A 115343-nucleotide genomic window follows, 5' to 3' on the forward strand; every position below is an offset into this window, starting at 1 on the left:
TAAGAGGAATAATTGGCACTAGACCTGTGAATTTTGTTGCTACAACTGTTGTGGTTGTTAATGATATTGGTGAAATATTATTGCAAAAAAGGAGTGAGCCCTTTGGGGCATGGGGATTACCGGGAGGACAAATTGAACTTGGAGAGTCAACAGAAGATGCAGGTAAAAGAGAAATATTTGAGGAGACAGGGTTAGTTATAGAGAATTTAAAATTGGTTGATGTTTTCTCAGGAAGTGATAATTTTGTAAGGCTAAAAAATGGGGACGAATATTATGTAGTTCTAGTTGCCTATTACACAAAGGATTTTAATGGATATCTAAAAGCTGACGGAATTGAAACTCTTGAATGTGGTTTTTTCGATATAAATCATATTCCAGATAATACTTTACAAAGACATAAACGTGTTATTAATAGATACTTAGAGGTAATTAAAAATAACTAGTACTTTTCTATAATTATTAGGACCAGCAATGTATAGACTTGTTTTAGGTTAAGGATAAATTAAAATATATAATCTATTGTAAAAGCTGTAAGTATTATAGGAAAGTTAATGGAGGCTATAGAGCCTCCATTATTATACTTTTTTACTATATAGGTTGATTTATATAGCTAAAATTTAAAATCCTTCCAATTTACTGGAGTAGTTTGCCTCTTTTGCCAATCCTCTTTTGTGATTCCATATCCAATTGCATCATATATACTGCCATCACTGCATTCCCAACCATTTCTATAGTGAGCTTCTTTCACAAATCCACATTTATGAAATACACATCTCATAGCATAGTTATCTTGTCTTGTAGTACCTTCTAGCCTTTTTTTCTCGGGATAATTAGTGAATATATAATCAACAAGCCATTTTATGGTACTTGTACCTATTCCCATACCTTTGTACGTATTGGAAATTCTTATGTCAAATAGTGGGTTACCATCTTCTAAATCAAAAACCCTAATGATTCCAATTTTCACACCTGAGTCTGAAAGAACCCAAAAGGTTTTAGCATCATCACTAGAGTAATACTGATTTTCATAGCTGACTCGAATTCTATCTGGGTTTGGATTAGGAGTTCCATGGAACTCCCAAGTATTTGATGTCAAAAAGCTTATAAGGTCATCAATTTCATTTGTAAATTCTTCAAAGTATATTTGCATTATTTTCTTCCCCCCTAAATCAATATCAAAATACATCACATATGCTATTGAATAATTAGAGTATTTAATTATATAGTATAACATTTTTTACCATGAAACTCAAATAACTCAGAAAATGTTGTCAAGAGGAACATATTTTATAGAAGGTTAAATTTTGCTTTAAATTTCAATATAATAATTTCAGGAGTTTTACAAGTTTTACTAATGAATATTTAAGTAGATGTTAGCCATATCATTTGCATAAAGTAATTGTTCAGCTTTAAAAAAAGAATTAATATCCTAAAACCTTCTCATTAAATTTCGTGATGCACCTCTATTTACTTTAATCAAGAAGGTAATTAAACAAAGAGTTGATTATGAGTATTCTATAGTTTTATGTAAAAATATAACTTATAATATAAATATAGTAAATAAAAATTTATTATGAAACTATTAGGAACTAGTTTATATAAAAATAACTTATAAAAAGAATAGAACAAATTTTAATTAGGAATGGTGATATAGTGGGGAGAATAATAACTTTGGCTGAAGGAAGAAGAATGGAAGTTCAGTGTTTAAGTTGTGCAATTATAAGTGGATTAGTTGAACCTACGGGAGGAGTCATTAAAGAAACTAAACATTTTCATGTGCATCAAGATGTAGCTTATCCAATACCAGGTTTAGCAATTTTAGCATCCAAGAGACATTTTTATTGTATGGATGAACTAACTTTTGAAGAGATGCATGAGTATATTGAATTAGTACATAAAATTAGGGAAGTACAGAGGACGGTTTTAGGCATAGAAAAAGTTTATTATTTTTATAATGAAGATACGACTCATCATTTTCACTTATGGATGGTTCCAAGATATAAATGGATGTATGAGTTTGGACATTCAGTAGAGTCATTAAGACCAGTACTACTATATGCTAGAAATAATTTAAATACTGAGGAAAATATGAGTAAAGTAATCCAGACAATAGATAAATTACGCCAAGGGTTAAAGGAGTTGAGTTAATATAATGAAAGAGGTTTTTAAAAGGTTACTTGATGGATTTGTAGTTACTGGTGATTTACATAAGGATATTTATGATTTGCTAATACTTCATAATAGACAAATTGTAGCAGAGCATTCTAAAGCAGTAGCAGAGGAATGCAAGACTCTAGCCATTAAATTTGGAATAAATGAAGAGGCTGCTGAAATAGCAGGTCTTCTGCATGACATTAGTGCTATAGTTCCATTTCAGCAGCGATTAGAAATTTCAAATTTGCTGGGTATTCAAGTGTTAAAAGAAGAAGAAGAGTTTCCTTTGATTCTTCATCAAAAAATTTCTCAAGGTATGGCTAAAGAAATTTGGAACATTAGCAATGAGGACATATTAAGTGCAATTGGTTGCCATACAACCTTAAAGAAGGAATATAAACAATTAGATTTATTATTATTTGTTGCTGATAAAGTTAAATGGGATCAAAAAGGGGGGCCACCATACTTAGAAGATGTAGTCAATGGACTAAATATATCCTTAGAGCATGGAGCATATGCCTATATAAAGTATCTTATGGATAATAAATCAAACTTGAAAGTAGTACATCCTTGGCTTGTTGATGCCTATAATAGTTTAAGCGTAAAGCTTAATGAGATAGTCTAGCAAAAAAACATTAGATTATATAGTAAAGTAGATCTTATGAGGTGAAAAAAATGATTAGTATAAATCAAGCATCTTCCTGGGACTGTGGGGAGCTTACTAATTTAGCTATTAGGTCTGAAGCATATTGGGGATATGATTCTAATTATATGGACAGGTTTAAAGAATTTTATAAAGTAGATAAGGAATTTATAAAGAATAATCCTACCTATATTATTAAAGAAAATGAAGATATAGTTGGATTCTATGGAATATTAGTTAGTGAAAAAGAAAATTCTTTGGAATACTTTTTTATTGAGCCCAAGCGTATAGGCAAAGGTTACGGGAGATTACTCTGGAATCACGCTATAGACATATGCAGAAAATTAAACATAAAGGAATTTGAAATAGTCACAAGTCCACAGGCAAAAGAATTTTATATAAAAATGGGAGCAAAGCTTCAAGGAGAAGTAGAGTCACTTGTGGCTAAAGGACGTATAATCCCAAGATTAGCTTATAAAGTGATATAGGAACTAGGAATTAAAAAGTTATTATAATAGGGGTAGTTATAATGAACAATATATGGTCTATGAAAACTCCTAAAGAATTATTGAAAAAGTAAATGGCATATTAGACTATAATTAAGTTGAAAAGTAGAAAATAATAAGGGAAAGTGTGAGTGGTAGAAGTTATGAAAGTAGTAACACTATTTGAAAATAGAACCATATCAAAGGAATATAAGAGTAGTCACGGATTATCGTTGTATATAGAAACAAATAATCATAAGATACTTTTTGATACTGGTTCAGATGACTCTTTTGTGCACAATGCCTCTAAATTAGGAGTAAATTTAGAGGAGGTAGATATTGTTATAATATCTCACGGGCACAATGACCATGGTGGAGGGCTAGAAGGATTTTTAAAGATAAATTCTAAGGCAAAGATTTATGTGGGTAAAGGAGCCTTTGATGACTACTTAACCAAACTATTAGGAATCATCAAGTTTAATATAGGGTTAAAGAAAGAACTGCTAAGTGATAGATTTGAATTTGTGGATGGAGTAATTTCTATTGATGATGAGTTAACCCTATTTAATAATATTGATGGTGATAAGCTTCTACCTAAAGGCAATGATAGGTTGTTAAAAAGATATAGTGATGGGACGATAAAAAAGGATGATTTTATCCATGAAATAAACCTTTTGATTAGTGAAAATCATAAGTATAGTTTATTTTGTGGTTGTTCTCATAGAGGTATTGTGAATATTGTAGAAAAGGCTAAAACTATTGCAAACACAAAGGTAAGTACGGTTATTGCTGGGTTTCACCTAATGGGGATGAAAGTAAATAGTCCTAAGTATGCAGCTTACTTTCAGAACCTTGCAGATAGTTTAAATAATAGTGGAGTTGAAAAGTATTATACTTGTCATTGCACTGGAGAAGAAGCATACAATTACTTAAGAAAAAATGTGAAAACTTTAAATGAGATTAAAACAGGAATGATTATAGAGGTATGATAGTGAAACAATTGTGGGTAATGAACCTATAATTTACGGATGTAGGCGATTTTACAGCTAGTGACTAAACCATATAGAAAAATATATTTAATGGAGATTTTAAATGAAGAGCAAGTTTTATTATGTTGTTAATAGTTTTGGAGAAAGAGCCTTTGAAGGTAATCCAGCAGCTATATTTCTTAACTGTGAAGACTTAACAGAGTGCACTATGCAAGCTATAGCCAAGCAGTTAAATTTAGTTGAAACTGTATTTGTGAAAAATGGAGATAGTGAAGTTGACTTTGAGCTAAGATATTTTACTCCTAATAAAGAAGTAGATATTGCTGGACATCCTACAGTGGCAGCATTTGTAGCTTTAGAAAATGAAAAGAGCATAAATTCTTATTTAAAAGATAGCTTTGTAATAAAGACAAGAGCTGGAAACAAAGAAATAAGAGTAAAAAGTGAAAATAATAAAATATCAGTAATAATGGAAAGTAAACAACCAGTATTTTATGATTTTGTTCAAGATAGAAAAGAAGTAGCTGAGGTTCTAGGAATAAAACTAGAGGAGCTGATAGTGGATTTACCAATTCAACCAATAGATACAGGGCTTGGGCATCTAGTAGTACCAGTAAAGTCTTTAGAGGTATTGATGAGAGTAAAAAGAAGAAGCGGATTGAAAGACTTATGTAATAAATATGGTGTTAGCGAAGCACAAGTTTTTACCTATGACACATACAACAAAGACTTGGATGTACACACAAGAAATATATGTCCAAGAGAAGGCATTGAAGATCCTGGGTGTGGAATAGGAAATGCAGCATTAGGAGCTTATCTATTAAAAAACAAGTTCAAGGATGATAATGACATAATAGTAAAAGCTGAACAAGGAGTTATTATAGGTATGCCTTGTACAATAGAAGTTCATGCTAGTAGAATAAATGAAGATTTTAAAATTTTTATTGGTGGAACAGGAAAGGTTATGTCTAAAGGAGAGTTTTATATAGAGTAAGCTTTTTAAGATTATACAGCTTAGAGTATGGAAATAAGAATAAAACATAAAAAGAGGATAGGGAAACCTATCCTCTTTTGCATTTCACAGTTTAATAATAGTTTTTCTTTAACAATATTTACGATTCAATCATATATTAAACCATGAACAACTTTATTTATTATTTTAAAGGGAAAGTTAAGGGGTAACTTGCCCTTTTAAGTCTTGAGTTTGGTTTATCTAAAGGCTATCGGTGTAAAAGCTATTTTATTTACTCGTAAAAGCCTTCAGTTAAACAAGGTAAAGTTCATGTATAAGAGTAATTCTAGAACGTGGTTACCTATATACAAGAGTAAAAGGAGATGAGCAGATGAGTAAAGTAGAATTGAGAAATATTTATATGAACTATCATTCTCTAAAGGGAGAAACTTCTGCCCTAGAGAATATTAACCTTTCTATTGAAACAGGAGATTTTGTTAGTATAGTAGGACCTTCAGGTTGCGGTAAGTCAACTCTTTTAAATATTATTGCTGGGCTTATTAAGCCTTCTAAGGGAGAAGTGTTACTAGATAGTGAAGTCATATATAGCTATTCTGAAAAGCTTGGTTATATGTTTCAAAGAGACCACCTTTTTGAGTGGCTTACTGTTTGGGATAATGTTTCTTTAGGGTTAAAAATTAAGAATCGTCTAAATGAAAATAGTAAGGACAAGTTACAACAGCTACTTAAGAATTATGGTCTATGGGATTTTAAAAACCATTATCCAAAGGAACTCTCAGGTGGTATGAGACAAAGAGTAGCCTTAATCAGGACTTTGGCATTAGATCCAGAGGTGCTTCTTTTAGATGAACCTTTTTCAGCATTAGATTATCAAAGCAGGTTAAATGTAAGTGATGAGATATATGACATTATAAAAAAAGAGGGTAAGACTGCTATAATGGTTACTCATGATATTTCAGAAGCTGTATCCATGTCTTCAAAGGTTGTAGTACTTTCTAAAAGACCAGCTAAAATAAAAAAAGAACTAGAGATAGTGTTTACTTGTGATTGTAGAACACCATTAAAGTGCAGAGAAGAAGCAGAGTTTAGAACCTATTTCAATGAAATATGGAAGGAGATGGACTTTAATGATGAAACCTAATAAGAGAAAAATTAAGGATAATATTAAAATAGAAGAAAATCAGCAAAATACTAATGACCAACTTGTGAGGAGTAAGGATAGTAATCATAAGCTTATAGGTGACAATCAGCTTACTGATGACCATCACTTTAGTGATGACCATATAGAATATATAAGAAAAGTTAAAATAAGAAAAAATGAGATTTTATTTACTAGAATACTAATTCTTGTAGTATTTTTTGTTTTATGGGAAGTACTAGGAAGATTGAAGGTTATAGATCCATTTCTAACTAGTACCCCCTCTAGAATGGTTCAAAGTGCTATAAATATATATAATGAAGGAACTCTTGTTAGACATATTTTAGTCACTTGCTATGAAACCATTGTAGGCTTTACTTTAGGTACACTACTTGGAACTGTTATTGCAGTAATTTTATGGTGGTCAGACTTTTTATGTAAGGTTTTAGATCCTTATTTAGTAGTTTTAAATGCCCTTCCTAAGGTTGCCCTAGGTCCAATAATTATATTTTGGGTAGGAAACGGCATGGAGGCTATCATTGTAATGGCTCTTCTAATATCAATTATTGTTACTATAATTAGCGTTCTTGCAGGATTTAAAGAGGTGGATGAAGATAAGATTAAACTATTAAAAACCTTTGGAGCTAGTAAGTTTCAAACTTTAAAACATCTTATTATCCCATCTACAGTTCCAACCCTTATATCAGCTTTAAAAATTAATGTTGGTCTTTCTTGGGTTGGAGTCATTATGGGAGAATTCCTTGTAGCTAAAGAAGGGCTTGGTTTCTTAATAGTTTATGGAGGTCAAGTTGCACAGCTTGATATGGTAATGATGAGTATAATTGTACTTTCAGTTATTGCTTATGCAATGTATGAAATAGTACATTACTTTGAGAAGAAATATAAGGTTTAAAAACACTTTGGAAGGATAATTGTCACGTATACTTTAGTGCTTAAACAATTTTAAGGTAGGAGTTAAACCTACTTCCAAAATCGTTGAAGAAGATGAACTGGTTCATTATTTAATATAAAGGCAAAGAAGTCTATGGGTAAGTAATTATCCATAGACTTTTATGGTTCATAGGTTTATCAAGTATAACTAAGTAAAGTAATAAATAGGGTTTTGGGGGCACAAATTTAAATATTAATTACCAAAACATCATGTACAATAAAAGTGAACTAGATTTTACTATATAGGCTTTTACAGTAAGGTTTATTTAAATGATTTATTAAAATTTTAAATTTTATTCCTTACTAATAGGAAAATGATTATAATATATTATTAAGGTGAGACAACTGATATTTTAGAGGTTTAATTTTCATATAAGTTATTTAAGCTATAATTAAAAACTATTTACGTATGAAATTATAGTAAAGCTATTGGGTTTTTAGGAGTACATAACTAAGATATAAATTTTAATCCTATAAAAATTATAACTTGAAGCAGAGGGGGAGAAGTATGAGGGGAAAAATAATACTTATATTAACTGTAATTATTTTAATAATATTAGCTGTTTTTATTTTGGGGGGAATTTACTTTTATAATTTCGGAGTTCTTCGTAGAAAAAAGAAATTTATGGAGGGAAATCCAGACTTATCAAGTGATGAATTTGAAAGTAATTGGAAAGAAAGCAAAGAGTGGTTTCAAGGAAAGGTTTGGGCAAGTGCACAGATGAAATCCTATGACGGGTTAAAGCTTTATGGAAACTACTTAATGGCAGAAGTGCCTACGGATAAAACTGTAATATTGGTTCATGGCTATACAGGTAGGGGCAGCGGTATGGCCTTTTTAGCTAGGTACTATCATGAAGAGTTAGGATATAACGTACTAATGCCTGATCTTCGTGGACATGGAGAAAGTCAGGGAAATTATATTGGTTTTGGCTGGCATGATAGAAAAGATTTAATTCAATGGGTGAGTTATATTCTTGAAAAACAGGGTAAGAACAGTGATATTGTACTTCATGGCATATCTATGGGAGGTGGTACCGTTCTTATGACTAGTGGGGAGGACTTACCTGATAATGTGAGATGTATAGTATCAGATTGTGCCTATACTTCAGCAAAAGATATATTAATATTTCAAATGAAGAAGATGTTTAACATACCATCCTTTCCATTAATTCAAATAACCAGTATTATATGCAAGCTTCGAGCAGGATACTTCTTTGGAGAAGCATCTGCATTAGAAGCTGTTAAAAAAAGTAAAAAGCCCATACTTTTTATTCATGGTAGTGAAGATAAATTTGTTCCAACAAAAATGGTTTATCCCCTTTATGAGGCATTGAATGCAGAAAAAGAGCTATTCATTGTTCCAAAGGCAGGGCATGGCTATGCTTTTTGGGTAGATGAAGAAGGGTATAAAGATAAAGTACAAGGATTTTTAAATAGGTTTATGTAGACTTAATATACTAAAGGACTTTAACGGCAAACTAAAGTTACAAAGATTGCCATTGAAGTCCTTTAGTATTTTGTAGTTATAGGAGTAGTAAATTATCGAAAGTTATTGATGAAAATGACTTGTTCATTATTTAATAAGAAGTTTACTACATATCAAAACTGGTTTGTATTGCTGAAAGTGTTTATGTTTATACATAAACGCATTACTTGGACACCTATGAAGACATCTTTGGCAGCTAATGCAACTGTTGTTAAAGTATATATTGTTATTAAGCATCTTAATATTTTTAGTAGGGCAGTTTTTTACACACTTGCCGCATCTATTACATAGCTTATCATCTATATTAATTTTTTTTCTTGCCCAACTATAAGAGTAGGATTTATATATAGGATAAAACAATTTAGCTACAATTAAATTTACACTCTTAGTTGAATCAAGAGTTCTATTGCCGTTGTGAAAGTCTTTAACAATCTTAGAAATTCTCTTTGGGGCATCACTTATGTATTTTTCAGCTTTTTCTTTTGGTGTACTTGGGAATAAAGTTAGATAATAATTATTAGGCATGGAGAAACAAACTTCTCCGTAAATTTTAAATCCAAGCTTTTTAAGTTTTTCTCCAAGTATTTTAGGACCTGAACCTGAGTTAGCAGTTTGAGTAGAAAATAATATAGTTTTCCGTCCTTTTCCTACTTTAAGATTATTCATAATAAAATTAATAAAATAATCAGGATAAGTCTCACAATAAATGGGAGCCCCCAATATTAGCATGTCATAAGTATCTTTAAATTCATTAACTTTATCAATTTCTATTAATTCACTGCTTATATTGTATTTTAGTAGTTCTTGTTTAAAGAGTTTTGCTACGTATTCAGTGTTCCCAGTAGCAGAAAAGTATAAAATTCCACACTTCATAAACATCCTCCAATGAAATTATATGACAATATAATTATATTAATTATATTGCAAAAACATGAAATAACTTTGATTTTAAGGTGAATATTTGAGATAATGAAGTTATTGCATTAAGATTAAAGGAAAGTTCTATACACAAGGAGAGATGAAGATGGAAGATTTATGTTTTGCATATTATAATTCCCCCATTGGTGTTATAAGATTAGAAGGAAACCAAGAGGGAGTTTCTTTTATAGATTTTATAGATGATAAAATTGAAGTAGAAAAAAATCCTAAAAACATACCTGAGCCGTTGAAGCAGGCATTAATTCAACTAGAAGAATATTTTAGTGGAAAAAGAAAAGATTTTACAGTTAAGTTAACGTATAAAAAAGGTACGGAATTTCAGAAGAGTGTATGGAAAGCTCTTGAGGATATTCCCTATGGGAATACGGTTTCCTACAAAGATGTGGCCATAGCCATAAACAATCCAAAAGCAGTAAGAGCGGTTGGGGGAGCTAATAATAAAAACCCTCACAGTCTATTTGTCCCATGACATAGGGTTATAGGTGCTAACGGTTCGTTAGTGGGCTTTGGAGGAGGACTCTGGAGAAAACAGTGGCTAATAAACTTTGAGAAAGAAAACTTGTAATAGGTTTTAGCAATAAAATTTTAGCTTTATAGAAAATAAGAGCTAAAATAAAGTTAGGGTTTCAGAAGAAAAGCCTTTAAGACTTAAGATAAAGTTATTTAAATAATTGAAGCTAAGTAATATAAAAAATTCTTAGATATCTTTATTTGTAATATAAATAAACTATGAGATGAAAAGAAGGAGTTGGGAAGTTGAGTAAGACAAGGACAGTTGCGTACTTTGCTCTGATTGCAACTATTGTGGTATGGGGAATTTCCTTTATCAGCATGAAAATAGTATTAGAAGCATTTTCTCCAGTGGCTTTTGCCGTAGTGAGATTTCTAATAGCTACTAGTATTTTAATAGTTGTGAAAATGAAAACAAGCAAAGAGAGGGTTAAAAAGGAAGATTTAAAACTTATGGCACTTACAGGGTTTTTCGCCACCACTTTGTATTTTTGGTGTGAAAACAATGGAGTTATGAGAATTTCTGCTAACTCTTCCTCAATTATAGTGGCTACATTACCTATAGGTGCACTAGTTGCTGATGCTATAGCCTATAAAAGTAAAATAAGTATTAGAAGTATTAGAAGTATTATTTTATCTGTTATAGGAGTTTACTTTGTTATTGGAAATGATGCTATAAGCGGTACAGCATTGGGATATGTATTCATGTTCGGTAGTGTAATAGCTTGGTGTTTATATATGGTGTTTACAAAGCCCTTATTTAAAAAGTATTCTGATATTACAATAACTACCTATCAGGCAATTTTTGGGACACTAGGGCTGTTTCCTTTTTTACTTTTTGAAAAAGGAGAAGCTATAAGAGTTAATATGATAAGTGGCACTGTAGTATTTAATTTATTATTTTTAGCTGTGGTATGTTCTTCAGCAGCAAATTTTGCTTATACCTTTTCAATGAAAGAATTAGGAGTGGAAATCACTTCTCTGTTTATGAACTTACTTCCAGTGGTAACTTTTGTATTTAGTTTTTTAGTACTAGGAGAAAAACTAAGCATTATGCAACTTTTTGGAGCAATTATTATAATATATTCTGTATATGTAGTTACCAAACCACAAAACACTGTTAGTGAAGAAATTATAGAAGAAAAGGAATTGGAAGCATAAGGAATATAGCTTTTGCCTTCCAATCACTAAAGATTATAAATTATATACCGAATAATAAACATAAGTATAATAATGATTTATATAGAAGCAAAGGCTTTAAAGGTGAAGATGAATTCTATTCGTAATAAATAAAATTCATCCACAAAGAGCCTTAAGGGAACCAAGGTAGGAGTAGCGTATAAGTTAGGGCTTAACTTTGATTTCCTATAAAATAAAAGATATTAAGGTAGGATGGCAAAGTCTATGAAGAAGGTTATTTCTACAATTATGCTTTTAATTAGTATAGGCCTATTAGTTGGCGCCTTCTTATTTTATCAATTTCAAGATGAAAAGCTCTTAGCTCTAAAGCAACATATGAGTCTTACTGCTTTCAAAGGCAAAATAGAGTATGTAGATTCCGATGAAGAAGCTAAAAGATTAAAGGCAGAAAAGAAACGCTTGGAAAAAGAAGAAAAGGCAAGGCTAAAGGCGGAAGCAGAAGCTAAAAAAATAGAAGAGAAAAAGAAAAGGGAAGAAGAAATTAGACTTGCAGCGGAAAAAAAGCAGCAAGAAGAGTTGAAGAAGAAACAAGAGGAAGAGGCAAAGAAAAATCCTCCTAAATCTGTATTATTAGATGTACCAGTAATTAGTCAACTTCCAGAATTGAAAAATGGCTGTGAAGTAACCTCCATTGCTATGATGTTAAATTATAGTGGTATTGCAGTAGACAAAATGACTTTAGCAGAAAAAGTAAGAAAGGATACCACTCCTTTAACTTACAATGGATCAGCTATTGCATCTTGGGGTAATCCCAACGTAGGATTTGTGGGAGATATAACAGGAAAATCACCAGGGTACTCTATATATCCAGAACCATTAAAACCTTTAATAGAAGAGTACATGCCTGGCAAGTCATTGATTTTAAATGGTGTAAATTATAATGATATTGAGAAAGTTTTGGCTGATAAGAGACCAGTAGTTGTATGGGTCACTGTAGACTTTAAACAACCATCAAGAAAAGCTCAGTGGATTAGCAATGGTGAAAATATTAGTGTAAATCTATCACAACATGCAGTACTACTTACTGGATATGATGAAAGTAATCTTTATTATAATGACCCCTTAGATAATGGCAAAAACAAAAGTGTTTCAAAAGAAACTTTTAAGGCTATATGGGAAACCATGGGCAAGCATGCACTTTCATATTACAAATAATAATTTATAGCTATAATTTTATTGGATAAAAAAGACTAGTATTTACAATTTAAATACTAGTCTTTTTGCGTCTAAATATAATAGTTAAGATTTGTTATAACATCCTCTGTTGTGCTCAAGAAAGTTTAAGGTAAGCTTGCTTTAGAGTAACAAACGCAGTTTGTTCACAAAGTAACCTTTGTTTAGTCCAAATCTGCTTTCAAAGCAACTCCAGAAGATGAAATTATTCATTATTTAATATAATATTGAATTTTTATAATTAATCTTCGTATATATAATAACAAGAATTAATATAGAGTACAGAATACAGTGATGGGAAGTTAAGCTATGGCTTTGTAAGGTAGAAACTAAGTTTAAACATCAAGGAAAAGCTTATGGCAAGAAAGAATTGAAAAGTATAAGGAGAGAGAGTTATGAAAGGAAAAAGTTTACGATTTAAGGCAATTTCAGCTATTTTAGTTTTTATGTTTGTTTTTGCTGGATGTGGAAGTAAGAAAGATGGGTCAGCGCAACAGTCACCATCAACAGCTTTAAATAAACAAGAGATTATGGATAAGGCTAAAAGTGAAGGTGTTCAAGTTAAGCCTGAAGACTCTAAGATAGGTGAAAAGCCAGCTACTAATGAGGGAACAAATGCTAATAAAATACGTGCTATTGATAATGAAAGAAAGATTATTAAGGCTGGAAGTACAACTATAGAGACAGTAAAATTTGAGGAAAGTTTAAATGGTATACTAAAGGAAATTGAAGAAAAGGGAGGATATATTGAAAACTCAAATATTCATGGAAGTAGTGACAAAAACCAATTATATAACGAGAATGTAAAGAAGGGCTATAGTGAAAATAGAAGTGCTAGTATTATAGCTAGAATTCCTAAGGAAGTTTTTGATGGGTTTTTAAATGATGCTAATAAGTTTGGAAATGTTATATCTAAAAGTGTAAATGGAGAAGATGTAACAGCTCAATATTTTGATACAGAAGCGAGACTAAAGACTCTTAAAATACAAGAAGAGAGGATACTAGAACTATTAAAAAAATCTGGTGACCTTAAGGATATAATCGAACTTGAAAAACGCTTATCAGAATTAAGATTTGAAATAGAATCACTAACTGGAACCTTAAAAAAATGGGATAACATGGTGAGCTATTCTCAAGTTTCTATAAACCTTATAGAAGTTGTAGAGCTTACACCTAATGAGAAGACTCCTATAACTTTAGGAGATAAAATTATTGCAGCCTTGAAAAATTCAACTAAAGGGTTAATTGATTTATGTAAGAGCTTTTTAGTTTTTATAGCTTTAATATTACCTTATGTGGTAGTGATTGCGGCAGTAGTTTTTCTTATTAGTTTTCTTAAAAAGAAATTAAATATAAAAGGCTTTAAAATAAAACTACCCTTTAAAAGTAAAAAATAAGAAGTTATAAAAATTATAGGGAACCACAGTGAGGCTTAAATTGAACCTGGCTATGGTTCCCTTAATAATTTTCTATAGGAGAAGAAGGAAGTTTAATCCCTTAAAGCTTATGTAAAATCAAATAAAAGTTATTGCTTCTTCTGTGAAGTAGCAATGTGAATAAAATTAGTAATCTTAATGCTACCAAATTCATCAATTAAAGTAATTCTGTCTACTCCATAAGGACCTTTATGGTCTGGTTCACAAGTTACTACTTGAAGTGTTACCTCGTAATATTTATTATCCTCACTTAAAGGTTTAAAGTTTATAACTTTTGCATTTTCAAAATCTATATATCTATTTCGACCATAATAAGAATTAATGCCATCAGATATATGAGGAATTAAAGGTTCAATAGTATTAAAAGTTGATAATTCATAGGCATCTACGGCGGGTTCTTCCTGCTTGAAGGTAGTCACGGTTTCAAGCATAGAATTTTGTAAGTCAATATAATTTGAGCCTAATAGATAAAGACCAAGTAGTGCACATACTAATTTCTTCATAAAAAGTCCTCCAATTTCAAGTAAATAAAACTCACTTTTATTTTGTTTATTTTGTTGGGTTTTTATGTATAATTTTATATGATAGGTAAAGTAAATTAGAAAGGTATTATATAGGATCTCCAAATAAAGACTAGGTTAAGTAACCTAAGATTTCCTGGAAGGTCTCTTTAAGTTAATGGAAAACAAGCTATGCTAACTAATTTTGAAATTAAAATAACAAAAGAAATTCTAAGATGAGATAAATGAGTTATTGAAGAGAGGATGATGAAAGTGAGATATGAAGGAACAGTATATAGACCACCAAGTGAAGCCTATAGCTTAATAATTCAAGCCACTATTGGATGTTCACATAACAACTGTAGTTTTTGTAGCATGTATAAGGAAAAAAGCTTTAGAATAAGAAGTGTAGAACATATTCTTGAAGATTTAAGTGAAGCAAGAAGAAGATATGCTAAAGTTGAAAAAGTTTTTTTAGCTGATGGTGATGCCTTAATTATGAGGACAGTAGATTTAGTCACTATACTTAAAGGAATAAAAGAATTATTCCCAGAGTGTAAACGAGTTGGGGTATATGGGTCACCAAAGTCCATATTAAGTAAAAATCTAGAAGAGCTTAAGGAGCTTAGAAATCATGGAATTGGAATAATTTATTTAGGAATTGAAAGCGGAAGCGATAAAATATTAAAGGAAATAAATAAAGGGGTAACTGCAAAGGATATAATTGAAGCGGGCAGAAAAGCCAAAGGGGCAGAAATTGCTCTTTCTGTTACACTTATATCAGGACTTGGTGGAAAAGAAAACACTAAAGAGCATGCAATAGAAAGTGCTAAAGTAATTAGTGAAATAAATCCTGATTATTTAGGGATTTTAACCCTAATGATTGAAGAGGGTACAGAGTTAAAGCATAAAATAATGTCAGGAGAATTTTCCTTATTAACTCCAAGAGAAGTTATGGAAGAAATGAGGGAGTTTATTGAAAATACTGAAGTTCAGGGTACAATCTTTAGAAGTAATCATGCATCAAATTATATAAACTTTGCTGGAGTATTAAGCAAGGACAAAGGAAAAATTCTTCAGGAGATCAACTATGTCCTTGAAAATAATAGCTTATATAAGGATGAAAGATTTAGAGGATTATAGAAATATACAAATATATAAATTATAACAAGGACAGTAACATGAAAAGACAAGACAAATTAAAAAACAATTAATAACAATGTAAAACTCAAATCAAAATTTTGAAAATTAATTATGAAGAATAAAAAACTGGGATATCCATAATAGGATATCCCAGTTCATTTAGCTTTTGCTATATTATTATAAATCTTTAGAAACTATTTTTCTTTAGTTTCAATTTCTTTTAATACTCTTTCGATGAAGCTATCTAATGGAAGAGCACCTTCATCACCATTCTTACGGCTTCTTACTGCAACTTCTCTGTTTTCAGCTTCTTTTTCCCCAACTACTAGGATATAAGGCGCTCTTTCATTACGAGCTTCTCTAATTTTGTAACCAATCTTTTCAGCTCTGTAGTCAGTTTCAACTCTAATCCCTTTATTTTTAAAGGCTTTAGTAACTTCTTCAGCATAATCATGATATTTCTCAGAGATTGGAAGAATTTTAGCTTGAACAGGTGCAAGCCAAACAGGGAAAGCACCAGCATATTTTTCAATAAGCATTGCAAGAGTTCTTTCATAACATCCTATAGAAGTTCTATGAATGATGTAAGGATGCTTTTCTTTTCCATCCTTATCGATATAAGTCATTCCAAATCTTTCAGCTAATGAGAAGTCAATTTGTACAGTGATTATTGTATCTTCTTTTCCATGAACGTTTTTGAACTGTAAGTCAAGTTTTGGTCCATAGAAAGCAGCTTCTCCAATTGCTTCTTTATAGTTGATACCAAGATTATCAAGAATTTGTCTCATCTTATCTTGAGTAGCATACCATGCTTCAGGTCTATCTATATATTTATCTTTTCTAGATTCATCCCATAGAGAGAATTGATAAGTGATGTCATCTTGAATTCCTAAAGTGTTCATCATGAAGTTGATTAAATCAACTACTCCTCTGAATTCTTCCTCAAGTTGATCAGGAGTACATACTAGGTGTCCTTCGGAAATTGTAAATTGTCTAACACGGATTAAACCATGCATTTCTCCTGAGGACTCATTTCTAAACAAAGTAGAAGTTTCACCATATCTAATTGGTAAGTCTCTGTAACTCTTCTTATCATTCTTATAAATCATAAACTGGAATGGGCAAGTCATTGGACGAAGAGCAAATACTTCAGTATCAGTTTCTTCATGTCCAAGAACAAACATACCGTCTTTATAGTGATCCCAGTGTCCAGAAATTTTATAAAGGTCGCTCTTTGCAAGCATTGGAGTCTTAGTTAGAACATAGCCTCTTCTTTCTTCCTCATCTTCAACAAACCTTTGAAGAAGTTGAATTACCTTAGCTCCCTTTGGCATTAATAGAGGAAGTCCTTGGCCTATTGCTTCTGCAGTTGTAAATAGCTTAAGCTCTCTTCCAAGTTTATTGTGGTCACGTTTTTTAGCTTCCTCTAATGCTTCAAGATGAGCATCTAAATCAGATTTTTTAGTAAAGGAAGTTCCATAGATACGAGATAACATTTTGTTTTTCTCATTACCTCTCCAGTAAGCTCCAGCAAGCTTTGTTAATTTAAAAGCCTTTATATATTTTGTGGACATAAGGTGTGGTCCAGCACAAAGGTCAACAAATTCCCCTTGCTTGTAGAAAGTTATTTTTGCTCCTTCTGGTAGCTCTTGAATAAGTTCTACTTTATAAGGCTCTTCCTTTTCTTGCATGAAGGCTATAGCTTCTTCTCTTGGAAGTTCAAATAATTCTATTTTAAAATCTTCCTTAACTATTTTTTTCATTTCAGCTTCAATGTGATCAATATCTTCGAAAGTAAATGGTCTTTCAGTATCAAAATCATAGTAGTAACCATTATCTATAGCAGGTCCTATAGCTAGTTTAGCTGTAGGGAAAAGTCTGCTTACAGCTTGAGCTAAGATGTGGGCTGATGTATGTCTAAAAGCTTTTTTACCTTCCTCATCATCAAAGGTTAATATACTAAGCTCGCAATCATTACTAACTATAAAACGCAAGTCTACTGTTTCTCCATTTACACTTCCAGCAGTTGCTACTCTAGCTAATCCTTCTGAAATGTCTTTAGCAATATCAAAAACTGATATTGGATTTTGGTATTCTTTTACTGAGCCGTCTTTAAGTGTTATTTTTATCATTTTTGTTCTCCTTTCATTTCTGTTTTAATATGAAGTAGACAGATAGAGAAAATGTAATAATTGGGATAAGATTTTCTATAAATGTCTGTTAGTTTACAAATTAACTTTCAACTAATATTTATTTATAATTTTAAAAAACGTTGTGAATAAATATTAATAATAAAAAAACTCGTCTCTTTTCATTACTGAAAAGGGACGAGATATACCCGCGGTTCCACCCAATTTACATAGAAAATTCTATGTCAACTTTTATGACTATAACGTGGTCAACGAACTTTATTAAAGTTACTCAGAGGTGGTCTTCAGCAACAGTTCATTTAAAAGTACTTTCAGCTATTGCACTTTCTCTCTGTAAATGTTCTAGAGGCCTACTCTTCTCTTCATCGCATTAAAAATATATAAATATATTATATGACTATTATATTATGATTATTACACAAGATACAATATATTTCAAATAGATAATATATGGCAATAATAAATAATATAACAATTAAATTTTATATCATTATAACACTTATAAAATCACAGTCAAGGGTTTTTGTGGATTGAAGTGAATTATTTTGGTATAATTTTAGTATAGAACTAAAGGAAAATGTTGAGTAATCAAATATAACTTAGCTGATAAACATTTACATAGGAGGACACTTACTATGAACCTAGATAGAAATGAACTAATAGGAGGAAATGCTTTTAGCATAGATGGAGTCATATCCATACCAAATGGAGTAGACCAGGAAGAGTTTTTTGATAACCTTATAGAATACCTACAAGATAAAGGGGCTTATTTCTTTGGCTTTACTGAAACTCTTCAGGGAGAAGCAATGAAGGAAGGACGCTTGAAAGAACTTTTAACTGTTAACGGAATTCAGGAGTTTAAAGAGGATGAAATATAAGGACTAAGGAGATCGATATGAATAAGATTAAAATTATACCAATAATAGGTGAGAGACAAAAAGAATTTAAGTGTGAGGAATTTTAGATGGAATTTTTGCACAGTATTGATAAGAGCATTGTAGACTTTGTTCATTATGGACTACAAAATTCATTGTTTGATTTTCTTATGCCTAAGATTACAGCTTTAGGTGAGGCGGGAATTATTTGGATAGTAATAAGTTTAATTCTTATAGCAACGAAAAAGCATAGAAAAACAGGTATTACCTGTCTTGTTGCCTTGTTTTTAAGCTTACTCTTTACAGATTTAAGTATTAAACAAATTGTTCAAAGGCCAAGACCAATAACTGCATACCCAATAGAAAATTCATTAATTAAAATACCAACAAGTTACTCTTTTCCATCAGGACACACCAGCTCCTCCTTTGCAGCAGCCTGGGTGCTTTATAGAATTATGGATAAATACAAATTATGTTACTTAGCCTTAGCAGGAATTATGGCTTTTTCTAGAATGTACCTATATGTTCATTATTTATCAGACGTAGTAGGGGGAATAGTAGTTGGTATAATCAGTGCAACTCTAGCTATGATAATTGTAAATAAATATGTGAAAAGAAGAAATCAATTATAATATGTAATTGTAGGAAATATGCTAAAGCTATAAATAGGTAATAGCAAGGTAAAATAGAACTACAAATTCATACTGTTTCTTAGGTGAAACGATAAAAAGAAGTCAGAAAAACTCTGACTTCTTTTCTTATAAATTTATAAATTATCTACTATTAGTTAACTTCTGTAAATTGTGCCTTAGGTGAATCGTGAGTTAAAACATCAAACATAAAACCTTGATTTTTAAGGCCTTCAATTATTTCAGGCAGTGCCTCTAGGGTAGTGTCTTTTGGATCCAAGTCATGCATTAATATATTAGCATGCTTAACATAGGTACAATCTTCTAACACCCTATTTACGATAATATGTTTTTCCTGTCTAAAGGTTGATGCATCTGTAGAGTCTACATTCCAATCAAAGAAAGTATACCCTTTATTAGTCATTTCTTTAGCTAGTTCAGGCATAAAGCGAGAAGATCCGCTATAGTTCCAACTTATTGTGTTGTTTGACCCACCAGGAAACCTTAAAATTTTAGAGGGTTTTGCACCAGTAATTCTTTCAAGTTCCCCATCTAGTTTCTCAACATCAGCTATAAAGTTGTCTTTTGAAGAGTAAACTTTTTTATAGTCATGACTATAGGTGTGGTTTGCAAGAACATGTCCACGTTTCACTATATCTTTATATATATCATCTTTACCTTCTTTATAGTTAACGAAGAAGGTAGCTTTTACTTTGTATTTATCTAAAGTATCTAAAAGCTTATCAGTATGAATAGATGGACCATCATCAAAGGTTAAATAAGCAAATTTTATATTTTCCATAGCTTTTTTATAGGCAGTTTCTTTATCTGTAATTTCAGCTTGTAAAGAAGTGTTCTGCTGAGATAAATTATTTATAGAGGACTTAACTTCTTCTAGTTCAGATTGAAGTTTTTTGCTTTCAGACTTTGCCATAATTGCCTGACTTTGAGTGAAAACAGTACCAATTAAAGAAAGAAATAGTATAACAAAAAATATTGTTTTACCAATTAATGATTTTAAATTAGATTTAGATTCAGATGTTTTCATAAATTCCCGTTCCCCTTATATCTATTAATTATTGAGATGATTTTGGAAGAGCATTGATTCTCTCTTCTAGCTGGCTTTTAGATTTATTAAGAGAATCATTTTTTTCTGTGAGTTCTGCATTTTCCTTTTTTAAAGTTTCCACTTGTTTTCTAAGGTCTTCATTTTTAGATTGATACTGAGAAATCTTAGACCTTGTATAAGGAACCGATGCAAGCACTGCAATACATAATATGCTTAAAATTATATATTTATTAAAGAAACTATTTTTCTTTCTTTTTCTTTTTGTGCTAGATGATACTTCTAACATAGACAAATTCCCCCCCTTTAAGTAACTGATATCACTATTATCATATGTTTATTTCTAAATTTAGTTAATAATATGTAATATAACATCAAATTCAATAAATTTATTTGGCTAATTTGGTAGAAAATATACTTATAACTTGTATATTTCAGCCGTAACCATGAGAAAATAATGATGTTTTATAATTAATAAACTGTAAATTTACATATAAAACAGTTTCATAGCTATACATACTTCAATGTGACAATAAATGTCACAAAATATAAAGATGTACTACAATAAATATTATATTATAAAAGCATAGCCTATTCAATGACAATGTTCAGTATAAGCCTTTATTTTCTGACAAAAACAAAAGACACAATACCTTTAATGAGGTATTGTGTCTTTTGTTTAACTTACTTGTTAAAATTAAGTTTTAATTTCATGAAAAATAATCTTAACATAGTTTCAAAATGAATTATTGACCTAATTCGAAGCTACCACAATCTGTACATTGTTTTGTATCAGCTTGACCTTCATGCTTAACAACTTGAATTTGGTCTAGTGTACAATAGTTTTGCTCTTGAGCATGATACTTACATTCACTAACTATACATCCTATGCTTTTATTTTTTTCCATGTGAATCATCTCCTTTTCTTTTTAATAATATGAATTTTTTATTCAACCTTATAAAAGATTAATAATATAATCAGTTATAAAGTTAATTTAGAACTAAATAAAGGTTATTTAGTTGTAATGAAATATTATATTTTATTAATTTTCATTACAAACTTAGTATCTGCAAAGAATATATTTTTATCCTTTGTAAATCTTGATAAAAATTTTAATAATAGGGTGATTTTCAAATATACAAGCTACAGAATAAAAGATTAGTTCGTATAAGTTAGTTATTTCAATAAGAGGAGAAAATGGATGTTAATATTACCAAGTAAACTTAATTTATATGGAATGCAATAAAGATAGTAAATTTAAAATGAATCTACTTTTACATTCTCTTTTATATTAGTTGCTTTTAATTGATTAAGTAATGTAGAAATATTATTGCAACTTATATGTATTAGTAAATTTGATTTACTAATGGATGAAGTAGGAGTAGGTAGACTATACTATAAGAGGAATAAAATTCAATAAAATAAAACTGCTGAAAAATAAAATGTATTTTTCAGCAGTTTTTATATTTAAAAAATAAATATTTCTTATTACCACTATAAAGTGAAAGAACTACAACTAAACTTCCATTCTTCCTATATTTTCAGGAATGATTAAGTCAGCAAGAGTAGCATTCTTAACATCTTCAATTGTTGATTCTGGTCCTAGTTCTCTTAATACTAAGCCTTCTGGAGTTACTTCCATAACAGCCATTTCAGTTACTATTAAGTTAACTTGATGTGCAGCTGTTAAAGGTAAAGTACATTTTTTTAATATTTTTGGAGCACCTTTTGCAGTATGTTCCATAGCAACAATAACCTTCTTAGCTCCAACAACTAAATCCATAGCTCCGCCCATTCCAGGAACTTTTTTACCAGGTATCATCCAGTTAGCAAGGTTTCCTTCTTGGTCAACTTCTAGAGCTCCTAAAACAGTAGCATCTACATGTCCACCTCTTATGATTCCAAAGGATACCGAAGAATCAAAGAAAGCAGCGCCAGGAAGTACTGTAACATGTAAGCCACCAGCATTAACTAAATCTTTATCTTCTTCACCAGCAGCAGGAGCAGGTCCAATGCCAACGAAACCGTTTTCTGATTGAAGAGTAACATCTATTCCTTCAGGAATATAGTTAGCTACTAAAGTTGGAAGACCTATACCAAGGTTAACAACGTCTCCATCCTTTAACTCTTTAGCAACTCTTTTAGCAATAACTTCTCTAACCATGTTCTTATCCATGTTATTTATCCCCCTTTACGATGTAGTCTACAAATATTGAAGGTGTCATAACTTCATTTGGATTTATTTCTCCAACTTCAACTAATTCTTCAGCTTCAACTATAACTAAATCTGCAGCAGCAGCCATTAGTGGGTTAAAGTTTCTAGTTGCTTCGTGATAATAAACGTTTCCTTTTTTATCTACTTTTGAACCAAAAATTAAAGCTACATCAGCTCTTAATGGTTTTTCTAATAAGTATTCTATTCCATCAACAGTGATTTTTTCTTTTCCTTCTTCAACCACTGTTCCAAGACCAGTTGGAGTTAAGAAACCACCAAGTCCTGCACCACCACATCTAACTCTTTCAGCAAGAGTTCCTTGTGGTACAAGCTCTACATCCATTTCTTTCTCATTCATTTGACGTCCAGTTTCAGGATTTGTACCTATGTGAGAAGCAATCGTTTTCTTAGCTTGTTTGCTTACAATTAGCTTACCAATTCCTTTATCTACAAAGCCTGTATCATTTCCTATAATAGTTAAGTCCTTTACACCTTTTGCTATTAAGGCATCAATAAGCTTATCAGGTGTTCCCACTGCTAAGAAGCCACCAATCATAACAGACATGCCATCTTTAATGTGAGAAACAGCTTCTTCAATTGTAATAATCTTGTTCATAACTTTCCCTCCATATAAAACAATTTATAAACAACTTCATTATACACCATTTTGAAAATTTTTCATATTAAATTAAAACTATTTTAATTAGTCTAATAAATTACTGTAGAAATTTAATTTATATGTAAAACTATATTTTAGGATTTCAAAGTCAAGACTTAACTTATGCATTGAATCTATCTTGGGTGTCTTAAGGCTTTTTCAAGGTTAGTAAAATATACTTTAGTCTTAGAAGCCTTTAGTCATATTAAAGCTTTAAAAATTAGTATGGAATTTAAATTTAAATTCTTTAAAAATATAGCTAGTTAATGCAAAGTAGATTATTAGTTTGTTTATTAATAGGAGTTTAAGATATAATTATAGAAAGAATTATTTAAGAGGGTTACTTGCTATTAAATTTGGCTAGTGATTACGGTTTTTATTTAAGCAGCTTTTAATAAATAAGTATGACTTTAGGTAAAAAGTATTAGAAGATAAACAATAAAAATTAGGATGTGAAAATGTAATGAGCATTAGATTTATATATGGCAGATCTGGTACAGGTAAGAGTTATACCTGTACTGAGGAAATTTATAATAGAGTAAAAGAGGGGGTAACTCATCCCTTAATTCTTGTAGTTCCAGAACAACTTTCCTTTAGAGCAGAGAAATCATTAATACAAAGGATTGGAGCCACTGGAATTAACAATGTTCATGTACTTAGTTTTAAGAGATTAGCCTTTACTGTATTTAGTGAAGTTGGAGGCATAGCTCATAGTCACATGAACTCTACTGGAAAAGCAATGATAATTAATAAAATATTACAGGAAATCAGGGATGATTTAAGCATCTTTGGTAAGATATCAAAACAAAGGGGCTTTGTAGATACTGTTTCAGAGGTAATTACAGAGCTTAAAAGACATAATGTAACTCCCGAAGTTTTAGTAGAGCTTAAGGAAAAAGTTGTTGATAATACACTGTTATTTCATAAGCTTTCTGATATAGCTTTAATTTATAATTGCTTTCAAAAGAAACTTAATACAGGGTATTTTGATCCTGAGGACGACCTTAATCTTTTATATGAAAAGTTGGAGGAGAGTAAGTTTCTAAAGGGTGCAGAGTTTTGGATTGATGAATTTAGCGGCTTTACACCTCAGCAATATAATGTTATTGGAAAGCTTTTTAAGGTGGGTAAAGATGTAAATATAACTCTTCCTTATAGCGGAAAGGAAATAAGAAATAAGGAGGATGAAACTAATCCTTTTTATCCTATTTTCATTACTGAAAGTACTTTAACAAACATTGCACAGGACTATGGTTATTACCCTAAAAATCCTCTTTATTTAAAAGTAAATCATAGATTTGAAAACTCTAGTGAACTAGCTTTTCTAGAAAGAAATTATTTTAATATTGGAGTTAAGGCTTTTGAAGAAAAAACAGAAGATATTAAGATTTTTAAGGCCCAAAATTCATATGTAGAAATAGAATACATTGCAAAGGATATTTTAAAGTTAGTTAGAGAAAAAGGTCTAAGGTTCAATGATATTGCTGTAGTAACAAGAGATTTAGAAAGTTATGAGGAAATCACAAAGGTAATCTTTAATGAATATGAAATTCCTCATTTTATTGATAATAAAAAAGATGTGTCAGGAAACCCTTTAGTCATATATATTACATCAATTCTGGAAGTGTTCATTAGGAGCTGGAGTGATGTGGCGGTATTAAGGTATATTAAGGCTGGATTCAATAGGTTATCTATAGAAGAAGTAGACTTACTAGAAAACTATGTGTTGGAGTATGGAATAAAGAGTAAAAAGCGATGGACTGAGGATAAGTTTTGGAGAGAAAGTGAAAAGTACCCTAATATTATGGCACTAAGAGATAAAGCAGTGGGCGATCTATTTTCCTTGCAAAAGGTTTTAAAGGGAGAAAAAACTGTTAAAGCAATTACCACTAATCTTTTCAATTTCTTAAAGGAAGGGAATGTATATGAAAAGGTAGAGCAATATATAGAAGTATTTAAAGCTGAAGATAATTTGCTTTTAGTAGAGGAATACAGCAGCATTTGGAATTTGATTATAGAAATTATGGATCAATTAGTAGAAGTATTAGGAGATGAGGAAGTAACTCTTGAGGAGTTTAACAGTATTTTCACCATGGGAATAATGCAAAATCAAATGGGACTAATTCCACCCTCCTTAGATTCAGTTATAGTAGGAAGTGCAGAGCGTATAAGAACCCATGAAATAAAAGCTCTTTATGTAGTTGGAGTAAACGATGGAGTTTTTCCAAGAAGCAGTAATGATGAAGGGTTATTTAATGATTCAGATAGAACGCTATTTCAAAGCAATGGAGTAAGTATGGCTGACAATAGCCTTCAGCAAGCTTTTGCAGAGCAGTTTTTAATTTATAATACTCTTACGTTGCCAAGAGAGTATCTTTGTATAACTTACCCAATAGCAGATGCTGAAGGAAGGGCAAAGCGTTACTCTATAATAATTCCAAGGCTTAAAGCTATATTTAAAAGAATCACAGAAGAAAGTAGCATTGGAGTAGAATACAACAAAGAAGAAAACTACGAAGATTTAGTTGCTAAAACACCAGCCTTTAATCACTTAATAAGTAAAATCAGAGGGTATATTGAAGAAGATAAAATTCACCCTATTTGGCAGGAAGCTTATAAGTATTTTAAAGAACATGAAAACTATAAGGAAATAACTAACAAGGTACTTTCAGGGTTTTCTTATACCAATGCAGTAAAAGAAATTAAAAGTGAAAAAATAAGAAAGCTTTATGGAAATAACTTTAGTGTGTCTAAAATAGAAAGGTATGCTCATTGTCCTTTTGCATACTTTGTCCAATATGGGCTGAGAGCAAAAGAGAGAAAAGTGTATACCTTTGCTCCACCAGACCTAGGAAATTTTCTTCATAAAGGGTTAGAAAAGTTTTCAGAAATAGTGGAGCGAGAAAACAAGGTTTGGGGAAAATTAGATGAGGAATTTTTTAATAAAACAATTGATGAGGTAATAGAATATTTAGTTTCAATTGATGAAAACTTTATTTTAAGTAGCTCTAAAAGACATGAATATGTTATTAAAAGATTAAAAAGAGTTCTTCATAGAATGGTGTTAATCATTGATGAACAAATGGACAGAGGAAACTTTAAGCCACTAGGCTATGAAATTTCCTTTGGATCAAGACCAGACAATGATTATCCACCAATTGAAATTACTTTATCTAACGGAGAGAGATTAACTCTTGAGGGAAAGATAGATAGGGTAGACAAAGGAGAAGTAAATGGGGAAAGCTATTATAGAGTAGTGGATTACAAGTCAGGCAACACAGAACTAAATTTGCATGAGGTTTATAATGGACTTCAAATTCAATTACTAACTTATCTTGATGCAATTTTAACTCTAGAGAAGACCTTTAAGAAAGAGAACACAAATCCAGCAGCTATGCTTTATTTGTCCATAGATGATCCTTTAATTCAAGCTAAAAAGCAGTTATCTGATGAAGAACTTAAAGAAGAAATGTTAAAAAGTCTAAAAATGCATGGACTGATTATAAGGGATTTAGAGGTAGTTAGAGAAATGGATATGACCCTTGAAGAAGGTGGAGCTTCCTCAGTAATTCCTGTAACTCTTAAAAAGCCTAAAAAGGGTGACGAAGAACCAGAGTTTTCAGATAGAGGTACTTCTGCCATAACCTATGGGGGTTTTGAAGTGCTAAAGGCACATATGAAGGAAAATGTAGCTAAAATCTGTGAGGAAATGCTTAGTGGTAATATTAGTATTGAACCTTGTAAAAAGACTAGTAGCACTCAATGTGATTTTTGTGACTTTTTATCCATATGTCAGTTTGATAGCACCTTAGGGTTAAACAAATATAATACCCCAAAACTAATGGCTAAAAAAGATATATTAGAAGTCATTGAAGAAGAAGCTAAAGTGAAGGGAGATGACAGAGATGGAAAATAAAGAGGATTTACAAGAGGTAAGAGAAGAGTCTACCTTAAATAGTAAGGAAGCTATAAAAGATGTTTCTAATAGTGAAAATAAAGCCGCAGCAGTTAAATGGACGGAAGACCAGCTAAAGGCAATTAACACAAGATATGCAGATGTGTTAGTTTCTGCAGCAGCAGGTTCAGGAAAAACAGCAGTATTAGTTGAGAGAATTATAAAAATAATTACAGACAGAGATAACCCAGTAGATATAGATAGACTTCTTATCGTAACTTTTACTAATGCAGCTGCTGCTGAAATGAGAGAGAGAATTGGAGAAGCAATATCAAAGGAGCTTGAAAAAAATCCTAATAATAGCAATCTTCAAAAGCAACTTACACTTTTGAATAAGGCTAATATCTCAACTCTTCATTCCTTTTGTTTAAATCTAATAAGAAATAATTTTCATCAAATTGACTTAGACCCTAGCTTTAGAGTTGGAGATAGTACTGAAATTGCTTTGATAAGAGGAGAAGCTCTAGATGAGGTCTTTGAGGAAAAATATAATGATGAAAATGAAAGCTTCCATAAACTTGTTGAAAGCTATTGTAATAATAAAAGTGACAGAGCACTGTATGATTTAATTCTAAGACTTTATAATTTTTCAATGAGTACACCAAATCCTAAAAGCTGGCTTTTAGAAAAGGCAGAGGATTTTAATATAACTAATGGTTTTGAAGGATTTTCTTTTAAAGATGAGTTTGTAAGTGAAGTTATAGAAGATTTAACTCTAGGAGAAAAACTTCTTACTAGAGGGGGAAGACTTATAGATGAAAATAATTTTTTAGAAAAATATAGAGAGAACCTGGAAAGCGATCTGCAAATAATAGAAAGTTCAAAGGAGAAGGTTAAAACCTCCTTAGAAGAGTTAAGCAATTTTATAAAAGAAAATTCTTTTGGCAAATTAGCCACTGTAAGATTAAAAGAGGAAGAAGAAAAAATCATTCAGGAGGAAGTTAAAAACTTAAGAAATAAGGCTAAGGATATTTACAAGGAAGTAAGTGAAAAGATTCTTTCTTTTACCTCTCCTGAAAATGGTGAAATACTTAAAGAGCTTTATCCTCTTATGTTAGAGCTTTCAAACTTAGTCCTTGAATTTAGAGATAAATTTGCTAAGAAAAAAAGAGAAAGAGGGATTATTGACTTTAATGACCAAGAGCACTTTGCCCTAGAAATCCTAAAAACTCTTAATGAAGAAGGAAAAGAAGTGCCTTCTCAAGTAGCATTAGATTTAAAGGATAAATTTGAAGAAATTTTAGTGGATGAATACCAAGACTCAAATGATGTACAAGAAGAAATAGTAAACCTTATTTCAAGGAAAGAGTCGGGATTTAGAAATAGGTTCATGGTAGGAGATTTAAAGCAAAGTATTTATAGATTTAGAATGGCAAAACCAGAGCTATTTAAAGAAAAGAAAGATAGCTACATTAAAGAAGCAGGTGGAGATAATAGGTTAATTACCCTTCACAAAAATTTTAGGAGTAGAGAAGAAGTTATCAATGGAATTAACTACATTTTTAACTCTATTATGAGTGAAAAGGTAGGAGAACTTAATTACACTGAAGAAGAAGAACTAAAGCTAGGAGCTGAGTTTCACCCTTTAGAAGAAGAGGGAATTGTTGGAGGAGCTGTAGAGTTACACATAATTTCTCTTGATAATGAGGTGAATTTGACTGAGGGTGAAAATCTACTTCTTGAAGATGAAGTGAGTTGTGATGGAGAGTTTAAGTCTGAAAGAAAAATCCTAGAGAAAATTAGTAAGATAGAAGCTCCTAATGAATCAAAGGAACAAGAAAAATCAGAAGAGGACAGAGAAGAAGAAATTGAGGAAGAAGAACTAGATGCAATTCAAATTGAAGCAAGGGCCGTGGCTAAAAGGATTCAACAACTTATGGAGTATAAGGGTAAGGATACATTTAAGGTCTATGATAAAAACTTAAAAAGCTATAGACAGCTTCAGTTTAGAGATATTGTTATACTTCTTCGTTCAGCAAATAAATTTGCTCCTATTTATCTAGAAGAATTTAAAAATTTAAATATTCCACTATATGCAGAAGGGGGCACAGGGTACTTTGATACCATTGAGGTAAAAACTATAATAAGTTTACTTCAAATTATAGATAATCCTCTTCAGGATATTCCTCTTATTGCAGTACTTCGCTCACCTATTGGAGGCTTTGTCTCGGAGGAACTAGCAGATATAAGGCTAGTTGATAAAAAATTAAACTTTTATGATGCTATGAGAAGGTATATAAGGGAACATAGTTTATTGAAGAATAATGATTTAGAAGAACACAGCACTATAGAAGGTGTTGAAGACTATGACTTAGAATTAAGGGGAAATCCTAAAGAAAGCAATAGACCTGAGAATATAAATTTTCTAGAAGAAGATAATTATCTAGATATTATTAATAAAGATAATGAAAATCAGGAAAATGAAGATCCTCTTACAATGAAAATTAAAGAGTTTTTAAGAACTCTTCAAATGTGGAGAAACAGGGCAAGGTATACTCCAATAAACAATCTAATTTGGGAACTTTGCATGGAAACAGGATATTATGGCTATGTGGGAGCTATGCCAGGAGGTATTCAAAGACAGGCAAATTTAAGAATTCTCTTCCAGAGAGCTAAGGAATTTGAAAGAACTAGTTATAAAGGACTTTATAATTTTATAAATTTTATAAATAATCTTCAAAAAAATAGTGAAGATTTAGGGGCCGCAAAAGTTATTGGAGAAAATGAAGATGTAGTTAGGGTTATGAGTATTCACAAAAGTAAAGGGTTAGAGTTTCCAGTGGTGTTCTTATGCGGTATGAGTAAGCAATTTAATCAAAGTGATTTAAAAAGTAAAATACTATTTCACAATGAATTAGGCTATGGACCCATGTATGTGGACTTAGAAAAAAGAATAACTTTAAGTACTGCTCAAAGGGATTATATAGCTAAGAAAATCCAAGGAGAAAATAAATCAGAGGAAATGAGACTTCTTTATGTAGCTCTTACTAGAGCTAAGGAAAAGTTAATTCTTGTTACTTCTCATAAAAAACTGGATAAAAAAATAGAGGAATGGATAGATGCAGCAAGAGATGAGGAGGAAGTAATAGCAGAAAGCTATATTTCAAAGCAAAAGAGTTATATAGATTGGGTGGCACCAGCTATAATGAAACATGTAGATGGAGAACCTTTAAGAGGTTATAAGGATGATACCAATATTGAATATCTAAATGAACATAACTCCAAGTGGGAAGTGATTTTTCATAACAAAATTCAGTTTTCTAAAGTTATTGAAGAAGAAGAGACTACTACTTCTGTAGAAGAAAAACTAGGAAAGTTAGAAGAAGGTCCTATAGAGGAAGAAGGAAGATCTTTTATAGAGAATAATTTAAATTACAAATATAAATTTGAAGAATCAACTAAGTTACCAACAGTAATCACAGTTTCAAAGCTAAAAGCTATGGATATTGTGGATGATTTCATTGAAGATGAAGAAAGATTACAAGATGACTATCATAGGGAATATAATAAGCCTTTAATGAAAGCCCCTCTATTTTTACAGGAGAAAAAAGGTCTCACCCCTGCAGAGATAGGAACGGCCCTTCATGGAGTAATGCAAAGATTAGATTTAGAAAAGGTGAATACCTTAGAAGAAATAAAAACCCAAATAAACCAAATGGAACTTAGAGAACTTTTGACCTCAGAGGAAGCTAAAGTAATTAAAGAGGAAAAGATTTATAAGTTTTTCCAAAGCAATTTAGGGGTTAGAATGCTGCAGGCTCATAAAAATGGCACCTTGAAAAGAGAGCTACCCTTCCGTATGGAAGTCAGCAGTACTCTACTAGATAATACTTTGCAAAAAGGAATCTATGAAGAGGAAAAAATAGTTCTTAGAGGGATTATAGATTGCTACTTTGAAGAGGAAGGAAAGGCTATAATCCTGGATTATAAGACAGATTATCTTCGTCAGGGTGAGGAAGAAATAATTATAGACAGATACAAGACTCAGCTGAATTACTATGGAGAAGCAGTTGAGAAGCTCTTAGGTAAAAAAGTTGAAGATAAGTACTTGTATTTATTCTCAATAGACAGGGATGTGAAAGTAAATTAAGATAAAACAAAGACTAGAGGCTTGAGTCATTCAGCTTCTAGTCTTTTTAACTTTAACATCATTGTTCAATAAGATTACATATATTTGAATGGTAGGTAAGGTAAACCTTTGATTTACATCTTTACAGGCAGAATAAGCAAAGTTTTAATTGAAAAGTAAGTTTAATTCTAACAACATGAAAAAATAAGTAAAAGTATACCTTATATGACATATGAAAATTAACATTGTCGGAAAAAATGATGTCGGAAATGGAGGAATAACATACATGTTATAGAATACTATTTTAGTAGAAATTTTTTATGAAATTGAGGTGATAGGATTGGCTATTATTAATGTAATAAAATTTGATGGAATAAGAAACCGAGACTGGCTGGTATATCGTTATCCTGGAGATAGCTTTGTTTTTGGAACTCAACTTATTGTTGGAGAAGGCCAAATTGCGGTTTTTGTTAGGGGAGGAAAGGCTCTAGATTACTTTTCACCAGGCACTTATACTCTCGCTACTCAAAATATTCCTATTTTACAGTCCTTGATTAATGTTCCTTTTGGAGGAAGAACCCCCTTCACAGCAGAAGTGTTTTTTATAAATAACACTGCTAAGCTAGACATATTATGGGGTACAACAGATCCAATAAGTTTAATTGACCCTAAGTATGCAGTTAGATTAAGAGTGCGTGCCTTTGGACAGTTTGCTATTAGAATTTCAGATTATCGTGTGTTTTTAACACAATTAATTGGTGCTTTAGGTGGTACTCAGATTATAAAATATGACATTGTAACTAAATATTTTAAAGGAGTTATAGTAACAAAGATAAAGACTATTATTGCTGATATAATTATTAATCAGAAAATTTCTGCACTGGAATTAACTCCACAACTTGAAGAAATATCTGAAATTGCTAAAATACGTCTTTCAGGAGAATTTGAACGCTTTGGTATAGAAATTGTTAATTTCAATATCGCATCTGTTAATTTTCCAGATGAGGACTTTGATATTATAAATAAAATACTTGCTGAAAAGGCAGCCTTCGATATTATTGGAGATAATCGCTATAATGTTAAAAGGTCATTTGATGTTATGCAAACTGCTGCTGGAAACGAAAGTGGTGGGAACTTAGCTACAGCTGGAATTGGAATTGGTATTGGAGCTGGAGCTGGTATAGCTGTAGGAAACACCTTCGCAAATGCTGCAGGTAGCGTTATGAATACACCTGGAAAAATGACTACTTGTAAGAAATGTCAGCACTCAAATGCAGAAGGAGTTAAGTTTTGCTCCAATTGTGGAGAAAAGCTTGAAGTAGCAAAAATTGAGTGTTTCTCTTGTAGGATTTTAGTAGATGAGAATGCAAAGTTTTGTCCTAATTGCGGGTTTTCAATGGGAAAAAAGAAATGCCAAAATTGTAATACAGAAAATTCCCCAGGAACTAAGTTTTGCAGTGAGTGCGGAACTAAATTGGAGGGTTAATTATGAATAATAATAAAATTTCAATAAGTGATAGGTTAAAAGTCTTAGGATGTATTGCGTTTGACATAGCATTAATCTTAGCTTTTTTTAAAGTCTTCGGATTATTTATTATTATTGCACCAGTGAAATCTATATTGATGTTGTTTACTTTAATTATAGGACTTTTAGCAATAAATATAGTGGTTATTCTACCAAGCAGCTTATATAAAAAAATTGGTATACCATATACTATTTCCTTTATGACGTCATTTGTTCTCTACGCAATTTCGGCTAATGTACTTTCAATTTTTTTAATAGGAAGTAGTGTAGTTTGGTATATAATTTGGGAACTAATAATCTTTGCGGCCTTTATTGGGATAATTTCTGTATTTACAGTATTTTCAGGAAGGGAAATAGATGAAAGTAATAAAGTTCAAAATGAACAGTGTGGTAAAGCTTCAATTATGATGGAACTTCTTGAAATTGAAGATATTCTCAAAAGAATACATATGGATGATAAGTTTCCACCAATATTTTGCTCATTTAAGGCATTGAAGGAACGTATTCAAGTTTCAACTCCTTTTGGTAGAATTATTGATAATAATGCTGTTAAAGTAATAGAGAGTCAAATCAAGGGTAATTTAATAGCTTTCAAGATAGGGTTGCAAGAGCCGTCAGGGGATACAGGTTTCATGAATTTACAAGACATCCTTGAAGAAACACAAAGACTTGTAATAAATAGGGAAGCACTAAACATTAAATAGCTTTTTATAAACGTTCAATTTCAAAGTAATTATATTTATATTTAAAAGCCTAAAGAAAAACAAGATGCGTTCATGTATAGCATAGGTCTAGGTTTTAGGTTTATATAATAATTTTAAAAAGGGAGAGATTTCAATGAATGATAAAAAATGTCCAGCTTGTGGAGCATCAGTTGATTTTAATGCCACGGAGTGTAAATATTGTGGAGAACCAATGGTTGTTCAACAGCCACACTACCAAGCACCACCACAACCACAATATCAGGCTCCGCAACCACAATATCAGGCACCACAATATCAAATGCCACCTCAGGGTCAACAAATGTATGGGAACCCAAATGTTGTTGTTAATACTAAAAGTAAAACAACAGCAGGTATACTAGCTATACTATTAGGTGGTTTAGGTATACATAAGTTTTACTTAGGAAGAATTGGATTAGGAATTTTATACTTGGTTTTCTGTTGGACTTATATACCAGCCTTAATTGGTCTTATAGAAGGAATTATTTATTTAACTTCAAGTGAAGAAAAGTTTTTTTATAAATATGTAAAGAAATAAGGCATTAAATAATTTCAAGTAAAAAGGTTAATATTGATAACATTTCAAAAAACTAGTCTACCATAATAAGACTAGTTTTTTTATTATATAGGAATTTCAGCTTTTCGCCTAAAAAATTGTTTGGAAGGACTTGAAACTAATATATTTCAAGATGCATGTAAAATATTGCAAGTAGCAGCTAGTTATTTAAATGGGAGTGTGAATACACGCATTTGTTCTACAAATAAAGTTCAAAACGTACTTAGTGATATTTTATTAATTAAGAATATGCTGAATAACATTCGTTCAATTTAATTAAATATAATATAAAGACTTTCATAATCAAGGAACAATTTCTTATATGTTTTTAGAGGTATTTATTGAAAAATGTAGAATAATTAGTTTAAGAAAGAACCAAAGGCAATTTGATTTAGGAGTTGAATTTCTATGGGTAATGAAGAGAAATTACAGACTTCACTTTACAATAATATAAAATCTTATGTAGATGCCACTGAGCTTTTAGAGAATTTAATTCAAATATTCGAGAGCTACTTTGGTAGAAGTGAAAGTGAAGGAGATATTTTAACAGAAATACAACATATAGTTGAGCATAAAACCTATGACTTTTATAATTTTAAACATAAGATTCTTCAGTTATTTCACTGTTCCTTAATAAAGGGTAAAGATAAGTCAGACTATAATATTCAACTAGATAAGAAAGAGCTTTTTGCCATAGGGGATGAAGTTAAAAAGGTATTAGAAAACAATTTATTTTTATATCAGCATGAATTTATACTAGAATTCACTAGCTTTATCAATAAGGGGGAAGCCTCATTACAATTAAAGGAAGATTTTAAAACTTTAACTAAGGAATGTTTTAGTGATAAGCTTCAAGAATTATATAAGGGTATTGAATTATCAGAAGAAAAGGTAAAGCTGGTAATAGAAGATAAAATTCATGACTATGAAGTTTTTTTATGGACAGTTAAGAAACTTTTACTAGATTTACAAAAGGAAAGAGAGACTTTAGAGGAAAAGGTCTATGTTGATAAAGTATTAGCTATGAGGGAGACTTTTATCACCACAACAGAAAACTTAAAGGAAGACTTGATAAAGGATATAACCTTCATTGTAATTTCTTACTTTGTGAAGAAAATAAGAGAAACTTTATTGGTAGGGATGGAGGACAGGCTCTATAACTACAGAAATACATTAAAGCAGTATTTAAACTTTAAAACAGAAGGTTGTCAGGAAGTAGAAAATGTGAAGTTAAATCATAAAAATGCCGAACCTAGTGAGATAGAATTTCAAGTTTATAGTATATGTAGAGAACTTTTTATATGCCAATATAATTATTTGTCTAAAATTTTTAGCCTTTGCAAAACCAAATTTGACACCTTAACTTCTGAAGTTAAATTTAATTTAGATGTTATATTTAATGGTGAGTTTGAAGAACCCATATATTTTATTAACACTTATGAGGATTTTAATAATATTTGTGATATATTCAATGAAAAGTTACATGTGATTTTATATACTTTTACTATTAATACTTTTAATGAATTTAAGAAGAGTTACTATGATTACCTTATGGAGAAGCTTTCTTACAAGAAGGAAAGTCTGGAAAAAATGTATTGTCATAAGTTGATTTTAGATGGAATTGATTATATTAATTGCTATAGCCAAGATGTTAAAATTAAGTTATGTAGCAAGTTAGAAGAATTATATAAATCCTACAGTAGTGAGGAAATTCTTAAGGACAACTCTCTTAATCTTATCATTAATTTTTATAAAGTTAGAGAGGATATACCAAAGGTTTTCTTTAGGGAATACATCTACAGTGATATAGATTACCAAACTCTATTTTCAAAAGAGAGTTTTAATCAATGTGATTCCTTAGAAGATAAAAAGCTGCTTCTTTACAATAAAGTAGTAGGTTTTAAAAATAAGCTATGGGACACCTTATATAATGAATTAATAACTTACTTTGATTATATACTCCCCAATATAGGAAAGAATATGGATCATGCCAAAAAACAATCAGATTACTATAAAGTTAAGGCAGAAGAGCCCATTTTATAAAAAATATAGTTATAAGAAATTAAAGTAAACAAAGTATTCATTATGTTCCTTGTACTAAAAATAGAACCTATGTGAAATGGTACAATAGTCAGTTGTACTAAGTTAGATATTAAGGTATTAAAAAAATATGATAGATAATTACCATAGTAAGGCTTGTAAGTTGCATTTAGTAATATAGAATACCTATGTGCTTATAATGCTTGTAATTCGAACTTAATATTTTAATTAATAAAAGCACTATTTTTTAGAGAGTAGTGCTTTTCATATTGTTACTAATTATCGCAAGTAACCAGTGAAGGAAAAATTCTTTTATAGACAACAAATAACTATTATATTGAAGAAAATCTTAAGAACACTAAAAATATCATCTACATATATAACTTATGGAGATTGAGCTTGGGTTCATAATATTTAAATTTATAAAGACCTTTGATTTTAAACTAGAAAAATCTTATAATAATAGTAGACTTATTTGAAAATTTTTAACAAATATAATATTCACTTAAATTTAAGTTAGTAGAAAAGTTTAGTTAGCTCTGTGCTGAGAGGGAACTATGTGTAAGGATTAGTTTTCTATAAGGTTATATGGCTTCATTAAGGGGTTGTGAAATAAACCTTAGCTTAGGAGTTTTTGTGAAGAATAAAAGCTTATGATGAAAATAACAATTTAATATTAAGGTCATATATTTATTAAAACATTAAGGAGGAATCACAATGGAGGAGAAGGGATTACTGAAAACACTTTGTGAGGGCCATGGTCCTAGCGGAAGGGAACATTGGTTACATGAGGAAGTTAATAAGGCTTTTTCAGGATTTGGAAATGTTTCTGTAGATAATTTAAACAATATTATTGTCCATAAGAAAGGAAATGGAAAAGGCAAAATAATGCTTATGGCTCACTTGGATGAAATATTTATGTCTGTAACAGCCATAAAAGAAAATGGATTTTTAGAGTTTAGAGGAAATGGAATAGATGTTAAAACACTAGTTTCCCAAGAAGTAGTTGTTCATGGAGAAAAGGACATACTAGGAATCATAGGAATTAAACCACCACATCTAATGAAGGAAGAAGAAAGAGCAAAGGCTGTAACTTTAGAAGCACTACTTATTGATACAGGTTATTCCAAGGAATCCTTAGAAAAAATAGTTAAGGTTGGAGATTATGTAACAGTAAAAAGACACTTTAAAGAATTGCTTAATGATAATGTAACTTGTAAGGCGCTTGATGATAGAGCTGGAGTAGTTTCTCTTTACACTTGTGCTAAGGAGCTTAAAAATGTAAATCACGATTTAGATGTATATTTTGTATGCTCTGCTCAAGAAGAAGTAGGTCATAGAGGGGCAAAAACTGCAAGTAATGCCATCAATCCAGATATAGGTATTGCAGTGGATGTCACCTTTGATAGTGGTAAAATGGGAGCTCAGGAAAGAGATAATAACCTAGGACAAGGTCCAGTAATTTGTATTGGACCAAATATTCATCCAAGGGTTAGGGAAAAGCTTATGGAGGTTGCAGAAGAATATAGTATTCCTTATCAGGTAGAGGTGGAACCAGGAGATACAGGAACAGATGCTTGGGATATTCAAATAGCAGGGCAGGGAATACCAACCCTATTAATTTCTATACCTCTTAAATACATGCATACTTCTGTAGAAGTTGTTAATATGAAGGATGTTAAAAATACAGGACGTATTATGGCTAAGCTTATAGAAAAGCTTAATGGTGAAGAATTGGAGGGATTACTATGCTATTAGACAACCTATTAGAAAAGGGTGGACTACTAGATAAGCTTTGTTCTCTTCCAGGCCCTTCAGGCTTTGAAGGGGATGTAAGAGAATTAATTAAAAGTGAAGTTGCTCCTTATGTAGATGAAATAAAAGTGGATAGGTTAGGAAATATTATTGTTCATAAAAAGGGTAAGGGAAAAAAAGTATTAATAGATGCTCATATGGATGAGGTAGGCTTCATTGTTACGGGCTTAAACGAGGATGGAACTTTAAAGTTTAGAGCTCTTGGAGGAATAAATGAAAAAATAATTCCATCAAAGGTAGTCTTAATTGGAAAAGATAAAATACCAGGAGTAATAGGGGGAAAGCCTATTCATCTTCAAGGTAAGGACGAAAGAGAAAAGGGATTATCTTATAAGGATTGTTGTATTGATATTGGAGCAAATTCTAGAGAAGAGGCTAAAAAGTATATAAAAATGGGAGACTATGTAGTGTTTGACATGGAGTATGATAGCTTTGGTGAAGGCTTAATTAAGGGAAAGGCTTTTGATGATAGAATTGGCTGCTTAATTCTTATGGAAATACTTAAGGAAAACTACGATATAGATTTATATGGAACCTTTAACATACAAGAGGAAGTTGGAGAAAGAGGAACCTTTATTTCTGCTTTAAATGTTAAAGCAGACTTAGGTATTGCTCTTGAAGGCACTATTTGTGCAGATATGCCAACAGTTCCAAAACACTTAAGCGCTACTGAAGTAGGAAAAGGTCCAGCTATATCTATCATGGATTTAACAAGCATCTTTGATCAGGATATTGCAAGAGATATTATGGCTATTGGAGATGAAAAGAATATATCATACCAAAGAAGAAAAGCCATAGCAGGAGGAAATGATGCTGGAGCAATTCATACTGTAGGCGAGGGTGCCAAAATTGCTACAATTTCTGTGCCTTGCAGATATATTCACTCCTCAGTATCCGTAGCGTCAAAGGAAGATTTTAAAAATGCGGTGTTACTTTTAAAAGAATACTTGAAAAGTCTTTAAGCTAATGGGTTAGGAGAAGTTTCAATAATAGAGCCTAGTTAATTTTCATGAGGTACTTAGTAAAAATACTAGGAAAGAAATACCTCCGCAAGAAGTTATAAACATAAAAATATAAGAAATTATAAATAAATCAACAAGTCAATATGCAAATTTAACAATATAACAATATATATTGTTTATGCGGATTCTAGGGATTTCTGACTTTAAAATAAGTTGTTTAGAATGTTGCAAACAAGAATCTGTAGTTATTTTTGCGTTAAACAATTTGACCAATGCAAAATAGTAAGCCTTTTACAGTTTTATAAGATAAGCTATTTGTAACCTTGAGAATAAGAAGTTACACACAAGTTTTGCACAGGACAAATTGACATGTGCAAATTCTAATAAAATTTTAAAGATTTATAAAATAATTTAGTTTATGGTAATTTTAAAAATAGGAGGAAGAATAAATGGATAGATTATTAGAATCACTACTAAGCGCTTTTGGTGTTAGTGGTCATGAAGAAGAAGTTAGACAAGTTATAATAGAAGAACTAAATAGACTTGAGCTGTGTCATGAAGTAGAGAAGATGGGTAATGTAATTGTAAAGATGGGTAAGAAAAGTGAAAAGGAAGAAGAAAGACTTATGATTACAGCTCATATGGATACCATGGGGGTAATTGTAACTTATGTTGACGACAAGGGCTTTGCAAGAGTAGGTAAAATTGGAGACTTTAAAGAATCCTCAATGATAAATACTATTGTAGAATTTGAAAATGGAAATAGTGGAAGGGTTTGTGCAACAAAGGATGAGCCAAAGATCGATGATTTATATATAGATTTAGGAGTATCCTCAAGAGAAGAGGCCCTTGAGCTTATAGAAGAAGGAGATGTAGCTGTATTTAGCTCAAATATTATTGAAGAAAGAAATAACATTATAGCTCCTTTTTTAGATAATAGAGTTGGGTGCTACATGATGCTTAAAGCTATGGAAAACCTAGCTAAAAATAGAGAAGTTTTAAGCTGTTTAGAAAAAGAGTTATTCTTTGTATTCTCTACGCAAAACAAAGTAGGGGGAAGAGGGGCTAGAGCTGCAGCTTACAGCATAAATCCAATGTTTTCTATTGTTATAGATGGTGAAGAAGCAACAGATAACCTAGGTGGAAAGGGAAACTTTAAGTTAGGTAACGGTGTTGGGATTAAGTTTATGGACAGAAGTTTAATAATGCATCATGAAATAAAAGAAATTCTTGAGGAAGCTTTCGCTAGCTTAGGGAAAAAGCCACACTATATTTTTAGTGAACAAGGTGGAGATGGATCTAAAATTCATAAAGAAGGCAACGGCGTAAAAACAGGAACTTTAGTATACCCTGTAAGATATAAGGATACAAACTTAGAAATGGTAAACACTAAGGATATAGAAGAGGGAATAGAAATTTTAAATAAAGTGATATTATAATTTATTAGGTAGAATTTCAGGGAATATAGGGCTGCTTTTATAAATATTTTATGATTTATAAAGCAGTCTTTTTATAAATCAAAAGATAAGGGTGGTCACTATGGGAAGGCTTCAGAGACGAAAAGCAAGAAGGAAAAAACTAATTTATAAATATTCTCTAATTGTAATATTAATTTGTTCAGCAATTTTAATAGGTTATAACATGATAAATCATTGGGGATGGTCTTCAATGAACAAAAAAGAACAGTACATAGAACCTGTTCAGAAAAAAGAAACTTCTAATGAAGAACAGGTCACGGAAAACAAGCCAGAGGAAACACCAGTGGAAGGAATAATCTCGGAAGGTGAAATAACACCAGAACCACAGGACATAAAAGCTGAAATTTTAATTACAGCCACTGGTGATAGTCTTTTAGGAATGGATGAAACCTTCGGGTATCAAGGGAGAATCCCTCATGTGTTAGCACAAAATAATAATGATTTAAACTATTTTTATAGCAATGTAAGCCATATATTTAAAGCAGATGATATTACAATTACAAATTTAGAAACCCCATTAACAGAAGCAACTGCAAAGGTAGAGAAGGAATTTAGATTTAAGGGAAAACCTGAATATGCTAAAGCTTTTGCCCTTGGAGGCATTGAGACTGTTAATCTTTCAAATAATCACATATACGATTATTATAAGCAAGGGTTTCAAGATACCATAGCTGCCCTAAAAGCCGCTGAAATTGGATACTTTGGAGAAGGATATAGCTTTATAAAGGAAGTTAAGGGTATTAAAATCGGAATCTTAGGCTATACAGGGTATAGTTACGATAAGGCTTATCTGGCAAAGCTAAAAAAGGATATAGAGGAATTGAGGGCAAAAGTAGATTTTGTGATAATTAATTTTCATTGGGGAGAAGAAAGAGTCTACACACCTAATGAAACCCAAAAATATCTAGCTCATTATGTAATAGATAAAGGAGCAGACCTTATTGTTTCACAACATCCTCATGTTATTCAAGGGTTAGAAAGCTACAAGGGAAAGATTATAACCTATAGCTTAGGCAACTTTGCCTATGGAGGTCACAGTAACCCTGCAGACAAAGACACCTATATCCTCCAGGTAAGGGCAAATTTCATAAATAAAAAATTAGAAGACTATGCTGTTAGAGTAATTCCAGCCAGCATTTCCTCTAAAACTAATGTGAATGACTATAAACCTACACCTTTAACAGGAAGAAAAAAAGAAGAGCTCTTAGCTAAAATCAACAAACTTTCTTTTAACCTAGACTTTAAAGTTACTGATGAGTTTACAAAGTTAAATAAGAAAGAGGATAATAAATAATTAATTACTAAAAATCCACAGGAATTATGAAGAATAATTTGTATCAGATAAAAATGAGGTGAGTAGATGAGTATTGCTAAGCTAAAGGAAATTATTGAAGGAGCTAATAATATTGTTTTTTTCGGAGGAGCAGGAGTGTCTACAGAAAGTAATATTCCAGACTTTAGAAGTGCCAATGGACTGTATAGTGAAAGAACCAAAGACTATATTTCCCCAGAGGATATACTTTCCCATAGTTTTTTCGTAAATCATACCAAAGAGTTTTACGAATTTTATAAAGAAAAAATGGTTTATAAGGATGCAAAGCCTAATGATGCACATTTAGCTTTAGCAGAACTTGAAAGAAGAGGGAAATTAAAAGCTATAATAACTCAAAATATAGATGGCTTACACCAAAAGGCAGGAAATGAAAAGGTTCTAGAACTTCATGGCTCTATTCATAGAAATTACTGCATGAGTTGTAATAAATCATTTTCCTTAGATTTAATTATTGGGTATAAGGATGTACCTAAATGTGATATTTGCGGTGGCATTATAAAGCCAGATGTGGTTTTATATGAAGAAAGCTTAGATTTAGATGTGTTAAATAAAGCAATTTCATTTATTCAGCATGCAGAGGTGTTAATTGTTGGAGGAACTTCGCTTACAGTTTATCCAGCAGCAGGGTTAATAAGATACTATAAAGGAAATAACTTAATTCTCATCAATAAGTCAGTAACTCAATATGATAATAGGGCAAACTTAATTATATATGATAAAATAGGTAAAACCTTAAAGAAGGTTTTATAAGTAAAAAAAGTTCGGATTAGTTTATTTGCTGGAATAGGAGCTGTGTAGAACTCAACCACATTTTTGAAGGATAATTCTTAATTATCTTTAGGATAAGGCTTTGACTAAAAAGTAAACTTTGGCTGAATTAAATCTCCTTCTTAGAGCAATTAAATAAAATAGAACTAATACGCAATAAAGTAATGATTAAGTCATATAATTATTTATAGTAAGCATAGGTTGAAAACTTGGGGGAATTCATATGAAAGATTATAAAATAGCTATAGCTATAGCTAATATTCCAATATTTATTGTCCTTGCTTTGTATGTTTTTAGCAAAGACTTTCGAGATTTAGTTAACCATGGTATAAATGATAGAAGTAATAAAAGATATGTTTCACTTAATAAAGTGTCTACACCAGGTATTGATATTAATATAAATGTGAATGGTATAGGTTATACTATTGGGGAAAAGAAACATAAGTAAAAGAAAAAGCTAATTATTAACCCTGTTATGGAAGGGGAATTGTCCATACTCATTAGATGGGAGTTTAATCTCCTTATAAAGGACACTATACAAAATTAGCTTTTCATTATTTAATGAATATTTAGAATGAAATATTAAAAATTAATAAGGGAATAAAAAGGAGCTTAGAATGTAAACTTATTTTTATTCCCTATAAATTTTTCAGCAAAATAAGCTTCTAAGGTGAAGTTTTATTTTTTTATCTTAAAAAGGCCTTAAGGGAGTCAGGGTAGGCTCTTGTATAAGTTAGGTTTTTACACTGGTTCACTAAATTTATTTAAAGTCTATGATTTACAAATTATTTTAATTTTGAATCTCCTGTATTAATCATTTTTAATATCTACATTGAGAGCTGTAAAAAAACACTAGTGAATACTTTCATTGATAGCTTCTATATTATCAATAAGTAGCTCCTTGTATAAAGATTCTCTCCTATCAGCTTTAAGAGGAAAATCTCGTCTTAAGGAATGGACTAAATCTACATCTAATTCTGCCACAATTAATCCTTCTATATTTTCTAAAGAACTAGCAACAATATTTCCTAAAGGATCAACAATTAAAGAGTTTCCATTGTATTCTAAGCCATCACCAATACCAACTCTATTAATTCCAGCAATATAGCATTGGTTTTCAATAGCCCTAGCCTTTAGAAGGTCAATCCAATGATTAATTCTTCCTTTGGGCCAACTTGCAGCAACTGTAATAAGCTCAGCTTCTTTTGAAGCAATTTGAAAAATTTCAGGAAACCTCAAATCATAGCAAATAAAAGTAGAAACATTAAGGTTATTTACTCTACAATGAACTATTTTCTCACCACCAAAATAATAGTGGCTTTCTGTACCAAAGGAAAAAGGGTGAATTTTACTATAGTTGCTGAGAATTTCTCCATCTTTACTCATAATAGCATAGTTGTTTCTTCCTTTTGCCTGACCTAGTATTTTTTCAATATAGCCAAAACCAATGTTTATACCATGATTAATAGCAAGAGTTTTTACTAAGGCAATAGTGGTTTCAGCACTTGACTGTGATGGAATTTCACTATTCCAATCATAGACTTCTCCACAGTTTTCAACATTCATAGTAAAGCCTGTAAAGCACATTTCAGGAAATAGAATTAAATCAATGTTTTCTTCTGAGGCTTTAGCTATAAAGCTTTCTGCTATATGTAAATTAGCCTTCTTATCTTCCCAGATTATATCTGTTTGAGCTAGTGCAATTTTCATAAAAATCTCTTCCTCTCTATATTTTGAAATAGCAATATGTTAAAATATTACAGTATTGGATTTGAAGTGGTATAATCCAATGATATATACTATTATAGGGTGCTTAAAAGGATACTAATTTGAATTTTAAAGCAAAATAATCTAATGATTCATAGTATCTTAAGATATAGTTATAAGTACATACTAATTCCTATAAAAATATAGAATTTTGTTATACCAAATTTATTTAAATAGAGTTTTCAAAGATGAATTTTTAGCTACTATAAACACTAATTATATTGTAAGCAAAATCACCCTTTTTCATGTTGGAATAAATTTATTCTAACTAAATACAATATATTATAATGAACTATTTAAATTATAGTACAATTTTGCTCATATTAATATTGACGGGAGAAAGAAAAATGAGATTAACTCAGTATATAATTAAAATCATATTACGGTATAAGCATCATAATATATCAGCTCTAGCCTCTCAAATGGCCTTTGATATGATGTTTGCTTTTTTCCCTTTTTTAATATTTCTTTTAACTATGGTAGGGTTTACTAATGTAAATCCTAATGAAGTATTAGTAATTCTGGCAACAATGATGCCATCAGAATTACATGCTTCTGTATCCACTTTAGCTCTACAGTTATTACAAACAAGAAATACTAACTTACTATCTATCTCATTATTATTTACCTTGTATACCGCATCTAGAGGGTTTAGGGCTATTATTTATGGATTAAACGAAGCCTATGAAGAAAAAGAAACTAGAGGGTATATAAAGATTATCTTTATTTCAGTGTTTTTTATGATAGGAGTATCTTTAGTAATAATCTTCCTGCTTTTATTTTTAGTTTTTGGAGAAATGTTAAGCAAATATCTTGTAGGATGGATTGGGCTAGATGGAGATGTTGTTAGATATATTGGACTAATAAGATATCCTGTAGGATTTTTAGGCATGATAGTGGTTTTTTCAGCTCTATACTACTTTATTCCTTGTAAAAAGGTAAATTGGCTTGAAGTAATGCCAGGAGCAATATTCACTAGTTTTTTATGGATTATACTTTCTATGTTATTTGCTTACTATGTGAATAATTATGGAAACTACTCCGCTATATATGGAAGCATAGGAGCAATTATAATTTTAATGCTGTGGCTTCAAATCACATCCACCACCATTTTATTAGGTGGGGAATTAAATGCTCTTTTGGCTCATGATAGAGAGTTAAAATATAGGTTAAGTGAAAATAAGAGATAGATTATCCTAAGATTTTAGAGAAATACAAAAAAATATAAAGTATAAAAGCCTATATGCTAGTTTATTGCTTTATAACTGACTCTATAAATTAAAAATAAAACATTAGGTAACAGAAATAGGACCTAATCAATATTATATATTAATAGCTAAATAAACTATGAAGAACTCCTTCATAGTTTTTACTTTAAATTAAGTATTATAGATTTAATTATAAGTAGGTTTTATATTATAAATCCTTTAATTTAAAGCTTTAGCTCAGCAATACAAATAGGTGATAAGGTGTATCCATTGAAATTTAAGCCCATATATTTTGATAAGATTTGGGGAGGTAGAGGATTAGAAGCTATAAAGGATAACTTACCACAGGGAGATATAGGCGAGAGTTGGGAAATTAGCTGTCATAAAAATGGATCCAGTATAATTTCAAATGGAAAGTATGAAGGAATTACCTTAAAAGAATTAATAACCTTATATAAAGATAAAGTTTTAGGTGAGAGGTTTCAAGAGGAAGAGTTTCCTTTACTATTAAAATTCATTAGCGCTAGTGATAATTTATCAGTTCAAGTACATCCCAATGACTATTATGCAAAGCTATTAGAAGAGGACAGGGGAAAAACAGAGGCTTGGTATGTATTAGAAGCTGAGGAAGGTGCTAATCTTATAATTGGAACAAAAGGATGCAATGAGAATGACTTTATGGAGGGAATTGAAAGAGGAACCTTAGAAAAATGTTTAAATATAATTCCAGTAAAAAAAGGCGATGTATTCTTTATTGAGAGTGGACTAATCCATGCTATTGGCAAGGGGGTAGTGCTTCTAGAGATTCAGCAAAGTAGTGATATTACTTACAGGGTATATGATTATAATAGGGGAAGAGAAATTCATGTAGATAAAGCTATGAAGGTAATAGACTTTAACTTAAGCAGTAAAAAGCTTGAAGGAGAGCTTCAAGTCACAGAAGATTATCAGAGAAGAAAATATATTTCTTGTACGTACTTTGAATTTGAAGAATATGACATTAGAAATAATTTTCAGGATGATACTAAGGGTGAAAAATTTTTTCTGTATAGCTGCATAGAAGGTGAAGGGAAAATAGTATATTCTGAAGGAGAAGAGTCAATAATTAAAGGTGAAAGTATATTAATACCATGCTCCCTTGGGAAAGTTAAAATTTTGGGACAACTGAAACTAATTAAAGTTCATGTGCCATAAGGTATCTGAAAATAAATAAGAAGCCAAAGATGTGAAGGATATTTTGAGTTTACAAACAAGCTTGTTGACAAGGAAACAGAGTTCTTAGATGATAGAGCTATCTAAGAGTTCTGTTGACGCAGCATAACTCAAAATAGACGAGGGTACTGACTTATTTATCTTTTGAAGATGCCTAACTCATGATCCTAACTATCCTCCTAAAGATAGCGAGTTTATCGCTATCTTTTACTTTTTATAGTGTTATGTGTTAAAATAATCCTGTGAATGTTTAATAACATTGCAGTTAATAAAAGGTTTTGATACATTATGGATATAATATAAAGTTGGAAATCCTAAATCTAGGTATACACGCCTTCTATAGATTCTTAATAAGAAAAATTAGTAAGTTTATGTAAAATACCTAAGGAAGCTACATTCGAATTAAGGATATTAAGACTTTAATTCCATATACATTAATTTTTATGAGGTGATATTATATGAAAGTTAAAAAAGCCATAATACCAGCAGCAGGACTTGGTACTAGATTTTTACCTGCTACAAAAGCAGTGCCTAAGGAAATGCTACCAATAGTGGATAAGCCTACCATTCAGTACATAATCGAGGAGGCAGTAGCTTCTGGAATAGAAGAAATTCTTATTATAACAGGAAGAAATAAAAAGCCTATAGAAGATCACTTTGATAAGGCTATTGAACTGGAGCTAAACCTTGAAAAGGGTGGAAAACAAGATTTGTTGGAGTTAGTACATGAAAGCACTAACTTAGCAAATATACATTATATAAGACAAAAAGAACCTAAGGGTCTTGGTCATGCAATAAGTTGTGCAAAAGCCTTTGTGGGAAATGAGCCCTTTGCAGTTATGCTAGGTGATGATATTGTTGATAGTGAGGTTCCTTGCTTAAAGCAGTTAATCGAAGCCTATGAAGAAAAAAATGCTACAATTTTAGGCGTTCAAGAAGTAAAGAGAGAAAATGTTAACAAGTATGGTATTGTTAAAGGAACAGAAATTTCTAATAGAATGTACACTGTTGAAGATTTAGTAGAGAAACCAAAGGTTGAAGAAGCACCTTCTAATGTTGCTATATTAGGAAGATATATAATAACACCTGAGATTTTTAATATCTTAGAGCAGACCAAGCCAGGTAAAGGTGGAGAAATTCAACTAACTGATGCTCTTAAAACTTTGATTTCCAAGGAAGAAATGTATGCTTATGTCTTTGAAGGAAGAAGACATGATGTGGGAGATAAATTAGGATTCCTTCAAGCTACAGTTGAATATGCTTTAAAAAGAGAAGACTTAAAAGAGGACTTTAAGGAGTATCTAAAAGATATAATAAAATAATAGTCATAAAATCCCTGCACTTATAATAATATTTAATTAAATGAAGTTAAATAAAAGAAAAGCTAGGTAATGAGCTTAGTCTTATTGTCTATATTCTTTTATAGGATTTAAATTTGAAGCTTATAAAATCTTTAAATTTAAACATTATACTAATTAAATGTAAAGTGGGGGATTTTTTATGTCAAAGCAAAACAGAGGGAAAGCACTATGGAACTTACCATCAAGAGGAAGAGGGACTTGTCCAGTTTGTAAAGTTGAGAGAATTAAGGTTTTATATGATAAGACCCTAGGAGATGGTACTAAACTAAAGGTATGTAAAAGGTGTAGGAATAAAAAGATTCAAAGCTTAGAAAAGTAATATAGGCTGTACATTGTTTTTGTACAATAAAGTTTTTTTAAAACAATCTCTATTAAGGAAAATGCAAATGATGAGAGTTTGTTTATGAATTTTTTTTAATTAAGTCTATATAAATGAAGTCAAGTTGATAATGTAAGGAGAACAAAAATGGAGAAAGAGGTTGTCATCCATTTTTGTTCTTTCTATTTTATATAAAGAAGTTATAAATTTTACTCTAATTTCGACATACAGCTTATTATAGAGGAATTTATAGAGAATATAGAGTAAAGAATAATTAAATAATTAGTATACTAATTATTAGAGTAGCTAAATATAGTCATAGAGCCAAATGCGGTAGTATATTTTCATGTAAAATTTGGAAATCAAAAAATATGCAAGTAGTTTTTCAGGTGGAAAAACAGGAGAAAAAAATGAGCGATTTTAATTGGGATTATAACTATATTAAAAAATGCTTAAGGAATGAACGATATATGTAGAATTTGAAAGAAATTTAACGGAAAAAATTTGTAAAATACCTTTATATTATAGTGTAAAATATAAACTGCATGATTTATTTATAGTGTAAATAAGTAGTAGATATTGTATAGGAGGATATCAATGATTTCAATTACTAACGTAGATGTTGAATTTTATGATATTCTTTCGGACCCTGTAATAATTATTGGTGAGAATAATAAGATTTTGTACTGCAATGAAAGAGCTATAAGATTTTTAAGATTCTCCACCTTAATGGAGATAAAGAATTTGCCATTAGATAGTTTTGTACAGTTTATGGGTGATGAAGAAGTAAAATTTAATTATGAGTTTTTAAGCCAAAGAAAAATATTGAATAGAATAAGAACTAAGATAAGCACATCTTTTCATGAGAATATTAACGTTGAGATAGTTGGCAAAGGTGTTGTTTTTGATGGGATGGAAGCCATGCTGCTTTTGTTCAAGTTAGATGACTTACTTCACGAAGAGCAAAAGCTAGTTAATGATTATTTTGCGGATATAACAAGCAATGGATATAAAGACCTAGAAACAGTAGAAGATAATATTCAGGTGGAAGGATTGAATCAACTTAGTGAAGGAACTTTAAAAACTATAATTACCCATACACCTAATTCTGTGATTTTAGTTAAAAAAGGAGCAATCCTATTTGCTAATAAGGCAGGGGTTGAGCTTCTAGGCAAAGAAAGTGAGAAGGAAGTATTAGGGAAAGATTTCTTTGAGTTAGTTAAGTTTGATTTAGATGCAAAAGAAAATGTCATAAGTGATGCTAAAAAGTTAATGGTTAGTGATACAATGCTACCAGTAGTGGAAAGAAAGCTTACAAGAAAAGATGGCTCGCAAATTTATGCAGAATTAACAGCTATGTGTTTTAAAGAAAATGAAGAAATTTTCACCTTATTTATTGGTAAGAATATTACTAAAAAGGTAGTGGCTGAACAATGTCTTCAACGAAATCAAGCAAACTACTCTAAAATACTTCAATTCATGCCTTTTGGAGTAGCTATTTATAATGAAGATAAAGTTACATTTTCTAATGATGCCTTGTTTAAAATACTTGGAGTTCAATCCTTAAATGAGCTAAATAAAAAGAAAATTTTTGATTTTGTTCATAAGGATAGTTTAAAAGAAGGCTTTCAAATGTATAGGACTGTATATAAAAATATACAGCAATCAGAATTTAAAGAAATGATTTTAAAAAGAAAAAATGGCACAAAAGTTCAAGTGGAGATGGGGGCAGTACCCATATTTTTTGATAATAAGATGTCAGTGATTTTTGTTATTCATGATATAATGGAGAGAAAAAAAGCAGAAAAAGATAAATTTAAACTGGACCAAGCGTTAAAGTACGATAAGCTAAAAACTGAATTTATTTCTAACGTATCACATGAATTGAAAACTCCATTAAATATAATATTAAGCATCGTTCAAGTATTAGAGTTTAATCAAGGAAAAGAAGCAAAACATTTAGATAAGAATAAGTACTTAGGTGTTATGAAGCAAAATTGTTATAGGTTACTAAGGCTTATAAATAATTTAATTGATATTACTCGAATTGATGTAGGATATTTAAAAATGGATTTCGGAAATTATGATATTGTGAAAGTTATTGAGGATATAACTTTATCTACAGTAGAATATATTGAGAATAAAGGAATGTCCATAATTTTTGATACGGATGTTGAAGAGAAAATTATTGGTATAGATAGAGAAAACATGGAGAGAGTAATGCTTAACTTGCTTTCTAATGCAGTTAAGTTCTCAAAGGAAAATGGTGAAATATACGTAAAACTATCGGACTTGGGAGAAAAGGTAAGGATATCTGTAAAGGATAATGGCATAGGTATACCTAAAAATATGCATAAGAAAATATTTGAAAGATTTGTACAAAGTGAATCTCTATTTACTAGATCTCATGAAGGTAGTGGAATTGGGTTATCCCTAGTTAAATCTATAATGCAAGCTCATGGTGGACAAGTTTATGTTAAGAGTAAGGAAAATAGGGGCAGTGAGTTTATATTAGAACTTCCAAACATACTTTCAAAAAAGGAAAGTATAGCAGAACAAAAAAAAGCTGCTAATGCAGGAAATGTACAAAAAATACAATTAGAATTTTCAGATATATATAGCTAGTATAGAGCATTATTAGGAGATAATAAAACAAGATTATAGCTAGCCTACAGAGTATGTTTTTTTATACTTTGTAACACAGGTTATTGATGTTTAATTACTAAGGATATTTTAATAAACAAGTACAATATGATTATAGGATTACTAAATTATAGAATTTGGAAAAAATATTTACAAAGTGTTAACACATATTTATTGTTATTTTTTTCAAAGGATGATTATAAAGTTCTAGCATGGATAAAATCCTTAAAAGAAGAATATATATTTTGGAGGTAAACCATGAATAGAATTGTTTTAGTTGGAAGATTGACTAGAGACCCAGAAATGAAAGTTCTGGAGGATAATAACAAGGTATTAACTAGAATTATGTTAGCAGTAGATAGACCTTATAAGACCCCAGCGGGAGAAAAGCAAGTGGATTTTATACCAGTAGTGCTTTGGGGAAAGAAAGCAGAAATAGTTAGTGAATATTTAGTTAAGGGAAGTATAATAAGTGTTACTGGGAGACTTCAAACAAAAGTTTATGAGAATGCGGAAGGCCAAAGAAAGTTTATTTCGGAGGTAATCGCAGATGAATTCCAATTTATGAGCAGTAAAAGGGCAAATGAGAAAATAGTTTAAATAACTTCATATATAACTTCATAAATAAGTTTAGTTAATTGGAGAAATGTGTTTAGCGTTACTTGATAATGTTAAATTATTTCTCTTTATTTTTTTGTGTGCACTGAATTAATTATATGAATTAATCGTCTAGAAAGAGGTTTGGCTATGAAACAAATTTCATAAGTTTTAATATTTTGAAAACTATTTAAAAGTATATAAATATCTATGAAAAACTTGGTATAATATATTCATATAGTTAGGAGGTTAATTTATGGAGATTATAAAGTTTCAACAATTTAGTGAAAAGGTTAGGGGAAATATTGGAAAGGTAATAATAGGAAAGAAGGAAAATATAGACAAGATAACAGTAGCCTTTATTACCTCGGGTCATGTACTGTTAGAAGATGTTCCAGGGCTTGGAAAGACGAAACTATCGAGAAGTTTAGCTAAAACTATGAATTGCAGTTTTAAAAGAATTCAGTTTACTCCAGATTTATTACCATCAGACTTAACAGGGATTTATTTTTATAACCAACGTAGTCAAGATTTTGAGTTTAGAGAAGGACCCCTCTTAAGTCAGATAGTATTGGCAGATGAAATAAATAGGGCTACTCCGAGAACACAATCTGCTCTTTTAGAGTGTATGGAGGAAAGACAAATTACGGTGGAAGGAAACACTATTCCTTTAAAAAAACCTTTCTTTGTTATAGCAACGCAAAACCCTGTAGAGCAATTCGGAACTTTCCCATTACCAGAAGCACAGCTAGATAGATTTTTTATTAAGCTTTCCATGGGTTATCCAGATTATAATGAAGAAAAGCAAATGTTAGATAGATTTATGGAGTCAGACCCCTTAGATACCTTACAATCAGTTGTAACTATGGAAGAGATAGAGTATGTACAAAATAACTACAGTAAGGTTCATGTAAGCGAAGAAATTAAGAACTACATTTTGGACATTGTTAAGGCTACAAGAGTTCATAAAGAAATTGAACTTGGATGCAGCCCTAGAGCATCCTTAAATATGATGAAGGGGTGTCAAGCTTTAGCAGCCATCAGAGGAAGAGATTATGTTATTCCAGAAGATGTAAAAGAACTTGCAGTACCAATTATGAGTCATAGAATTATAGTTAAAAATGAAATAAATATTGGAAATAATAAAGCACAAAGCGTAATTAATGATATATTGAATACTGTTGAAACTCCCTTAGAAAAAATATAGGGGTGATACCATGTTATTTCAATATTTATTCTTAATAGCTCTGGTTGCCTTGCTTGTGATATTTGCTGATTTTACCAGAAGAAAGGGCTTTGACAATCTTAAAATATATAGAACTATAGACAACAATAGAATAGTAGAAGGTGAAACCTTTGAAATGACTATGGTACTAGAAAATAATAAGAGACTACCCTTATTTTTTCTGGCAATTGAAGAGAAAATTCCATCAGGATTAAAATATGCTAATGACGCAACCATGTTTAGGGAAGGCAATGATATTTGGCATGTTAGTAAGTATTCGGTTAAATGGTATGAAAGAAAGAAAAGAATATATACTCTAGTAGGTGCTGAGAGAGGTACTTACTTAATAAAAAATATGAGAATAAATGTAGGAGATATATTTGGATTTTCTGCTAATACCAAAGAGGAAGAAGATTATGTAGAAATTTTAGTTTATCCAAGAATTCATGGTATTAATAAGTATGAGTTTGATATCACTAATTTTCAAGGAGAAGATGCTGTTAGAAGGTGGATACACAAGGACCCTCTTTTTATTAAAGGGATAAGAGAATATAATGTTGAAGATAGAATGAAGGATATCCATTGGAAGTCCAGTTTAAAAATGAATAAGCTTATGGTTAAAGACTATGACTATACCTCAGAACGAGAGCTAGTTATAATTTTAAACCTTCAATGTGGAGATCCGTACTGGACAAACATTCAAAAAGATGCTATTGACTCAGGAGCTAGGATTGCAGCTTCTCTAGCAGCTAAGGCTTTAAAGGAAGGAATTCCTACTGGACTTTGGACAAACGCTCAGTTAGTAACCTTTGACACTAAAGCTCCAAATGAAATAAAGCCAGCTATGAATAGTTTTACTAGCATTATGGAGATGTGTGCAAGAGTAGATTTAGCTATAAAGTGCGATTTTAATGAGTATTTAACTAGCAGGCTTCAACACTTAAATCCTAATTGTACCTATGTAATTATATCCCCATACTTTAATGACAAGGATATAAACCTAATAACTAAGATGAGAAAAAATGGGTATAGGTTAAAAATTATAGATGTTTCTTTAAAATCCTCATTACCCAATATTGAGGGTATAGAAAAAATAGTATATAAAGGGGGAGTAAAATAATGAGTTGGTTTAGGCAAATAAAAACTCTGTACTCTTCAACATATGTGCTAATGATATATATTATCTGGACAATGTTAACTTGTACCTTCCTAGCTAATGAAGTATCCTTTAACCTTTATTTAATTACTTTGTTTAATGTGTTTTTAATGGAGTATTTATATGATAAGGAATATAAAAAGCACATAATTCTTTTAGTTCCTTTAATAATTGGAGCAGTAATATTATGGATTATTTACGACCCATATAAAGCGATACTAAATTATTTATTCTTTACAGCTTCAATAATTGTAGTTTATAGAGAAGAACCTAATCAAATAAATTATTATGAATATAAGCAAAGATGGATTGCAGGAGCTTATCTCATGGTAGGAGTCGCTGTATTTATTTTCATCTTTTCCTATCCATTGTTAGAGAAAATGTTTAGAGTATTTGTTATGTATCTGATTTTAGTGGTTATTAACTTAAGAGAAAGTTTAAGATATAGCTATAATATCAGAAGCAAACATTCTAAATATATAAACCTAGGAATCATAGGGTTCATGGTTATTATCTTTCAAGAGCACACCTATAGGATATTCTCAGCTATTGTTAAGTCCATATATGGAGGAATAAACTATATTTTAAATATAATTTTAGGCGTTATTATTATTATAGTACGTTATCCTGTTGCTTATGGAGTAGAACTTTTAGGTAAGCTATTTGCAAATAGGGAAATGAATGCTGAAGCAGTACTTGAAGGATTTGCAAAGGTTAATGTACCAATAGAAGAACTTTTTAAGCAGGATACTTTTACAGATGAAGCTTCTATAGCTTACGTAGCTGTAATATTAAAAATTATACTAGCTGCAGCTATAATAATAATAATTGTGAGAAGCATTTCAGCCTTAGTTAAAGTAGAAAAAAGAGAAGAAGGTTACGTTGAGCTCAGGGAAAAACTTAGTAACAAGAAAAAGAATAAAGAAGGGCTTATACAAAAGCTTAAGAAAACTATATTTAGGAAAAGAGGAAATCTTAGAGAAGAAATTCTTTACAGCTACAGTGAGTTTGAAAGAGTTACGGAAAAGGCAGAAATTTTCAAACCATATATGACTGCTTCACAACTAAAAAATGTAACAAAAATTAAAGTTGATAATATAGATAAACTAGATGAAATGACGGACATATATAATAAAGCTAAATTTTCTCAAAAAGAACTTAAAGGAGAAAACTTAGAAACCGTAAAAAGAGCTGTTGAAAATATAAAAGCACAACTCTAGAGATAACTTGTATTACTAATTTTTAATAATTTTAGTTATAGGATATTATGAGTAAATGAAAAACTAGGCTTCAAACACAGCTTTGTTTTAGGCAAAACTTCTTCTAGTAAGGTTGTTTAAAATAAACTAAATCATTATTTAGGAGTCTAGTTTTTTTCGACAAATGTATAAATTACATATTGATTAAAGTAACTTTTTAGGAAAGATTTTTACAAAAAGGTTGACGTTAAATTGATAAAACATAGGAGTTTACAAAAAGGTTGAAGAGTTAAATGAATGATTTTTACAAAAAGGTAGCGACTATTTTACAAAAAAGCTTCAACAAATTTAGTGTTTTCCGACACGAAAAGAACTATAATGACTACTTAAATGGAAATACAAGGAAAAAACTCTGATTTATACTATGTTGATATATCAATTTCATGATGATTGTGTCATTTTTAAGGGAGAATCTTTAAAAACTCCCACCATTAAGTGACACAATTTTTGTTTTTTAAGTGTTAAAATTTATTCATAGAGTTAGTAATAACAAGGGGGTTATCGAAGTGGTAGTTGAAACTTTAATGAATAAGGTATTGGAAGAGGGACGAGAGTTTACATACGTATATAAACTTCTGAAAAGTGATTTTCTTATGGAAGTTGATGGTAACCAAAGAAATGTACAAGCATATGGAATTGAGATAGAAACACAAGGTGTAGTTAATGGGAATATTGAAAAAATCTATAGCGATTGCGAAAAATATATTAGTCCTCAAAGACATAAGGTAAAAACATTATTAAAGTTATTAAGCGATAATACTGTATCACCAATCCATTTCATAGATATTGCTGGAGAATATATAGATGAATATATAAGTGATTTTGATGAAGAGTTTAAAGGAATAGCTAGTTGCTAAGGGAGATTTCACTCCCTTATTTTTTATACAAAATTAAATTTCATGGTTGAAGTCTATACAATAAGATTAAGTTTTATGGTAATATATTTAAAAGAACCTAAAATTTGAAAGGGTATTTTAAGTGCAAATAGAAGGTTCGTAAGGGTGGTTTTTGCATATAAGGTATCTATGTCCTAGGATTATTAATGTATGTTTTAAGTGATTAAATATTCCTTTGCTAAATACTGGTTCTTTAAATTTATTTTATAATTGTTAGTGAAAATGAATGTGTTCCTTGAGGAACTTTTTCATTATTTAATGAAAGAAGGAGGTGGTGTTGTGATAGTAGGTGTAGGAGTAGACATAATTGAGATTAGAAGAATAAAATCTGCATTAGATAAAGGTGAAGGATTTTTACAAAGGATTTTTACTAGTGAAGAAATAGAGTACCTTAAAGGTAGAAATCTAAGACCAGAGTACATAGCAGGAAGATTTGCAGCAAAGGAAGCTGTGTCTAAAGCTTTAGGCACAGGTTTTAGGGGCTTCGAGTTTAAGGATATTATAATCGAGAGTACTACTCTAGGAAAGCCTATTGTTGTATTGAAGGGAAAGGCAAAGTTAATTGCTGAAAAACAAGGGGAATATAATTTGCATTTAAGCATTTCTCATGGAGAGGATAGTGCAATAGCTTATGCTGTTTTGGAGGTGAATTCCCATGGAAAGGACCTTGAATATACTAAAGAAGAATAAATTAAGCTCCCTCATATTTAGTAGTAGGGAGATAAAGATAGATGAAACTATGATACAAGATGTAATAAGACCTAGGAATGAGGATGGATATAAGGGGGATTATGGAAGAGTTTTCATAATTGCAGGCTCTAAAGGATATGCAGGAGCAGCTTATTTAACAGCTCAAGCAGCAGTAAGAAGTGGAGCTGGACTTGTAACTCTTTGTACTCCAAAGGAACTTCAGGATATTATGAGTGTAAAGCTTACGGAAGCTATGACTTTAAGTTATGAGGATACAGAAAAAATAAATAATATTATAGTTAAAAGCAATGTTATAGCAATTGGCCCTGGTATGGGTAATAGTAGACTGACTTATAATATTTTAAGTGAAACTATTTTAAAAAGTGACTGTCCAATAATAATAGATGCAGATGGTTTGAATGTTTTACAAAACAATTTAGAACTTTTACAGTGCAAAAATCATAAAGTGATACTTACTCCGCACTATGGTGAAATGGCAAGACTTACAGGGCTCACTGTAGATGAAGTAAAAGAAGATAAGGTAAAAATAGCTAAGAAGTTTGCAAAGGATAATGATATAATTTTATTACTTAAGGGTTATAGAACTATAATTACAGATGGTGATTATGTATTCATAAACACTACAGGAAATAGTGCAATGGCATCAGGGGGGATGGGAGATACGTTAACAGGAATTATTGCATCCTTCATTGCCCAGGGATATGAACCTTTAGAAGCTACTTACTTGGCAGCTTATATTCATGGTTATTGCGGGGACAAGCTAGCTGAAGATATGTTTTGTGTTAATGCATCTCATTTAATACAAGAGTTACCATTCATAATAAAAGATATTATGAGAAATAAATAAAAAAGAATATGTTTTGCAAGTTAAAATCCAATAAACTTCAAGAAGTGCACAAAACAACCTAGGTTATTTTATCAAGGTATAATTGTCATAATACCGGTAATTGCTGGTTATAGAATGTTACTTTTTATAATAAATATAGTAGTGTATAAATTACTTGGAGGGCAATTGTGAAGAAAAAAATTATTTTTACACTACTAGGGATCATGACAACTTTTATAGTTTTGGCAATTATAGGGGTTGGAATTAGTAAGATATCAAAACCACAAGATCCAGAGGATATAATTACTACATTATCTAAAAAACAAGGGTATAAAAGTGATGTGACCATAGAAGTGGTTAATGATATGCAAACTCTTGTTTATAAAGGACATCAGGTTTATAAGAAGGATGTAGCTTATAAACTAGATCTTAATGAGGGAAGAACCTTCACCTTTAGGGGTGAGGAGGTAATAGTAGTAGATAAGGAAAACAAACGAGACTATAAAGTTGACAAGGCTTTTGATGAAGTATTAAAATATGGTTTTATTGGAGAATACATAGGATTAATATACACAAATGAAGATCTGGGCTATAAAAAAGAAACCATTAATGATGAAGAACTATTACTTATAGAGGTTTTAATTCCAGGAAGCAATAGAAATTTGTTTAAAGGAATTATGTACGTAAGTATAAAGGACAACTTACCTAAGAAGCTAGTGATTTACGATGAAAAAGAAAAAGAGAGAGTAAGATACACTTATGACAACTTCAATTGGACTGAGAAAATTAATGATGAGGAATTATAACCTAATTCCTCTAAGTGACTAGTGGGGTGAATAAGTTGTTTAAAGATTTAAGGCCTGTATGGGCAGAAATAAATTTAGATGTACTTGCAGATAATATGAGGGAAATTAGAAGAGTATCGACGAGTGAAGATATAATAGCAATAATAAAAGCAGATGGATATGGTCATGGAGCAGTAGATATAGCGCCTGTGCTTTTAGAGAATGGTGCTAATAGGTTTGGTGTGGCAATTGTAACTGAAGCCATTGAGTTAAGGAAAAATGGGATTAATGTACCTATTATGATATTGGGCTTTACACCACCTACCTTATACGGAAGCATACTTGACTACGATATTGAGCAAACTATTTATACTTATAGTGATGCAGAAGCTTTATCTGAAGTTGCAGTTCATGCCAATAAGATTGCTAAAATTCATATAGCAGTGGATACAGGCATGGGACGAATTGGATTTTTACCTTATGAGGAAAGTGCTTTGGAGGTATATAAAATAAGTAAGTTACCTAATGTAGAAATAGTAGGACTTTTTACTCATTTTTCTTGCTCAGATGATTTTGATAAAACTTATTCGTTATTGCAAGTTAAAAGGTATAATGAGTTTAATGAAAAATTATTAGAATTAGGTGTAAATATTCCAATAAAGCACTTAAGCAATAGTGCGGCAGTATTAGATTTACCAACAGTTCATTATAATGCAGTGAGACCAGGAATTATACTTTATGGGTATTATCCATCTCAGGAAGTAGCTATGGAAAAGGTAAAGGTAAAACCTGTAATGTCCATAAAGGCAAATATAGTGCACGTAAAGACCTTAGGAAAAGGTGAATATATCAGTTATGGAAGAACTTTTATAACCGAGAGAGAAAGTGTGATTGCTACTTTGCCTATTGGGTACGCAGATGGTTTTACCAGACTGCTGTTTGAAAAAGCAAAAGTTATTGTTGGGGGCAAATTGGCACCAGTAGTAGGAAGAATTTGCATGGATCAGTGTATGATAGATATTACTGATATTCAAGGAGTAAAAGTAGGAGATGAGGTTATACTTATAGGTGAAGATGAGTATAACAACGTCATTACCGCCGATGATATCGCCAATAAGTTAGGAACTATAAGTTACGAGGTAGTTTGTGCAGTAAGTAAAAGAGTTCCAAGAGTTTACAAAAAACAAGGTAAAATCATAAAAATAAGGAATTATGTATAAATAAGTCCTAATTATAGAAGAAAAGTGTTAAAAAAATGTTGGAAAAAGTAGAAATATGATTTAATTTCTTTGACATAATGACAGTTGTTGAATTATAATTAATCTGTACATATAGTTGTTATTGTTAACAGGAGGTATTAAATTTCCATGTCTAATTCAAAGAAATTGATTGCAGAACTCTCAAAGACTTTTTGCCAAGAATTTAATGAAGCTTTTCAAAAAGAAAGTAAAAAAAATAGTGGATTTATTGATAAAGGTTTAATACTATATATAGAAGAAAGAAAATCTTCAACCTTTTTGGAAGATATGAAGCATGGCTATTTAGCTATGGCGGAGTTGAATCTAGAGAGTGCAGAAATTGGTTTTGAAAATGATATGTATGATTTAATTGAATATGAAGCTAGGCTTTAGGAGAGTGAATGCCTCATGACAACTGTTGTGAAGAGGGGAGATATCTTTTATGCTGACCTGAGTCCTGTAGTTGGCTCAGAGCAAGGTGGGATTAGACCAGTAATCATTATTCAAAATGATATTGGAAATAGATATAGTCCTACTGTAATTGTTGCAGCAATAACTTCTCAGATAAATAAGGCGAAACTCCCTACTCATGTGGAAATATCTTCAGAAGAGTATGGTTTGAATAAAGATTCAGTAGTTTTGCTAGAGCAAGTGAGAACCTTAGATAAAAGAAGGCTTAAGGAAAAAATTGGTCATATGACCGATGATGACATGGAAAAAGTAGATGTTGCATTGATGATCAGTTTAGACTTAAAGGTTAAAAGTAAAAGTTAATACAAGAAAATGGACTGTTAGATTATTAGCTAGCAGTCTTTCTATTTTTAAAAACTATGTAGTGAAGAGGAGTTATAATTACTTAAATACTTGTAATTAAATAAATTGGTTATATAAAAGAAGTTAATTTGCCACACTTTAAATGAAAAAATATTGTGACAATAGTAAAAATTAGAGTGCGATAGTGAGGAAAAGCTAATTAAAGTATCACAAATAACACTTATATAGGGTAAAAATCACATAATTTGATAATAAAACATTATTAGAGTAACACAAATTTTCTTTTTCAAGGAGAATTTGTCCACTTATTTATAATAAAATGTTGTTAAATTACAACAAACTGTTGTTAAAAAGAAGAAAATTGTTATAATAAACTATAGAAGTAAATCTAGGAGGTATACTATGAAAAAATCACTAGAGTCATTAAAAGGCATTACTAAGAATATAAGACAAGACATAATTAAAATGTTAACAGAGTCAGGTTCAGGACACCCAGGTGGCTCCTTATCAGCAGTAGAAATTATGACTACATTATATTTTAATGAAATGAATGTAGATCCTAAAAACCCTAAAGATCCTAACAGAGATAGATTTGTACTTTCAAAGGGACACGCTGCTCCAGTATTATATAGTGTTCTTGCTGAAAAAGGATTTTTTAATAAAGAAGAATTAATGGGATTAAGAAAATTAGGATCAATGTTACAAGGACATCCTAATATGAATTACATACCAGGTGTAGATATGTCTACAGGATCCTTAGGTCAAGGAATTTCAGCGGCAGTAGGAATGGCTCTTGCTGGAAAGTTAGATAAAAAGGAATATAGAGTATACACATTGCTAGGAGACGGTGAACTTGAAGAAGGTCAAGTTTGGGAAGCTTCTATGGCAGCAGCACATTATAAATTAGATAATTTAACTGCTTTTGTTGACTTCAACGGGCTTCAAATTGATGGGGATGTAGAAGATGTAATGAATCCAAATCCAATTGCAGATAAGTTTGTTGCTTTTGGATGGAATGTGATTTCTCTTGAAGATGGTCATGATTTAGAGGCGATAAAAAATGCTATTGAAGAAGGTAAAAAGGTTAAGGATAAACCTACTATGGTAGTATGCAAAACTATAAAAGGTAAGGGCGTATCTTTCATGGAGAATGAAGCAGGATGGCATGGTTCTACTCCTAATAAAGAACAATGTGAACAAGCGTTAAGTGAAATTGGAGGGGAAGCATAATGAGTAAAATAGCAACAAGAGAAGCCTACGGAAAAGCACTTGCTAGAATAGGTCAAGAAAACGAAAATATAGTAGTACTTGATGCGGATTTATCAAAATCTACTAAAACAGCAGATTTTAAAAAAGTTTGCCCTGATAGATTTATAAACATGGGGATTGCAGAAGGAAATATGATGACTGTAGCAGCGGGGCTTGCTGCTTGTGGTAAAATTCCATTTGCATCAACTTTTGCTATGTTTGCAGCAGGAAGAGCTTTTGAACAAATCAGAAACTCAATATGCTATCCAAAATTAAATGTAAAAGTTTGTGCAACTCATGCAGGAATTACCGTTGGTGAAGATGGAGCTTCCCACCAATCAGTTGAAGATATATCTTTAATGAGAAGTATACCAAATATGGTTGTTATTAGCCCAAGTGATGCAGTAGAAACTGAAGCTGCTATTGAGGCAGTAGCAAAATATAATGGACCATGCTACGTAAGATTAGGTAGAAGTGGTGTGCCAGTTATTAATGATAACGAAGGTTATAAATTTGAAATTGGAAAAGGTGTGACTTTAAGAGAGGGTAAAGATGTATCTATAATTGCTACTGGAATAATGGTAGATGCTGCTCTTGAAGCATGTAATATTTTAGCTGAAGAAGGAATTAAGGCTAGAGTTATCAACATTCACACAATAAAACCTATCGATGAAGAGTTAATTGGAAAAGCTGCGAGGGAAACAGGAATTATTATTACTGCAGAAGAACATAGTATAATAGGTGGACTTGGTTCAGCAGTTGCAGAGGTTGTTACATCTTTACATGCTGTGCCAGTAATAAGAGTTGGAATAAAGGATACCTTTGGTGAGAGTGGAAAACCTGCAGAGCTTTTAAAAGCCTATGGATTAACTTCTGAAGATATAGTAAAAGCAGTTAAAAAAGGACTTGAATTAAAATAAAATTTTTAAGATAAAATTAGTTTTTAAGGTTAATTTTAAAATAAGTTTAATAACTACTAAAGGTGGATTTTAAAATCCACCTTTAGTTTTATAAATAGCACTTAACTATTACCTTGAAAGTTTTCACTAAGAGCTAAAATAACGTGGTGTAAGGAGAAAAAGTTTATGGATAAAGATACTTTATTAAAAATGGATTCTTATATGGCCTTAAGTATAGTAAATATGAAACTAAGAGATGAGTTTAGTTCTTTAGAGGATTTTGCTCTCTACTATAATATTGAAATAAAAGAAATTCAACATAAATTAAGTGAAATAGGCTATGAATATGATTGTAGAACTAATAGATTTATATCTATGATTTAGTGATTTTTCAGACAAATTGTGATATAATTTTTACACTGATGAATTGTTTGAAAGTTAAAGAATTTTATCACAGTAAGGAGAGAAGTAATTATGAAAACAGCAATAGCTAATTTTTTTGAGGATTTCGTATACTGCATAAAACTTTCTTTGAAAATTGTCCTTCTACCAATTTTAATTGGTTTGGTAGCTACAACTATATATTGTTTAATAAGCAAAAATCCAATATCTTTGTACGTTTTACTAAGAGGGGTTAGAAGCACTGGTATAATTATGTCATGTTTTGGTTTGTTTATTTGTGCTTTAGCATTTTTAAAACCAGATACCCTTGGTCCTTTAAATTATCAAAAACAGTGGAGAATGTATTTTGTGAAATTTAATTTAATTGGAGCAATAATGTGTATTTGTACACTAATACTATTTTATTTTCTTATGTTTGATTTAGGATTATGGTATATGTATTTCGTATAAAAGAAAATTAGAAGAAAATTTTGTCGAAGATGGAAATGTTATTACAACATTTCCATTAATTTTTATACAAAATAACATGTTTTTCACTATATTTTTTGGTTTTAATTATTTTATCTTGTATTTTTATGTTATAATGAACATATATTTTTTACGCACATGGATTTGATTTGCACAAAAACAGCTTAAATTAACTATATAATAAAAAATATGGTTAATTTATTTAGGCTATGCATTGATTAAAGAATAAAATTTTAAGGAGAGTGAGAATTTACATGATAGAATTTAAGAATGTAACTAAAGTTTATGATAATAATGTTCTTGCACTATCAAATTTAAATATAAATATAGATAAAGGTGAATTTGTGTTCCTTGTAGGGCCTAGTGGAGCAGGAAAGTCAACTTTTATAAAAATGTTATTAAAGGAAATAGATCCAACGGCGGGAGAAGTTATAATTGCAGATACTAATATAACTAAGCTTACCCACAAGGAAGTTCCTTTTTATAGAAGAAAGATTGGAGTAGTATTTCAAGACTTTAGATTAATACCAACTTTAAACATATACGAGAATGTAGCTTTTGCTCTTAGAGTTATAGGTGCTAGTGAGAGAGAAATTCAAAAGAAAGTTCCATCAGTTCTAGCAATGGTAGGACTAACAAAAAAGAGAAATGCATTTCCAAACCAATTGTCTGGTGGAGAACAGCAAAGAGTTTCAATTGCTAGATCTATAGTAAATAGCCCATCTCTTTTAATTGCGGACGAGCCTACAGGAAATCTTGACCCTGAAACTTCACTAGAGATTATGGACATTATCAGTGATATAAACAGAGCAGGCACTACTATTGTTATGGCAACTCATGCTAAAGATATTGTTGATACCATGAAAAAAAGAGTTATTGCTATAGAAAAAGGTACAGTAGCTAGAGACGAAGAAAGGGGTAAATACGGATATGAAATTTGATTCAGTTAAGTATTTTTTTAATGATGCATTAAAGAGTATAAGAAGAAATAAAACTTTGAGTATTGCTTCTGTTGCAACTGTAGCAGCTACACTATTTATTTTAGGGGTAATAACCTTAACCATGGTAAATGTTAATAAGGCAGTGGAACAGTTAGGTTCTAAGGTTGAAGTAAAGGTGTTTTTGAAAGATGAAATCACAGAGGAACAAAAAACTTCTCTTAAAAAGACTTTAGAGGAAATTGAGGGAGTAAAGGAAGTAAATATTGAAACTAAAGAACAAGCCTTAGAAAAAGTTAAGGAACAGTTCAAGGAAAATGCTGAAGTTTTAACAGCTGGCTTTGAACAAAAAAATCCTTTTCCAGGCTCTTATACTGTAAAAGTTAATAAGCCAGAGGTAGTAGATGCTATAATAGCAGCTGTAAAGGATGCGGAAGAAATTGAAAGCATAGGAGATGCTAGGGATATAATAGAAAAAATTTCAGCCTTAACTAATTCAGTAAAAGTAGTTGGAGCTGTGTCATTTGTAGTATTCATAATTGTGTCTCTGTTCTTAATTGGTAATACTATAAAAATTACTGTTTACTCAAGAAAACGTGAAATTGGAATAATGAAATATGTAGGTGCTACAGACTGGTTTATAAGATGGCCATTCATTATCGAAGGTGTTATGCTTGGTATAATTGGAGGGATAATTTCTACTATTATCCTGAGCATAGTTTATAGTTTATTAGTAAGTAAATTGCCTTCTCAGGCATTAATGGGATTCTCTTTAATAGGGGTATCTTATGTTTGGAAAGTAGTAATTTGGGAGTTTATTCTATCAGGTATGTTCATAGGAACTGTAGGAAGTATTATTTCAATGAGAAAGTTCTTAAAGGTTTAAGATCTTTTTAGATAAGAAATTTATTTATAAAGTTTACTGTGAAGTAAGAAAAATTAAAAGTATTTTCTGAAGACATATTTTAAAATCATGTAGATTTTTGTACACATAGAATTTTATAGAAGTGTATTATAAAATAGATTTAACACAAGATAATATTAAGTTAAAGAGAGACTAAGAAAAAATTTCTTAGTCTCTCTTGCATACATATAAAAGATATGTTAATGTTAATGTTGTAGAACGTGTGTTTGGGGAATGTGGTAGAGCTAAGAGAAACTTAATAATTATTTCTTTAAAATAATTATTAAAAATTACCTGAAAGTGTTATAATTATCTAGTATTTACATACATAATATATATGGACTATATAGAGAGGGTGGATTTCATGGACAATGGGAATATGAAAAGTGAAAAAAGAAAATGGATAAGAAGAACTGTGGCAATAGTGCTTTTTACCAATGTCCTTACCTTTGGCATTACAAATCTTATTTCTTTTAAAATGCCTAATGGAAAGGTATTAGTTAGCAGAAAAACTTACGAAAATATAATTGATTTTGAAAAGCTATATACCATAAAGGATAAGATAGATAAGTATTATATTGGAGAAATTAACAAAGATAAGTTGGTTGAGGGAGCCGCAAAGGGAATGGCTGCAGCTCTACAGGATCCATATACTGTATTTATGAATGAAGCTGAGTTCTCAGATTTTGCCACTCAAACTGGTGGAACTTATGTAGGACTTGGATTACAGATTGGTGCTAAGGAAGACAAGATAGTAGTTATATCAACCTTTGAAAATTCTCCGGCTGAAAAGGCAGGAATTTTAAAAGGTGACGTAATTGAAAGCGTTAATGATATTACTGTAACAGCTCAAGACATGGAGAAAGCTACTTCTATGATGAAGGGTAAAGCAGGAGAAGAAGTTAAACTAAGCCTTTCAAGACAGACTAGGGGAACCTTTGAGGTTAAAGCAAAAAGGGCAGAAATAGAAATGGTAACAGTTAAAAGTGAAATTCTTGAAAATGGTATTGGGTATATTCAAGTTTCAATGTTTGATGAACACACTGCAAGTAATTTCGATAATGCTCTGAAAAATTTAACTACAAAAGGAATGAAGAGCTTAGTATTAGATTTAAGAGAAAACCCTGGTGGACTATTAGATCAAACAGTAAAAATGACTTCTAATTTTGTGACTAAAGGAAAGAATATAGTATACACCGAAGATAAAGAAAAAAATAAAAAGAATTATGACTCTATAGGAGGAATTGCTGAAGGAATGCCATTAACTATATTAATTGATGGAGGTTCTGCTAGTGCCTCAGAAATTTTTGTTGGAGCAATTAAGGATTATGGCTTAGGAACTTTAGTAGGTGAGAAGACCTTTGGAAAAGGTGTTGTTCAAACTACTTTCTATAGAGATAAGGATGGCTTTGGAGATGGAACAGCTCTTAAGGTTACAATTTCTAAGTATTTTACTCCAAATGGACAAAACATTCATGGTATAGGAATAGCACCAGATGTAGAGGTGCTTTATCCACAAGAGTTAAAAGAAAAACCTTATAATAGGGATTCAGATCCCCAATTCAAAAAGGCTTTAGAAGTAGCTAGAGAAAAGTTGAAATAAATTTTTATTAAGTATCTGCTGGGCACATAATATGAATAACAAATAAGGATGCATAATAAACTTGCATTACATTGGTTATTTTTATGTGGAAAAGTGGATACTTAATTTCTATGGAATTTCAAGGTGAATATTTCGGTTACAACCTAGATCTGCTTCCAAAGTTGTTGAATAAAATGAACTTGTTCATCATTTAATGAGCTTTTAGCTTTGTGTTGAGTATTAAGCTTAATACTCAATAATTAAAGTGTTGAATTTAGTTACTTATTGATATAATATATGTATATTTGTAGTTAGCATAATGTGAGAGGAGGCGTTAAACATGGAGCTACTTATTTATACCTTAACACAAGTTTCTTATGCTATTGTTGAGCCATCTTATGCTTTTGTTTTAATAATGATGGGAATTGTTTTTTATATTAAAAATAAAAAAACTGCTACCTTAGAAAAGTTAATTATGGGTGAAAACTCTACATCTCCCTTCGAACTTACCATTTCCCAAATTGTCATGGGGATATTTGGAGGGGTTTTAGCTAGTATGATTTTTACATATTTGGGTGTAGTATTCCACGTGAATTCCAATATTTACATAGTTTTCATGATATCTATTTTACTTATGTTTTTTAATCCTAGGTTTCTTTGCTTGTCTTATTCAGGCGCTGTATTAGGAGTAACTTCTATATTATTGAATATAGCTTCGAAATTCTTAAATAATCCAAGTCTAAATTTACTAAAAGTAGATATTACAAGTCTTTTGCTCTTAATAGGAGTAATGCATGTAGTAGAAGGAATATTAGTAATATTAGATGGAAAAAGGGGAGCTATTCCAGTATTTGGGGGAAGAGATAGGAAAATTGTAGGTGGATTTGCCTTTAAAAGACAATGGATACTGCCAGTGGCAATACTTATGATGATGGAGGCCACTAGTGGAACTTTTATATCCGGAGAAGCTGTGGCGACACCACAGTGGTGGCCAATAGTAAATCACGGTGCAAATAAAGCTTTGTTTGAAACCATGATAATTGGTGCATTACCTTTATTTGCTGGAGTTGGATATTCTTCAGTAACTTTTACAAAGAGTAAAACAGCGAAAACTCTTTTTTCTGGAGCTTTAATTATTGGGTTTGGAATCTTTGTTTCAGCATTATCTATATTTAGTAATTATGGTTTTGTTGTTCAATTATTATTACTTATAATTACACCTCTAGCTCATGAAGCAATGATAGCCTTTGAAAAGTATACTGAGAGAAATGATGAACCTATGTATTCTAGTAATGAAGAAGGCATAAGAATTCTTGAGGTAGCACCAAAGTCCTTGGCTAGTACCATGGGACTAAAGTCAGGAGATTTAATACTTGAAATTAACGATAATAAGATAACTACCGATGAAATGATGTTTAGTTTTCTAGAAACTATTCCTAATTATATTTGGATGAAGATTAAAAAGGCAAATGGTGAAATTAGAGAAATAAGTCATACAAAAGTAAGCAATGAGGGAAGAATAGGAATTGTCATCGTTCCTAGAAATATTCCATCTAAGTCAAGAATAATGAAAACAGAAGAGGGAAACTTTACTGATGTTTTAAATAAATTAAGAAAAAAAGAACAAGATGATGAAGATAAGGAAAATAAAGAATAATGAGGTGAATATATGACAGGATTTAAAATTCACTCAAAATTTAAACCTATGGGGGATCAACCACAGGCAATAGAGAGTATAGCAAGAGGTATTAGAGAAGATAAAAAGTTTCAAACTCTGTTAGGAGTTACTGGTTCAGGAAAAACCTTTACTATGGCAAATATTATTGAAAAGGTGCAAAGACCAACTTTGGTACTGGCACATAACAAAACTTTAGCGGCTCAGCTTTGTTCGGAATTTAAGGAGTTTTTTCCGGAGAATGCAGTAGAATATTTTGTGTCTTACTATGATTACTATCAACCAGAGGCCTATGTTGCTCAAACAGATACCTTTATCGAAAAGGATGCCTCAATTAATGACGAAATAGAAATGCTGAGACACTCTGCTACCTCTGCCTTAATTGAAAGGAGAGACGTAATAGTAGTTGCCTCTGTATCTTGTATTTATGGACTTGGTAATCCAGAGGAATATAAGAAGCTAACTGTATCTTTAAGAGAAGGTATGGAAAAGGATAGAAATGCGGTTATAAGACAACTTGTAGATATACAATATGAAAGAAATGATATTAACTTTGTACGTGGTACCTTTAGGGTTAGAGGAGATGTTTTAGATATTTTTCCTGCATCATCTACTAGTAAAGGTATAAGGGTAGAGTTTTTTGGAGATGAAATAGATAGAATTAGGGAATTTGACACATTGACAGGAGAAATAATTTCTGGCAGAAAACATGTTGCTATTTTCCCAGCCTCTCACTTTGCAACTTCCAAGGATAGGTTAGAAATTGCTATAAAGCAAATTGAAATGGAACTTGAACAAAGACTAGAGGACCTTAAGAATCAGGATAAACTTTTGGAAGCTCAAAGATTAAAACAAAGAACTAATTTTGATATAGAGATGATGAGAGAAGTAGGATATTGTTCGGGGATAGAAAACTATTCTAGAATTTTAGATGGAAGGCCAGCAGGAACATCACCACAGACCTTAATTGATTATTTTCCAAAGGATTTCTTATTATTTATAGACGAAAGTCATGTAACTCTTCCTCAGATTAGAGCTATGCATGGAGGAGATAAATCTAGAAAGACTTCCTTAGTGGAATATGGCTTTAGACTTCCTTCAGCCTATGATAATAGACCGCTACAATTTGATGAGTTTGAACAAAAGCTAAATCAAGTGCTATTTGTTAGTGCTACTCCAAGTAAGTATGAGGCTGAACATAGTGAAAATACAGCAGAACAAATCATTAGACCAACAGGACTTTTAGACCCAGAGGTAATTATACGTCCCATAAAGGGCCAAATTGATGATTTATATGGGGAAATTAATAATACTATTGAAAAAGGCTTTAGAATTCTTGTTACTACCCTTACAAAAAAGATGGCAGAGGATTTAACTAAGTATTTTAAAGAAATGGGAGTGAAAACTACATATTTACACTCAGATATAGATACCATTGAAAGAATGAAAATTATAAGGGATTTGAGAAAAGGCGAATTTGATGTTTTAGTGGGAATTAACCTTTTAAGAGAAGGATTAGACATACCAGAAGTAGCACTAGTAGCAATTTTAGATGCAGATAAGGAAGGATTTTTAAGAAGTGAAACCTCTCTTATACAAACTATTGGAAGAGCTGCTAGAAATTCCGCCAGCAAGGTTATAATGTATGCAGACAATATAACTAATTCAATGGATAAAGCCATATCAGAAACCAATAGAAGAAGAAAAATACAGTTGGAGTATAATGAAGAACATGGAATAACTCCTACAACTATAATGAAGGATATTAGAGATGTAATCGAAGTATCTACTGCCGTGGCAGAAGAGGTTGTAGAATATGGAAGTTTAGAGGAAGCACTAGAAGCTGATAGAGTAGATTTAGGAAAACATGTAGAGAAACTTGAGAAGGAAATGAAACAAGCTGCAAAGGATTTACAGTTTGAAACAGCGGCTCGAATCAGAGACGAAGTTCTACGATTGAAAAAAAAGTATAAGTTATAAAATTAATGAAGGAGTAAACTATGAGAGATAAAATATTTATAAAAGGAGCAAAGGTACATAATTTAAAAAATGTAGATTTGGAGATACCTCGTGATAAGTTTGTTGTATTTACAGGCTTGTCGGGATCAGGTAAGTCTTCTTTAGCCTTTGATACCCTTTATGCTGAAGGACAAAGGAGATATGTGGAATCTCTTTCCGCCTATGCAAGACAATTCTTAGGGCAAATGAATAAACCAGAAGTGGAATATATAGAAGGCTTATCCCCTGCAATTTCCATAGATCAAAAAACTACAAGTAGAAATCCTCGTTCAACGGTGGGAACTGTAACAGAAATATATGACTACCTAAGACTTTTATATGCAAGAATTGGAGTACCTCACTGCCCAAAGTGCGGTAAGGAAATTACCCAACAAACAGTTGATCAAATGGTAGACCAAGTTATGGGGTTACCTGAAAGAACTAAGCTTCAAGTTCTAGCTCCTGTAATTAGGGGTAAGAAAGGTGAGCATGTAAAGGTTATTGAAAGCATAAAAAAGAATGGGTATGTAAGAGCAAGAGTTGATGGGACTTTAGTTGATTTAGCTGAAGATGAAGTGAAGCTAGATAAAAACAAAAAGCATACTATTGAAATTGTGATAGATAGGATTGTGGTTAAGGAAGGTGTTGAGTCTAGACTTTCTGATTCACTTGAAGCAGCTTTAAAACTAGGCGAAGGATTAGCGATTGTCAGCATAATTGATGGAGAAGATATACTTTTTAGTGAGCAATTTGCTTGTGTTGAGTGTGGAATTAGTATTGGAGAATTGGCACCTAGAATGTTTTCCTTTAACTCTCCTTTTGGAAAGTGTGACAAGTGTGATGGATTAGGAACACTTATGGAGATTGATGAAGACTTAATAGTTCCAGATAAAACTAAGAGCATAAGTGAAGGAGCTATAGTTACCTTTGGTGAAAGTAGCTTAAAAGATGATTCTTGGACCTTTTCAGTATTAACTGCCTTAGCTAATCATTACAATTTCAGTTTAGATACACCTTTTGAACAGTTAGAGCCTAAGGTAAAAGATATAGTCCTATATGGAACTAATGGAGAAAGAATCAGGGTGGAATATACAAAGGAATTTAAAACAGGGGTATACAATCATGCCTTTGAGGGAGTTATAAATAACTTAAAAAGAAGATATTTTGAAACCTCATCAGATTATATAAAAAAAGAAGTAGAAGAGTATATGAGTGACAACCCTTGTCCTAAGTGTAATGGAGCAAGACTTTCAAAAGAGGCCCTTTCAGTAACAATAGGAGAAATAAATATTTCTCAGCTTTGTCAGTTATCAATTATAGATGAAATTAAGTTTTTAGATACTTTGATACTATCAGAAAAGAATGCTATTATTGCTGCACAAATTTTGAAAGAAATTAAGAGCAGATTAAACTTTTTAAAGGATGTAGGTCTTGATTACTTGAATCTGACTCGTTCAGCAGGAACTCTCTCTGGAGGGGAAGCTCAAAGAATAAGACTTGCTACTCAAATTGGCTCAAGTTTAATGGGCGTATTATATATATTAGATGAGCCTAGTATTGGATTACATCAAAGAGATAATGATAAGCTTATTGGAACATTACAACATTTAAGAGATTTAGGAAATACCTTAGTTGTTGTTGAGCATGATGAAGATACTATGAAAGCAGCAGACTTTATAGTAGACATTGGACCTAAAGCTGGTGAACATGGTGGAGAGATTGTTGTTGCTGGAACTATGGAAGATGTTATGAATTGTGAAAACTCTATTACAGGACAATATTTAAGCGGCAAGATGAAGGTTCACCTACCAGAAGAATACAGAAAAGTTGACTTAGAAAGATCAATTACTGTAAAGGGTGCAAGAGAAAATAACTTAAAAAATGTAACAGTATCTTTTCCATTAGGAGTATTTACTTCAGTTACAGGAGTTTCAGGCTCAGGAAAAAGTACTTTGGTAAATGAAATTTTATACAAAGGGCTTAATAAAAAAATTAATAATACCAAAAAGCTTCCAGGAAAACATATGGACATTTTAGGAAGCGAAAATATAGATAAAATTATCAATATTGACCAAAGTCCAATTGGGAGAACTCCAAGAAGTAACCCAGCAACCTATACAGGAGTTTTTGATTTGATAAGAGATGTGTTTGCAACCACTTCAGAAGCTAAAATGAGAGGTTATAAACCAGGAAGATTTAGCTTTAATGTAAAGGGTGGAAGATGTGAAGCTTGTAAAGGTGATGGAATAATAAAAATTGAAATGCAATTTTTATCTGATGTTTATGTACCTTGTGAAGTTTGCAAAGGAAAAAGATATAATAGAGAAACCTTGGAAGTAAAATATAAAGGTAAAAATATAGATGAAGTCCTTGAAATGACAGTAGAAGAAGCTCTTAAGTTCTTTGAAAATCTACCAAGAATAAGTGGTAGATTGCAAACACTAATGGATGTAGGACTTGGATATGTTAGATTAGGTCAGCCCTCTACAACCTTATCTGGAGGAGAGGCACAAAGAATTAAACTTGCCTATGAACTATCTAAGAGAAGCACAGGAAAAACTCTATATATTCTAGATGAGCCTACTACTGGACTGCATATTGATGATGTGAATAAATTAATTTCTATACTTCAAAGACTTGTAGAAGGCGGAAACACAGTAGTTGTTATTGAACATAACCTAGACGTAATAAAATGTTCTGATCATATCATAGACTTAGGGCCAGAAGGTGGAGATAAAGGTGGTACTATATTATGTGTTGGTACACCAAGGGATATATGTCGTTGTGAAAAGTCATATACAGGACAGTATCTTAAAAAAATGTTATAATAATGTAGACTTAGAAAATAAAGACTTGAAGTTTGAAAAGTATTATGTTTAAAAGGGCTTAGGGAAATCATTACACGTGGGACATTATGGTTTCCTGAAGCTTTTAACTATAAAAAATTAGCTTTTAAGTCCTATAACATTTTAAATCTTGGTCAATACCAAACTAAAAATTAACTTATTTCTTCAATGACCTCACCTTAAATATTAAAGTTACGTATATTATATAGGGCACCTAGGAAATATTACTAGAAGGTTGTTTGAATGATATTGTTGATTATAAAAAGGAGTTTTGTTATGAATAGTTTAAAATTCATATTCAATTTAGTGATAATAGCTATTATTTACTTTATTATAATCTATGCATTAAAGATTATGTATAATGACACTAAATCAGTAGGAAAGAAAAAAAAGAAAAAAACTGTAGATTTCGGATTGGAAGTAGTAGATAAAGGAGATAATCATAATCTTAGAAGTGGCGGAGTAATTCCTGTAAATGAAGTTCTAACTATGGGCAGAAATGAAGATAATATGGTTGTTTTAGAAGATAGATACGTATCTTCTCATCATTTAAAGATATATTTTAGAAACACAGATTATATTTTAGAGGACTTAAATAGTACTAATGGAACCTTTATTAATGAGGTCAGGATAAAAAATAAAGTGACTTTAAATAAAGGAGATAAGATAAGAGTAGGGACTTCTACCTTTAAAGTTCTTTAATAGGAATTAAGTTTCATTATAAGAAGACTAGTTCTAGGAACTAAACTACTTTGACTATTAAGAGCTTATTTAACTAAAGGAATGTTTAAAAATAGTTAAAGCAATATAGTTAAGGTATTTTAAGAGTTAACAGTCACATGAAAGGATGAAATTATGGATACTTTAAAAGAAGAAAAGCGAGTGCTATGGCTCACTTATTTATTAATAGCTACCATATTTGTAAATGTAGCCTTTATATCTCCCACTTTTGATAAGGGTGCAGTAATTATGGGAGCCATATTATGTGGACTTTTAGCTTATTCTCACTTTATAATAAGAAAGTTTTTTCCAGACGGAGATAAGTATATTTTAATATTTTCAAATATATTAGCAGTTATTGGACTTGCTATGCTTTATAGGTTAGATTTGCCAGTTTCAGGAGGAACCTATGTAACGGATGAAGCAAGAACTTTTTTAGCTACAAAGCAAATCATATTTTTTACTTTAGGAGTAGCTGCCTTTATTCTTGTAGTAGTAATACTTCCGGATTTAAAAAGCTTTAGCAAGTATAAGTACTTTTACTTAGTGGTAACTCTAGTTTTTATGGCAATGGGAAGCCTTCTGGGAAAGGAAACCTTTGGAGCGAAAAACTGGGTTTCCATAGCAGGATTTTCTTTTCAGCCATCTGAGTTTGGAAAAGTAGCTCTGGTGGCATATTTAGCTTCAGCTCTCAAGGATTATGGGAATCCTTCTAAACTATCAAAGAAGCTTGGAGGTAAATTATTTAAAGATAACCCTAAGTTTAATAGTGTAACTAGCTTAATTGAACCAGCTATAGTAGTAATGATATCCTTAGCATTTATGTTATTACAGACAGACCTAGGTTCTGCTCTGATTTTCTTCTCGATTTCCCTTACTATGTTATATATAGCTACTTCAAAAGGAAAGTATGTGGTTATTGCTCTAGTATTATTTATAGTTGGAGCAGTGGCAGGATATTTTCTTTTTGGTCATGTTAGAACTAGGGTAATGATTTGGCAAGATCCTTGGAAGTACGGTTATGATGCAGGACTTCAGTTAGTCCAATCTTTAATTGCTATTGCAAATGGGGGTTTTTTTGGAAAGGGCTTAGGAATGGGATATCCTGGGTTTATACCAGTTATTGAAAGTGACTTTATATTTTCAGGGATATGTGAGGAACTAGGATTATTAACAGGACTTGCAATTATTATTTTGTATTTTTTAATTTTCTATAGATGTATTAGGGCTGCTATTTATGCTAAAGATAATTTTTCAAGACTACTTGCAGTTGGATATAGTACTATGATAGTTTCACAAGTATTAGTAATTATAGGTGGAGTTACAGGTGCAATTCCACTAACTGGAATTACTCTTCCCCTAGTGAGCTATGGAGGAAGTTCAGTGCTTATAACTTACATTTCTTTAGGTATAATACAAAAAATTTCAGAGGAGGGGAATAGCTATGAATAATCTTTCAAACAATGTAAAAAAAGTCATGGTTATATTTCTCTTATTATTTGTAGCGCTAATTACCCATATAAATTATACTGTGCTTTTTAAAAGTGATGCTGCTGTACAAAGTGTTTATAATAAAAGAAACGCAGCAGAAAAAAGCAAAATTTTAAGAGGTAGTATATTTGATAGAGACAATAATCTTATAGTAAAGGGCGAAAAAACCGGTGAGTTCACACAAAATAGAGAATATATTGGTGGAGTTCCTTTTGCTCATGTAATAGGTTATTATGATGAAGTATATGGAATGAGTGGTATAGAAAAGAAATTAGATGAGGAATTAAGTGGTAAGTCTATAAATGGAATAAAAGATTTTCTTAGTTTCTTTAAGTTCTCAAAGGAAGAAACTAAGGAAGGAAATAATGTAATAACTACCATAAATTCAGACCTTCAAAAAAAAGCCTATGACTTATTAGGAAATAAACGAGGTTCAGTGGTGGCATTGGATCCAACTACTGGAGAAGTATTAGCTATGGTATCCAAACCAGGATTTAATCCTAACACTTTAAAAGAGGATTGGGAAAAACTAAGTTCCGATGCTAATACACCCTTCTTAAACAGAGCAGTTTCTGGTCTCTATCCACCAGGTTCAACCTTTAAGGCAGTAACTGCTATAAGTGCATTAGAAAATATTAGTGGGGTTACAAATAAAACCTTTAAAGATGAAGGCAGAATACAGTTTAATAAAAGTCAATACTTAGAAAACTATAAAGGAAAAGCCTTTGGTAGCATTAACTTAGAACAAGGGTTTACTGTGTCTAGTAATGTGGTTTTTGGTTCTTTAGCTATGGATTTAGGTAATGATACTTTAAGAGCTACAGCAGAAAAATTTCTTTTCAACAAGGACATTCCTTCAAGAACTTTAACTATAGATAATAGCAAATTTCCAACTTACAAGAAGGAAGAGATAGGAAACATTGCACAAAGTGGTATAGGTCAAAGTGGAGTTCTTGCAAGCCCAATAGAGATGGCGTTAGTTGCCGGAACTATAGCAAACAATGGAATCATGATGGAGCCAAATGTAGTAAAGCAAATTGTAGCTACTAACGGAGACGTAGTTAAGAGTTATGAGCCTAAGGCAATAGGAACAATAACTTCTTCAGACAATGCTGAAATATTGAAAAAGTATATGAGATCCGTAGTAACCAAAGGAACAGGTAAGGATAGTGAAGTCTATGGAGTTCAAGTCAGTGGTAAAACAGGTACTGCGGATCAAGATACTGGAAAGAAAATTCCTCATTCTTGGTATATAGGTTTTGCACCTTATGAAAATCCAAAGATAGCTTTTGCTATAATTGTAGAAGAAGGTGGAAATGATTCTTATAATGCAACAGATATGGCTGGAGCATTAATGAAGAGTTATTTTGGTAAATAAGAAAAAATAAACCCTTGGAACATCGGGGGTTTATTTTTATGCATAATTTCAAATATGTTATAATAGGGTAATAAAGTTCAAGGAAAGTATAATTATGAGCAATAAGATTCATTTTTAACCTGATTAAGGTTAAATTTCACAACAGATCTTAAGAAGGAGTAAGTTATGAAAGGGAAAACTCATGCAGCAGTTGGAACATCAGTTTTTGTATTTTTGTGTAATATATTACCCGGGAAATTCGGACTAATTAACTTAGTTTTCGCCATAATTGGTTCTCTTTTGCCAGATATAGATCATCCGAAAAGTTTTGTAAATAGATATTTATTGCCCTTTAGAAATCAGGCCACTAAGGTAACATTATTTTGTTCTTTGGGCATATTAATGTTGTACTTAGATAGTATTATCAATAATGTTCCCATTTTAAAAATCATTGGGATTTCACTAATACTAATAGGAGTATCAACTCATAGAATGGGTTTAACTCATAGTTTACTAGGATTAATAATATTTTCAGTAGTCCTCAGTTTTTTTGCTAATATTTACGAATTAATATATGTGGAGTTTTACTTCTTTTTCAGTTTTTTTCTACATTTAATTTGTGATATGTGCACCAAAAGAGGTGTACCTTTATTTTATCCCTTTAGTAATAAGAAATATAAACTTCCCATTACCTTTACAACAGGAAGTTTTATTGGTAACTTTTTAGAGGGAGCTATTATTGTGCTATCCATAGGCTATGCAGGTTATAATTTAGGGAGATTGTTTGATATATTCAAATAATCTTAAAATTAGTTTTATAGTTGATTTTTGATTTCTGTGATAAATAAGAAATTTAATGATAGTATATAAATTGCAGCAATATTTCTATATTACTCAATAAATTAAAAGCAAATTATATGAAAAATGCAAGAGTATATTTATTGTTAGTGTAGTCTCTTTATTGCAATCTAAATATTACAAATAGTTGTAGAAATATGTAAATCCGTTTTTATGGAGGTGAAACTATGTTTGATTTTGAATTTCATTTAAAGAATTTGCCTGATAGCCCAGGAGTTTATCTTATGAGAAATTCTTTAGGTGAAGTTATATATGTAGGTAAAGCAAAAAATCTAAAAAATAGGGTAAGGCAGTACTTTCAAAGTTCTAAAAATCATAGCGAAAAGGTTAAGGCTATGGTTAAGAACATTGATGAATTTGAATATATAGTTACAGACTCTGAAATTGAAGCTTTAATATTAGAGTGTAATTTAATTAAAAAATATAGTCCAAGATATAATATTTTGTTAAAAGATGATAAGTACTTTCCTTTTATAAAAATCACTGTAAATGAAGAGTTTCCTAGGGTCATTGTTACAAGAAATCACGCCAAGGATGGCGCAAGATATTTTGGACCTTATACAGATGCCAGTGCAGTTTATACTGTTTATGAGCTAATAAAAAAAATATTTCCTCTTAGAACTTGTAGAAGAGTTATAAAAGAAGATGGACCTAAAACTAGACCTTGTTTAAATTATCATATAAATCTATGTAAAGCCCCTTGTGATGGATTGATATCAAGAGCTGAGTACGGGAAAATCGTCAATGAAATCATAGACCTTTTAACAGGGAAAGATAAGGAGATAACGGATAAGCTGAGAAAAGAAATGGAAGAAGCCTCAGAAAGTTTAGACTTTGAAAGGGCAGCTACCCTTAGGGATAAGTTATTAGCTATTGAAAAAATAAATGAAAAACAAAAAATTATCAGTGGAAACTTTGAAAATGAGGATTTTATTGCTATATCTCAAGATGAAAAAGATAGTTGTATTCAAATCTTTTTCCTAAGAGATGGAAAAATGGTTGGACGAGAAGACTTTATTTTAGATGATACAGGAAGTGAAAGCCCTGACAGCGTGGTTTCAAACTTCATAAAGAGTTTCTATGGAGGAACGGCCTTTGTGCCTAAGCATATATATGTTACCCATTGTGAAGATATAGAAATCCTTGAGCAGTGGCTTACAATGAAAAAGGAATATAAGGTTTTAATTAAAATACCTCAAAAGGGAGAAAAACGTAAGGTTTTAGAAATGGTACAGAAGAATGCAAATCATGCCTTAGAGATGTTTAAAATTAAACATAAAGTGAATAAAGAACTTCATACTATTGCATTAACGGAACTTGTAGAAACTCTTAATTTAGATGAAATACCAAGTAGAATTGAAGCCTATGATATTTCCAATATAATGGGAATGGATTCAGTTGGTACCATGGTAGTATTTCAAGATGGGGTAAGCAAGAATAGTGATTATAGAAGATTTAAGATAAAAACTGTTCAAGGCGCTAATGACTATGAGTCAATGAGGGAAATTTTATATAGAAGATTTAGACATGGACTTGAAGAAGTAGAAAAAATAAAAAATAATGAAATTGCCTTAAGTGCAGGTAAATTTTCTGTGTTTCCAGATTTAATTATGATGGATGGTGGAAGAGGACAGGTAAATGTAGCTTTAGAAGTCCTTCAAGACTTGAAGATAAATATTCCAGTTTGTGGTATGGTTAAAGATGACAAGCACAAAACACGAGGACTTATATATGATAATATTGAAGTGCCTATAAAGCCTAGTTCTCAATGCATGCACCTAATAACTAGAATACAAGATGAGGTTCATCGCTTTGCAATAACCTATCATAGAACCTTAAGAGATAAGAGGACTCTTTATTCAATTTTAGAAGAGATTCCTAAGATTGGAGAAAAGCGAAGAAGAGAACTACTTAAAAAGTTTGGAAGTATTGAGAATATAAAAAATGCTACCTACGAAGAATTAATAGACACTCCTTCTATGGATAGTAAAGCAGCTGAGAGTATAATAGAATACTTTAACCATACTATGGAAGGATAGCTTGTTTATAAAAAAGAACAAGTATAGAGGAGGAAGATAAATGAAAAATTCTATAGATGTGCACACTCATACTATAGCTAGTGGTCATGCCTACACAACTTTATTAGAAAATGCAAAGGAAGCAGCTAATAAAGGAATCAAGGTCTTAGGAGTTTCAGACCATGGACCTAATATGCCAGGAGGACCTCATTTGTTTTATTTTGGTAACTTACGAGTAATTCCTAGGGAATTATATGGTGTTAAAATATTAAGAGGCTGTGAAGCCAACATCATAGACTTTCAAGGAAATATAGATATACCAGAAAGAATACAAAATAACCTAGACTATATTATAGCTAGTCTTCATGACGTATGTATTGAGCCAGGTACCGTAGAAGAACATACGAATGCTTATCTAAAGGTTATGGATAATCCAAATGTAATGATTATTGGACACCCTGGGAATCCTAGTTTTCCAATGGATAATGAAGCCTTTGTAAAAAAAGCTAAAGAAAAGGATATTATTATTGAAATAAATAGTAGCTCCTTTAAAGGAGCAAGAAAAGGTTGTGAGGATACTTGTTATAACATTGCAAGGTTATGCAAAGAACATAGCGTTAAAATAATCTTTGGAAGTGATGCACATACTTGTTTTCAAATTGGAGAATTTAAGGAAGCTGAGGAACTTATAAAAGATTTAAATATGCCAGAAGAATTAATAATGAACAGTGATGAACATAAATTTGTAAATTATTTAAGAGAAAAGGGAAAAAATATGTAATAATCCTTGATATGGCAATGCAAATTAATTTATACTAAGTATATAATAATGATTAAGAAGAGGTATAGAATGAGCTTGAATATGAATTTTATAAAAGAGTTAAAAGAAATTGTAGGAGTGGAAAATGTAGCACTTGATGAACCTATGAAAAATCATACTTCTTTTAAAGTTGGAGGACCAGCAGATGCATTAGTATATCCAACTAATTATGATATGGTAAAAAGGACAATTTCACTTTGTAAAGACAGTAATGTGAATTATTTTATTTTAGGTAATGGCTCAAACCTTTTAGTTAAGGATGGAGGCATAAGAGGGGTTGTAATTAAGTTTTGTAAATTAAATAAAATTACAGTAGAAAGTAATAAAATCATTGCGGAGAGTGGGGCAAAACTTAATGATGTTTCTACAGCTGCCTTAAACTCAAGCCTTGCAGGTTTTGAGTTTGCTTGCGGAATACCTGGAAGCATTGGAGGAGCTACCACAATGAATGCTGGTGCTTATGATGGTGAGATGTCAAAGGTACTTTATAGCGCTTTAGTTATAGACAATGAAGGCGAAATAAGAAGCCTTTCTAAGGAAGAATTGGAACTTTCCTATAGAATGAGTGCAATTTTAAAACATGGATATATAGTACTTCAAGTAACCTTGGAGTTAGCAAATGGAGATAGAGACAAGATTAAGGCTAGAATTGATGAACTTACACAAAGAAGATGCGAAAAACAGCCACTTGAGTATGCTTCAGCAGGAAGCACTTTTAAAAGACCTGAGGGATATTTTGCAAGTAAATTAATACAAGATGCTGAGTTAAAGGGCTTTCATGTAGGAGATGCAGAAGTATCAGAAAAACATTCTGGATTCCTTATAAATAAGGGAGGCGCTAGTGCAAAGGATGTTTTAGAGTTAATTTCATTAGTTAAAGCTAAGGTGTATGAGAAGTTTGGGGTAGAACTACACACCGAAGTTAGAATCATTGGGGAAGATAACTAAATTATAAAGGCTAAAAATATATAGACTTTATAATTTTTAAATTACAGTATTTCTTAGTTTAAAAACTTAGGTATCTGAAAATAAATAGTAAGTCAAAGATGTGAAGGATATTTTAAGTTAGGCACTGAATCAGAATCAGCAGATAGTAGAGCTATCTAAGGGTTCTGTTGACGTAGTATAACAAAAAATAGACAAGGACACTGACTTGCTTATTTTTGAAGATGCCTTAAGGGAAGAAATATAAACTTAATATGTAAGAAAAATTTCTTGTATATTAAGTTTATAAAGTACTCCCTTAAAAAACCAAAAGAAAATTCATAATTTTTAAACTTTTAAATATTGTAGTTATATAGATAAATAAATAAGGGGGAAAAACAAATGGGGTATGCTATTAGAGCAGAAGTTCTTGACCTAGGGGTTTATAAGGCAGGAAAGCCGATTGATGAGGTTAAGAGAGAGTTAGGACTTGAGGAGGTTATTAAGCTTGCTTCCAATGAAAATCCATTAGGATGTTCACCAAAGGTTAAGGAAGCACTTAATGATATTATCAATGAAACTCATATGTATCCAGATGCATCTAATTTCGAACTAAAAGAAGCAATAAGTAAAAGGTTGGGAATATCACCAGAACAAGTATTTTGCGGCACAGGATCAGACTCTCTTATAAGAGTTATTTGTAATACTTTTATAAATCCTGGAGATGAAAGTATTATGGCAGAAATTACATTTCCAAGATATGAAGCTTCAGTTAAGTTAATGGGAGGAAAGGTAATTTCAATTCCTATGAAAAATAATGGGTTAGATATAGAAGAAATGGTAAATGCCATTACTGAAAGAACTAAAATTATTTGGTTCTGCAACCCAAATAACCCAACTGGAACTATTTTTACGAGAGAGGAATTAGATAAGGTATTAGGTAAAATTCCACCTAATGTGGTAATTATAATGGATGAAGCTTATATTGAATATGTTACTGATAAGAACTTCCCTGATTCTTTAGAATTACTTCCTAAATATCCTAACATGGTAATCTTGAGAACCTTTTCAAAGGCTTATGGCCTTGCAGCTTTAAGATGTGGATATGGTATTGTTCATAAGGAGTTAGGAGAATATTTTAATAGAATTATAGGACCTTTTGATGTAAATCTATTCGCTCAAAAGGCAGCTATAGCAGCATTAGAGGACGAAGCTTTCTTAACATTAGTTCATGATACTAATGTTAAAGGCAGAGATTACTTATATGAAGAACTAGACAAAATGAGATTGCCTTATGCAAGGACTAATGCTAACTTTATTATGATGAACACTTTAGTGGATGACAAAATAGTTTTTGATAGATTATTAAGAGCTGGAATTATCGTAAGACCAGGACATTTATTAGGAATGCCAGGTTGGATGAGAGTAACCATTGGAACAGAAGTCCAAAATCATAAGTTTATAAAAGCACTGAAAGAAATCTTAGCAACTATTTAAAATTCACATATAATAGAAATACACATTGAATTTCAATGTGTATTTTTATTATTTATGTATGTTATTAACAAGATGTTAAATATAATATATTATGTGGTATAATAATTAAAAGTAATATAAATATACTAATGAACTTATATGCAAGTTTGAGCACTATTTTTCAAATAGAAAATCATTCTAAAACAACTTATATTAAGTAGGTTGCAAAATGGAATAGATGTTATTTTAGTTCTTTTATAGCATTCCAGGTAGCATGGAAAACTTCAACAGAAATTTTAATAAACAATACTTCAATTTATAATGAATTTGTCTTATAAGTTTATTATGAATTTAAGATAATAATAATGAATACAAATTTGCAAAGGGGTGTATTAAATGAGATTTGTAATAGTGACGGGAATGTCAGGCGCTGGAAAAACACAAGCTATCAGAAGTCTTGAAGATTTAGGATATTTTTGTGTTGACAATTTACCACCCACATTAATTCCAAAATTTGCAGAGGCTTGTTTTCAAACAGAGGGTAAAATTGATAAAATAGCTATAGTTGTAGATATCCGTGGTAGAAGATTTTTCGATGATTTATTTCAAAGTTTAAATCTTCTTAATGAGGATGGATATTTATATGAAGTATTGTTTTTAGAAGCAACAGATGAAGTATTAGTAAAGCGCTATAAGGAAAGTAGAAGAAAGCACCCATTAGCACCTGATGGTAGAGTTATAAATGGTATTAGTATTGAGAGAAAAAAGCTCAGAGCTATAAGAGATAAAGCTAATAAAATTATTAATACTACAAAACTTTCCAATAAGGAACTAAATGAAGAAATTATAAATTATTTTGGAGAGCAGGGGCAAATAGAAACCCAACTTCTTATAAATGTAGTTTCCTTTGGTTTTAAATATGGAATTCCACTAGACTCTGATTTAGTCTTTGATGTAAGATTCTTGCCAAATCCCTTCTACATCCCCGAACTTAAGCCGTTTTCAGGATTAGATAAGCCCGTGAGAGATTATGTTCTTACTAAAAATGAAACTAAAGAGTTTGTAGATAAACTAATTGATATGTTGTTATTTTTAATACCAAACTATAAAAATGAGGGAAAAAGACAACTGATTATTTCAATAGGATGTACAGGTGGAAGGCATCGTTCAGTGGCAATTGCAAATAAAATTTATGAGTTACTTTGTCATAATGGTCATAATGTTACTGTTGATCACAGGGATATTAATGAGGATGTAAATCGAGGAGCAGGTAAGCTATGAAGCTTAGGTACTGGCTAAGGCCAGGAATTGGAATTAAGCGGTGGCTTGCCAAGTCAGTTTTTGGCATTGCACTTATAGTTTATGCCGTTATGGAACTTATAAATAAGTTTTACTTTGGATTAGATTATATTCTATTTTGGATTTTAATTATTTTCATCGGCATTTTTGCTGTTTATTATGGATTTTCTAATTATACTGAAAGAATGTTTGCACTTTTAAACTTAGAAGTAGTAAATTTATCTCTAAGTAAGAAAAATATAGGAGAACTAATCTATGAAAAGAAAATCCTAGTTAAGGGCCCTAAAATAGTTGTTATTGGTGGAGGAACAGGGCTTTCTAATATGCTAAGTGGCCTTAAAAAGTTCACTAGTAATATTACAGCTATTGTTACAGTAGCTGATGATGGAGGAGGTTCTGGGGTTTTAAGACAGGACCTAGGAATTTTGCCTCCAGGAGATATAAGAAACTGCATAATAGCCCTTGCAGATACTGAGCCTATAATGGAAGATTTATTTAGGTACAGGTTTAAGGATGGAAGACTTGAGAACCAAAACTTTGGTAATCTATTCTTAGCAGCAATGGATGGTATATCAGATAACTTCCTAGAAGCTATAAAAAAAACCTGTTCTGTACTTGCAGTTACTGGAAGGGTACTGCCAGTAACCTTAGAAAATCTTCAACTTTTTGCAAGGCTTAAAAATGGTTCCTTGGTAAGAGGGGAATCTGTAATACCCATAGAAGCAGTAAGAAGAAATTCACCTATTGAAAGTGTGTTTATAGAGCCTAAAGAAGCTAAAGCAGTAGAGGAAGCTATAACTGCAATTTTAGAGGCGGATGCTGTTATTTTAGGACCAGGAAGTCTTTATACTAGTATAATCCCTAACCTATTAGTAAGGGATATAAAAGAAGCCTTAAATGATACTAGAGGAATTAAAATTTACGTATCTAATATAATGACTCAGCCTGGAGAAACTGATAATTTTACAGTGCAAGATCACATTAAAGCAATTCATGAGCATTGTGGCAGTTTAATTATAGACTATGCAATAGTAAATGGAGAAAATATTGGTGAAGATTTAAAAAAGAAATATTTAGAGGAAGGTTCTATTCCGGTAGTTCTGGAAAAATCTAAAAATGATAATCTGGATGTGGAGTATATTAAAGCAAACATTGTTAAAATTAAGAATGGATATGTAAGACATAACGAAGATAGACTTGCAGAAATATTAGTTGAAACAGTAATGAGAAAAAAATTATTCTATGATGAAAAAAGAATCTTAGAGTTCTTTTATCTATCACAAAAGTTAAAAGAAGCTAAAAGAAATAGGGAGTAAAGAAATGTCATTTTCACTAAAGGTTAAGAATGAAATTTGCAGATATACAAATTTATCAAAAGAAGAAGCTATAGCAGAATTATCTGCCATAATGAAGGCAAGTGGGACTTTAGGACTTGGAACAAATAAGTCTGTTAGTTTTAAGGTAGTAACAGAAAACCCTGCTATAGCTAGATTAATTTTCAAGATATTAAAAGAGCACTTTAATGTGCACACAAAACTTCTTGTAAAGAGGAGTAATTCATTAAAGAAAAATAATGTTTATGTAGTTATAATACCTGAGGATATTGATGTAAGAACTCTCTTAGAAGAAGTAGGAGTTTTGGAAAGAGAAGAATTACTAACAATTAATTATGGAATACCAGAAAATATGATTGATGATGAATTAAAGAAAAGAGCATATATAAGAGGGGCATTTTTAGGTGGAGGAAGCATAAGTAATCCAGAAAAGACTTATCACTTAGAATTCGTGACTCATAACTTTGATTATGCTACAGAACTAAGCAAGTTAATAAATACCTATGGTCTTTCTTCAAAAGTTATTCAAAGAAAAAATAGCTTTGTAATTTACATTAAAGAAGGAGAACAAATAGTTGATTTGCTAAACATCATTAGTGCTCATAGTTCACTTCTCCAACTAGAAAATATAAGAATCATGAAGGAAATGAGAAATAATGTAAATAGGTTAGTTAACTGTGAAACCGCAAACTTGAGTAAAACAGTAAATGCTGCTGTCCGCCAGGTAGAGAGTATAAAGCTAATTGAAGAAGAAATCGGATTAGATAGGTTGCCTAAAAACTTAAGGGAAGTAGCAGAGCTTAGATTAGAATTTCCTGATGAGTCACTTAAGGAGCTTGGGGCAATGCTTAATCCTCCAGTAGGTAAATCTGGGGTAAACCATAGATTAAGAAGAATAGAAAAAATTGCAGAGGAGCTACATAAAGAAGGTAGGTAGAGTATGTCAAAGCATGAGGATATTATTAAGTATATACTTTCTCTAGATATTGGTACGAAAATTTCAGTAAGAGGTGTTAGTAGTGATTTAGGTGTAAGTGAGGGTACTGCCTATAGAGCTATTAAAGAGTGTGAATCCATTGGGATTGTTAATACAGTTCCAAGGGTTGGAACTGTAAGGGTAGAAAAACTTGAAAAAAGAAATATAGACAAAATTACCTTCGGTGAAGTGGTAAACATTGTTGATGGAACTCTTCTAGGAGGAAAACAAGGAGCTCATAAGAACTTAGAAAAGTTTGTTATTGGAGCCATGGAAGTTGAAACAATAAAAAAATATATCAGTCCAGGAGCCCTTCTTATTGTAGGAAACAGAGAGGAGGCCCAAAGGCTTGCTCTTGAAAATGGTTGTGCTGTTTTAATAACGGGAGGATTTTCCTGTAGTGAGGAAATTGAAGAATTAGCAGATGAAAATGAACTTCCGCTAATCTCTTGCACCTATGACACTTTTACTGTAGCTAGTATGATTAATAAAGCAATTTTTGAAAATAACGTTAAAAAAGAAATAATATTAGTGGAAGATATAATGGAAAAAAATCCAAAGTATTTGACCAGCTATGATAAAGTAAAAAAACTTAAAGACTTAATTGATAAAACAAAGCATGAAAGATATCCAGTTGTGGATGAAAATCAAAAAGTAATAGGAATAGTTACTTTAAATGATATTAAGGATAATAAGGATGATGAAATTATCGCTAATATAATGATAAAGGACCCAATTGTAGTGATGCCAACAACTACTGTAGCTTATGCTGCACATATTATGGCTTGGGAAGGAATAAAACTTTGCCCTGTAGTGGTGAAAAAGAAGTTGGTAGGGGTTATATCAAGAGAAGATGTAATTAAAGCTATGCAACTAGTTCTAAGACAACCACATGTAGGTGAAACCATGGATGATTTAATTCTTAAGAATTTTGAATTTGAAACTAATAAGGATACCATGCATTTTTGGGGAGAGATAATTCCTGAAATGCTAGATTCTATAGGAACTGCTTCCTGGAACTCATTAAATATGTTATTATCCACTATGGGAACTATAGCTTTAAGGCAAAATACAAGTACCAATGTAGCCATAGATAGTTTTACTTCCTACTTTATGAAGCCTGTACAAATGGGAAGGGTAATAGATATTTATTCAGAGGTTCTAGACCGAGGAAGATACTATTCAAAAGTTGAGGTAACCATGTATAACGCCAATAAGGAACTTATTGCAAAAGCTTTACTTTCTGCAAAAGTTTTAAAGCGATAAATCTGTAAAAATAGTTTCTGGCAATTTACATAATACTGAAAGATGAAACCTAACTCACTTATCTCGTAGAAATTAAGGAAAACAAAGTATAAGTTACACTTATTTTGTTAATTGCATGCTAGAAAGACAAAGATTTAAATAAACAAACAGTAAATTAAACCTATTAATCACAGCTTAATAAATTTAATGTAGTTATAAATGTAATTAATATATTTAACATAACTATCCTTTAGGAAATAATATTTCTAAAGGTTTTTTTATTTTAATTATAGGTACAAGATAAAATTATTATATTTAAAAAAATAAGTGTCGAAAAAAGTAACATAAATTTTAAATTAGTGAAGCTATATAACATTTTATTTTAATTATTGTAGTGGTATAATTTGTATTACAAGCAAGTGTTTTACAATGTAGAACTTTGTGAGAATATATGTAATTGGGGGGAAAGTTATGAAACTTTTTAAGTCGAAAAGATATGGTGCATTGTTACTAGCTTTTGCTTTAGTAATTAATTTCATATCTCCAGTAAACTTAATAACGGCTTATGCTGAAACGCAAGATACTAAAATTCAAGTTCTTGCAACTTCAGACTTGCACGGCAGATTCTATCCATGGGAATATGCCTCAGATGCTGCGATAACTTCAGGTAGTATGACTAAGGTTGCTACTTTAGTAAAGCAGTTAAGAGCGCTAAACTCAAACACAATTCTAGTAGATAATGGGGACACAATTCAGGACAATTCGTCATATTTATTCCTAAATGAGGATGTGCATCCAATGATGTTAGGAATGAATGAAATGGGTTACGATACATTTACCCTTGGAAACCATGAATTTAATTATGGAGTTCCAGCCCTTGAAAAGGTTGTAAAGGGATTAACAACTACAACTATGTTGTGTGGAAATGTATACAAACCAAGTGGAGAAAGATTAGGACAACCATACAAAATTGTTGAAAAGAATGGTATTAAAATAGCTATTATAGGTATGGTAACTCCACACATTACTAAGTGGGATGGTCCAAACCTTAAGGACTATGTTGTTAAAAATCCAGTAGAAGAAACTAAAGCTGTAATAAAAGAACTTAAGGATGGAAATAAAGCAGATATATTTATAGCTTCAATGCATATGGGAATAGACAGTGAATATGGCAATGGGGATAGTGCAAGGGAAATGGCTCAGGCTAACCCAGAACTTTCTTTAATAATTGCGGGACATGCTCATTCAAAAATTGTTGGTGAAAAAGTAAATAATGCCTATATAACAGAGCCAGGTAAATCAGGAGAACAATTATCAGTTGCTGAACTAACAGTTAAACAAGAAGGTGGAAAATATACTGTTACAGCTGCTACATCTAAACTTATGGACACTAAAGATGTTCCAGATGATGAGGCATTAAAAGCAAAGTTTCAACCTTACCATGAGAAAGCATTAGTAGATGCTAGACAAGTTATTGGTAAGCTTGAAGGTGGACAACTTGCACCAGCAGAGGAGTTTAATGGAATAACTCAAGCTCAGGTTCAAGATTCAGCAGTAGTTGATTTAATCTTAAATACACAAATGTATTATGCTAAAAATGTTCCTACGGGCGCTCGTCATGTATCAGGAGCTGCTATATTTGAACCAGGAGCAAATATAGCAGAAGGTGATATCAAAAAGGCTGATACTTCTAAGGTTTATAAATTTGATAATACATTAATGACTTTAAAAGTTAATGGTGCTCAATTAAAAAAATATATGGAATGGTCAGCAAGCTACTATAATACTTTCAAACCAGGAGATTTAACAGTTTCCTTCAATGAAAAAGTTAGAATTTACAACTATGATATGTTTGGTGGAGTTAAGTATGAAGTTAACATAGCAAAAGAACCAGGTGCTAGAATAGAGAAGTTAACTTATAATGATGGAACAGTTGTAAAAGATAGTGATGAAATATATTTAACAGTTAATAACTATAGAGCAAATACCACTCTACTTAACTCTGAATCAGGATTATACAAGGGTGAAGGTGTACAAGTTGTATATGATTCCTCAGCAGAACCAATTTCAGCAGTTAGGGATTTTATCAAGGATTATATTGTTAAGGTTAAAGGTGGGACTATTACTCCAGTAGTTGATAACAACTGGAAGGTAACAGGATATACTTTTGACAATGAACTTAGAGAACAAGCTAAAAAACTTGTTGCAGAAGGAAAGTTAACAATACCTAAATCAACTGATGATAGAACTCCAAACATTAAGAGTTTAACTACTATTGATGTGGTTAAAGCTTTAGGTGGAAAAACAGCTAATTTTATAACATTTAATGACTTCCACGGAACAGTGGATAGTAAAGCAAGCAGCAAAAATCCGGGAATAGCTAAGTTTGCTGCTGCAGTTAAAAAATACACTGCATTGGAAAATGCTAACAATGGATATGCTGTTTTATCAGCTGGAGATAGTTACCAAGGAAGTGCTATGTCTAACTTAACTTATGGTTCAGTTATTACAGAAATGCTTAAAGAAATAAGAGTTGAAGCATCAGCACTAGGAAACCATGAGTTTGATTGGGGAACAAATAAAATAGAAACCTGGGCTAAAGATGGAGGTTTTGATTTCTTAGCTTCAAATATTTATGATAAGAAAACTGGAAAACCTGCTGAATTTGCAAAACCATATAAAATTATTACTGAAGCAGGAAAGAGAATTGGTTTAATTGGAATTGCAACTCCAGAAACTGCCTTTAAAACATTAGCAGCTAATGTTGAAAATCTTGAATTTAGAGACCCAATTACTGCTGCAAATGAGTGGGCAACTTATTTAAATAAAACTGAAAAAGTTGACGCAGTAGTGGTTTTATCTCACCTTGGAACTTTCCAAGATAAAACTACAAAAGTAATCACTGGTGAGGGAGCTGATTTTGCTAAAGCTGTTAAAGGTGTTGATGCCATAATCACAGCTCATTCACATCAAGTAGTGAATGGAGTAGTAAATGGAATACCTGTTATTCAAGCTGGAAATAATGGTAGAGCTATTGGACAAATCTCTTTAGGATTCTTAAATGATAAAGTTTATGGAATTTCAACTTTAGAGGATCTATCTGGAAAAGTTAAAGATTTACCAGAAGACCCAGCTACAAAAGCTATCTATGACAAATATAATGCAGAGTTAAGTCCAATTCTCAATGAAGTAGTTACAACTTTAGAGAATGACTTAGACCACGATAAAACTGCAGGACTTACAACTCTTGGACAATTTAATACAAAATTGATGATGGATATTACAGGAGCTCAAATCGGTTTAACTAATGGTGGTGGTATCAGAGCACCATTAGCAAAAGGTGAATTAACAGTAGGAGATATGTATACAGTATTCCCATTTGATAATACTTTAGTTACAATGGAACTTACAGGAGCAGATCTTAAGAAAAACTTAGAACATGGTATAAACCCAAATAATGGAGTAGGTTGGATTCAATACTATGGAATCAAGGTATTTTACGATGAGACTAAACCAGTAGGAGAAAAGATTACATCTATCAGATTAATGGATGGAACTAAGATAGAAGCAGATAAGTACTATAAAATAGTTACTAATGACTTCATGGCAACTAATGGAGATGGATATAACTTCTCAGGAAACAAGAACCTCGCTGATACAAATATTGTAATGAGAGATGCAATGATTAAAGAACTTAAGAAGTCTAAATCAGTTGCTTTCGAGAAACAAGACTTACTAGTTAAAGGAGAAGACACAACTGTAGATGAAACTCCAGTTGAAGTTCCAACTATAGATAATGATACAGCTACAATAGTAAACAATATTAAAGATAATAATATAACTAAAATAATTGTAGATGCATCTAAGGATACTACAGTGGATAAAGAAGTTTTCGAAGCTTTAAAAGGAACAGACAAGGTTGTTACCTTTAAGGCTGGAAATGTAACCTGGACCTTTAATGGTAAGGATATAACTAAGGTTATGGATATAGATTTATCATTAAAAACTGTAGACGACTCACTAAAATCAAAAATTAATACTGTTGTTGAAGATATGTTAGATGCTAAAGTTCCAGTATTTATGCTTTCATTTAAGCATGATGGAGAGCTTCCAGGAAAGGCTGAAATAAAAGTATTTATGGGAACTGAGTGGGCTAATAAAACAGTAACTTTCTTTAGATACTTCCCTGAAAAAGGAACTTATGAAAAGGTTCAAACAGATGTTAATGTTGATAAAGATGGTTACGCAGTAATAACTTTAGATCACTGTAGCGATTACTTTGCTCTTGAGCAAACAATAGCAGTTTCTAAGTTACCTCAAGCAGGTTCTGTAGCAGGAACAAATAGCTTTATTTCAATGGGATTCTTAGTTGCTATAATGGGTGCAGCAATGTATATTGCAACAAGAAGAAAAGAAGAAGAGCAAGCTGCTTAATAGTAAGATTATTAAGTGAGTTAGAGAGGAGTGTCTATGTGGCACTCCTTTTTTGTGGTATTATAATAGAGGAAACATAGTAATAAATTAGGGGAATTAAGGCATATGAAAATAAATAACAAGTCAAAGATGTGAAGGATATTTTGAGTTCACAAGCAAGCTTATGCAGACAAGGAGAGAGGTTCCTTATATAGTAGAGCTATCTAAGGGTTATCTTGACGAAGTATAACTCAAAATAGACGAGGATACTGACTTAGCTATTTTTGAAATGCCTAAAGGGGGGGATACCTTGAAAAATAAGATATTTCGAATCGTGGGGATTTTTTTATTAGTTGTGGGTTTAGGGTCAATAAGTTATGGATTATTTAACAAATGGAAAACTTCAAAAGTACAGGATAATTTGATTAAGGACTTCGAAACAGTAATGAAGAATATGGAAGAGGGAAAAATTGCTGCTCCTGAAGAAAAAGCTACCACTGTGGAAGGGGCTAGTGCTAATAAGGTGAACATTACACCTATTGCACTTCTGGAAATTCCTAAAATAAATCTAAAGGTGGCCGTGGCAGAAGGGACTAAGGACGAGATAATTAGTCAGGCAGTTGGTCACTTTAAAGGCACAGCAAAACCAGGAGAAATCGGGAATTTTGCATTAGTTGGCCATAGGAATTTTACTACAGGAGAGTTCTTTCTAAAAATTGATAAACTAAAGCCTGGAGATGATATAATAGTAACCACTCTTGACAAGACTTATACATATAAGGTTACTGGACAAGAGACTGTAAATCCAGAAGAAGTTCATGTGTTAAATCCTACAAAAACTCCAACCATTACGCTAGTAACTTGTAGCTTAAGTGGCAAACAAAGATTAATTGTCAAAGGGGAATTAGCTCAATAGGAGGTGATTCAGTAAAATGGAAAAAACTATAGAAGAAAAACAGAGTCCTGGTAACTTTGTACATCTACATGTTCACACAGAATATAGCTTATTAGATGGATCAGGTAAGATATCAAAGCTAATTAAGAAAACCAAGGAACTTGGAATGAAGAGTATTGCAATTACAGATCATGGTACTATGTATGGAGCAGTAGATTTTTATAAGGCAGCTATAGAAGAAGGTATTAAGCCAATTATAGGATGTGAAATATACGTGGCTGGAAAGTCTAGGCATATTAAGCAACCTGACTTAGATAATGAAACCTATCACTTAGTATTGCTAGTCCAGAATAAAAAGGGCTATGAAAACTTGATGAAAATTGTTTCAACAGCTTCAATTGAAGGTTTTTATTATAAACCTAGGGTAGACCATGAGTTCTTAAAAGCTCATAGTGAGGGCCTTATTGCAACTAGTGCCTGTCTTGGAGGAGAAGTTCAATCAAATTTACTGAAGGGCAATAAGGAAAAAGCTAAGAAACTTGCATTAATGTATAAGGAAATCTTTGATGGAGAGTTTTATTTAGAACTTCAGTATCATGGAATGTCAGAGCAACTACAAGTAAACGGACTTATAATTCAGCTGGCTAAAGAATGTGATATACCTGTTATTTGTACCAATGATGTTCATTATATAAATAAGAAGGATAGTCACTCACATGAAATATTGTTATGTATTCAAACAGGAAAAACCATGGAAGATGAGAAAAGGATGAAATACCCTTCTGATGAATTTTATCTAAAATCACCAGAAGAAATGGAGAAAATCTTTTCTTATGTTCCTGAAGCTTTAGAAAATACAGTGAAGATTGCAGAAAAGTGTAATTTTGATTACGAATTTCATGTATCTAAGCTACCAAAGTTTCCACTGCCTGAGGGGGTAGATCCCTATGATTACCTTAGGGAGACTTGTTACAGGGGACTTATTGAAAGATATGACTGCTTTAAAGAACTAAGAGAAAAAGATTTAGATTTCAATAGGATTAATACTCTTTGTGATGAGGAGTGTAATGTAAAAGAAATTTGTGACAGGCTAGAATATGAGCTTAATATCATAAAACAAATGGGTTATGTAGACTACTTTTTAATTGTTTGGGATTTCATAAGGTTTGCAAATGAAAATGGAATTCCCACAGGACCAGGAAGAGGTTCAGCAGCAGGATCGGTAGTTGCATACACCTTGGGAATAACTAAGATAGATTCAATAAAATACAGCTTACTCTTTGAGAGATTTCTAAATCCTGAAAGAATAAGTATGCCGGACATAGATTCGGATTTCTGCTACGAAAGAAGACAAGAAATTATTGACTACGTAGTTGATAAGTATGGAGTAAATAATGTATCACAAATAATAACCTTTGGAACCATGGCAGCTAGAGCTTGTATTAGAGATGTGGGAAGAGCTATGAACTATCCATATTCGGAAGTTGATAGAATAGCTAAAATGATTCCTACAGTTCTGGGAATTACCATAGATAAGGCTTTGGATATGAATCCAGAGTTAAAGGCAGCATATGATGATGATGAAAGAGTTAAGGAACTAATAGATGTAGCTAGAGACTTAGAGGGGTTGCCTCGTCATAGTTCTACCCACGCAGCAGGAGTTGTTATAGCTTCAAACCCATTAGTTGAATATGTTCCACTTCAGAAAAATGAAGATATGATTGTAACTCAATTTACTATGGGAACGCTAGAAGAACTTGGGCTTTTAAAGATGGATTTCCTTGGACTTCGTACTTTAACAGTTATGCAAGATACTATTAAAAATATAGAAGATAATCTGGGAATTCACATTGACCTTGATAAAATAGACTTTGAAGATGAAAAAGTCTACAGAATGATTGGAGAAGGGAAAACCGTTGGGGTATTCCAGTTAGAATCTGCTGGAATGACTTCCTTCATGAAGGAATTAAGACCAGACAATCTAGAGGATATAATTGCGGGAATAAGTCTTTACAGACCAGGTCCTATGGCAGAAATTCCAAGATATGTTGAAAGTAAAAATAACCCAGATAAGGTTCAATATATTACACCAGAACTTGAACCAATTCTAGGGGTGACCTATGGGGTAATGGTTTACCAAGAGCAAGTTATGCAAATCGTAAGAGATTTAGCAGGATACTCCTTAGGACGTTCAGACTTAGTAAGACGTGCAATGTCTAAGAAGAAGCATAAAGTTATGGAAGAAGAAAGACGTAACTTTATTTATGGAATAGTTGATGAAACTGGAAATGTAGAAGTTCCAGGATGTTTGAGAAATGGCATAAGCGAAGAGGCAGCAAATAAGATATTTGACCAGATGATGGACTTCGCCTCATATGCTTTTAACAAGAGCCATGCAGCAGCCTACGCAGTTGTAGGCTATCAAACAGCGTATTTAATGTGTTATTACCCCGCAGAGTACATTGCAGCAATGCTTAATAGTATAATGGGTACCAATGAAAAAGTTGCTTATTATATAAGATTTGCTGAGCAGTTAGGAATTCAAGTGCTGCCTCCAGATATTAATGAAAGTAACTCAGGCTTTACAGTAAAGGGGAATACCATTAGATTTGGACTTTCTGCAATAAAAAATGTAGGAGTGCCAGTTATTAATTCTATTGTAAGAGATAGAGTGAAGAAAGGTAATTTTAAAAACTTCAATGACTTTTGTAATAAAATTGATACCTCTGCAGTTAATAAGAGAGCTGTGGAAAGTTTAATAAAAGCAGGAGCCTTTGATTCTTTAGGAGTTTATCGTTCAAAACTCATGGCAGTGTTCGAGAAGCTTTTAGATGGTGTAGCCAATGAAAGAAAGAGAAACATTGCAGGTCAAATAAACTTATTTGGAGATTTAACTGAAGAAGAGACTAGTATTCAAATACAATATCCTAATATTGAAGAGTTTAATAAAAAGTATCTTTTAGCCATGGAGAAGGAAATGACAGGAATATATCTTTCAGGTCATCCCTTAGACGATTATGAAAAGTCCCTAAAAATCCTTACAAGTCATAAGGTTTCAGATATTATTGTAAGTGATGTGTTAGAAGAGGGAGTAACGGTTGGAGAAGAGATTCCTAACATAAAGGATGGAACTAAGGTGATTTTAGGAGGATTAATTTCTTCAGTTACAAGAAAGATTACTAAAAACAATGCTATGATGGCATTCCTAACTCTAGAGGATTTGTTTGGAACTATTGAAGTTATTGTGTTCCCTAAAACCTATGACAATTACAGAAATTTAATTAATGAAGATGAAATGGTTATAATAAATGGAAGGGTTAGTGTGAGAGAAGAGGAACAAACAAAAGTACTCTGTGAAGAAATATCTCCACTTATCAATGTGAGCAATGAGAAGATTTTTATTTTAATTAAAGACAAATCAATGCTTAATCCATCCATGAAGGAGATAAAAATAACCTTTAAGGACAACTTGGGAGCAACTCCAGTATACCTTTGCACTGCTAATGATAGAAAGAGATATCTACTAGATAGGCAGGCTTGGTTAAAAAATGATTTTGACACCATCTCCATATTGAAAGATATGTTTGGAGATAGTAATGTAAAAATAATGTAAGAAGTACCTTCAAGGTTTCTATTCCCTTGAAGGTGCTTTTTCTATGAAAAAACATAACTGGATTTTACACTAACTTAAAAATTAAAAATCAAATTATTTATGGAAATTGAATTATTATCAGTGGATAAGGAAATTCTATAAATAGCTATGAAAACTATGGAAACAGTTACATTTAGATAATAAAAAAAGTGGAAACCATTACATGAAGATTTATGTTAAAATGGGTTTAATTTTTAGATAAATACGTTGATATTATTACAGGTAAATATTAGAATTAATATATAGTATGAATTTTAAAGGGGGCATAACAATGAAGACTATAGCAGTTTTAACAAGTGGTGGAGATTCTCCAGCAATGAATGCAGCAATTAGAGCAGTAGTAAGAATGGGCAATGATAGAGGACTTAGAGTTCTTGGAGTACATAGAGGATATAATGGCCTTATCAATGGGGAAGTAGAAGAAATGGGCAGAAGTTCTGTTTCAGATATTATCCACAGAGGAGGAACTATTCTTAGAACTGCTCGTAGTGAAGAATTTAAGACCCCTCAAGGAAGAGAAAAAGCATTAAATGTAATAAAAGTTTTAAAAATAGATGGAGTAGTAGTTATAGGTGGAGATGGTTCCTTCAGAGGAGCCCAGCTTTTATCAGAACTTGGAGTACCTACAGTTGGAATACCAGGAACCATAGATAATGATCTTGCTTATACTGATTATACTGTAGGCTTTGATACTGCTCTTAATACAGCTTTAGATGCTATAAATAAAATCAGAGATACTTCAAGCTCCCATGAAAGAGTTAGTGTTATAGAGGTAATGGGAAGAAATTGTGGAGATTTAGCGCTATTTGCAGGCATTGCAGGAGGAGCTGAAAATGTAATTGTTCCTGAAAAAGAGTTTAGCTTTGAAGACATATGTAGAAGTATTTTTCAAGGAAAGAGCAGAGGAAAATTACACAATATAATAATTTTAGCTGAGGGTGTGGGCGGTGCACATAAACTAGTTAAAAAGATTGAAGAGGTAACAGGGATTGAAAGTAGAGCTACAGTGCTTGGATATATACAAAGAGGCGGAATACCAAGTGCTTTTGATAGAATTCTTGCTTCTCGATTAGGAGCAAAAGCAGTAGAAGTACTACTAGAAGGGAAATCTTCAAGAGTGGTTGGCACTAAAAATGGCGAAATCATAGATATGGATATTACAGAAGCTCTAGCTATAGAAAAACATTTCAACCAAGAATTATATGATATATCCATAGCTTTATCTAATTAAAATTAAAGCAATTTAGATTGAACTAAGATTTGAATTCTTATAATTAAATTTATAATTTATCACAAGTATAATAGATACCTAGGAGGAAATTTATGAAAAAGACTAAAATAATATGTACAATAGGACCTACTACTGATGACAAGGAAATTGTTAAAAAACTTATAAAATTAGGTATGAATGCTGCAAGGCTTAACTTTTCTCATGGGTCCCATGAAGAACATAAGAAAAGAATAGATATGGTAAAGGAAGTAAGAAAAGAATTAGATAGACATACAGCAATAATATTAGACACAAAAGGACCAGAAATAAGAACAGGGAATTTTGAAGGTGGAACTGTAGAACTTAAAGAAGGAACTATTTTCACAGTGTTTTCAGGGGAGGATATATTAGGAGATGAAACTAAGTGTTCTGTTACCTATAATAAACTTCATGAAGATGTGGAACCAAAGGACACAATTCTTATAAATGATGGGTTAGTAGCACTTGAAGTTCAGAGCATTGAAGGAAATAAGATTCACACTACAGTGAAGAATACAGGTGTAATTGGAAATCATAAAGGAGTTAATGTTCCTGGAGTTGCAATAAATCTACCATCTCTTACAGATAAGGATATTGCAGATTTAAAGTTTGGTATAGAAAATGAAGTTGATATAGTAGCAGCATCCTTTATTAGAAAAGCATCAGATGTACTTGATATAAGAAAAGTTCTAAGTAGAAATGGTGGAAAAGACATACAGATTTTTTCTAAAATCGAAAACAGACAGGGCGTAAATAATATAGATGAAATAATAAAATACTCAGATGGAATAATGGTAGCAAGAGGAGATTTGGGGGTTGAAATACCACCAGAAGAAGTGCCTGTAGTTCAGAAAATTATCATTGAAAAATGTAATGAAGCTGGTAAACCAGTAATTACAGCAACTCAAATGTTAGACTCAATGATAAGAAATCCAAGACCTACAAGGGCTGAGGCATCGGATGTAGCTAATGCTATCTTTGATGGTACAGATGCTATAATGTTAAGTGGTGAAACTGCTAATGGTAAGTATCCAGTAGAAGTAGTTAATACTATGGCACAAATTGCGGTAACCGCTGAGCATCATATAAACTATGAAGCAAACTTAAAGAAAAAAAGAAAGTCTCATATACCAAATGTACCAAATGCTATAAGTCTTGCAACTTGTAATACAGCAATGGATCTTAAAGCTTCAGCTATAATTACAGCAACTCAAAGCGGTCATACTGCAAGACAAGTATCTAAATATAGACCTGAATGCAATATAATAGCATGTACTCCATATGAAAAGGTTGCAAGAAGCCTTGCTCTAAATTGGGGAGTATATCCAATCCTAACACCAAAAACAGAAACTACTGATGAGTTAATTCAAAACTCAGCTGAAATTGCATTATCAGCAGGATATGTTAAAAAAGGTGACTTAGTAGTAATTGCTGCAGGTATTCCAATGAACTATGTGGGAAGTACTAACATGATGAAAGTTCATATCATTGGAGATATACTACTTCAAGGTAAGGGAACTAATGATGTATCTGCCTGTGGAACTGCATTACATGTAAAAGATGCAAAAGATGCATTAAACAAACTAGAAGATGGAGAAATTATAGTTGTAAGAAGACTTGGAAGAGAATTTATGGAAGTTCTTGATAAAGTTACAGGAATAATTGTTGAAGAAGATGAAATGAGTTCTAGTGTAGTAATTGAATGTGCAGCGAAAGATATTCCAATAATCTATAATGCAACAGGAGCTTCAACTATAATTAAGTCTGGATGCTTTATAACCATGGATCCAAAACGTGGAATTGTTTATAGTGGAAGGGCTAATTTGAGTTATTAGTTATGAATTTAGGCCTAAAAATATGAATTAAAAAATAATTTTGTATAATTTTGGTAAAACTATTGAGTTATTCATAATATTTATGTATAATATTGGAACAAGTGGCTAAAAATTTAAAAGATAACATATGGCAACTGATTTTATTATTGGCACCCTCTAGCGGGTGTCTTTTTTTGCATATTAGTTGGTACATTTTAGTATTTAGATTTAATATCTGTATAAAAACTTTAAAAACTCCATACACTAACCTTAAAAGTATGAAAGGAAGTGTTATTTATGACTAATGGAGCATTAACCTGTAGTGCACAATCTTGTGTACATAATATGACTGGATTATGTTCTGCTAATGTAATTCATGTTCATGGTGCTGGAGCACATTCAAGTGAGTATACAAACTGTGGAACCTTTGCAGAAAAAGGATTAAAAAATACTGTGACTCACATGTTAAACATGAATATACCAGGAGAAGTAAGACAGTTATTCAACAGTACAGAAATACAAATGAGTCCTAAAATCAAATGTGATGCAATAAAATGCAGATACAATGATAATAGGGATTGTCATGCTAACTTTGTTCAAATCCAAGGACCGGGAGCAATGACAAGTGCAAATACTGAGTGCGAAACCTTTATAGAGTAGTCGGCATAATATCTATTTAGTAAATTTATAGAACAATATAATTTATAGCATACTGCAAGAAATTGCAGTATGCGTTTTTTTTGTACATAAGCTTTAACAACATTTTGGAAGCTTGAAGTCTGCCATCTTCTAGAGTGGCAGTTGCTCAGCTGATATAAGTTGCTTTGGTGGAAGTTTAAATCTGCTTCCAAAGTTGTTAACAAAATGAACTTATTCATTATTTAATAAAGTTCTTAAAGTCACAATCACGAGTTTATTTAGGTTAATGCCTGATGAGGAGAATATTAATTTGTGTAGTATATAAGAAAATATAGTGTATGAGGTGTTAAGCTTATTTATAAATTTTCTCCGTAATAGTGTATAGCTTATTTGGTAAAATACGAAGGTATGACAATGAAGTAATGTTTTTAAAAAGGAGAAATTATGAATAAGAAGATAAATAATCTAGTTAATATAGAAAAAAATAAAATTACATTGTAACAATGGAAAATTATGGACACGAAGATGAAAGCATAGCAAAGGTTGAAGGCTTCACTGTATTTATTGTTGGGGCACTGAAAGGTGAAGTAGTTAAAGTAAAGATAATTAAAGTAAATAAAAATTATGGGGGTGGAAAACTTTTAGAAGTAATTGAGGCTTCAGAAAAAAGAGTTGAGTCTATATGTGGCACCTATAAAAGATGTGGAGGCTGTAACCTTCAACGTTATTCTTATCTAAAAAAGCTAAGAAGGTATAGGGGGTGGAAATAATTCAAGAGGCCATAGAAAATGCAAGAGCTAATGGAGTTACAAATGCTGAATCCATAGTAGGAAAATCTGAAGAAGAAATTCCAAGATTAATTGCCCAAGGAATAAAAGTAGATGTGGTAGTGGTAGACCCTCCAAGAAAAGGTTGTGAAGAATCATTATTTAAGGCTTTAGCAGAAATAAAGCCAAGAAGAATAGTTTATGTATCCTGTAATCCAGCCACTTTGGCGAGGAATTTAGGGGTGTTAGATGGTCTAGGATATAAAACTGTGGAGCTTCAACCAATAGATATGTTCCCCCAGATAAGTTATGTAGAGTGTGATGCAAGGATAGAAAGGAATAGTTTGCTATAAAGGGCACATTTAAGATGATTTGAGGGATTATCTTTATTTGATTGGTTTTACATATTATCAGCAATAGTCACATTAAAGGTTTAATTATCAATCAACAATTTATTAGTAAAATGAACTTTTGGAAAAGAAATGGGATAGATAGGTTAGAATTTAATTTGGTGTCTAGCCCATTTCATGATAATAGTAAATTTAGATTATTAGATATATGTTACAATTTGGTTCATATCAGTTGTAACTTGCCCATATGTAGGTGGCAACTCTCCGTTACTTGCAGCAGGTATAGCTTGACCATATGGAGGTGGTAATTCACCATCAATCATATTAGGTGTAGCTTGACCATATGGAGGTGGTAATTCACCATCAGTCATATTAGGTGTAGCTTGACCATATGGAGGTGGCAATTCACCATCAGTCATATTAGGTGTAACCTGACCATATGGAGGTGGTAATTCACTTTTTAGTGTAATTGATGTTACACCAAGTATAAATGTAGATAAAATTAACGAGACCCCCAAAAGTTTAAAAATTTTGTTTTTCATAAATACCCTCCTATAATTAAATATATATTTATATAGTAAATATGTTTTACATATTTACTATATTTTTCAAATAAGTGAGACAAGTATCAAGCTTGTTATCCTTTATACTAATAATAGATAACTTAGCATGAATCTTCATTTTAGCATTAGCGTCGCTGGTATCATCTAATAGATTAAGCATATCTTTATAAACTTGTTTTAACTTTTCATTGTTATTAAAATGTTCATAGATTGTTTCTAATAAGACATAGCCTTTGTATAAGTATTCAGTGTCTTTGAAGGATTTAGCATAAGCTATAGCCTGAACTGTTTGCAACAAAGCCTCTGAATAATCGTTAGTCGATATGAATAAATTAGCTTTATGAATAAGTGTATGAGAAAGGCGTGCAATATCAGCTTTCTCAATTATTGATTGAGCTTTATCAAAACATTCTAATGCTAAAGAGGTAGAATTTATTTTCACATAAATGTCACCTAGGTTGTTATATATATAACCTAAAAGTGGGTTATATTCATCGGCAAATAGTTTGATTGACTTATTATAAATTTTTTCAGCTAATTCAAATTCTTGTATTCTGACATAGTAATCTGCTTTTAAAATAGTACCTCTAATATAATCATCAAATGTTTCATTTTTATTACAGAGTTCTAAATATCTGTTAATATAATGGAGCGCAGAGTCTATGTTATTAATATTAATATTGCACCATGCAATATTATATAGAACAACTTTTTTTGTTTTTTCATCACCGTAAAGTAATGAGGCTTCATAAGATTTTATAAAATAAAAAAGGGCTTCCATGTAATCAAGATTTAAACTTCTACATCTTCCAAGTCTATTATAAATATAAGGCATTTTTATATGTTCCTTTATATCCATATATGAGTGAAGAGAATCCAGATAATTTATAAAAGCTTTAGAGTAGTTTTTTTCCTCAAATAACATGTCTGCAATTGCTAAATAATATCGTGGTCTTATAGAATTAAGATTATAAGTATTGATTACTTCATAAATAGCACTGGCTTCAGCAAGTGATTTCAAATTATCTAAAGCAGTACAACAGTACCTTTCTGCTTCTTCACAAGGTGTTATAAAAAGATAATCATCAGCAATATTAAAATCCATATCTTTTTCTTCAGCTATTTTTCGTAATAATTCAGTAATTTGCATAGCTCTACTCTCAGTTAGTTCTCTTTTATTATTTTCAAGCATACTTATAAAATTTCTAGAAACCCCAATTTGAGTTAAGGCATCTTGTTCTATATTAAGTTGATGTCTAAGGTTGCGTAGCTTTTCACCCGTAGTTAAAAATTTCATTTTACCAGTATCACTCCAATTTGAATTATTATAGTAACAAGTAAATCATATCATTAGTTTACTACAGAATAGTTGAAAATAAAATAGGAAAAACAAAAAAATATGGTAATAATTAAAAAAACTAGGAAGAATTATAAAGATAGAATGCAATCATTAATTGCTAAATTATAATTTAGATTAACATAAGTTCAAATTTGTATATATAATGTGCAAAAAGTAGTATAGGCTACAGTTTTTCATTAGCTTACATTATTAGAGTAAGAAAAATTAACAATTATAATTTGATATAAGGTGAAAAAGTAAACAAAATATACGTGAAATTTGTAATAAAAAAACTAAAGGTAACGAAAAAAATAAAAAAATAGTTGATTATTTATAGTTGGATGTTATAATATAGTCATAAATAATTGGAAATATAGTTAAAAATTTCAATTAGTGTAATTGGGAAAATCTCTAATTTAGCACTATGAAACTTTTCTATATTAAAAGGGGAGATTTACTAGTTTATTTTTAGTAAATTGTAAAAATGTTAAAAATATATATGGGGTGAATTAAAGTGAAGAGTTATGAAGAAATTAACTGGAAAATAAAAAATGGAATTGCAGTAGTTCTGACAGCAGAGGAAATTATTAAAATGGTTGATGATGTGGGCATTAAAGAAACAGCAAAAAAGGTTGATGTTGTGACAACAGGAACCTTTGGACCAATGTGTTCAACAGGTGCATTTTTAAATTTTGGACAAACTTCAGAGCCAACAAAAATGTCTAAGATTTGGTTAAATGATGTACCAGCATATGGAGGAGTAGCTTCAGCGGACGCATTTATTGGCGCAACTGAGCTGAGAGAAGGCTCTAAAGAATTATATGGTGGTGCGCATGTAATTGAAGATCTAATTTCAGGTAAAAGGGTTAAGTTAAAAGTTGAAGGAACTGTTACAGATTGTAAACCTAATAAGAATATAGAAATGTACATTGATAAGAATAATATAAATGAATGTGTAATGTTTAATCCTAGGAATGCATATCAAAATTATGTTGCTGCAACAAACTCAACTGATGAAACTATTTATACCTATATGGGGAAATTATTACCCAATCATGAAAATATTACATATTGTAATGCTGGTGAGTTAAGCCCATTAATAAATGATCCTTATATGCGAACTATAGGTGTTGGAACCAAAATATTTCTTGGAGGTACTGAAGGGTATGTAGCATGGAATGGAACTCAGTTTAAAACAGTTCAGAAAGAGAATGAAAATGGAGTTCCTATTGGACCTACACGTACTTTAAGTGTTATAGGTGATATGAAAAAAATGAATACAAATTTTATGAGAGCTCTATCAATTAATAAATATGGAGTTAGTATGGCTGTTGGCATTGGTATACCGATTCCTATTTTAGATGAAGAAATGGTTGGATTTACTATGGTTAGAGACAGAGATATTAAAACCAATTTGGTGGATTACGGCATTAGGAAAAGAGATAGGCCAATAATAAGAGAAATAAATTATGAAGAATTGAAGAGCGGGCTGGTTGATTTAAATGGTAAGAAAATACCTACTTCATCAATATCAAGTATGTACAAAGCAAGAGTAATAGCTAATACACTGAAACAATGGATTGAGGAAGGTAAGTTTACTATTGAAAAACCTGTAAAAATGATGCCTGAAGATTCTCAGATTAAACCGTTAACTTAATTGTGTACAAGTAGTAAAGGAGAGAAAGATATGAATGAAATGTTACAAAAAGTTTTACATGGAGTTTTAGCAGAAGAAAAAATAACAAGAATAGTGGAAGAGTATGATAAAAATAAAGATGTACCTCTTGGGGTTTTAGGAATAGATTCTTTATGCATGATGGGGATTGTACTAAATATAAATAATCTAATTGGTGGAAAAATAAATTTTGACAATTTTAAATTTGAGGACATTGAAACTTTATCAAAAATTAAATTGTTTATTGAAAAATGCAATCTAGAATAGTTCGAGAGAGGTGCAAATATGCAAGAAATAGTCATTGAGAGAAATTTAAGTAATGTTAATTTTATAAAAAGGATATTAAAATATCAATTAAAATTTTACTTTACACAAATTTCCAGTGTAAAGTTTAATGAGAACAATATTACAATTCAAGCAACAGAGTATCTTAATAAAGAAGAAGTTGAATCTACCTTAGATGGGATTATGAACAAGCTATCCAATACAGCTTTAATTGGTAAACAAAATACACTTTTTGATTCTAGAGAGAATGGTTCGTTAGATAAATTTCATGTAAATATTGAGAAAAAGCATAGGGATACATTTGTTAGAAGTGTGAAAAGAACCCTGGAAAAGAACCTTGAAAATAATCTATGTAGTTTTAAAAAGACTTTTGAAAAATATAACTATCCAATATCTATTGGTATAAATGCTTATAACAATAATTATATTAAGCTTTATACTTTTTTAGATGAGTTGATAAAGGCATATTTTGAAGAGATATATGGAGTGGAAGAAATAAATGTTCCATCAATGATTTTGACAGAAACCATTGATAAATCAGGGTATTTTGAGACAGGATGCCAACATATAAGTTTTGTGGCACCTATCACTAATAATCCTAGTAAATTTGATGAATTTCAAAAGAAATATTCAGAATTATATAAAGAAAAGCAAGTGTACAATTACGTGAAAAAACCTAAATATATTTTAAATCCAGCCCTTTGCTTACATTGTTACCCATTATTAAAGGGATATAAGTTTGATACTAAATCTGATGTTATATTAACTGTAAAAGGATCTTGTTTTAGAGATGAATCAGGTAATCTAAACAATCAAGAGCGATTACATGAATTTAGTATGAGAGAAATTGTATTTTTTACAAATGATTACAAAATAAAAAAATATCAAAAAGAGTCTATAAACTTTTTTTACCTGCTAGGTAGATTAATAGGGTTAGATTTTAAGTTGGAGATAGCAAATGATATTTTCTTTTCTGATAATGCAGAAAAACAATTGTTTTCACAGTTAATATCTGATGATAAAATTGAACTTTGTATTTATTGCAATAATGTAAGTGAGTATATTTCAGTTGCATCAATTAATAAACATCATAATCATTTTTCTAAGCCTTTTGAACTGAAGGATGAAAATGAAAAGCTTATAAATACAATGTGCATAGGTTTTGGTTTGGATAGACTTGTATTAGCTTTATTAAATATTAACCAAAACCAAAGTATAGACCAATTCAGACAAAAATTGTTAGAGAATTTAAAATGTATTTAGCTAGTGGGGAATTTTCATGTGATATATGAATAAAAAGTATTAAATGATCAATGTAAAATGTATTATTTTATATTTTTAGATGGTAAATAAAGATTAACTTATGTGCTCAACAGAGAAGTCAAGTGAAAAATTATCATTTTATAATTTTATTTCTTGGGCACTGCGAAAGGGATGATAGCAAAGTGAATAAAAAAATAGTTTTAGTTGAGACAGTGGATTTTATTAAAAATAGATTTAAAGAGATTGCGAGGGAAGAAGGTGATATACTTTATTTCCTTGAAGCTGAAAATAGAGATAATGAGGATGAAAAACTTATAATTAAATGTGATTTGAAAAGTAATTATAATGATGCAAAAAAAATCATAGAAGAGGTCGTGGGAAATCCAGATGTTATTATGACAGTGAATGAAAGTTTTTTAACTCAAACTGCTAGGTTAGCAGAGGAGTTTAAAGTATATACTGAATCCTTGGATGCAGTTTATGCAAATAGAGATAAGTTTGAAATGAAAAAGGTTTGGATGAACAGTGGTGTTCCTACAGCTAAAAGTAAATTGTATAAGTCATTGAAAGAGGTAGAAGACGATATAAATTATATTAATTTCCCTGTAATTATTAAACCTTCTCAAGGATACGCTAGCATGGGTGTTAAAAAAGTAGATAGTAAAGAAGAATTAATAAGTCAAGCATCTAAAATATTTTTATTGAACTTTACTGTTGTGACTAAAGAAAAACTTAACAATACAGGAATTTTAATAGAAGACTATATTGATGGAGAGGAATTCTCAGTTGATACCTTGTGGGTTGATGGGAAACCGATAGTTAGTGGGATTTTAGCAAGAGGAATACCTAAAGGACCGTATTATCCAGATAGGTTATATTTTATAGACACAGAGCTAAGTGAAAATGAATGTAAGAAAATTAAAGATGCATCTTATGATGCAGTTAGAGCAACAGGATTAAAAAGCAGTGCTACTCATACAGAATTAAGATATAAGAATGATGATATTTTTGTTATAGAGACTACTTCACGACCTGGTGGTGGAGGATATTTTTACGAGCATATTTTTAAGCAAGGATATGGAATAGATTTTACTAAGTTATATTATTACATTAATGTGATTGATGATAAAGAGGAATTGTTCAATCGTTTATCTAAAGTTGAACTAAATACAGGTAGGAATGCATGTTTGTTTATGTATAATGTTCCTTATAAAAATAAGGGGATTATAAAAGCAGTACATGGTGTTGAGAAGTTAAAAGCAAGATCTGAAATTATTGAATGTACATGCTTTAAAAAAGCTGGAGACATTTTGTATGAAGAAGATATGAATGCTGGATACTTAGTTTGGCTTTCAGGAAAGATAGAAAATAAAAATATAAGAAAAGAGCTTGAAAGGTTACAAGACATATACGATGAAGCTATTTCTGTAGAGTACAAGAGTAGCTAATGGAAAAATAGGGGGATAGATAGTATGACGAATATAAAGGTATGGACCAAAAATTTCACATTATTACTTATAGCAAATGTTATTTCTAGAATAGGAACTGTTATTTATAATGTAGTATTAGCTTGGTGGATAACAGAGCAAACTGGTTCTGCAAAAATAATAGGAGTAATTCTAGCAGCTACGCTAGTGCCTACTGCTTTATTTAGTTTAGTTGGGGGAGAATTTTCAGATAGATTAAACAAAAAAAATATATTGATAGTAACAGATATTTTAAGTGGACTAATGTCGATTTTAACCGCAATAATGGCTTATTATAAAATAGTAAATGTACCAATTTTAATTATGACAAACTTTATATTAGGTACTTCAAGTTGTTTATTCAAGCCTACATTTAAGTCTATAGTTCCTGAGATCATAGAGAAAAACTCCTTGGTAAAAGCTAATACGTTTTTAACCAGCGCAGCTGAAACTACAAAAGTAATAGGTCCATTTATAGGAGCATTTATACTTTCAATAAGTTTACTAGGAGCTCCAGGAGCATTTCTAATAAATGGACTATCTTTTATATTATCTGCAATTCTAGAACTGTTTATAGATTATAAAAAATCAAATGTTAATACAAAAAAACAAGGAAATGTAATGGAAAATATCAAAGAAGGATTAGTATATGTTTATAAAAATAAAATTATAATAAATATATTGATATTAGTATCAGTTATAAATGTATTTTTAGCTTCATTTGAAGTTTTGATGCCTTTATTTGTGCAAAATATTTTAATGGAAGGAAGTAAGTATTATTCATATATACTATCAGCTTATTCATTGGGTGGAATTTGTGTTATTTTGACATCCTTTTTTGTTTCTAAATTACCGATTAATCAGAAAACACTAGCTATTTCAATTGCTTTATCTGGTATTCCATTATTGTTTCTTACGCTATTAGCTAAAAGTTTTACATTATTTATTATAATTTTTATCTTTGGATTTACTGGAAGTATATTCAACACTTTATTCTTTTCCTATATTCAAATAAACGTAGAGAAACAGTTCTTAGGGAGAACTTTTTCAACCATGTATCTTATAGCATTTATTGCAACACCTATAGCTTATGTTGTATTTGGATACTTGGGAAATACTATCTTAAACACAGTGTTTATTTATGTAGGAATTAGCGTTATTTTATGTGCATTACCTTTAATAATATCTAAGGATAAGAAAAAAGAAAAAGAAGAAAAAGAAACAGAAGCAGCTATATAAAGCACTAATGATAGAAGTTAAACAAAATAAATTGTAATTTAATAAAAGTTATAAGGAGTAATAATATGAATTTTAAAGATGAAAAAGACAACGATTTTGAAGAATTTTTAATTTATAAAGAGTTCATGTGTTTTGATAGAACTATATATTATTTACTTAAAAATTGGTGCTCTATGAAGGATATAGAATTATTCTTCTTAGATAGATATATAGGATTCAATAATGATGAAAAAAATGGATGGACAAGCTCTTTAGATGGATTAAAAAACATGCTTTTCAATAAAGGGATAATAGAAGTTATAAACATTCCTATAAGTAGAATGAAAGATTATATAAGTGATGATTTATCAAAGGATAATTTTAGAGTTATCGCATATGCAAAGTTCCTTTACCCAGATAAGGATAAACCATTCCCGTATACATCATACGTAGTAGTTGAGGGATATGAAGATGAGTATGTTATACTAACGAAACTATCTAATGTTGAACAAAAAATTAGATATAAGGAACATGAAAAGAACTTAGAAGATATCCTAGTTCATGAAAATGGTGAGGTAACTTTGTTAGTATTTAGGAATTCACCTATATTTGAACATATAGAAAGTTTAAGTTGTAAAGATAAAATAAAATATGTTTTAAAAGATGTCTTCCAATATAGTGAAAAGTTTCTAGATGAAAAATTAAACGAGATTGAAAGTGGAGAAAGCGCTATATTAAATAATTTAGAGTTTCATAAGTTAAGGTTAGAGCAATATATTACAGAAGGTGTTCATCGAAAAAACTACTCTTCTTTTGCTAGGAGAATAAATGAAATGATTTTTCCAAGTTTTAGATGTTATAACATTCTAAAGAAGGAAGGATTAATAATAAATGATGAGTTAGAAGTTGTGAAAAATAAGCTGGAGAATGATTTATCATTAGCAAATAAGTATGCCTTATCTTTTATCTGGACCAAAGATAAGACATACTTTACCCAGTATGTTGAAAAGATGGAAGAGGCAAATGAAGATTATTTGCTTTATAGAAGAAAATTTCATAACCAAGTTAAGCACCATATAAGTCACAATTAGTATTAAGAAATACAAGTGCAAAGGAGATTTTAAAATGGATATTAATAAAAATACAAGTAAAATAATTGATATTGACAAAGAGAAATGCATTAATTGTGGTGTGTGTACTGGTGTTTGCAATGGTAAATCACTTAGTTTAAATCGTAGTACATGGGACTTGCAATTTAAAAAAGAGTTATGTATAGCGTGTTATGAATGTGTAATAGCATGTCCGGTTAAGGCTATTAATATGATTAATTAAAATTGAGAAAGTTAAGGAGCTAGATGTGAAGGTAGAATGTATGAAGTGCGTTTTTATAGAGATGAAATTGAAAATAGTAATAAAAAGTCATTTTTAGTAGTATATAAAGAAACTGATATATGGGTATGTGTAAATAAAGAAAAATATACAAAAGAATTAGAAGAATTTACTTTTCGAGAAGTTAAACAACTCCGTACAGAATTAGAGAAATATATTTTAAAAGATCCACTATATCAAACTACATTTAGCCCCTATACTATAGGTGAGCAATCACCAACTATTGCTAAGAGGATGTCAGAGGTTGCGAGTATAGCTAATGTTGGTCCTATGGCAGCTGTTGCAGGAGCTTTCTCTGAATTTATAGGTAAAGCAATTGAAAAAAGATTTGGGTTAGATGAAATAATAGTAGAGAATGGAGGAGACATATATGTAAATTCTAGAGAGGATATTATAATTTCAATATTTGCAGGATACTCTCCTCTTTCAAATAAAATTAAAGTTTTAATTAAGAAGGATAAATTACCTTTAGGTATATGCACTTCTTCTGGAACGGTAGGACATTCTTTTAGTTACGGAAAGGCAGATGCTGTTGTGGTTATTTGTAAGGATGCAGCTTTAGCTGATTCTTTAGCTACAGCATTGTGCAATAAAGTAAAGAAAGAACATGATATTGAATTAGTTCTTGAGGAATCAAAAAAAATCACTGAAATTTTAGGGTGCCTAATAATTTTAAAAGATAAGATAGGTATGCAAGGGTGTATAACTTTAGTTAACTAATACAAAGTAAATTAAAATTTAAAAAAGGGGAGACTTATAATAAAATGAGTTTTATTTTGAAAAATGGGATTATTATATGTTTAATAGGAGAATCAGGAAGTGGGAAAAGTACAATAGCTAACTATATGGAAAAGAAAGGCTATAAAAATATAAATACATATACAACTAGGAAAAAAAGATATGAGAATGAGGAAGGTCATGTTTTTGTCAATGAAGATGAGGCTGAATTGATAAAAAACACAAATTTTAGTTGTATACAACATAAATCTTTAGCATATAGATCACTATTCAGTGATGAGTGGTATTGGTCCTATAAGAGTCAATATAAACAGCACGAAAAATGTATATATGCATTTAATCCAAGTGCTTGCCAAGATTTAATTAAAAATGTAGTGGATAGAAAGATTGTAATTGTATATTTAAAATGTGGACAGAGTGAACGTAGGAATAGAATGTATGGGCGGTTAAAATATGATAATATACATTTAAAAAGTAAGGTAGAACCTATTAATACTGTGGAACTAAGAATGGAGAGCGAAAAAGAAGAATACTTATTTTTTAAATGTGATTATGTAGTAAACACTGAATGTGATATTAATGATACGTTTAAAACAATTGATACAATAGTTGAAGCTGTTGAAGATGAGTTTAATGAATCCATTTGTGGGTAATTTCTTAGTTATTATTATATGAAAAGTAGATGGGGGTAGATTGATGAGTACTGATTTTACAATGAGAAAGAAGACAAAAAAGATTAGAGTAGGGGATATTTTTATCGGTGGCGACTCACCTATTTCAATTCAGTCTATGACGAATACTGATACTAGGGATGTACAGGGAACCATAAATCAAATTAAGAGATTGGAAGAGTGTGGATGCGACATTGCAAGAGTGGCCGTGGTAGATAGGGAGTCTGCAGAAGCGATTAGTAAGATTAAAAAAGAAATTAAAATTCCTTTAGTAGCAGATATACATTTTAATTATCAATTGGCAATAGAAAGTATTAAGAATGGTGTAGATAAAGTAAGGCTTAATCCAGGAAACTTAGGAGATATGGAAAAAATTAGGGTTATTGCTAGTCTAGCTAAGGAAAGAGAAGTTCCAATAAGAATAGGAGTAAATTCAGGATCTGTAGATAAAGAAATTATTTCGAAATATAATGGAGTTACAAGTGATGGATTAGTCGAGAGTGCAATAAGCTATGCAAACAAATTGGAGTACTTTGGATTTGATAATATATTGTATTCTATTAAAGCATCTAGTGTTCCGATGACGATTCAAGCTTATCGTAAAATTGCAGAAAGTACTCAATATCCACTGCATATCGGTATTACTGAAGCAGGAACTCCAAGTACTGGTAGAATGAAGGCAGCAATTGCAATTGGAACTTTACTATCAGAAGGTATTGGTGACACTTTACGGGTTTCATTAACCGGAGACCATGTAGAAGAAGTAATAGCTGGAAAAGAAATTTTAAGGGCCCTAGAAATTAGAAAAGAAGGAGTAGAGTTTATTTCATGTCCCACATGTGGCAGGTGTCAAGTTAAACTTATAGATATAGCTAATGAAGTTGAAACAAGGTTAAAAGATATTAATAAAAATATAAAGGTAGCTGTAATGGGATGTGCAGTAAATGGGCCAGGAGAGGCTAAAGAAGCTGATATTGGAATAGCAGGTGGCAAGAATGAATTTTTATTATTTAAAAAAGGTGAAGTATTTGGCAAGTTTTCAGAAAACAAAATAGTAGACGTGTTATTAAATGAAATACGAAAAGTGTAAGAATATATTAAGTTTTAAGTAATTATTATTAAGATAAAAAAATTTATAATATTGAAGAAAAACCTAAAGGTTTAAGATGAATCATATAATATATCTTACGGTAATTAGCTAAGATTGTTAAGAGATTATTAAGATATAGAGTGAAGGGAGTGTGTGGTAATGTATGGAGTATTTTTCTAAGCCAGCAGCTGGTGGAATAATTGAGAGAACAGTGGATGGAGTAGATTATATATTGATACAAGAAAGGCATAAAGATAATGCTAGTGAGAAGGGTTTAATTGAAATACCAGCTGGTAAGGTAAGGGAATTTGAAAGTGTTTATGAGTGCTTAAGAAGAGAGATATTCGAAGAAACAGGATTAGAGGTAATTACCATTGATGGTGAAGATAAAGCTGAATTTTCACAGTCAAAAGAGTATAAAGTGTTGAGCTATATTCCCTTTACATGTGCGCAGAATATTGAGGGAAAGTATCCAATACAGGTTGAAATATTTATATGTAGGACTAGGGGAGAAATACTAAATGAAACTAATGAAACACAAAATATTAGATGGGTTACATTAGCGGAAATAAACGAAATGTTGAAAAATGATGAAGATAGGTTTTATGCGATGCATATTACAACCCTGAAAAAGTATATAGATTATAAGCTTAGTAATAATCCATTGTAATTTAAATTTCTCAACTTAATATTTAGTAATATTCATAGATTTTTATTTTTGTTAGAAATTACTATGGGATTATTCTCCATAGTAATTTTTATATTCCGAAATTATATTATATATGTTCTAAAAAAGTTTCTACATTCGAACACATAGCCTGTTAGCTCCACGTATAGTTTGAAAATATCTTATGAATAATAATGCTTTTATAGATCAAGCACGGCAAAAAGGAACATCTATAGCTTGAATGGCACAATCTATGGATGTTTCCAGAATTATTTATGATTTTTTAATGTAGTATAATAAATATAAAATTCTACTTTCAAAATCTTCAATAATAAATTTATACATTTACTAATGAGGGTTTATTTTCTTGTTATACTAATGAAATTTACAAAACCTTACCGTCTTTAATATTAATAGTTCTGTTACAGTGTGAGGCAACATCTTTATCATGAGTTATTATTATCACAGTTTTGCCTGTGTTATTTAGTTCTTTCAATATATTTATTATCTCATTTGCAGTTATAGAATCTAATGCACCAGTGGGTTCATCTGCAAGTATAATTTCAGGATTATTTATTATTGCTCTCGCAATTGAAACTCTTTGTCTTTGTCCACCAGATAAATTATGAGCTAACTCATATTTTTTTTCCTCAATTCCTAATAATTTCAATACATTATGTATTCGTTCATTCTTCTCTTTTTTAGTTATTTTGCTCTTTAAATAGACAAATGGAATTTCAATATTTTGTAGTACAGTATATTTCTCTATTAAAGCAAAATCTTGAACAACAAATCCAAAAGTTGTATTTCTAAGTTCTGCTTTATCAGATGAAGATAATGTACTGATTAGATTGCCTTGGAGTTTATAACTGCCATCTGTTGCATCATCTAACAGTCCTATAATATTTAATAAGCTGGATTTGCCAGAACCAGAGGGTCCCATAATTGATAACATTTCACCTTTTTCTATACTAATATCAATTTCACGTAGCGCATTGACAGCGCTATTGCCTTGACCATAAACTTTTTTTATATTACTTAATTCTATTATTGGTGTACCTTTAACCATTATTCATTCCTCCTTACTAGCTCTACAATATTAGTGGTTTTGATTTTAAAATAAGGCATAATCATTATAAATGTTGATATTAAGACGGCGATTAATATGGTATATATCAAACTAGAATCTATTTTGTAAACAAAAA

The 115343-nt window shown here is 31.1% G+C and carries 97 protein-coding genes, 2 pseudogenes and 1 other annotated feature (2 of these 100 cut by a window edge); of the genes and pseudogenes, 85 read left to right on the top strand and 14 right to left on the bottom strand.

The features are described from left to right. Positions 1-443 carry the 3' portion of an NUDIX hydrolase gene (locus tag C661_RS0104100; RefSeq protein WP_017414031.1) on the top strand. 19 nt of this gene lie to the left of the window's left edge, so 443 of the gene's 462 nt are visible here — the last part of the coding sequence; the start codon falls outside the window, past its left edge; the stop codon is at positions 441-443. 167 nt (positions 444-610) lie between these two features. Here C661_RS0104100 and C661_RS0104105 read toward each other — a convergent pair whose 3' ends face one another. After that, positions 611-1150: a GNAT family N-acetyltransferase gene (locus C661_RS0104105; RefSeq protein ID WP_017414032.1), complete on the bottom strand. Its 540-nt coding sequence runs from the start codon at positions 1148-1150 to the stop codon at positions 611-613. 521 nt (positions 1151-1671) lie between these two features. Here C661_RS0104105 and C661_RS0104110 point away from each other — a divergent pair. From C661_RS0104110 to C661_RS0104145, 8 genes are all read left to right on the top strand, one after another. Beyond that, positions 1672-2148, top strand: a complete 477-nt coding sequence (locus tag C661_RS0104110) for an HIT family protein (RefSeq protein ID WP_017414033.1) — start codon at positions 1672-1674, stop codon at positions 2146-2148. A 4-nt stretch (positions 2149-2152) separates the two neighbouring features. Beyond that, complete coding sequence (locus tag C661_RS0104115; protein ID WP_017414034.1) at positions 2153-2779, top strand: HD domain-containing protein; 627 nt, start codon at positions 2153-2155, stop codon at positions 2777-2779. 50 nt (positions 2780-2829) lie between these two features. Continuing rightward, positions 2830-3285 carry a GNAT family N-acetyltransferase gene (locus tag C661_RS0104120; RefSeq protein ID WP_017414035.1) on the top strand — a complete coding sequence of 152 codons (456 nt, stop codon included), beginning with the start codon at positions 2830-2832 and terminating at the stop codon, positions 3283-3285. Between the two features lie 161 nt (positions 3286-3446). Further along, positions 3447-4271, top strand: coding sequence for an MBL fold metallo-hydrolase (locus tag C661_RS0104125; protein WP_026050924.1), 825 nt, complete (start codon positions 3447-3449; stop codon positions 4269-4271). Between the two features lie 103 nt (positions 4272-4374). Then, positions 4375-5265 carry a PhzF family phenazine biosynthesis protein gene (locus C661_RS0104130; RefSeq protein WP_017414037.1) on the top strand — a complete coding sequence of 297 codons (891 nt, stop codon included), beginning with the start codon at positions 4375-4377 and terminating at the stop codon, positions 5263-5265. A 349-nt stretch (positions 5266-5614) separates the two neighbouring features. Beyond that, the gene (locus C661_RS0104135) at positions 5615-6385 is read left to right on the top strand and encodes an ABC transporter ATP-binding protein (RefSeq protein WP_017414038.1); all 771 of its coding nucleotides are present in this window, start codon (positions 5615-5617) and stop codon (positions 6383-6385) included. Continuing rightward, on the top strand, positions 6372-7295 hold the full coding sequence (locus C661_RS0104140; protein WP_017414039.1) for an ABC transporter permease: 924 nt from the start codon (positions 6372-6374) through the stop codon (positions 7293-7295). The genes C661_RS0104135 and C661_RS0104140 overlap by 14 nt, the downstream gene beginning before the upstream one ends. A 546-nt stretch (positions 7296-7841) precedes the next feature. Continuing rightward, the gene (locus C661_RS0104145; RefSeq protein WP_017414040.1) at positions 7842-8783 is read left to right on the top strand and encodes an alpha/beta hydrolase; all 942 of its coding nucleotides are present in this window, start codon (positions 7842-7844) and stop codon (positions 8781-8783) included. 126 nt (positions 8784-8909) lie between these two features. On the opposite strand, the gene C661_RS0104150 is transcribed toward C661_RS0104145, so the two are convergent. Then, positions 8910-9695 carry an EFR1 family ferrodoxin gene (locus C661_RS0104150; protein ID WP_017414041.1) on the bottom strand — a complete coding sequence of 262 codons (786 nt, stop codon included), beginning with the start codon at positions 9693-9695 and terminating at the stop codon, positions 8910-8912. A 151-nt stretch (positions 9696-9846) separates the two neighbouring features. Between C661_RS0104150 and C661_RS21275 the strand changes: the two genes are divergently transcribed. From C661_RS21275 to C661_RS0104170, 4 genes are all read left to right on the top strand, one after another. After that, entirely contained in the window at positions 9847-10326 is a 480-nt protein-coding gene (locus C661_RS21275; protein ID WP_100218779.1) for a methylated-DNA--[protein]-cysteine S-methyltransferase, read from the top strand. Between the two features lie 191 nt (positions 10327-10517). Continuing rightward, the gene (locus C661_RS0104160; RefSeq protein WP_017414043.1) at positions 10518-11432 is read left to right on the top strand and encodes a DMT family transporter; all 915 of its coding nucleotides are present in this window, start codon (positions 10518-10520) and stop codon (positions 11430-11432) included. 243 nt (positions 11433-11675) lie between these two features. Further along, positions 11676-12626, top strand: coding sequence for a C39 family peptidase (locus C661_RS22615; RefSeq protein ID WP_017414044.1), 951 nt, complete (start codon positions 11676-11678; stop codon positions 12624-12626). Positions 12627-13039: 413 nt separating this feature from the next. Then, positions 13040-14041: a DUF4349 domain-containing protein gene (locus C661_RS0104170; RefSeq protein WP_017414045.1), complete on the top strand. Its 1002-nt coding sequence runs from the start codon at positions 13040-13042 to the stop codon at positions 14039-14041. A 128-nt stretch (positions 14042-14169) separates the two neighbouring features. Here C661_RS0104170 and C661_RS0104175 read toward each other — a convergent pair whose 3' ends face one another. Further along, a complete protein-coding gene (locus tag C661_RS0104175) occupies positions 14170-14583 on the bottom strand; it encodes a DUF3888 domain-containing protein (RefSeq protein WP_017414046.1) in 414 nt (137 codons plus the stop codon). 270 nt (positions 14584-14853) lie between these two features. On the opposite strand from C661_RS0104175, the gene C661_RS0104180 reads away from it, so the two are divergent. Beyond that, positions 14854-15723 carry a radical SAM protein gene (locus C661_RS0104180; RefSeq protein ID WP_026050926.1) on the top strand — a complete coding sequence of 290 codons (870 nt, stop codon included), beginning with the start codon at positions 14854-14856 and terminating at the stop codon, positions 15721-15723. A 194-nt stretch (positions 15724-15917) separates the two neighbouring features. Here C661_RS0104180 and thrS read toward each other — a convergent pair whose 3' ends face one another. Next, a complete protein-coding gene (gene thrS, locus C661_RS0104185; protein ID WP_017414048.1) occupies positions 15918-17855 on the bottom strand; it encodes a threonine--tRNA ligase in 1938 nt (645 codons plus the stop codon). Positions 17856-18043: 188 nt separating this feature from the next. After that, positions 18044-18248, bottom strand: a binding site (T-box leader). Positions 18249-18508: 260 nt separating this feature from the next. Between thrS and C661_RS0104190 the strand changes: the two genes are divergently transcribed. Beyond that, on the top strand, positions 18509-18751 hold the full coding sequence (locus tag C661_RS0104190; RefSeq protein WP_017414049.1) for a hypothetical protein: 243 nt from the start codon (positions 18509-18511) through the stop codon (positions 18749-18751). A gap of 86 nt (positions 18752-18837) precedes the next feature. Beyond that, positions 18838-19380 (top strand): phosphatase PAP2 family protein, encoded by a 543-nt coding sequence (locus C661_RS0104195; RefSeq protein ID WP_017414050.1) that lies wholly within the window; start codon positions 18838-18840, stop codon positions 19378-19380. 151 nt (positions 19381-19531) lie between these two features. Here C661_RS0104195 and C661_RS0104200 read toward each other — a convergent pair whose 3' ends face one another. From C661_RS0104200 to atoD, 5 genes are all read right to left on the bottom strand, one after another. Beyond that, positions 19532-20425: a polysaccharide deacetylase family protein gene (locus C661_RS0104200; protein ID WP_017414051.1), complete on the bottom strand. Its 894-nt coding sequence runs from the start codon at positions 20423-20425 to the stop codon at positions 19532-19534. A gap of 28 nt (positions 20426-20453) precedes the next feature. Next, a complete protein-coding gene (locus C661_RS0104205; protein WP_017414052.1) occupies positions 20454-20732 on the bottom strand; it encodes a hypothetical protein in 279 nt (92 codons plus the stop codon). Positions 20733-21189: 457 nt separating this feature from the next. Then, a complete protein-coding gene (locus tag C661_RS23080; protein WP_017414053.1) occupies positions 21190-21351 on the bottom strand; it encodes a DUF1540 domain-containing protein in 162 nt (53 codons plus the stop codon). A 609-nt stretch (positions 21352-21960) separates the two neighbouring features. Further along, positions 21961-22620, bottom strand: a complete 660-nt coding sequence (locus C661_RS0104215; protein WP_017414054.1) for a 3-oxoacid CoA-transferase subunit B — start codon at positions 22618-22620, stop codon at positions 21961-21963. Position 22621: 1 nt separating this feature from the next. Next, positions 22622-23275 (bottom strand): acetate CoA-transferase subunit alpha, encoded by a 654-nt coding sequence (gene atoD / locus C661_RS0104220; protein ID WP_017414055.1) that lies wholly within the window; start codon positions 23273-23275, stop codon positions 22622-22624. Positions 23276-23780: 505 nt separating this feature from the next. Between atoD and addB the strand changes: the two genes are divergently transcribed. From addB to C661_RS0104280, 12 genes are all read left to right on the top strand, one after another. Continuing rightward, positions 23781-27233, top strand: a complete 3453-nt coding sequence (gene addB / locus C661_RS0104225; protein ID WP_017414056.1) for a helicase-exonuclease AddAB subunit AddB — start codon at positions 23781-23783, stop codon at positions 27231-27233. Further along, positions 27223-31362: a UvrD-helicase domain-containing protein gene (locus C661_RS0104230; protein WP_017414057.1), complete on the top strand. Its 4140-nt coding sequence runs from the start codon at positions 27223-27225 to the stop codon at positions 31360-31362. Before addB ends, C661_RS0104230 begins: the two co-directional genes overlap by 11 nt. A 310-nt stretch (positions 31363-31672) precedes the next feature. After that, positions 31673-32827, top strand: a complete 1155-nt coding sequence (locus C661_RS0104235) for an SPFH domain-containing protein (protein WP_439328870.1) — start codon at positions 31673-31675, stop codon at positions 32825-32827. A gap of 2 nt (positions 32828-32829) precedes the next feature. Next, a complete protein-coding gene (locus C661_RS0104240) occupies positions 32830-33570 on the top strand; it encodes a hypothetical protein (RefSeq protein ID WP_017414059.1) in 741 nt (246 codons plus the stop codon). 133 nt (positions 33571-33703) lie between these two features. Continuing rightward, on the top strand, positions 33704-34126 hold the full coding sequence (locus C661_RS0104245) for a TM2 domain-containing protein (protein ID WP_017414060.1): 423 nt from the start codon (positions 33704-33706) through the stop codon (positions 34124-34126). Between the two features lie 426 nt (positions 34127-34552). After that, positions 34553-36187 carry a hypothetical protein gene (locus tag C661_RS0104250; protein ID WP_017414061.1) on the top strand — a complete coding sequence of 545 codons (1635 nt, stop codon included), beginning with the start codon at positions 34553-34555 and terminating at the stop codon, positions 36185-36187. Between the two features lie 714 nt (positions 36188-36901). Beyond that, positions 36902-37942, top strand: coding sequence for a M42 family metallopeptidase (locus tag C661_RS0104255; protein WP_017414062.1), 1041 nt, complete (start codon positions 36902-36904; stop codon positions 37940-37942). After that, positions 37933-38961 (top strand): M42 family metallopeptidase, encoded by a 1029-nt coding sequence (locus tag C661_RS0104260; RefSeq protein WP_017414063.1) that lies wholly within the window; start codon positions 37933-37935, stop codon positions 38959-38961. Before C661_RS0104255 ends, C661_RS0104260 begins: the two co-directional genes overlap by 10 nt. Positions 38962-39410: 449 nt before the next feature. Further along, positions 39411-40400 carry a M42 family metallopeptidase gene (locus C661_RS0104265; RefSeq protein ID WP_017414064.1) on the top strand — a complete coding sequence of 330 codons (990 nt, stop codon included), beginning with the start codon at positions 39411-39413 and terminating at the stop codon, positions 40398-40400. 100 nt (positions 40401-40500) lie between these two features. Next, positions 40501-41733, top strand: a complete 1233-nt coding sequence (locus C661_RS0104270) for a CapA family protein (RefSeq protein ID WP_017414065.1) — start codon at positions 40501-40503, stop codon at positions 41731-41733. A gap of 66 nt (positions 41734-41799) precedes the next feature. Further along, positions 41800-42522 (top strand): NAD-dependent protein deacylase, encoded by a 723-nt coding sequence (locus tag C661_RS0104275; protein WP_017414066.1) that lies wholly within the window; start codon positions 41800-41802, stop codon positions 42520-42522. 241 nt (positions 42523-42763) lie between these two features. Next, positions 42764-42988: a hypothetical protein gene (locus C661_RS0104280; RefSeq protein ID WP_017414067.1), complete on the top strand. Its 225-nt coding sequence runs from the start codon at positions 42764-42766 to the stop codon at positions 42986-42988. A gap of 404 nt (positions 42989-43392) precedes the next feature. On the opposite strand, the gene C661_RS0104285 is transcribed toward C661_RS0104280, so the two are convergent. Beyond that, positions 43393-44250, bottom strand: a complete 858-nt coding sequence (locus C661_RS0104285; RefSeq protein WP_017414068.1) for a nitrilase-related carbon-nitrogen hydrolase — start codon at positions 44248-44250, stop codon at positions 43393-43395. A 404-nt stretch (positions 44251-44654) separates the two neighbouring features. On the opposite strand from C661_RS0104285, the gene C661_RS0104290 reads away from it, so the two are divergent. The 46 genes and pseudogenes from C661_RS0104290 to C661_RS24200 form a co-directional block, all read left to right on the top strand. Next, the gene (locus C661_RS0104290) at positions 44655-45497 is read left to right on the top strand and encodes a YihY/virulence factor BrkB family protein (protein WP_017414069.1); all 843 of its coding nucleotides are present in this window, start codon (positions 44655-44657) and stop codon (positions 45495-45497) included. A 279-nt stretch (positions 45498-45776) separates the two neighbouring features. Then, a complete protein-coding gene (locus C661_RS0104295; protein ID WP_017414070.1) occupies positions 45777-46709 on the top strand; it encodes a type I phosphomannose isomerase catalytic subunit in 933 nt (310 codons plus the stop codon). Between the two features lie 476 nt (positions 46710-47185). Beyond that, entirely contained in the window at positions 47186-48049 is an 864-nt protein-coding gene (galU, locus tag C661_RS0104300; protein ID WP_017414071.1) for a UTP--glucose-1-phosphate uridylyltransferase GalU, read from the top strand. Between the two features lie 178 nt (positions 48050-48227). Continuing rightward, positions 48228-48407 carry a hypothetical protein gene (locus tag C661_RS0104305; RefSeq protein WP_017414072.1) on the top strand — a complete coding sequence of 60 codons (180 nt, stop codon included), beginning with the start codon at positions 48228-48230 and terminating at the stop codon, positions 48405-48407. Positions 48408-49004: 597 nt separating this feature from the next. Continuing rightward, on the top strand, positions 49005-51032 hold the full coding sequence (locus C661_RS22620; protein WP_017414073.1) for a sensor histidine kinase: 2028 nt from the start codon (positions 49005-49007) through the stop codon (positions 51030-51032). A gap of 276 nt (positions 51033-51308) precedes the next feature. Continuing rightward, positions 51309-51650 (top strand): single-stranded DNA-binding protein, encoded by a 342-nt coding sequence (locus C661_RS0104315; RefSeq protein WP_017414074.1) that lies wholly within the window; start codon positions 51309-51311, stop codon positions 51648-51650. 253 nt (positions 51651-51903) lie between these two features. Next, positions 51904-52854, top strand: coding sequence for an AAA family ATPase (locus C661_RS0104320; RefSeq protein ID WP_017414075.1), 951 nt, complete (start codon positions 51904-51906; stop codon positions 52852-52854). Between the two features lie 10 nt (positions 52855-52864). Then, positions 52865-53992 (top strand): DUF58 domain-containing protein, encoded by a 1128-nt coding sequence (locus C661_RS0104325; protein ID WP_017414076.1) that lies wholly within the window; start codon positions 52865-52867, stop codon positions 53990-53992. Then, positions 53992-55248 carry a hypothetical protein gene (locus tag C661_RS0104330; protein WP_017414077.1) on the top strand — a complete coding sequence of 419 codons (1257 nt, stop codon included), beginning with the start codon at positions 53992-53994 and terminating at the stop codon, positions 55246-55248. The genes C661_RS0104325 and C661_RS0104330 overlap by 1 nt, the downstream gene beginning before the upstream one ends. Positions 55249-55793: 545 nt before the next feature. Further along, positions 55794-56144, top strand: coding sequence for a DUF6514 family protein (locus C661_RS0104335; RefSeq protein WP_017414078.1), 351 nt, complete (start codon positions 55794-55796; stop codon positions 56142-56144). Between the two features lie 318 nt (positions 56145-56462). Next, positions 56463-56873, top strand: a complete 411-nt coding sequence (acpS, locus tag C661_RS0104340; RefSeq protein WP_017414079.1) for a holo-ACP synthase — start codon at positions 56463-56465, stop codon at positions 56871-56873. Next, on the top strand, positions 56839-57741 hold the full coding sequence (locus C661_RS21290) for an NAD(P)H-hydrate dehydratase (RefSeq protein WP_017414080.1): 903 nt from the start codon (positions 56839-56841) through the stop codon (positions 57739-57741). The genes acpS and C661_RS21290 overlap by 35 nt, the downstream gene beginning before the upstream one ends. 167 nt (positions 57742-57908) lie before the next feature. Next, positions 57909-58526, top strand: a complete 618-nt coding sequence (locus C661_RS0104350; RefSeq protein ID WP_017414081.1) for a germination lipoprotein GerS-related protein — start codon at positions 57909-57911, stop codon at positions 58524-58526. A 35-nt stretch (positions 58527-58561) separates the two neighbouring features. Continuing rightward, entirely contained in the window at positions 58562-59725 is a 1164-nt protein-coding gene (gene alr, locus C661_RS0104355; RefSeq protein ID WP_017414082.1) for an alanine racemase, read from the top strand. A 147-nt stretch (positions 59726-59872) separates the two neighbouring features. Beyond that, the gene (locus tag C661_RS21295; RefSeq protein ID WP_017414083.1) at positions 59873-60136 is read left to right on the top strand and encodes a hypothetical protein; all 264 of its coding nucleotides are present in this window, start codon (positions 59873-59875) and stop codon (positions 60134-60136) included. Between the two features lie 15 nt (positions 60137-60151). Then, entirely contained in the window at positions 60152-60517 is a 366-nt protein-coding gene (locus tag C661_RS0104365) for a type II toxin-antitoxin system PemK/MazF family toxin (RefSeq protein WP_017414084.1), read from the top strand. A gap of 402 nt (positions 60518-60919) precedes the next feature. After that, positions 60920-61747 (top strand): transketolase, encoded by an 828-nt coding sequence (locus tag C661_RS0104370; RefSeq protein WP_017414085.1) that lies wholly within the window; start codon positions 60920-60922, stop codon positions 61745-61747. Then, the gene (locus C661_RS0104375; protein WP_017414086.1) at positions 61747-62685 is read left to right on the top strand and encodes a transketolase family protein; all 939 of its coding nucleotides are present in this window, start codon (positions 61747-61749) and stop codon (positions 62683-62685) included. The genes C661_RS0104370 and C661_RS0104375 overlap by 1 nt, the downstream gene beginning before the upstream one ends. Before the next feature lie 165 nt (positions 62686-62850). Then, on the top strand, positions 62851-63048 hold the full coding sequence (locus tag C661_RS0104380) for a DUF4250 domain-containing protein (protein WP_017414087.1): 198 nt from the start codon (positions 62851-62853) through the stop codon (positions 63046-63048). A 90-nt stretch (positions 63049-63138) separates the two neighbouring features. Next, positions 63139-63516: a hypothetical protein gene (locus tag C661_RS21300; protein ID WP_017414088.1), complete on the top strand. Its 378-nt coding sequence runs from the start codon at positions 63139-63141 to the stop codon at positions 63514-63516. 272 nt (positions 63517-63788) lie between these two features. Next, positions 63789-64475: a cell division ATP-binding protein FtsE gene (gene ftsE / locus C661_RS0104390; protein ID WP_017414089.1), complete on the top strand. Its 687-nt coding sequence runs from the start codon at positions 63789-63791 to the stop codon at positions 64473-64475. Next, on the top strand, positions 64465-65358 hold the full coding sequence (gene ftsX, locus C661_RS0104395; protein ID WP_017414090.1) for a permease-like cell division protein FtsX: 894 nt from the start codon (positions 64465-64467) through the stop codon (positions 65356-65358). The genes ftsE and ftsX overlap by 11 nt, the downstream gene beginning before the upstream one ends. 382 nt (positions 65359-65740) lie before the next feature. Next, on the top strand, positions 65741-66979 hold the full coding sequence (locus C661_RS0104400; RefSeq protein ID WP_017414091.1) for a S41 family peptidase: 1239 nt from the start codon (positions 65741-65743) through the stop codon (positions 66977-66979). A gap of 319 nt (positions 66980-67298) precedes the next feature. Next, positions 67299-68615, top strand: coding sequence for a PDZ domain-containing protein (locus C661_RS0104405; protein ID WP_017414092.1), 1317 nt, complete (start codon positions 67299-67301; stop codon positions 68613-68615). Between the two features lie 12 nt (positions 68616-68627). Further along, positions 68628-70613 carry an excinuclease ABC subunit UvrB gene (gene uvrB / locus C661_RS0104410; RefSeq protein WP_017414093.1) on the top strand — a complete coding sequence of 662 codons (1986 nt, stop codon included), beginning with the start codon at positions 68628-68630 and terminating at the stop codon, positions 70611-70613. Positions 70614-70633: 20 nt separating this feature from the next. Beyond that, positions 70634-73459 carry an excinuclease ABC subunit UvrA gene (gene uvrA / locus C661_RS0104415; RefSeq protein WP_017414094.1) on the top strand — a complete coding sequence of 942 codons (2826 nt, stop codon included), beginning with the start codon at positions 70634-70636 and terminating at the stop codon, positions 73457-73459. 294 nt (positions 73460-73753) lie between these two features. Continuing rightward, positions 73754-74179: an FHA domain-containing protein gene (locus tag C661_RS0104420; protein WP_017414095.1), complete on the top strand. Its 426-nt coding sequence runs from the start codon at positions 73754-73756 to the stop codon at positions 74177-74179. Between the two features lie 153 nt (positions 74180-74332). After that, positions 74333-75649 carry an FtsW/RodA/SpoVE family cell cycle protein gene (locus C661_RS0104425; RefSeq protein ID WP_017414096.1) on the top strand — a complete coding sequence of 439 codons (1317 nt, stop codon included), beginning with the start codon at positions 74333-74335 and terminating at the stop codon, positions 75647-75649. After that, positions 75642-77066, top strand: coding sequence for a peptidoglycan D,D-transpeptidase FtsI family protein (locus C661_RS0104430; protein WP_017414097.1), 1425 nt, complete (start codon positions 75642-75644; stop codon positions 77064-77066). Before C661_RS0104425 ends, C661_RS0104430 begins: the two co-directional genes overlap by 8 nt. Positions 77067-77231: 165 nt before the next feature. Next, entirely contained in the window at positions 77232-77846 is a 615-nt protein-coding gene (locus tag C661_RS0104435) for a metal-dependent hydrolase (protein ID WP_017414098.1), read from the top strand. Between the two features lie 224 nt (positions 77847-78070). Next, on the top strand, positions 78071-79942 hold the full coding sequence (uvrC, locus tag C661_RS0104440; RefSeq protein ID WP_017414099.1) for an excinuclease ABC subunit UvrC: 1872 nt from the start codon (positions 78071-78073) through the stop codon (positions 79940-79942). A 40-nt stretch (positions 79943-79982) separates the two neighbouring features. Further along, positions 79983-80702 carry a phosphatase gene (locus tag C661_RS0104445; protein ID WP_017414100.1) on the top strand — a complete coding sequence of 240 codons (720 nt, stop codon included), beginning with the start codon at positions 79983-79985 and terminating at the stop codon, positions 80700-80702. Positions 80703-80771: 69 nt separating this feature from the next. Further along, positions 80772-81689 (top strand): UDP-N-acetylmuramate dehydrogenase, encoded by a 918-nt coding sequence (murB, locus tag C661_RS0104450; protein WP_017414101.1) that lies wholly within the window; start codon positions 80772-80774, stop codon positions 81687-81689. A gap of 378 nt (positions 81690-82067) precedes the next feature. Beyond that, entirely contained in the window at positions 82068-83162 is a 1095-nt protein-coding gene (gene hisC / locus C661_RS0104455; RefSeq protein WP_017414102.1) for a histidinol-phosphate transaminase, read from the top strand. A 375-nt stretch (positions 83163-83537) separates the two neighbouring features. After that, on the top strand, positions 83538-84422 hold the full coding sequence (gene rapZ, locus C661_RS0104460) for an RNase adapter RapZ (RefSeq protein WP_017414103.1): 885 nt from the start codon (positions 83538-83540) through the stop codon (positions 84420-84422). Continuing rightward, on the top strand, positions 84419-85756 hold the full coding sequence (gene mgfK / locus C661_RS0104465; protein ID WP_017414104.1) for a gluconeogenesis morphogenetic factor MgfK: 1338 nt from the start codon (positions 84419-84421) through the stop codon (positions 85754-85756). The genes rapZ and mgfK overlap by 4 nt, the downstream gene beginning before the upstream one ends. A gap of 4 nt (positions 85757-85760) precedes the next feature. Beyond that, a complete protein-coding gene (gene whiA, locus C661_RS0104470) occupies positions 85761-86711 on the top strand; it encodes a DNA-binding protein WhiA (RefSeq protein ID WP_017414105.1) in 951 nt (316 codons plus the stop codon). Between the two features lie 3 nt (positions 86712-86714). Further along, positions 86715-88016 (top strand): DRTGG domain-containing protein, encoded by a 1302-nt coding sequence (locus C661_RS0104475; protein WP_017414106.1) that lies wholly within the window; start codon positions 86715-86717, stop codon positions 88014-88016. 450 nt (positions 88017-88466) lie between these two features. Further along, positions 88467-92429 (top strand): 5'-nucleotidase C-terminal domain-containing protein, encoded by a 3963-nt coding sequence (locus tag C661_RS21305; RefSeq protein ID WP_017414107.1) that lies wholly within the window; start codon positions 88467-88469, stop codon positions 92427-92429. Between the two features lie 289 nt (positions 92430-92718). Beyond that, positions 92719-93324 carry a class D sortase gene (locus tag C661_RS0104485; RefSeq protein ID WP_017414108.1) on the top strand — a complete coding sequence of 202 codons (606 nt, stop codon included), beginning with the start codon at positions 92719-92721 and terminating at the stop codon, positions 93322-93324. A 16-nt stretch (positions 93325-93340) separates the two neighbouring features. After that, positions 93341-96916: a DNA polymerase III subunit alpha gene (locus C661_RS0104490; protein WP_017414109.1), complete on the top strand. Its 3576-nt coding sequence runs from the start codon at positions 93341-93343 to the stop codon at positions 96914-96916. Positions 96917-97226: 310 nt separating this feature from the next. Continuing rightward, positions 97227-98186, top strand: a complete 960-nt coding sequence (gene pfkA, locus C661_RS0104495; protein WP_017414110.1) for a 6-phosphofructokinase — start codon at positions 97227-97229, stop codon at positions 98184-98186. 92 nt (positions 98187-98278) lie between these two features. Then, entirely contained in the window at positions 98279-100039 is a 1761-nt protein-coding gene (gene pyk / locus C661_RS0104500; protein WP_017414111.1) for a pyruvate kinase, read from the top strand. A 276-nt stretch (positions 100040-100315) separates the two neighbouring features. Further along, on the top strand, positions 100316-100678 hold the full coding sequence (locus C661_RS0104505; RefSeq protein WP_017414112.1) for a DUF1540 domain-containing protein: 363 nt from the start codon (positions 100316-100318) through the stop codon (positions 100676-100678). Positions 100679-101160: 482 nt separating this feature from the next. After that, positions 101161-101241: pseudogene (locus tag C661_RS24555) on the top strand (hypothetical protein); the annotation flags it as partial. A 137-nt stretch (positions 101242-101378) separates the two neighbouring features. Then, positions 101379-101777 (top strand): annotated as a pseudogene (locus tag C661_RS24200) (23S rRNA (uracil(1939)-C(5))-methyltransferase RlmD); the annotation flags it as partial. A 197-nt stretch (positions 101778-101974) separates the two neighbouring features. Here the strand turns inward: C661_RS24200 and C661_RS0104520 are convergent. Then, positions 101975-102316 carry a hypothetical protein gene (locus tag C661_RS0104520; protein ID WP_017414115.1) on the bottom strand — a complete coding sequence of 114 codons (342 nt, stop codon included), beginning with the start codon at positions 102314-102316 and terminating at the stop codon, positions 101975-101977. Positions 102317-102362: 46 nt separating this feature from the next. Beyond that, positions 102363-103634 (bottom strand): helix-turn-helix transcriptional regulator, encoded by a 1272-nt coding sequence (locus C661_RS0104525; protein ID WP_017414116.1) that lies wholly within the window; start codon positions 103632-103634, stop codon positions 102363-102365. Between the two features lie 556 nt (positions 103635-104190). Between C661_RS0104525 and C661_RS0104530 the strand changes: the two genes are divergently transcribed. The 11 genes from C661_RS0104530 to C661_RS0104580 all read left to right on the top strand — a co-directional run bounded on the left by C661_RS0104530 (position 104191) and on the right by C661_RS0104580 (position 114141). After that, the gene (locus C661_RS0104530; protein WP_017414117.1) at positions 104191-105333 is read left to right on the top strand and encodes a homocysteine biosynthesis protein; all 1143 of its coding nucleotides are present in this window, start codon (positions 104191-104193) and stop codon (positions 105331-105333) included. A gap of 30 nt (positions 105334-105363) precedes the next feature. Beyond that, complete coding sequence (locus C661_RS0104535) at positions 105364-105618, top strand: hypothetical protein (protein WP_017414118.1); 255 nt, start codon at positions 105364-105366, stop codon at positions 105616-105618. A gap of 18 nt (positions 105619-105636) precedes the next feature. After that, a complete protein-coding gene (locus C661_RS0104540) occupies positions 105637-106899 on the top strand; it encodes an aminoacyl--tRNA ligase-related protein (RefSeq protein WP_017414119.1) in 1263 nt (420 codons plus the stop codon). Positions 106900-107081: 182 nt separating this feature from the next. Next, positions 107082-108347 carry an ATP-grasp domain-containing protein gene (locus tag C661_RS0104545; RefSeq protein WP_017414120.1) on the top strand — a complete coding sequence of 422 codons (1266 nt, stop codon included), beginning with the start codon at positions 107082-107084 and terminating at the stop codon, positions 108345-108347. Positions 108348-108371: 24 nt separating this feature from the next. Then, positions 108372-109604, top strand: coding sequence for an MFS transporter (locus tag C661_RS21315; RefSeq protein ID WP_017414121.1), 1233 nt, complete (start codon positions 108372-108374; stop codon positions 109602-109604). A 65-nt stretch (positions 109605-109669) separates the two neighbouring features. After that, the gene (locus C661_RS0104555) at positions 109670-110674 is read left to right on the top strand and encodes a hypothetical protein (RefSeq protein ID WP_017414122.1); all 1005 of its coding nucleotides are present in this window, start codon (positions 109670-109672) and stop codon (positions 110672-110674) included. A gap of 34 nt (positions 110675-110708) precedes the next feature. Further along, positions 110709-110915 (top strand): 4Fe-4S dicluster domain-containing protein, encoded by a 207-nt coding sequence (locus C661_RS21320; protein ID WP_017414123.1) that lies wholly within the window; start codon positions 110709-110711, stop codon positions 110913-110915. A 45-nt stretch (positions 110916-110960) separates the two neighbouring features. Beyond that, positions 110961-111692, top strand: a complete 732-nt coding sequence (locus C661_RS0104565) for a UPF0280 family protein (protein ID WP_192812645.1) — start codon at positions 110961-110963, stop codon at positions 111690-111692. Positions 111693-111736: 44 nt separating this feature from the next. Continuing rightward, positions 111737-112363: an ATP-binding cassette domain-containing protein gene (locus tag C661_RS21325; RefSeq protein WP_017414125.1), complete on the top strand. Its 627-nt coding sequence runs from the start codon at positions 111737-111739 to the stop codon at positions 112361-112363. A gap of 43 nt (positions 112364-112406) precedes the next feature. Next, positions 112407-113471, top strand: a complete 1065-nt coding sequence (ispG, locus tag C661_RS0104575) for a flavodoxin-dependent (E)-4-hydroxy-3-methylbut-2-enyl-diphosphate synthase (protein ID WP_017414126.1) — start codon at positions 112407-112409, stop codon at positions 113469-113471. A 163-nt stretch (positions 113472-113634) separates the two neighbouring features. Further along, positions 113635-114141 (top strand): NUDIX hydrolase, encoded by a 507-nt coding sequence (locus tag C661_RS0104580; protein ID WP_017414127.1) that lies wholly within the window; start codon positions 113635-113637, stop codon positions 114139-114141. Between the two features lie 382 nt (positions 114142-114523). On the opposite strand, the gene C661_RS0104585 is transcribed toward C661_RS0104580, so the two are convergent. Together C661_RS0104585 and C661_RS0104590 are read right to left on the bottom strand one after the other, a co-directional pair. Beyond that, positions 114524-115207: an ABC transporter ATP-binding protein gene (locus tag C661_RS0104585; RefSeq protein ID WP_017414128.1), complete on the bottom strand. Its 684-nt coding sequence runs from the start codon at positions 115205-115207 to the stop codon at positions 114524-114526. Further along, positions 115207-115343, bottom strand: partial view of an ABC transporter permease family protein gene (locus C661_RS0104590; RefSeq protein ID WP_017414129.1) — the final stretch only. It continues 1027 nt past the right edge of the window; only the last 137 of its 1164 coding nucleotides appear in the window; its start codon lies off the right edge, out of view; the stop codon is at positions 115207-115209. The genes C661_RS0104585 and C661_RS0104590 overlap by 1 nt, the downstream gene beginning before the upstream one ends.

This window comes from Clostridium tunisiense TJ (assembly GCF_000300195.1).
Taxonomy (GTDB): Bacteria; Bacillota; Clostridia; order Clostridiales; family Clostridiaceae; genus Clostridium_J; species Clostridium_J tunisiense.

Bases quoted from the DNA above. Each gene is read 5' to 3' on its own strand.
- C661_RS0104105 (WP_017414032.1), bottom strand. From the start codon at position 1,150: ATGCAAATATACTTTGAAGAATTTACAAATGAAATTGATGACCTTATA.
- C661_RS0104115 (WP_017414034.1), top strand. From the start codon at position 2,153: ATGAAAGAGGTTTTTAAAAGGTTACTTGATGGATTTGTAGTTACTGGT.
- C661_RS0104120 (WP_017414035.1), top strand. From the start codon at position 2,830: ATGATTAGTATAAATCAAGCATCTTCCTGGGACTGTGGGGAGCTTACT.
- C661_RS0104125 (WP_026050924.1), top strand. From the start codon at position 3,447: ATGAAAGTAGTAACACTATTTGAAAATAGAACCATATCAAAGGAATAT.
- C661_RS0104130 (WP_017414037.1), top strand. From the start codon at position 4,375: ATGAAGAGCAAGTTTTATTATGTTGTTAATAGTTTTGGAGAAAGAGCC.
- C661_RS0104135 (WP_017414038.1), top strand. From the start codon at position 5,615: ATGAGTAAAGTAGAATTGAGAAATATTTATATGAACTATCATTCTCTA.
- C661_RS0104140 (WP_017414039.1), top strand. From the start codon at position 6,372: ATGATGAAACCTAATAAGAGAAAAATTAAGGATAATATTAAAATAGAA.
- C661_RS0104145 (WP_017414040.1), top strand. From the start codon at position 7,842: ATGAGGGGAAAAATAATACTTATATTAACTGTAATTATTTTAATAATA.
- C661_RS0104150 (WP_017414041.1), bottom strand. From the start codon at position 9,695: ATGAAGTGTGGAATTTTATACTTTTCTGCTACTGGGAACACTGAATAC.
- C661_RS22615 (WP_017414044.1), top strand. From the start codon at position 11,676: ATGAAGAAGGTTATTTCTACAATTATGCTTTTAATTAGTATAGGCCTA.
- C661_RS0104170 (WP_017414045.1), top strand. From the start codon at position 13,040: ATGAAAGGAAAAAGTTTACGATTTAAGGCAATTTCAGCTATTTTAGTT.
- C661_RS0104175 (WP_017414046.1), bottom strand. From the start codon at position 14,583: ATGAAGAAATTAGTATGTGCACTACTTGGTCTTTATCTATTAGGCTCA.
- thrS (WP_017414048.1), bottom strand. From the start codon at position 17,855: ATGATAAAAATAACACTTAAAGACGGCTCAGTAAAAGAATACCAAAAT.
- C661_RS0104190 (WP_017414049.1), top strand. From the start codon at position 18,509: ATGAACCTAGATAGAAATGAACTAATAGGAGGAAATGCTTTTAGCATA.
- C661_RS0104195 (WP_017414050.1), top strand. From the start codon at position 18,838: ATGGAATTTTTGCACAGTATTGATAAGAGCATTGTAGACTTTGTTCAT.
- C661_RS0104200 (WP_017414051.1), bottom strand. From the start codon at position 20,425: ATGAAAACATCTGAATCTAAATCTAATTTAAAATCATTAATTGGTAAA.
- C661_RS0104205 (WP_017414052.1), bottom strand. From the start codon at position 20,732: ATGTTAGAAGTATCATCTAGCACAAAAAGAAAAAGAAAGAAAAATAGT.
- C661_RS23080 (WP_017414053.1), bottom strand. From the start codon at position 21,351: ATGGAAAAAAATAAAAGCATAGGATGTATAGTTAGTGAATGTAAGTAT.
- C661_RS0104215 (WP_017414054.1), bottom strand. From the start codon at position 22,620: ATGGATAAGAACATGGTTAGAGAAGTTATTGCTAAAAGAGTTGCTAAA.
- atoD (WP_017414055.1), bottom strand. From the start codon at position 23,275: ATGAACAAGATTATTACAATTGAAGAAGCTGTTTCTCACATTAAAGAT.
- addB (WP_017414056.1), top strand. From the start codon at position 23,781: ATGAGCATTAGATTTATATATGGCAGATCTGGTACAGGTAAGAGTTAT.
- C661_RS0104230 (WP_017414057.1), top strand. From the start codon at position 27,223: ATGGAAAATAAAGAGGATTTACAAGAGGTAAGAGAAGAGTCTACCTTA.
- C661_RS0104240 (WP_017414059.1), top strand. From the start codon at position 32,830: ATGAATAATAATAAAATTTCAATAAGTGATAGGTTAAAAGTCTTAGGA.
- C661_RS0104245 (WP_017414060.1), top strand. From the start codon at position 33,704: ATGAATGATAAAAAATGTCCAGCTTGTGGAGCATCAGTTGATTTTAAT.
- C661_RS0104250 (WP_017414061.1), top strand. From the start codon at position 34,553: ATGGGTAATGAAGAGAAATTACAGACTTCACTTTACAATAATATAAAA.
- C661_RS0104255 (WP_017414062.1), top strand. From the start codon at position 36,902: ATGGAGGAGAAGGGATTACTGAAAACACTTTGTGAGGGCCATGGTCCT.
- C661_RS0104260 (WP_017414063.1), top strand. From the start codon at position 37,933: ATGCTATTAGACAACCTATTAGAAAAGGGTGGACTACTAGATAAGCTT.
- C661_RS0104265 (WP_017414064.1), top strand. From the start codon at position 39,411: ATGGATAGATTATTAGAATCACTACTAAGCGCTTTTGGTGTTAGTGGT.
- C661_RS0104270 (WP_017414065.1), top strand. From the start codon at position 40,501: ATGGGAAGGCTTCAGAGACGAAAAGCAAGAAGGAAAAAACTAATTTAT.
- C661_RS0104275 (WP_017414066.1), top strand. From the start codon at position 41,800: ATGAGTATTGCTAAGCTAAAGGAAATTATTGAAGGAGCTAATAATATT.
- C661_RS0104280 (WP_017414067.1), top strand. From the start codon at position 42,764: ATGAAAGATTATAAAATAGCTATAGCTATAGCTAATATTCCAATATTT.
- C661_RS0104285 (WP_017414068.1), bottom strand. From the start codon at position 44,250: ATGAAAATTGCACTAGCTCAAACAGATATAATCTGGGAAGATAAGAAG.
- C661_RS0104290 (WP_017414069.1), top strand. From the start codon at position 44,655: ATGAGATTAACTCAGTATATAATTAAAATCATATTACGGTATAAGCAT.
- galU (WP_017414071.1), top strand. From the start codon at position 47,186: ATGAAAGTTAAAAAAGCCATAATACCAGCAGCAGGACTTGGTACTAGA.
- C661_RS0104305 (WP_017414072.1), top strand. From the start codon at position 48,228: ATGTCAAAGCAAAACAGAGGGAAAGCACTATGGAACTTACCATCAAGA.
- C661_RS22620 (WP_017414073.1), top strand. From the start codon at position 49,005: ATGATTTCAATTACTAACGTAGATGTTGAATTTTATGATATTCTTTCG.
- C661_RS0104315 (WP_017414074.1), top strand. From the start codon at position 51,309: ATGAATAGAATTGTTTTAGTTGGAAGATTGACTAGAGACCCAGAAATG.
- C661_RS0104320 (WP_017414075.1), top strand. From the start codon at position 51,904: ATGGAGATTATAAAGTTTCAACAATTTAGTGAAAAGGTTAGGGGAAAT.
- C661_RS0104325 (WP_017414076.1), top strand. From the start codon at position 52,865: ATGTTATTTCAATATTTATTCTTAATAGCTCTGGTTGCCTTGCTTGTG.
- C661_RS0104330 (WP_017414077.1), top strand. From the start codon at position 53,992: ATGAGTTGGTTTAGGCAAATAAAAACTCTGTACTCTTCAACATATGTG.
- C661_RS21290 (WP_017414080.1), top strand. From the start codon at position 56,839: ATGGAAAGGACCTTGAATATACTAAAGAAGAATAAATTAAGCTCCCTC.
- C661_RS21295 (WP_017414083.1), top strand. From the start codon at position 59,873: ATGTCTAATTCAAAGAAATTGATTGCAGAACTCTCAAAGACTTTTTGC.
- C661_RS0104365 (WP_017414084.1), top strand. From the start codon at position 60,152: ATGACAACTGTTGTGAAGAGGGGAGATATCTTTTATGCTGACCTGAGT.
- C661_RS0104370 (WP_017414085.1), top strand. From the start codon at position 60,920: ATGAAAAAATCACTAGAGTCATTAAAAGGCATTACTAAGAATATAAGA.
- C661_RS0104375 (WP_017414086.1), top strand. From the start codon at position 61,747: ATGAGTAAAATAGCAACAAGAGAAGCCTACGGAAAAGCACTTGCTAGA.
- C661_RS0104380 (WP_017414087.1), top strand. From the start codon at position 62,851: ATGGATAAAGATACTTTATTAAAAATGGATTCTTATATGGCCTTAAGT.
- C661_RS21300 (WP_017414088.1), top strand. From the start codon at position 63,139: ATGAAAACAGCAATAGCTAATTTTTTTGAGGATTTCGTATACTGCATA.
- ftsE (WP_017414089.1), top strand. From the start codon at position 63,789: ATGATAGAATTTAAGAATGTAACTAAAGTTTATGATAATAATGTTCTT.
- ftsX (WP_017414090.1), top strand. From the start codon at position 64,465: ATGAAATTTGATTCAGTTAAGTATTTTTTTAATGATGCATTAAAGAGT.
- C661_RS0104400 (WP_017414091.1), top strand. From the start codon at position 65,741: ATGGACAATGGGAATATGAAAAGTGAAAAAAGAAAATGGATAAGAAGA.
- C661_RS0104405 (WP_017414092.1), top strand. From the start codon at position 67,299: ATGGAGCTACTTATTTATACCTTAACACAAGTTTCTTATGCTATTGTT.
- uvrB (WP_017414093.1), top strand. From the start codon at position 68,628: ATGACAGGATTTAAAATTCACTCAAAATTTAAACCTATGGGGGATCAA.
- uvrA (WP_017414094.1), top strand. From the start codon at position 70,634: ATGAGAGATAAAATATTTATAAAAGGAGCAAAGGTACATAATTTAAAA.
- C661_RS0104420 (WP_017414095.1), top strand. From the start codon at position 73,754: ATGAATAGTTTAAAATTCATATTCAATTTAGTGATAATAGCTATTATT.
- C661_RS0104425 (WP_017414096.1), top strand. From the start codon at position 74,333: ATGGATACTTTAAAAGAAGAAAAGCGAGTGCTATGGCTCACTTATTTA.
- C661_RS0104430 (WP_017414097.1), top strand. From the start codon at position 75,642: ATGAATAATCTTTCAAACAATGTAAAAAAAGTCATGGTTATATTTCTC.
- C661_RS0104435 (WP_017414098.1), top strand. From the start codon at position 77,232: ATGAAAGGGAAAACTCATGCAGCAGTTGGAACATCAGTTTTTGTATTT.
- uvrC (WP_017414099.1), top strand. From the start codon at position 78,071: ATGTTTGATTTTGAATTTCATTTAAAGAATTTGCCTGATAGCCCAGGA.
- C661_RS0104445 (WP_017414100.1), top strand. From the start codon at position 79,983: ATGAAAAATTCTATAGATGTGCACACTCATACTATAGCTAGTGGTCAT.
- murB (WP_017414101.1), top strand. From the start codon at position 80,772: ATGAGCTTGAATATGAATTTTATAAAAGAGTTAAAAGAAATTGTAGGA.
- hisC (WP_017414102.1), top strand. From the start codon at position 82,068: ATGGGGTATGCTATTAGAGCAGAAGTTCTTGACCTAGGGGTTTATAAG.
- rapZ (WP_017414103.1), top strand. From the start codon at position 83,538: ATGAGATTTGTAATAGTGACGGGAATGTCAGGCGCTGGAAAAACACAA.
- mgfK (WP_017414104.1), top strand. From the start codon at position 84,419: ATGAAGCTTAGGTACTGGCTAAGGCCAGGAATTGGAATTAAGCGGTGG.
- whiA (WP_017414105.1), top strand. From the start codon at position 85,761: ATGTCATTTTCACTAAAGGTTAAGAATGAAATTTGCAGATATACAAAT.
- C661_RS0104475 (WP_017414106.1), top strand. From the start codon at position 86,715: ATGTCAAAGCATGAGGATATTATTAAGTATATACTTTCTCTAGATATT.
- C661_RS21305 (WP_017414107.1), top strand. From the start codon at position 88,467: ATGAAACTTTTTAAGTCGAAAAGATATGGTGCATTGTTACTAGCTTTT.
- C661_RS0104490 (WP_017414109.1), top strand. From the start codon at position 93,341: ATGGAAAAAACTATAGAAGAAAAACAGAGTCCTGGTAACTTTGTACAT.
- pfkA (WP_017414110.1), top strand. From the start codon at position 97,227: ATGAAGACTATAGCAGTTTTAACAAGTGGTGGAGATTCTCCAGCAATG.
- pyk (WP_017414111.1), top strand. From the start codon at position 98,279: ATGAAAAAGACTAAAATAATATGTACAATAGGACCTACTACTGATGAC.
- C661_RS0104505 (WP_017414112.1), top strand. From the start codon at position 100,316: ATGACTAATGGAGCATTAACCTGTAGTGCACAATCTTGTGTACATAAT.
- C661_RS0104520 (WP_017414115.1), bottom strand. From the start codon at position 102,316: ATGAAAAACAAAATTTTTAAACTTTTGGGGGTCTCGTTAATTTTATCT.
- C661_RS0104525 (WP_017414116.1), bottom strand. From the start codon at position 103,634: ATGAAATTTTTAACTACGGGTGAAAAGCTACGCAACCTTAGACATCAA.
- C661_RS0104535 (WP_017414118.1), top strand. From the start codon at position 105,364: ATGAATGAAATGTTACAAAAAGTTTTACATGGAGTTTTAGCAGAAGAA.
- C661_RS0104540 (WP_017414119.1), top strand. From the start codon at position 105,637: ATGCAAGAAATAGTCATTGAGAGAAATTTAAGTAATGTTAATTTTATA.
- C661_RS21315 (WP_017414121.1), top strand. From the start codon at position 108,372: ATGACGAATATAAAGGTATGGACCAAAAATTTCACATTATTACTTATA.
- C661_RS0104555 (WP_017414122.1), top strand. From the start codon at position 109,670: ATGAATTTTAAAGATGAAAAAGACAACGATTTTGAAGAATTTTTAATT.
- C661_RS21320 (WP_017414123.1), top strand. From the start codon at position 110,709: ATGGATATTAATAAAAATACAAGTAAAATAATTGATATTGACAAAGAG.
- C661_RS21325 (WP_017414125.1), top strand. From the start codon at position 111,737: ATGAGTTTTATTTTGAAAAATGGGATTATTATATGTTTAATAGGAGAA.
- ispG (WP_017414126.1), top strand. From the start codon at position 112,407: ATGAGTACTGATTTTACAATGAGAAAGAAGACAAAAAAGATTAGAGTA.
- C661_RS0104580 (WP_017414127.1), top strand. From the start codon at position 113,635: ATGGAGTATTTTTCTAAGCCAGCAGCTGGTGGAATAATTGAGAGAACA.
- C661_RS0104585 (WP_017414128.1), bottom strand. From the start codon at position 115,207: ATGGTTAAAGGTACACCAATAATAGAATTAAGTAATATAAAAAAAGTT.